General features: G+C 72.1%; 105 protein-coding genes and 1 tRNA gene (2 of these 106 only partly in view). 41 read left to right on the top strand and 65 right to left on the bottom strand.

Translation table 11 applies throughout. The features are described from left to right. From R2E43_RS30305 to R2E43_RS30295, 3 genes are all read right to left on the bottom strand, one after another. On the bottom strand, positions 1–251 hold the beginning of the coding sequence (locus R2E43_RS30305; RefSeq protein WP_003977207.1) for a helix-turn-helix domain-containing protein. Its footprint begins 319 nt before the window's first position; 251 of the gene's 570 nt are visible here — the first part of the coding sequence; the start codon lies at positions 249–251; the stop codon falls past the left edge of the window. A gap of 373 nt (positions 252–624) precedes the next feature. Continuing rightward, a complete protein-coding gene (locus R2E43_RS30300; protein ID WP_136207461.1) occupies positions 625–3,243 on the bottom strand; it encodes an ABC transporter permease/substrate binding protein in 2,619 nt (872 codons plus the stop codon). Continuing rightward, on the bottom strand, positions 3,236–4,330 hold the full coding sequence (locus R2E43_RS30295) for a quaternary amine ABC transporter ATP-binding protein (RefSeq protein WP_003977205.1): 1,095 nt from the start codon (positions 4,328–4,330) through the stop codon (positions 3,236–3,238). The genes R2E43_RS30300 and R2E43_RS30295 overlap by 8 nt, the downstream gene beginning before the upstream one ends. Before the next feature lie 194 nt (positions 4,331–4,524). Here R2E43_RS30295 and R2E43_RS30290 point away from each other — a divergent pair, with 194 nt between their 5' ends. Together R2E43_RS30290 and R2E43_RS30285 are read left to right on the top strand one after the other, a co-directional pair. Then, on the top strand, positions 4,525–5,430 hold the full coding sequence (locus R2E43_RS30290; RefSeq protein ID WP_016325848.1) for a 5'-3' exonuclease: 906 nt from the start codon (positions 4,525–4,527) through the stop codon (positions 5,428–5,430). A gap of 105 nt (positions 5,431–5,535) precedes the next feature. Then, entirely contained in the window at positions 5,536–6,378 is an 843-nt protein-coding gene (locus tag R2E43_RS30285; RefSeq protein ID WP_003977203.1) for a siderophore-interacting protein, read from the top strand. Positions 6,379–6,751: 373 nt separating this feature from the next. On the opposite strand, the gene R2E43_RS30280 is transcribed toward R2E43_RS30285, so the two are convergent. Then, entirely contained in the window at positions 6,752–7,333 is a 582-nt protein-coding gene (locus R2E43_RS30280; RefSeq protein ID WP_332056730.1) for a GNAT family N-acetyltransferase, read from the bottom strand. A 106-nt stretch (positions 7,334–7,439) separates the two neighbouring features. Between R2E43_RS30280 and R2E43_RS30275 the strand changes: the two genes are divergently transcribed. Then, a complete protein-coding gene (locus R2E43_RS30275; RefSeq protein WP_136207462.1) occupies positions 7,440–8,414 on the top strand; it encodes an RluA family pseudouridine synthase in 975 nt (324 codons plus the stop codon). Here R2E43_RS30275 and R2E43_RS30270 read toward each other — a convergent pair. From R2E43_RS30270 to R2E43_RS30195, 16 genes are all read right to left on the bottom strand, one after another. Beyond that, complete coding sequence (locus R2E43_RS30270; protein ID WP_332056729.1) at positions 8,408–9,904, bottom strand: cytochrome P450; 1,497 nt, start codon at positions 9,902–9,904, stop codon at positions 8,408–8,410. The two genes, R2E43_RS30275 and R2E43_RS30270, sit on opposite strands and share 7 nt — an antisense overlap. A 74-nt stretch (positions 9,905–9,978) precedes the next feature. Then, positions 9,979–10,599, bottom strand: a complete 621-nt coding sequence (locus tag R2E43_RS30265) for a GTP-binding protein (RefSeq protein ID WP_003977199.1) — start codon at positions 10,597–10,599, stop codon at positions 9,979–9,981. Next, positions 10,580–10,996 (bottom strand): DUF742 domain-containing protein, encoded by a 417-nt coding sequence (locus tag R2E43_RS30260; RefSeq protein ID WP_003977198.1) that lies wholly within the window; start codon positions 10,994–10,996, stop codon positions 10,580–10,582. Before R2E43_RS30260 ends, R2E43_RS30265 begins: the two co-directional genes overlap by 20 nt. Further along, a complete protein-coding gene (locus R2E43_RS30255) occupies positions 10,993–11,370 on the bottom strand; it encodes a roadblock/LC7 domain-containing protein (RefSeq protein ID WP_167308645.1) in 378 nt (125 codons plus the stop codon). Before R2E43_RS30255 ends, R2E43_RS30260 begins: the two co-directional genes overlap by 4 nt. Before the next feature lie 26 nt (positions 11,371–11,396). After that, positions 11,397–13,022 carry a sensor histidine kinase gene (locus tag R2E43_RS30250; RefSeq protein WP_003977196.1) on the bottom strand — a complete coding sequence of 542 codons (1,626 nt, stop codon included), beginning with the start codon at positions 13,020–13,022 and terminating at the stop codon, positions 11,397–11,399. Between the two features lie 411 nt (positions 13,023–13,433). Then, the gene (locus tag R2E43_RS30245; protein ID WP_011027893.1) at positions 13,434–16,286 is read right to left on the bottom strand and encodes a DEAD/DEAH box helicase; all 2,853 of its coding nucleotides are present in this window, start codon (positions 16,284–16,286) and stop codon (positions 13,434–13,436) included. A 67-nt stretch (positions 16,287–16,353) separates the two neighbouring features. Then, positions 16,354–17,304 carry a twin-arginine translocase subunit TatC gene (gene tatC, locus R2E43_RS30240; protein WP_210984765.1) on the bottom strand — a complete coding sequence of 317 codons (951 nt, stop codon included), beginning with the start codon at positions 17,302–17,304 and terminating at the stop codon, positions 16,354–16,356. Between the two features lie 47 nt (positions 17,305–17,351). Further along, a complete protein-coding gene (tatA, locus tag R2E43_RS30235) occupies positions 17,352–17,639 on the bottom strand; it encodes a Sec-independent protein translocase subunit TatA (protein WP_003977193.1) in 288 nt (95 codons plus the stop codon). A gap of 276 nt (positions 17,640–17,915) precedes the next feature. Next, positions 17,916–18,110: a membrane protein gene (locus R2E43_RS30230; RefSeq protein ID WP_003977192.1), complete on the bottom strand. Its 195-nt coding sequence runs from the start codon at positions 18,108–18,110 to the stop codon at positions 17,916–17,918. Between the two features lie 10 nt (positions 18,111–18,120). Further along, entirely contained in the window at positions 18,121–18,441 is a 321-nt protein-coding gene (locus R2E43_RS30225) for a hypothetical protein (protein WP_063739119.1), read from the bottom strand. Beyond that, the gene (locus R2E43_RS30220) at positions 18,438–19,520 is read right to left on the bottom strand and encodes a helix-turn-helix transcriptional regulator (RefSeq protein WP_011027894.1); all 1,083 of its coding nucleotides are present in this window, start codon (positions 19,518–19,520) and stop codon (positions 18,438–18,440) included. Before R2E43_RS30220 ends, R2E43_RS30225 begins: the two co-directional genes overlap by 4 nt. 18 nt (positions 19,521–19,538) lie before the next feature. Next, positions 19,539–20,492 (bottom strand): helix-turn-helix transcriptional regulator, encoded by a 954-nt coding sequence (locus R2E43_RS30215; RefSeq protein ID WP_011027895.1) that lies wholly within the window; start codon positions 20,490–20,492, stop codon positions 19,539–19,541. A 137-nt stretch (positions 20,493–20,629) separates the two neighbouring features. Next, positions 20,630–21,001, bottom strand: coding sequence for an FKBP-type peptidyl-prolyl cis-trans isomerase (locus tag R2E43_RS30210; RefSeq protein ID WP_003977188.1), 372 nt, complete (start codon positions 20,999–21,001; stop codon positions 20,630–20,632). Between the two features lie 59 nt (positions 21,002–21,060). Then, complete coding sequence (locus tag R2E43_RS30205; protein ID WP_332056728.1) at positions 21,061–22,068, bottom strand: FKBP-type peptidyl-prolyl cis-trans isomerase; 1,008 nt, start codon at positions 22,066–22,068, stop codon at positions 21,061–21,063. Positions 22,069–22,249: 181 nt separating this feature from the next. Beyond that, the gene (gene pafA / locus R2E43_RS30200) at positions 22,250–23,611 is read right to left on the bottom strand and encodes a Pup--protein ligase (protein WP_003977186.1); all 1,362 of its coding nucleotides are present in this window, start codon (positions 23,609–23,611) and stop codon (positions 22,250–22,252) included. A 9-nt stretch (positions 23,612–23,620) separates the two neighbouring features. Then, the gene (locus R2E43_RS30195; protein WP_093455808.1) at positions 23,621–24,880 is read right to left on the bottom strand and encodes an MFS transporter; all 1,260 of its coding nucleotides are present in this window, start codon (positions 24,878–24,880) and stop codon (positions 23,621–23,623) included. A gap of 103 nt (positions 24,881–24,983) precedes the next feature. Here R2E43_RS30195 and R2E43_RS30190 point away from each other — a divergent pair, with 103 nt between their 5' ends. Next, on the top strand, positions 24,984–25,994 hold the full coding sequence (locus R2E43_RS30190; RefSeq protein ID WP_016325854.1) for a LacI family DNA-binding transcriptional regulator: 1,011 nt from the start codon (positions 24,984–24,986) through the stop codon (positions 25,992–25,994). Positions 25,995–26,008: 14 nt separating this feature from the next. On the opposite strand, the gene prcA is transcribed toward R2E43_RS30190, so the two are convergent. The 6 genes from prcA to arc all read right to left on the bottom strand — a co-directional run bounded on the left by prcA (position 26,009) and on the right by arc (position 32,172). Further along, positions 26,009–26,779 (bottom strand): proteasome subunit alpha, encoded by a 771-nt coding sequence (gene prcA / locus R2E43_RS30185; RefSeq protein ID WP_193485826.1) that lies wholly within the window; start codon positions 26,777–26,779, stop codon positions 26,009–26,011. 61 nt (positions 26,780–26,840) lie between these two features. After that, the gene (gene prcB / locus R2E43_RS30180) at positions 26,841–27,686 is read right to left on the bottom strand and encodes a proteasome subunit beta (RefSeq protein WP_003977182.1); all 846 of its coding nucleotides are present in this window, start codon (positions 27,684–27,686) and stop codon (positions 26,841–26,843) included. Then, positions 27,638–28,231 (bottom strand): endonuclease VII domain-containing protein, encoded by a 594-nt coding sequence (locus R2E43_RS30175; RefSeq protein ID WP_011027898.1) that lies wholly within the window; start codon positions 28,229–28,231, stop codon positions 27,638–27,640. The genes prcB and R2E43_RS30175 overlap by 49 nt, the downstream gene beginning before the upstream one ends. Before the next feature lie 33 nt (positions 28,232–28,264). Next, a complete protein-coding gene (locus R2E43_RS30170; protein WP_011027899.1) occupies positions 28,265–28,483 on the bottom strand; it encodes a ubiquitin-like protein Pup in 219 nt (72 codons plus the stop codon). Between the two features lie 178 nt (positions 28,484–28,661). Beyond that, positions 28,662–30,173 (bottom strand): depupylase/deamidase Dop, encoded by a 1,512-nt coding sequence (gene dop, locus R2E43_RS30165; protein WP_016325856.1) that lies wholly within the window; start codon positions 30,171–30,173, stop codon positions 28,662–28,664. A 232-nt stretch (positions 30,174–30,405) separates the two neighbouring features. Beyond that, on the bottom strand, positions 30,406–32,172 hold the full coding sequence (gene arc / locus R2E43_RS30160; RefSeq protein ID WP_011027900.1) for a proteasome ATPase: 1,767 nt from the start codon (positions 32,170–32,172) through the stop codon (positions 30,406–30,408). A gap of 245 nt (positions 32,173–32,417) precedes the next feature. Here arc and R2E43_RS30155 point away from each other — a divergent pair, with 245 nt between their 5' ends. Further along, on the top strand, positions 32,418–32,723 hold the full coding sequence (locus tag R2E43_RS30155; RefSeq protein WP_003977176.1) for a ferredoxin: 306 nt from the start codon (positions 32,418–32,420) through the stop codon (positions 32,721–32,723). A 74-nt stretch (positions 32,724–32,797) separates the two neighbouring features. Here the strand turns inward: R2E43_RS30155 and R2E43_RS30150 are convergent, their stop codons facing one another. From R2E43_RS30150 to R2E43_RS30140, 3 genes are all read right to left on the bottom strand, one after another. Then, positions 32,798–33,388 (bottom strand): hypothetical protein, encoded by a 591-nt coding sequence (locus R2E43_RS30150; RefSeq protein ID WP_003977175.1) that lies wholly within the window; start codon positions 33,386–33,388, stop codon positions 32,798–32,800. A 235-nt stretch (positions 33,389–33,623) separates the two neighbouring features. Beyond that, positions 33,624–34,526 (bottom strand): tRNA (adenine-N1)-methyltransferase, encoded by a 903-nt coding sequence (locus R2E43_RS30145; RefSeq protein ID WP_011027901.1) that lies wholly within the window; start codon positions 34,524–34,526, stop codon positions 33,624–33,626. A gap of 127 nt (positions 34,527–34,653) precedes the next feature. Beyond that, complete coding sequence (locus R2E43_RS30140; protein ID WP_401694560.1) at positions 34,654–36,162, bottom strand: site-2 protease family protein; 1,509 nt, start codon at positions 36,160–36,162, stop codon at positions 34,654–34,656. Between the two features lie 375 nt (positions 36,163–36,537). Between R2E43_RS30140 and R2E43_RS30135 the strand changes: the two genes are divergently transcribed. Then, entirely contained in the window at positions 36,538–37,533 is a 996-nt protein-coding gene (locus R2E43_RS30135; RefSeq protein WP_191849233.1) for a RecB family exonuclease, read from the top strand. 16 nt (positions 37,534–37,549) lie between these two features. Next, the gene (locus tag R2E43_RS30130; protein WP_003977171.1) at positions 37,550–38,221 is read left to right on the top strand and encodes a response regulator; all 672 of its coding nucleotides are present in this window, start codon (positions 37,550–37,552) and stop codon (positions 38,219–38,221) included. Between the two features lie 107 nt (positions 38,222–38,328). On the opposite strand, the gene R2E43_RS30125 is transcribed toward R2E43_RS30130, so the two are convergent. The 3 genes from R2E43_RS30125 to metH form a co-directional block, all read right to left on the bottom strand. After that, complete coding sequence (locus R2E43_RS30125; RefSeq protein ID WP_003977170.1) at positions 38,329–39,933, bottom strand: ABC transporter substrate-binding protein; 1,605 nt, start codon at positions 39,931–39,933, stop codon at positions 38,329–38,331. 443 nt (positions 39,934–40,376) lie between these two features. Continuing rightward, positions 40,377–41,078 carry an HAD family hydrolase gene (locus R2E43_RS30120; RefSeq protein WP_003977169.1) on the bottom strand — a complete coding sequence of 234 codons (702 nt, stop codon included), beginning with the start codon at positions 41,076–41,078 and terminating at the stop codon, positions 40,377–40,379. 125 nt (positions 41,079–41,203) lie between these two features. Further along, positions 41,204–44,716 carry a methionine synthase gene (gene metH, locus R2E43_RS30115; RefSeq protein ID WP_332056727.1) on the bottom strand — a complete coding sequence of 1,171 codons (3,513 nt, stop codon included), beginning with the start codon at positions 44,714–44,716 and terminating at the stop codon, positions 41,204–41,206. Between the two features lie 403 nt (positions 44,717–45,119). Here metH and R2E43_RS30110 point away from each other — a divergent pair, with 403 nt between their 5' ends. The 5 genes from R2E43_RS30110 (at position 45,120) to parJ (ending at position 51,425) form a co-directional block, all read left to right on the top strand. Continuing rightward, positions 45,120–45,884: an IclR family transcriptional regulator gene (locus R2E43_RS30110; protein WP_003977167.1), complete on the top strand. Its 765-nt coding sequence runs from the start codon at positions 45,120–45,122 to the stop codon at positions 45,882–45,884. A gap of 338 nt (positions 45,885–46,222) precedes the next feature. Further along, the gene (locus R2E43_RS30105) at positions 46,223–47,017 is read left to right on the top strand and encodes an MIP/aquaporin family protein (RefSeq protein ID WP_319214656.1); all 795 of its coding nucleotides are present in this window, start codon (positions 46,223–46,225) and stop codon (positions 47,015–47,017) included. A 91-nt stretch (positions 47,018–47,108) separates the two neighbouring features. Further along, the gene (gene glpK, locus R2E43_RS30100; protein ID WP_003977165.1) at positions 47,109–48,647 is read left to right on the top strand and encodes a glycerol kinase GlpK; all 1,539 of its coding nucleotides are present in this window, start codon (positions 47,109–47,111) and stop codon (positions 48,645–48,647) included. Between the two features lie 8 nt (positions 48,648–48,655). Then, positions 48,656–50,272, top strand: coding sequence for a glycerol-3-phosphate dehydrogenase/oxidase (locus R2E43_RS30095; RefSeq protein WP_093455813.1), 1,617 nt, complete (start codon positions 48,656–48,658; stop codon positions 50,270–50,272). A 151-nt stretch (positions 50,273–50,423) separates the two neighbouring features. Then, positions 50,424–51,425: a filament polymerization regulator ParJ gene (parJ, locus tag R2E43_RS30090; RefSeq protein WP_003977163.1), complete on the top strand. Its 1,002-nt coding sequence runs from the start codon at positions 50,424–50,426 to the stop codon at positions 51,423–51,425. A 63-nt stretch (positions 51,426–51,488) separates the two neighbouring features. On the opposite strand, the gene mshC is transcribed toward parJ, so the two are convergent. From mshC to R2E43_RS30070, 4 genes are all read right to left on the bottom strand, one after another. Beyond that, the gene (mshC, locus tag R2E43_RS30085) at positions 51,489–52,718 is read right to left on the bottom strand and encodes a cysteine--1-D-myo-inosityl 2-amino-2-deoxy-alpha-D-glucopyranoside ligase (protein WP_003977162.1); all 1,230 of its coding nucleotides are present in this window, start codon (positions 52,716–52,718) and stop codon (positions 51,489–51,491) included. Positions 52,719–52,820: 102 nt separating this feature from the next. Beyond that, positions 52,821–53,651: an SCO1664 family protein gene (locus R2E43_RS30080; protein WP_016325863.1), complete on the bottom strand. Its 831-nt coding sequence runs from the start codon at positions 53,649–53,651 to the stop codon at positions 52,821–52,823. Then, positions 53,615–54,205: a DUF3090 domain-containing protein gene (locus tag R2E43_RS30075; protein ID WP_003977160.1), complete on the bottom strand. Its 591-nt coding sequence runs from the start codon at positions 54,203–54,205 to the stop codon at positions 53,615–53,617. Before R2E43_RS30075 ends, R2E43_RS30080 begins: the two co-directional genes overlap by 37 nt. Positions 54,206–54,290: 85 nt before the next feature. Then, positions 54,291–54,977: a histidine phosphatase family protein gene (locus R2E43_RS30070; protein WP_003977159.1), complete on the bottom strand. Its 687-nt coding sequence runs from the start codon at positions 54,975–54,977 to the stop codon at positions 54,291–54,293. 61 nt (positions 54,978–55,038) lie between these two features. Here R2E43_RS30070 and corA point away from each other — a divergent pair, with 61 nt between their 5' ends. After that, the gene (gene corA, locus R2E43_RS30065; protein WP_030870779.1) at positions 55,039–56,034 is read left to right on the top strand and encodes a magnesium/cobalt transporter CorA; all 996 of its coding nucleotides are present in this window, start codon (positions 55,039–55,041) and stop codon (positions 56,032–56,034) included. Positions 56,035–56,056: 22 nt separating this feature from the next. On the opposite strand, the gene R2E43_RS30060 is transcribed toward corA, so the two are convergent. Then, positions 56,057–56,845 (bottom strand): ferritin-like domain-containing protein, encoded by a 789-nt coding sequence (locus R2E43_RS30060; RefSeq protein WP_332056726.1) that lies wholly within the window; start codon positions 56,843–56,845, stop codon positions 56,057–56,059. A 236-nt stretch (positions 56,846–57,081) separates the two neighbouring features. Next, a complete protein-coding gene (locus tag R2E43_RS30055) occupies positions 57,082–58,137 on the bottom strand; it encodes an LLM class F420-dependent oxidoreductase (protein ID WP_030870776.1) in 1,056 nt (351 codons plus the stop codon). Between the two features lie 113 nt (positions 58,138–58,250). Here R2E43_RS30055 and R2E43_RS30050 point away from each other — a divergent pair, with 113 nt between their 5' ends. Then, positions 58,251–59,237: an aldo/keto reductase gene (locus tag R2E43_RS30050; protein ID WP_003977155.1), complete on the top strand. Its 987-nt coding sequence runs from the start codon at positions 58,251–58,253 to the stop codon at positions 59,235–59,237. Continuing rightward, positions 59,234–61,552: a helix-hairpin-helix domain-containing protein gene (locus R2E43_RS30045; protein WP_136207469.1), complete on the top strand. Its 2,319-nt coding sequence runs from the start codon at positions 59,234–59,236 to the stop codon at positions 61,550–61,552. Before R2E43_RS30050 ends, R2E43_RS30045 begins: the two co-directional genes overlap by 4 nt. A 63-nt stretch (positions 61,553–61,615) precedes the next feature. Here the strand turns inward: R2E43_RS30045 and R2E43_RS30040 are convergent, their stop codons facing one another. Further along, positions 61,616–62,407, bottom strand: coding sequence for a hypothetical protein (locus tag R2E43_RS30040; RefSeq protein WP_332056725.1), 792 nt, complete (start codon positions 62,405–62,407; stop codon positions 61,616–61,618). 47 nt (positions 62,408–62,454) lie between these two features. On the opposite strand from R2E43_RS30040, the gene R2E43_RS30035 reads away from it, so the two are divergent. Then, positions 62,455–62,643 (top strand): DUF5703 family protein, encoded by a 189-nt coding sequence (locus tag R2E43_RS30035; RefSeq protein WP_003977152.1) that lies wholly within the window; start codon positions 62,455–62,457, stop codon positions 62,641–62,643. Positions 62,644–62,707: 64 nt separating this feature from the next. Here the strand turns inward: R2E43_RS30035 and chpC are convergent, their stop codons facing one another. From chpC to R2E43_RS30020, 3 genes are all read right to left on the bottom strand, one after another. Continuing rightward, a complete protein-coding gene (chpC, locus tag R2E43_RS30030) occupies positions 62,708–63,487 on the bottom strand; it encodes an LAXTG-anchored chaplin ChpC (protein WP_011027911.1) in 780 nt (259 codons plus the stop codon). 179 nt (positions 63,488–63,666) lie between these two features. After that, positions 63,667–63,900, bottom strand: coding sequence for a chaplin ChpH (chpH, locus tag R2E43_RS30025; protein WP_003977150.1), 234 nt, complete (start codon positions 63,898–63,900; stop codon positions 63,667–63,669). Positions 63,901–64,032: 132 nt separating this feature from the next. Further along, positions 64,033–65,370 carry a M20/M25/M40 family metallo-hydrolase gene (locus R2E43_RS30020; protein ID WP_332056724.1) on the bottom strand — a complete coding sequence of 446 codons (1,338 nt, stop codon included), beginning with the start codon at positions 65,368–65,370 and terminating at the stop codon, positions 64,033–64,035. Positions 65,371–65,543: 173 nt separating this feature from the next. Here R2E43_RS30020 and R2E43_RS30015 point away from each other — a divergent pair. Both R2E43_RS30015 and R2E43_RS30010 read left to right on the top strand, forming a co-directional pair. Further along, positions 65,544–65,631, top strand: a tRNA-Leu gene (locus R2E43_RS30015). A gap of 67 nt (positions 65,632–65,698) precedes the next feature. Next, positions 65,699–66,073 (top strand): YchJ family protein, encoded by a 375-nt coding sequence (locus R2E43_RS30010; RefSeq protein ID WP_030870760.1) that lies wholly within the window; start codon positions 65,699–65,701, stop codon positions 66,071–66,073. Between the two features lie 27 nt (positions 66,074–66,100). Here R2E43_RS30010 and R2E43_RS30005 read toward each other — a convergent pair whose 3' ends face one another. Then, positions 66,101–66,802, bottom strand: a complete 702-nt coding sequence (locus R2E43_RS30005) for a FadR/GntR family transcriptional regulator (protein ID WP_003977147.1) — start codon at positions 66,800–66,802, stop codon at positions 66,101–66,103. Between the two features lie 136 nt (positions 66,803–66,938). Here R2E43_RS30005 and R2E43_RS30000 point away from each other — a divergent pair, with 136 nt between their 5' ends. The 4 genes from R2E43_RS30000 to R2E43_RS29985 all read left to right on the top strand — a co-directional run bounded on the left by R2E43_RS30000 (position 66,939) and on the right by R2E43_RS29985 (position 70,834). Further along, positions 66,939–67,466 (top strand): gluconokinase, encoded by a 528-nt coding sequence (locus R2E43_RS30000; RefSeq protein ID WP_003977146.1) that lies wholly within the window; start codon positions 66,939–66,941, stop codon positions 67,464–67,466. A gap of 96 nt (positions 67,467–67,562) precedes the next feature. Then, positions 67,563–68,960 carry a GntP family permease gene (locus R2E43_RS29995; protein ID WP_003977145.1) on the top strand — a complete coding sequence of 466 codons (1,398 nt, stop codon included), beginning with the start codon at positions 67,563–67,565 and terminating at the stop codon, positions 68,958–68,960. A gap of 39 nt (positions 68,961–68,999) precedes the next feature. Then, positions 69,000–69,761: an SDR family oxidoreductase gene (locus R2E43_RS29990; protein ID WP_003977144.1), complete on the top strand. Its 762-nt coding sequence runs from the start codon at positions 69,000–69,002 to the stop codon at positions 69,759–69,761. Further along, entirely contained in the window at positions 69,758–70,834 is a 1,077-nt protein-coding gene (locus R2E43_RS29985; protein WP_011027915.1) for an L-idonate 5-dehydrogenase, read from the top strand. Before R2E43_RS29990 ends, R2E43_RS29985 begins: the two co-directional genes overlap by 4 nt. Before the next feature lie 74 nt (positions 70,835–70,908). Here R2E43_RS29985 and R2E43_RS29980 read toward each other — a convergent pair whose 3' ends face one another. Both R2E43_RS29980 and R2E43_RS29975 read right to left on the bottom strand, forming a co-directional pair. Further along, positions 70,909–72,447, bottom strand: coding sequence for an APC family permease (locus tag R2E43_RS29980; RefSeq protein ID WP_003977142.1), 1,539 nt, complete (start codon positions 72,445–72,447; stop codon positions 70,909–70,911). A gap of 58 nt (positions 72,448–72,505) precedes the next feature. Then, the gene (locus tag R2E43_RS29975; protein WP_003977141.1) at positions 72,506–73,456 is read right to left on the bottom strand and encodes a tetratricopeptide repeat protein; all 951 of its coding nucleotides are present in this window, start codon (positions 73,454–73,456) and stop codon (positions 72,506–72,508) included. Positions 73,457–73,763: 307 nt separating this feature from the next. Here R2E43_RS29975 and R2E43_RS29970 point away from each other — a divergent pair, with 307 nt between their 5' ends. From R2E43_RS29970 to R2E43_RS29945, 6 genes are all read left to right on the top strand, one after another. After that, on the top strand, positions 73,764–74,657 hold the full coding sequence (locus R2E43_RS29970) for a DMT family transporter (RefSeq protein ID WP_189283996.1): 894 nt from the start codon (positions 73,764–73,766) through the stop codon (positions 74,655–74,657). Positions 74,658–74,688: 31 nt separating this feature from the next. Next, complete coding sequence (locus tag R2E43_RS29965; RefSeq protein ID WP_332056723.1) at positions 74,689–75,222, top strand: NUDIX hydrolase; 534 nt, start codon at positions 74,689–74,691, stop codon at positions 75,220–75,222. A 587-nt stretch (positions 75,223–75,809) separates the two neighbouring features. Then, positions 75,810–76,202 (top strand): YidH family protein, encoded by a 393-nt coding sequence (locus R2E43_RS29960; RefSeq protein WP_003977138.1) that lies wholly within the window; start codon positions 75,810–75,812, stop codon positions 76,200–76,202. A gap of 2 nt (positions 76,203–76,204) precedes the next feature. After that, the gene (locus tag R2E43_RS29955) at positions 76,205–76,546 is read left to right on the top strand and encodes a DUF202 domain-containing protein (protein WP_011027919.1); all 342 of its coding nucleotides are present in this window, start codon (positions 76,205–76,207) and stop codon (positions 76,544–76,546) included. 133 nt (positions 76,547–76,679) lie between these two features. Then, positions 76,680–77,705 (top strand): phosphotransferase family protein, encoded by a 1,026-nt coding sequence (locus R2E43_RS29950; protein ID WP_011027920.1) that lies wholly within the window; start codon positions 76,680–76,682, stop codon positions 77,703–77,705. 5 nt (positions 77,706–77,710) lie between these two features. After that, on the top strand, positions 77,711–78,925 hold the full coding sequence (locus R2E43_RS29945) for an acyl-CoA dehydrogenase (RefSeq protein WP_016325870.1): 1,215 nt from the start codon (positions 77,711–77,713) through the stop codon (positions 78,923–78,925). A gap of 10 nt (positions 78,926–78,935) precedes the next feature. On the opposite strand, the gene R2E43_RS29940 is transcribed toward R2E43_RS29945, so the two are convergent. Both R2E43_RS29940 and R2E43_RS29935 read right to left on the bottom strand, forming a co-directional pair. Continuing rightward, positions 78,936–79,529, bottom strand: a complete 594-nt coding sequence (locus tag R2E43_RS29940) for a TetR/AcrR family transcriptional regulator (protein WP_030868049.1) — start codon at positions 79,527–79,529, stop codon at positions 78,936–78,938. Between the two features lie 158 nt (positions 79,530–79,687). Continuing rightward, positions 79,688–80,458 carry an SDR family oxidoreductase gene (locus R2E43_RS29935; RefSeq protein ID WP_003977133.1) on the bottom strand — a complete coding sequence of 257 codons (771 nt, stop codon included), beginning with the start codon at positions 80,456–80,458 and terminating at the stop codon, positions 79,688–79,690. A gap of 183 nt (positions 80,459–80,641) precedes the next feature. Here R2E43_RS29935 and R2E43_RS29930 point away from each other — a divergent pair, with 183 nt between their 5' ends. Further along, entirely contained in the window at positions 80,642–81,907 is a 1,266-nt protein-coding gene (locus tag R2E43_RS29930) for an exo-beta-N-acetylmuramidase NamZ family protein (RefSeq protein WP_332056722.1), read from the top strand. A gap of 16 nt (positions 81,908–81,923) precedes the next feature. Here R2E43_RS29930 and R2E43_RS29925 read toward each other — a convergent pair whose 3' ends face one another. After that, positions 81,924–84,731 carry a penicillin acylase family protein gene (locus R2E43_RS29925; protein ID WP_332056721.1) on the bottom strand — a complete coding sequence of 936 codons (2,808 nt, stop codon included), beginning with the start codon at positions 84,729–84,731 and terminating at the stop codon, positions 81,924–81,926. A 222-nt stretch (positions 84,732–84,953) separates the two neighbouring features. Between R2E43_RS29925 and R2E43_RS29920 the strand changes: the two genes are divergently transcribed. Both R2E43_RS29920 and R2E43_RS29915 read left to right on the top strand, forming a co-directional pair. Continuing rightward, positions 84,954–85,556, top strand: coding sequence for a hypothetical protein (locus R2E43_RS29920; RefSeq protein ID WP_003977130.1), 603 nt, complete (start codon positions 84,954–84,956; stop codon positions 85,554–85,556). A gap of 99 nt (positions 85,557–85,655) precedes the next feature. Then, positions 85,656–86,393 carry a 3-keto-5-aminohexanoate cleavage protein gene (locus R2E43_RS29915; protein ID WP_030868058.1) on the top strand — a complete coding sequence of 246 codons (738 nt, stop codon included), beginning with the start codon at positions 85,656–85,658 and terminating at the stop codon, positions 86,391–86,393. A 509-nt stretch (positions 86,394–86,902) separates the two neighbouring features. On the opposite strand, the gene soxR is transcribed toward R2E43_RS29915, so the two are convergent. Next, complete coding sequence (gene soxR, locus R2E43_RS29910; protein WP_003977128.1) at positions 86,903–87,430, bottom strand: redox-sensitive transcriptional activator SoxR; 528 nt, start codon at positions 87,428–87,430, stop codon at positions 86,903–86,905. Positions 87,431–87,561: 131 nt separating this feature from the next. Here soxR and R2E43_RS29905 point away from each other — a divergent pair, with 131 nt between their 5' ends. After that, on the top strand, positions 87,562–88,023 hold the full coding sequence (locus R2E43_RS29905; RefSeq protein WP_003977127.1) for a MaoC family dehydratase: 462 nt from the start codon (positions 87,562–87,564) through the stop codon (positions 88,021–88,023). On the opposite strand, the gene R2E43_RS29900 is transcribed toward R2E43_RS29905, so the two are convergent. The 3 genes from R2E43_RS29900 to R2E43_RS29890 form a co-directional block, all read right to left on the bottom strand. Further along, positions 88,014–88,661 (bottom strand): TetR/AcrR family transcriptional regulator, encoded by a 648-nt coding sequence (locus tag R2E43_RS29900; protein ID WP_003977126.1) that lies wholly within the window; start codon positions 88,659–88,661, stop codon positions 88,014–88,016. The two genes, R2E43_RS29905 and R2E43_RS29900, sit on opposite strands and share 10 nt — an antisense overlap. A 60-nt stretch (positions 88,662–88,721) precedes the next feature. Further along, on the bottom strand, positions 88,722–89,036 hold the full coding sequence (locus R2E43_RS29895) for a YiaA/YiaB family inner membrane protein (RefSeq protein ID WP_003977125.1): 315 nt from the start codon (positions 89,034–89,036) through the stop codon (positions 88,722–88,724). A gap of 75 nt (positions 89,037–89,111) precedes the next feature. Continuing rightward, on the bottom strand, positions 89,112–90,263 hold the full coding sequence (locus R2E43_RS29890) for an acyl-CoA dehydrogenase family protein (protein ID WP_136207473.1): 1,152 nt from the start codon (positions 90,261–90,263) through the stop codon (positions 89,112–89,114). Between the two features lie 89 nt (positions 90,264–90,352). Here R2E43_RS29890 and R2E43_RS29885 point away from each other — a divergent pair, with 89 nt between their 5' ends. The 3 genes from R2E43_RS29885 to R2E43_RS29875 all read left to right on the top strand — a co-directional run bounded on the left by R2E43_RS29885 (position 90,353) and on the right by R2E43_RS29875 (position 92,820). Then, complete coding sequence (locus tag R2E43_RS29885; protein ID WP_003977123.1) at positions 90,353–90,994, top strand: TetR/AcrR family transcriptional regulator; 642 nt, start codon at positions 90,353–90,355, stop codon at positions 90,992–90,994. Positions 90,995–91,057: 63 nt separating this feature from the next. Further along, positions 91,058–91,771, top strand: a complete 714-nt coding sequence (locus R2E43_RS29880) for an ArsR/SmtB family transcription factor (RefSeq protein ID WP_016325875.1) — start codon at positions 91,058–91,060, stop codon at positions 91,769–91,771. Positions 91,772–91,845: 74 nt separating this feature from the next. Continuing rightward, entirely contained in the window at positions 91,846–92,820 is a 975-nt protein-coding gene (locus R2E43_RS29875) for a DMT family transporter (protein ID WP_011027928.1), read from the top strand. Between the two features lie 247 nt (positions 92,821–93,067). On the opposite strand, the gene R2E43_RS29870 is transcribed toward R2E43_RS29875, so the two are convergent. From R2E43_RS29870 to R2E43_RS29830, 9 genes are all read right to left on the bottom strand, one after another. After that, entirely contained in the window at positions 93,068–94,165 is a 1,098-nt protein-coding gene (locus R2E43_RS29870) for a Zn-dependent alcohol dehydrogenase (RefSeq protein WP_011027929.1), read from the bottom strand. A gap of 23 nt (positions 94,166–94,188) precedes the next feature. Beyond that, on the bottom strand, positions 94,189–95,577 hold the full coding sequence (locus R2E43_RS29865) for an aldehyde dehydrogenase family protein (protein ID WP_121709605.1): 1,389 nt from the start codon (positions 95,575–95,577) through the stop codon (positions 94,189–94,191). A 124-nt stretch (positions 95,578–95,701) separates the two neighbouring features. Continuing rightward, a complete protein-coding gene (locus tag R2E43_RS29860; protein WP_003977118.1) occupies positions 95,702–97,039 on the bottom strand; it encodes an ABC transporter ATP-binding protein in 1,338 nt (445 codons plus the stop codon). A 223-nt stretch (positions 97,040–97,262) separates the two neighbouring features. Beyond that, on the bottom strand, positions 97,263–97,469 hold the full coding sequence (locus R2E43_RS29855; protein ID WP_106435245.1) for a hypothetical protein: 207 nt from the start codon (positions 97,467–97,469) through the stop codon (positions 97,263–97,265). Next, on the bottom strand, positions 97,466–98,812 hold the full coding sequence (locus R2E43_RS29850) for an MFS transporter (protein ID WP_332056720.1): 1,347 nt from the start codon (positions 98,810–98,812) through the stop codon (positions 97,466–97,468). Before R2E43_RS29850 ends, R2E43_RS29855 begins: the two co-directional genes overlap by 4 nt. Positions 98,813–98,851: 39 nt before the next feature. Continuing rightward, positions 98,852–100,327 carry a CitMHS family transporter gene (locus tag R2E43_RS29845; RefSeq protein ID WP_332056719.1) on the bottom strand — a complete coding sequence of 492 codons (1,476 nt, stop codon included), beginning with the start codon at positions 100,325–100,327 and terminating at the stop codon, positions 98,852–98,854. A 123-nt stretch (positions 100,328–100,450) separates the two neighbouring features. Continuing rightward, positions 100,451–102,694: a molybdopterin oxidoreductase family protein gene (locus tag R2E43_RS29840; RefSeq protein WP_332056718.1), complete on the bottom strand. Its 2,244-nt coding sequence runs from the start codon at positions 102,692–102,694 to the stop codon at positions 100,451–100,453. Between the two features lie 124 nt (positions 102,695–102,818). Next, positions 102,819–103,436: a TetR/AcrR family transcriptional regulator gene (locus tag R2E43_RS29835; RefSeq protein ID WP_332056717.1), complete on the bottom strand. Its 618-nt coding sequence runs from the start codon at positions 103,434–103,436 to the stop codon at positions 102,819–102,821. 97 nt (positions 103,437–103,533) lie between these two features. After that, positions 103,534–104,103 carry a hypothetical protein gene (locus R2E43_RS29830; protein WP_011027936.1) on the bottom strand — a complete coding sequence of 190 codons (570 nt, stop codon included), beginning with the start codon at positions 104,101–104,103 and terminating at the stop codon, positions 103,534–103,536. Between the two features lie 210 nt (positions 104,104–104,313). Between R2E43_RS29830 and hmgA the strand changes: the two genes are divergently transcribed. The 3 genes from hmgA to R2E43_RS29815 are packed head-to-tail and all read left to right on the top strand — an operon-like array spanning position 104,314 to position 107,598. Beyond that, positions 104,314–105,639, top strand: coding sequence for a homogentisate 1,2-dioxygenase (hmgA, locus tag R2E43_RS29825; protein WP_003977111.1), 1,326 nt, complete (start codon positions 104,314–104,316; stop codon positions 105,637–105,639). A gap of 26 nt (positions 105,640–105,665) precedes the next feature. Next, positions 105,666–106,415 (top strand): GntR family transcriptional regulator, encoded by a 750-nt coding sequence (locus R2E43_RS29820; protein ID WP_003977110.1) that lies wholly within the window; start codon positions 105,666–105,668, stop codon positions 106,413–106,415. A 22-nt stretch (positions 106,416–106,437) separates the two neighbouring features. Then, positions 106,438–107,598 carry a type ISP restriction/modification enzyme gene (locus R2E43_RS29815; RefSeq protein WP_161270007.1) on the top strand — a complete coding sequence of 387 codons (1,161 nt, stop codon included), beginning with the start codon at positions 106,438–106,440 and terminating at the stop codon, positions 107,596–107,598. A gap of 25 nt (positions 107,599–107,623) precedes the next feature. Here the strand turns inward: R2E43_RS29815 and R2E43_RS29810 are convergent, their stop codons facing one another. Next, entirely contained in the window at positions 107,624–108,328 is a 705-nt protein-coding gene (locus R2E43_RS29810; RefSeq protein WP_003977108.1) for a TetR/AcrR family transcriptional regulator C-terminal domain-containing protein, read from the bottom strand. A gap of 63 nt (positions 108,329–108,391) precedes the next feature. Between R2E43_RS29810 and R2E43_RS29805 the strand changes: the two genes are divergently transcribed. Next, positions 108,392–109,381 (top strand): daunorubicin resistance protein DrrA family ABC transporter ATP-binding protein, encoded by a 990-nt coding sequence (locus R2E43_RS29805; RefSeq protein WP_003977107.1) that lies wholly within the window; start codon positions 108,392–108,394, stop codon positions 109,379–109,381. Further along, on the top strand, positions 109,378–110,193 hold the full coding sequence (locus R2E43_RS29800) for an ABC transporter permease (protein WP_011027939.1): 816 nt from the start codon (positions 109,378–109,380) through the stop codon (positions 110,191–110,193). The genes R2E43_RS29805 and R2E43_RS29800 overlap by 4 nt, the downstream gene beginning before the upstream one ends. 224 nt (positions 110,194–110,417) lie before the next feature. Here R2E43_RS29800 and R2E43_RS29795 read toward each other — a convergent pair whose 3' ends face one another. From R2E43_RS29795 to R2E43_RS29785, 3 genes are all read right to left on the bottom strand, one after another. Further along, on the bottom strand, positions 110,418–110,687 hold the full coding sequence (locus tag R2E43_RS29795) for a hypothetical protein (RefSeq protein WP_003977105.1): 270 nt from the start codon (positions 110,685–110,687) through the stop codon (positions 110,418–110,420). A 115-nt stretch (positions 110,688–110,802) separates the two neighbouring features. Further along, entirely contained in the window at positions 110,803–111,555 is a 753-nt protein-coding gene (locus R2E43_RS29790) for an anti-sigma factor (RefSeq protein WP_003977104.1), read from the bottom strand. Beyond that, entirely contained in the window at positions 111,552–112,094 is a 543-nt protein-coding gene (locus tag R2E43_RS29785; protein WP_003977103.1) for a sigma-70 family RNA polymerase sigma factor, read from the bottom strand. The genes R2E43_RS29790 and R2E43_RS29785 overlap by 4 nt, the downstream gene beginning before the upstream one ends. Positions 112,095–112,308: 214 nt before the next feature. On the opposite strand from R2E43_RS29785, the gene R2E43_RS29780 reads away from it, so the two are divergent. Further along, positions 112,309–113,408, top strand: partial view of a serine/threonine-protein kinase gene (locus R2E43_RS29780; RefSeq protein WP_332056716.1) — the 5' portion only. It continues 553 nt past the right edge of the window; 1,100 of the gene's 1,653 nt are visible here — the first part of the coding sequence; the start codon lies at positions 112,309–112,311; the stop codon falls past the right edge of the window.

Genomic DNA, 113,408 nt, shown 5'->3' with positions numbered 1-113,408 from the left:
GCACGGACCACGTCGACGCTGCACGCGGGGTCGGCCGCGGCGAGCAGTTCCACGGCGGTGGTGCGCAGGGCGTCGGCCACCTTCTCCAGGGAGGTCTGGCTGGGCCGCGCCCGGTCGTTCTCGATCTGGCTCAGGAAGGGCACGGACAGGCCGCTGCGCTCGGACACCACGGCGAGGGTGAGTTCGAGGTCCCGGCGCCGCCGCCGTACGGCCGCGCCCACCCGGAGGTGCTGATCTTTGTGGTCGCCCATCGCTCCGGCTCCCTCCTTCACCCGTCGTCCTGATGAGTTTCTCTGCACCCTACGCATGTTCGGCAAACCGTTTCATGCGGCCGTCACATCGATGTCACGGTGTGGTGGCCGCGACCTCACGTTTCTCGCCACGGGCGGGACCGTCCGCGCGCCGTGGCGCAGGCCTTACCGGTTCAAGGCGTGGACGGCCTTCCGTGTTCCCGCCAGCCTCCCGCGCCCGGGCCGGGGCACGCTCAGGCCGGGACCTGGCGCTCCGTGGTTGGCCGAATCCCTACCGTGTCCGGTCCGGGAACGGCCCGAGGGGTGGACCCGGGGCGCCTGGGGAAGACGCCGCCGGGCCCACCCCTCGGGGTGACCGTCGCGGAGTGCCGCGCTACTGCGGGGTCATCCGGCCGACGACGTCCGGGTGCTCCTTCAGCCAGGCGGCGACGGCTTCCTCCTCCTGGCCCTGACCGCGGTCCTTGATCTCGGCCTCCAGGCTGCCCAGCTCGTCCTCGCTCATCTTGAAGTTCTTGATCCACTTCGTGAGCTGCGGATACTGCTCGGGGAACTTCTTGCTGGAGATGGTCCGGATCGTGTTGCCCTCGCCGAAGGCCTTCTTCGGGTCCTTCAGCTTGGTCAGCTCGTAGTCGCTGTAGGCCCAGTGCGGCGACCACAGGGTGACCGCGACCGGCTCCTTCTTGGCGAGGGCCCGCTTGAGCTCGGCCAGCATGGCGGGCGTGGAGCCGTCGACGACCTCGTACTCGTCCTCGAGGCCGTAGCCGGGCAGGACGTCGTTCTTCAGCAGCTGCATCTCACCGGTGCCGGGCTCGATGCCGATGATCTTCCCGTCGAAGAGGTCGCTCTTGCCCTTGAGGTCGGCGAGGGACTTGACGTCCTTCACGTACGAGGGGACGGCGATCTCCAGGGAGGTCGGTTCGTACCAGGTGCCCAGGTCGACGAGGTTGTCCTTGTGCTTGTTCCAGTAGTTGCTCTGGGCGTAGGGCAGCCAGGCGTCGAAGTTGAGGTCGATGCCGCCGGAGGCGAGGCCGGTGTAGACCGGGCCGACGTCCATCTGCTTCAGGTTCATCTTGTAGCCGCGGCGCTCGAGGACGTTCTTCCACAGGTAGGTGACGGCGACGTCCTCCTCCCAGGGGAACCAGGCCACGTCGAGCGGCTGCTTGGCCTCCGCGGGAGTGGCGCCGGAGCCGCCCTCGACCGGGGCGAGCTTGTCGACGACGCCCGGGTTGGCCTCGAGCCAGGTGCGGACGGCCTCCTGCTGCTGTCCCTTGCCGGCCTTGTTGATCTCGGCCTCGAGGCTGGTGAGCTGCTTCTCCGTCATGGAGAAGTCCTTCAGCCACTTGGCCACGACCGGGTTGTCGCCCGAGAAGCCCTTGCGGGACAGCGAGTGCACGCCGTCGCCCTTGCCCCAGGCGCCCTTGGGGTCCTTCAGCTTCTTCAGCTTGTAGTCGTTGTACGCCCAGTGCGGGGACCACAGCGTGGTGACGATCGGTTCCTGCTTGCTGTAGGCCCGCTTCAGCTCGGCCAGCATCGCCGGCGTGGAGCTGTCGACGACCTTGTACTCCTTGTCGAGGCCGTACTCCTTGAGCACCTTGGTCTTGAGCAGGTTCATCTCACCGGCGCTGGGCTCGATGCCGGTGATCTTCCCGCCGAAGAGGTCGGCCTTGCCCTTGAGGTCCTCGAGGGAGTTGATGTCCTTCATGTACGCCGGGACGGTCAGCTCCAGCGACGTCTCGTCGTACCAGGAGCCGAGGTCCTCGAGCTGCTTGCCGTACTTCTTCCAGTACTGCTCGTGGGTCGTCGGCAGCCACGAGTCGGTCTGGAAGTCGATGTTGCCCTGGGCGAGCGCGGTGTAGAGCGGGCCGGCCTCGAACTGCTTGGCCTCGACCTCGAAGCCGCGCTGCTCCAGGATCTCCTTCCACAGGAAGGTGGAGGCGACGCCCTCGTCCCAGGGGATGTAGCCGATGGAGACCTTCTTGCCGTCGCCGACGTTCTTGCCGCCGCCGGCCGTGTCGGCGTCGTCGGAGCCGCCGCCGAACATGCCCATGCCGCCGGCCACCAGGGCGAGGATCACGATGCCGACCACGGCGACCTGCGGCTGGGGGCGGTAGGACCAGATCTTCAGGCCCTTGGCGGCGCGCGCCTTGGCGGCGGCGCGGCGGCCCAGCGGGGAGACGTGGGTGCCCAGGGCGCTGGTCATGCGGTCCAGGTAGATCGCGAGGATCACGATGGCGAGACCGGCCTCGGCGCCGAGGCCGACGTTGAGCTGGCCGATGGACTCCATGACGTCGCCGCCGAGGCCACCGGTGCCGACCATGCCGGCGATCGCGGCCATGGACAGGCCGAGCATGATGACCTGGTTGACGCCCGCCATCACCGTGGGCAGCGCCAGCGGGAGCTGGACGCGCAGCAGGGTGTTGCCGGGCGTGGTGCCGAACGCCTCGGCCGCCTCGACCAGCTCCTTGTCGACCTGGCGGATGCCCAGCTCGGTCATGCGGACGCCGGGGGCGAGGGCGAAGATCAGGGTGGCCACGATGCCCGGGGCGGAGCCGGTCCCGAAGAACAGGATCGCCGGGATCAGGTAGATCATCGCGGGCAGCGTCTGCATGAAGTCCAGGACCGGCCGCACGAACGCGCTCACCCGGTCCGAGCGGGCCGCCCAGATGCCCACCGGCACCGCCACGACCAGGGCGATGATCGTGGCGACCAGCAGGAGCGCGAGGGTGACCATCGCGTTCTCCCACAGTTCGAGGGAGTCGATGAAGGCGAACCCGGCGAAGGAGAGGATGCCCGCGAAGGTGCCGCGCAGCCAGAAGGCGATCACGGCGAAGATGCCGGCGAGCAGCAGCGGCTCGGGGGCCTGGAGGACGGCGTTGATGCCGTCGTAGGCGCCGGTGAAGATGTCCTTGAGGAAGGTGAAGAGCCAGGAGACGTTGTCGAGCAGCCAGTCGACGGTGCTGTTGACCCAGTCGCCGAGGGGGATCCTAGGCACGGCTGATCACCTTCTTGCCGCCCTTGTCCCGCGGGCTGTCGCAGACACCGGGGACCACGTCCTCGTCGTCGCCGAGGAAGCCGATGAGCCGCTGGGCCGGGACGACGCCGACCAGCCGGCGGTCACCGTCGACCACCGCCACCGCGTGGGGCACGCGGGCGCTGATCGCGCACAGCTCCGAGAACGGCGTCTCGGGCGTGGCGGTCTCGCAGTCGCAGTCCGCCTCGTCGCCGCGCACGTCGGTCTCCATGACGGAAGCCGTGGTCAGGACGCGGGAGCGGTCGACGTCCTTGGTGAAGGAGGCGACGTAGTCGTTGGCGGGACGTATCAGGATGTCCTGCGCGGTGCCTATCTGCACGATCCGGCCGTCGCGCATCATGGCGATGCGGTCGCCCAGGCGCATGGCCTCGTTGAGGTCGTGGGTGATGAAGACGATGGTCTTCTTCAGGGTCTTCTGCAGGTCGAGCAGCTGGTCCTGCATGTCGCGGCGGATCAGCGGGTCGAGGGCGCTGAAGGACTCGTCCATCAGCAGCAGGTCGGCGTCGGTGGCGAGCGCGCGGGCCAGGCCGACGCGCTGCTGCATGCCGCCGGACAGCTCGTCGGGCCAGGACTTCTCCCAGCCGGCCAGACCGCACAGGGCGAGCGCCTCGTCGGCGCGGCGTTCGCGCTCGGCGCGGGGCACGCCCTGCACTTCAAGACCGTAGGCAGCGTTGTCACGGACGCTGCGGTGGGGGAAGAGCGCGAAGTGCTGGAAGACCATGCTGATCTTCATGGAACGGACCATGCGCAGCTCGCGGTCGCTGAGCGCGGTGAGGTCCTGCCCCCCGAAGCGGACGTGCCCGGCGGTCGGCTCCGACAGACCGTTGAGCATGCGCAGCAGCGTGGACTTGCCTGATCCGGACAGCCCCATGACCACGAAGATCTCGCCGGGCTCCACGGTGAAGGACGCGTCGATGACGGCGGCGGTGGTGCCGTCGGCGCGCAGTTCCTCCCGGACGTCTTCGCCCTGGCGCAGTCGTTCGACCGCCTGATCCGGTTTCCTGCCGAAGACCTTGTACAGGTTCTCGGCCTCTAGTCTGGCTGACACGCTTACCTCTTGGGTCGGGGGCAGGGGCAGGGCCCAAAGCTCCCCTAACAGTTGAATGCATCAACCAGCTTCGGCCCGGCTGCGCGCCTGCCCCGATGCTTATGCGCCAAACATTTAAGTGAGCCAGTTCACACGTCCTCCCCCGCCCGCACACCCGACCTGCGGCATGATTGCGAGGCGTGACCGGACGACTGATGCTTCTCGACACCGCCTCCCTCTACTTCCGCGCCTACTTCGGCGTGCCGGACTCGGTGAAGGCGCCCGACGGCACGCCGGTGAACGCCGTGCGCGGCCTGCTGGACTTCATCGACCGCCTGGTGAAGGACCACCGGCCCGAGCACCTGGTGGCGTGCATGGACGCCGACTGGCGACCGCACTGGCGGGTGGAGCTGATCCCCTCCTACAAGGCGCACCGCGTGGCCGAGGAACGGCCGGCCGGCCCCGACGCGGAGGAGGTGCCCGACACGCTGTCCCCGCAGGTGCCGGTCATCGAGGCCGTCCTCGACGCGCTCGGCATCGCCCGGGTCGGCGTGGCGGGGTACGAGGCGGACGACGTCATCGGCACCTACACCGCGCGGGCCACCGGCCCGGTCGACATCGTCACCGGGGACCGTGACCTGTACCAGCTCGTCGACGACGCCCGCGGCGTGCGCGTGCTCTACCCGGTCAAGGGGGTCGGCACGCTCAACCTCGTCGACGAGGCCGCGCTGCGCGAGAAGTACGGCGTCGACGGCGCCGGGTACGCCGATCTGGCGCTGCTGCGGGGCGACCCGAGCGACGGGCTGCCCGGGGTGCCCGGCATCGGCGAGAAGACGGCGGCCAAGCTGCTCGCCGAGTTCGGGGACCTGGCCGGGATCCAGGCCGCCGTCGACGACCCGAAGGCCAGGCTGACGCCCACGCAGCGCAAGCGGCTGACCGAGGCCGGGCCGTACCTCGCGGTCGCCCCGAAGGTCGTCAGGGTCGCGGCCGACGTGCCGCTGCCGGACACCGGCACCGCCCTGCCGCACGGCCCGCGCGACGCCGCAGCGCTGGACGCACTGGCGGCCCGCTGGGGACTGGGCGGGTCACTGCAGCGCCTGCTGACCACGCTCACCGCCTGAGCGGCGCCGCGCGGCGGCCCGTTTCCATGAGCCACACACGGGTCGGGATGCTAGCTTAGGTATACCTAACTCACGGAATCTCACGCAGGGAGCAGGGAGGCCGTCATGGCAGACCGTCCGGCACGCAAGCCGCGCAAGCCGCACACCGCGCAGGTCGTCCGCACCGAGCGGCTGACCCCGCACATGCAGCGCGTGGTGCTCGGCGGCGAGGGACTCTCCGCGTTCGCGGCGGACACCTGCACCGACCACTATGTGAAGCTGCTCTTCCCCTCCGGGGGCGCGACCTACCCGGAGCCCTTCGACATGGAGCGGATCCGCGAGGACTTTCCCCGCGAGCAGTGGCCGGTGACCCGGACGTACACCGTCCGCCACTGGGACGCCGAGCACCGTGAGATGACGCTGGACTTCGTCATCCACGGCGACGAGGGGCTCGCCGGGCCCTGGGCGAAGCGGGTGCGGCCGGGCGAGACGGTCCACTTCATGGGCCCCGGCGGCGCCTACGCCCCCGACCCCGCCGCCGACTGGCACCTGCTCGCCGGTGACGAGAGCGCGCTGCCCGCTATCGCCCGCTCCCTGGAGGCGCTGCCCGACGGCGCTCGCGCGTACGCCTTCGTCGAGGTCGAGGGGCCCGAGGAGGAGCAGAAGATCGACTCCGACGTGGAGGTCGTCTGGCTGCACCGCGCCGGCCGTCCGGTCGGGCAGGCTCTGGCCGAGGCCGTGCGCGCCCTGGAGTTCCCCGAGGGCAGGCTGCACGCGTTCGTCCACGGCGAGGCGGCCTGCGTGAAGGAGCTGCGCCGGTACCTCCGCCTGGAGCGCGAGATTCCCCGCGAGGACCTGTCCATCTCCGGCTACTGGCGCCTCGGCCACAACGAGGACGGCTGGCAGGCCTCCAAGCGCGAGTGGAACGCCCGCGTCGAGGCCGAGCAGGAGGGCGCGACGGCCGCGTAACGGCGTCGCCCACCGGCGAACACCCGCCCGCCGGGCCTCTGGCGGCCCCGCACGGCTACGAGCCCGTCGGTCGCCGCGTTCGCGCCCGCACGGGCACGCGTCGTGCACCGGCCCCAGAGCGCGGCGCGGCAGCACCCCGGCACCTCCCCGGGCCCAGTGGCAGCCCTGCCCGCCCGGAGCCCTGGCGGCCCCGTGGGACCCCTGGCAGCCCTGCGCGGGCCACGAGCCCGTCGGTCGCCGCGTTTCGCGCCCGCACGGGCACGCGTCGTGCACCGGCCCCAGAGCGCGGCGCGGCAGCACCCCGGCACCTCCCTGGGCCCCGTGGCAGCCCCGCCCGCCCGGAGCCCTGGCGGCCCCGTGGGTCACGCTTGCGTCAGTCGCCGCGTACGCGTGCGTGCAGGTGCATGTCGTGCCACCCGTCGGGGTGGAGGACGGCCTTGCGCTTGGTGCCCTCCAGGGCGAAGCCGGTCTTCTGGGCGACCCGGCACGAGGCGTCGTTGGCCACCGCGTGCAGGAGTTCGAGGCGCTGGAAGCCGATCTCGTCCAGCGCCCAGTGGGTCAGGGTCCGGGTGGCCCGTGCGGCGACGCCCCGGCCGCGGGTGTCGGCCGTCGTCCAGTAGGCCACCTCGGCCACCCCGTCACCGAGCACCCATTCGCGCAGCGCCACCCGGCCGAGCAGTCGGTCGTCCGCCGCGTCCGCGACGGCCCACTGGACGCCGCGCTCCCGTTCCCAGGCGCCCTGCCACTCGGTGATCCAGCCCCGCACCTCCTCCTCGGAGTCGGCCGCGCGGGCGTGCCACTGGTGCATCACCGGGTCCTGGAAGGCCACGTGCACGGCGGGGGCGTCCTCGGTGCGCCAGGGACGCAGCACCAGCCCGTCGCCGGTGGGGAGTGTGGGCTGCGGCGCGCCGGAAAAGGTGCCGGCCGCGAGGACCGGGCGTGTCAGGAAGGGCATGGACGGCATCCTGCCAAGGGGCCCGGGCCCCGGCCCAGCGGTTTTCCGGCGGGCTCGGCCCACTCGGTCCGCCGCCGCGGGTCACCGCCTCGTACGCTGGCAGGTGATGAGACGCCGTACCCCTCCCCCGCCCTCGCCCCTGCCGCAGCGCGACGGCATCGACGCGGTGCGGGTGCGGCTGCCCGCGGACGGGCCGTGGTCCACGGTGCGGGAGTACCTGACGGAGCGGCTGTCGGCCGCGGGCGCCGGTGTGGTCGACGGCATGTTCGACGCCGGGGTGTTCGTCGGGGCGGACGGCCGCCCCGTGGCGGGCGACGCGCCGTACGAGCCGGGCATGTTCGTGTGGTTCCACCGCGAGCTGCCCGTCGAGGTGCCCGTCCCCTTCCCGCTGGAGATCGTGTACCGCGACGCGCACATCGTCGTCGCGGACAAGCCGCACTTCCTGGCCACCACCCCGCGCGGCGGCCACGTCACGCAGACCGCGCTGGCACGGCTGCGCCGGGAGCTGGACATCCCGGCGCTGGGTGCGGCGCACCGCCTGGACCGGCTCACGGCGGGGCTGGTCCTGTTCACCGTGCGCCCCGGGGAACGCGGCGCGTACCAGGGCCTGTTCGCCGACCGGCGGGTGCACAAGGTGTACGAGGCCGTCGCTCCGTACGACGCGGCGCTCGCCCTCCCCCGGACGGTCCGCAGCCGGATCCTGAAGGAGCGCGGGGTGCTCGCCGCCCGCGAGGTGGCCGGCGAGCCGAACGCCGTGACCCGCGTCGAACTGCTCGCCCACCGGCCGGAGCACGGGCTGGGCCGGTACCGGCTGGTGCCCGGCACCGGCCAGACGCACCAGCTGCGCGTCCACCTGAACGCGCTCGGCGTGCCGATCCTCGGCGACCCCCTCTACCCGGAGGTGGCCGCTCCCGTGCCGGCCGGTGACTTCCGGCGCCCGCTGCAACTGCTCGCGCGGGAGCTGGGGTTCACCGATCCGGTCACGGGGCGCGAGCACCGCTTCCGCAGCGGCCGGTCCCTCGGCGCCTGGACCGCGTACGAGGACTGGGCCGCGCGGGAGGGCCGGGCCGGCCGTCAGTAGCCGCGCCACCAGAGCAGGAAGCGCTGCAAGGCACCGCGGGGGCGGGGCTGCCCCGCTCCCGGTGCCTGCTGAGGCTCGGCGGCCGTCACCGACACGGGCTGCGGCGGCTGCGTGGGCAGCGGCGGCTGTGCCCGCCGTTCCGGCTTCGGCAGGCCGACGTGCCAGGGTGCGTGCCGTTCCGGGGTCGGGGCGTGACTCGGCTGCTGCATGATGTCCTGCTGCGCCCTGGGCTCGAAACGGACCGGCAGTTCCACCAGGTGCCGCGAGGCGATCGACGACCGCCAGCGCAGGTCGTCCTCGTCGCAGTCGAGCTGGAGGTCGGGCAGCCGCATCAGCAGCGCGTCGATGCCGGCGTCGGCGATGGCCCGCCCGATGTCCTGCCCCGGGCATTCGTGCGGGCCGCCGCCGAAGGCGAGGTGGGCGCGGTTGCCCATCATGCTGGCGTCCAGGTCGGGACGGATGCGCGGGTCGACGTTGCCCGGCGCGATGCCGAGCAGCAGGCCGTCGCCGGCCCGGATGCGCTGGCCGCCGAGTTCCGTCTCCTGCTTGGCGAAGTAGGCGAAGACGGTGCTGAACGGCGGCTCGTCCCACAGGGACTGCTCGACCGCCTGGGGCACCGTCATCTGGCCGCCGCTGAGCTGGGCGCGGAAGCCCGGGTCGGTGAGCACGACGCGCATCACGTTGCCGATCAGGTTGACGGTCGCCTCGTAGGCGGCCAGCAGCACCACCCGCAGGTGTTCGCGGACCTCGTCGTCGGTGAGCCCGGCCGGGTGGGTGACCAGGCGGCCCGCGATGTCGTCGGCCGGGTCGGCCCGGCGGGTGGCGGTGAGCCGTCCCAGCGCCTCCATGACGTAGGCGTGGCTGGCGATCGCCGTCTCGGTGCCCTTGAGGGTGTCGCGGGCGGCCTCCACCAGCCGGTCGTTGTACTCCTCGGGCATGCCGAGCAGATGGCACATCACGCCCATCGGCAGGTGCTCGGCGAACTGGCTGACCAGGTCGGCGCGGCCCTCCTCGCAGAAGCGGTTGACGACGCGCTGGGTGTAGCGCTTGATGTGCCGGCGCAGCTCCCGGTAGTCGAGGTCGGACATGGCACTGGTGACCGCGCCGCGCAGCCGCTTGTGTTCGTCGCCCTCGGCGTGCGAGCAGATGGGCTGCCAGGCGATGTGCGGCATGAGGGGATGGTCGGGCTTGACCATGCCCTCGTTGAGCGGGGTCCAGATCCGGCTGTCGCGGCAGAACTGGGAGGGGGTGCTCACCATGTGCAGGTTCTCGGCGTGCCCGAGGACCACCCACATGGGTACGTCGTCGTGGAGCAGCGCGGGCGCCACCGGCCCGTGCTGCTCGCGCAGCTTCTCGTACAGCTCCTCCAGGTCTTCCGCCTCGTGGAGCCGGTGCAGTCCGCCCGGCCCGAGGCCGTGCGCGGGGCAGCCGGGCGGTGGTTCGAGCAGGGGTTCGCCCGTTCCGGTCGGGGAGTGGCTTTCAGGCGTCACAGTCTCGCTCCGCAACAAAAGGTGTGGTCACGTCAGAAGGTGTGGGTCACGTCGGGGTCGGTGGGGCGCGCCGGTCAGGTGAGCGCGCCCTTCATGGCGAGGGAGTGCAGGAGGCGCATCAGGGTCATCAGGACGTCCCGGCTGGAGGCCCGGCGCCGCACGTCGCAGTCGAGGATGGGGATCTCCTCGGGCAGGTCGAGCGCGGTGCGCAGTTCCGCGACGGGGTAACGGGGCGCGTCGGGGAAGGTGTTGACGGCGACGACGAAGGGCACGCCGCGTTCCTCCAGGCGGCCCATGACGTCGAAGCTGACCTCCAGGCGGCGGGTGTCGACCAGGACCACGGCGCCGAGGGCGCCCTCGAACAGGCCGTTCCACAGGAACCAGAAGCGCTCCTGGCCGGGCGTGCCGAAGAGGTAGAGCACCAGTTCGTCGGTGATGCTGATGCGGCCGAAGTCCATGGCGACGGTGGTGGCCGTCTTGGAGGCGGAGCCGTAGTTGTCGTCGACGCCGATGCCGGCCTGGGTCATCGTCTCCTCGGTGGTCAGCGGGCGGATCTCGCTGACCGAACCGACCATGGTGGTCTTGCCGACCCCGAAGCCGCCCACGATGACGATTTTCACGGCGGCCTCGGCCGTGTGCGGCAGCCGGTCCTCGGTCCGTGGGCCCGGGATCGTGTCAGAGCTTTTGAAGTCCATGCATCACCGCTTCGAGGAGGTTTCGGTCGGCGACCTTCTGGCGGACGATCGGGGCGCGGGCCTGCACCAGTTCCGACGCCAGCAGGTCGGTGAGCAGCACGGTCACCACACTGAACGGCAGGCTCAGATAGGCCGACAGCTCGGCCACGGACAGGGGTGCGGCGCACAGCCGGAGCAGGGCGGCCTGCTCCGGTGTGGCGGACACCGGGGGGTCGGCGCGGGCCACGATCAGGGTGACGAGGTCGATGTCGGCGCGTTCGCCGCCTCCCTCACCGCCGATGACGAAGAGCCGCTCGGGGTTGCGGACCTCGCCCTCCTTGGCGGGCGCGCCGGGAGGGGCGGGCGCGGCGGGCCGGTCGGGCCCGGGGGATCGCCTCTGGCGCCTGGGAGGAGTCATACGGTCTGCCCGTTGCGCCGTGCCGGACTGGTGAGGTGGGGGCCGATCCGGGCGACCAGGTCGGCCATGCTCAGGCCCATCCGGCCGGGTTCGCAGCGGACGTCGGAGAGCACGGCGAGATAGGCGTTGGGACCGGCGGCCATCAGGTAGAAGTAACCGCCGTTCATCTCGATGAGCACCATCTTCATGTCGCCGTCGCTGGTGGGGATCTCCTGGCTGACGGCGCTCGCCAGGCTCTGCAGGCCCGCGCAGGCGGCGGCGACCCGGTCGGCGGCGTCCGGGTCCCCGGAGTAGCGGGCGATGCGCAGGCCGTCGGCGGAGAGCACCACGATCATCTCGATGCCCGGGACGCCGTCGTAGAGGTCCCGGAGCATCCAGTCGAACTTGCCTTGCTGCTCGATCACTTGAGGTTCCCCTCGTCGTCTGCCGGGGCGTGGGCCGGCTCGTTGCTGCTGGACTCCTGGTGGGCGCGCGTGCTGCCCGGGTGCTGCTTGAGCCCCTCCCAGAAGGCGCCGATGAAGTGGCCGGGCGGGAGGCCGCCCTGGTCCTTGTCCTGCGCGGGTTCCGGCTCCGCGGGCGCCGGGATGCCGTTGCGGGCGCGCTCGGCGGCCTGCCGGGCCTCGCGTTCGGCGTCCTCCCGCTCCCACGCGGCCTGCTCGGCGAGGCGCTGGCTGAGCGGCATCTTGACCCGGCTGCGGCGCTGCGGGAGCCCGCCCGCCGTCCACTCGGTCACCTCGGGAACGTCGTCCTCCAGGGACACCGTGGCGGGGATCCGGGGGCTGGTGGGGCGGCGCTTCTTGGGCTTGCGCTCCGGTCCGGGCAGGGCGTCGGGGCCGGGGGTGGGGATCGAGGTGGCGCCGATGCCGTGGGCGAGGCCGACGCCGGGCTCGGTGGTCATCATCTTGCTGGGCACGATGAGGATGGCGCGGACGCCGCCGTACGCGGAGGCCCGCAGCGAGACGTCCATGCCGAACTGGGTGCACAGCCGGCCGACCACGGACAGGCCCAGGCGCGGGTGGTGGGCGAGGTCCTGCACGTCGGTGCCGCGCTTGGCCTGCTCCAGCAGGCCCTCGATGCGGCCGCGGGACTCCTCGCTGAGGCTGACGCCGGCGTCTTCGATCTCGATGCACACACCGCTCTGCACCTCGGTCGCGGTCACGTGCACCTTGGCCGCGGGCGGTGAGTAGCGGGTGGCGTTGTCGAGGAGTTCGGCCGCCGCGTGGATGACCGGTTCGACGGCGGTGCCCTTGATGTTGACCTTGGCGATGGAGGCCAGGTTGATCCGGCGGTACTCCAGGATCCGGGACATGGCGCCGCGCAGCACGCTGTAGAGGGCGACCGGTTCGGGCCACTGGCGTCCGGGCCGGCCGCCGCCGATCACGGAGATGGAGTCGGCGAGTCGGCCGATCAGCGAGGTGCCGTGGTCGATGCGCAGGAGGTCGTCGAAGACCTCGGGGTTGCGCCCGTGGTCCTCCTCCATCTCGCGGAGTTCCTTCTGCTGCTGGTGGACGATCGCCTGGACCCGGCGGGCGATGTCGACGAAGGAGCGCTCGGCGGACTCGCGCATGGCGTCCTCGTGGTCGACGATCTCGCAGACCATCCGGATCAGCTTGCGCTGGGGTTCGCCGAGTTCGGCGTAGGCGGGGTTCACCTCGCCGAGGCGGCCCATCAGCTCGCGGGGTGTGACGCCCCTGCGCATGAAGTTCAGGAGGTCGGGGAGGACTTCGGCGCCGAGGCGGACCATCTCCTCGTGATGGCTCGCGGCCCGGTGCTCCAGATACGCGGTGTGACGGGCGTGTTCGGCGCGCTGGGCCCGCAGCGCGCGTCCGCGGCGTACCGCTTCGGCGGCCGCGGCGATCACCAGGACGGTGGCGACGGCACCGCACAGGCCGACGGCGAGCCGGGCCGGTTCCGTCACGAGGGCGACGGCGGCCCCGGTGGCCGCGGCCATCAGTATGGCCGGCAGCAACAGCGTTCGCGCGTAGGGAAGTTCACGGCGACCTGGAGGGGAATCAACACTCACCATGTAGGCCCTCTGAAAACGAATCGGCTGGGATGGGGGAGCTTGCGGCGGGGTATGTCTGGGAGTTGTCGGGATCTTCGGCGCATTGGGAACAAGCGCGCGATTACACCTCAACTCGGTGCGCTGCGGGCGAGCTTAGTCCGGGGGGATCATCGCCGTGTCATATTCGGCAAGCACCTGAAACGGGCACGGGGTCTGGAGTATGGTCGGGCCCATTTGCACGCCCGGGAGTCGTTCGAACACGTGGAGTAATGCCTCAAGCGTGCTCGAAAATGACTCACCGTGACGAGGGAACGGTGCACACAGAGCGCGGGAGGCGGCGCGCGCAGGGCACGGAAGGCCGGCGCGGGGCGCGCGGCGCGCGAAGGCCCGGCGGGTACTCCCGCCGGGCCGGGTGAGGTGTCAGGGCCGGGGTCAGCCCACGGACGAGTAGGCGACCACCCCGCGCAGCAGTTCGTCGACCGCCTTGCGCGCGTTCTTCGGGACGGTGGAGCCCGCGCCGGGCGCGGCGGCCGAGATCTGGCCGAGGACGTCGATGACCTGCTTGCACCAGCGCACGAAGTCGCCGGCCGGCATCTCGACCTCGCGCAGCACCTCGTCGAGCCCCTTGCCGGAGGCCCACATGTACGCCGCCCAGGCGAAGCCGAGGTCGGGCTCGCGCTGGCCGACACCCTCGGTCTGGCTGATCCGGAAGTCCTCCTCCAGGGCGTCTAGGCGGCCCCAGATGCGGACCGTCTCGCCGAGCGCGGCCTTGGCCCTGCCGGAGGGGACCTTGGGCGCCGTCGCGTCGTCGGCGGCCCGCGACTCGAAGACCAGCGCCGAGACGCAGGCGGCCAGCTCGGCCGGGGACAGCCCCTCCCAGACGCCCTCGCGCAGGCACTCGCTGGCGAGCAGGTCCAGCTCGCCGTAGAGCCGCGCCAGGCGCTTGCCGTGCTCGGTGACCTCGTCGCCGCGCAGGTAGTCCAGCTCGGTCAGCAGCGCGACGATCCGGTCGAAGGTGCGGGCGATGGTGTTGGTCCGGCCCTCGATCCGGCGCTCCAGCTGCGAGGTGTCGCGCAGCAGCCGGTGGTAGCGCTCGGCCCAGCGGGCGTGGTCTTCGCGGTCGTCGCAGCCGTGGCACGGGTGGGCGCGGATCGCCTTGCGCAGCCGGTTGATCTCCCGGTCGTCGGCGGCCTGGGAGCGCTTCTTGCGGGCCCGCTCCGGCGTGATGTGCCCGGCCTTGGAGCGCAGCGCGGAGGCGAGGTCGCGGCGGGACTGCGGCGAGCGCGCGTTGAAGGACTTCGGGATCCGCATCCGGTCCAGCGCCTCGACGGGCACCGGGAAGTCGATCGACGCCAGCCGCTTGACCTGCCGCTCGGCGGTCAGCACCAGCGGGCGGGGCCCGTCGTGGTGGTCGAAGCCGCGGTGGCCGTTGGACCGCCCGGCCGGCAGTCCCGGGTCGAGGACCAGGGCGAGGCCCGCGTACTTGCCGGTCGGCACGTGGATGACGTCGCCCGGCTTCAGCTTCTCCAGCGCCACGGCGGCCTCGGCTCGCCGCTGGTTGGCGCCCTGCCGGGCCAGTTCCTGCTCGCGGTCCTTCAGCTCGCGGCGCAGCCGTGCGTACTCGTCGAAGTCGCCGAGGTGGCAGGTCATGGACGCCTTGTAGCCCTCCAGGCCCTCCTCGTTGCGCTGCACCTGCCGGGAGATGCCGACGACCGACTTGTCCGCCTGGAACTGCGCGAACGACGTCTCGAGCAGCTCCCGCGAGCGGTGCCGGCCGAACTGATCGACCAGGTTGACCGCCATGTTGTACGACGGCTTGAAGCTGGAGCGCAGCGGGTAGGTGCGGGTGCCGGCCAGTCCCGCGAGGTGCTCGGGGTTCATGGCCCGCTGCCACAGCACCACCGCGTGGCCCTCGACGTCGATGCCGCGCCGCCCGGCCCGGCCGGTGAGCTGGGTGAACTCGCCGGGGGTGATGTCGGCGTGCTGCTCGCCGTTCCACTTGACGAGCTTCTCCAGCACGACCGAGCGGGCCGGCATGTTGATGCCGAGGGCGAGGGTCTCGGTCGCGAAGACGGCCTTCACCAGTCCGCGGACGAACAGCTCCTCGACGACCTCCTTGAAGGTGGGCAGCATGCCCGCGTGGTGGGCGGCGATGCCGCGCTCCAGCCCCTCCAGCCACTCGTAGTAGCCCAGGACGTGCAGGTCCTCGCGGGGGATGGATGAGGTGCGCTCCTCGACGAGCGCCCGCACCCGCTCCCGGGCGCCCTCGTCGTTGAGCCTGAGGCCCGCGTACAGGCACTGCTGGACGGCGGCCTCGCAGCCGGCCCGGCTGAAGATGAAGGTGATCGCGGGCAGCAGCCCCTCGGAGTCCAGCCGCTCGATGACCTCGGGCCGGCTCGGCGTCCACACCCGCGAGCGCTGTCTGCGCTCCCGCTCCCGGTCGGCCTCCTTCATGGCGCGGCCGCGCCTGCGGTCCTGGTAGGAGGGGCGGCTCGCCTCCAGGCGCGCCATGCGCGTCAGGTCGGGGTTGACGGCCTTCTTGTGGCCCTCGGCCTCCTCGAACAGGTCGTACATCCGGCGTCCGGCCAGCACGTGCTGGAACAGCGGCACGGGCCGGTGCTCGGAGACGATCACCTGGGTGTCGCCGCGCACGGTGTCGAGCCAGTCGCCGAACTCCTCCGCGTTCGACACGGTCGCCGAGAGCGACACCAGGGTCACGGACTCGGGGAGGTGGATGATCACCTCTTCCCACACGGCGCCGCGGAACCGGTCGGAGAGGTAGTGCACCTCGTCCATGACCACGTGGCCGAGGCCGAGGAGGGTCTGCGAGCCCGCGTACAGCATGTTCCGCAGGACCTCGGTGGTCATCACGACCACCGGCGCTTCGGAGTTCACGCTGTTGTCGCCGGTGAGCAGGCCCACCTTGTCGGTGCCGTAGCGGCGGCACAGGTCGGCGTACTTCTGGTTCGACAGGGCCTTGATGGGCGTCGTGTAGAAGCACTTCCTGCCCTGCTGGAGGGCCAGGTGGACGGCGAACTCGCCGACGATCGTCTTGCCGGAGCCGGTGGGCGCGGCCACCAGCACGCCCTTGCCCGCCTCGAGTGCCTGACAGGCCTCGATCTGGAAGGGGTCGAGGCCGAAGTCGTACATCTCGCGGAAGGAGGCGAGCGCGGTGGCCTGCTCGACAGCGCGCTGACGGGCTGCCGCGTACCGCTCGGCCGGTGAGAGATCCTCTGTCATCGTGCTTTCGAGCGTACCGGCCCGCACCGACAACCGGACGATCATTATCGGGATCGGCCGTGTGGGGGTTCCGTGGGGGCGGCGACGCGTGCCGTCACCGCCCCGGCGGTCCTCAGGTCACGTCGTCGTAGCCGTTGACCCGGTCCTTCGTGGCCTGCTCGGGCAGGGCACGGGCGGTGGTCACGGGCTCGACCTCGCCGATGTCCTCGGGGGTGAGGTCCAGGTCGGACGCCTCGTCGTCGTCGGGCTCCAGGGCCTCGAGGCGGGCCTTGCGGCGGTCGTTCAGCAGGGAGACGACGACCGCGGCGAAGTACAGGACCCAGATCGGACCGGCCAGCATGATCATCGTCAGCGGGTCGGTGCTGGGCGTGGCGATGGCCGCGAACAGCGTGATGCCCATGATCATCGCGCGCCACCAGCCGAGCATCCGCTTGCCGGTCAGCACGCCGGTGAAGTTGAGCATGACCAGCAGCAGGGGCAGCTCGAAGGAGAGACCGAAGACGACCACCATGCGCGTGACGAGGTCGAGCAGTTCGTCCAGCGGCAGCAGGTTGTCGACGTCGTTCGGCGTGAACTCGATCAGCACCTTCGCCGAGGTGGGGAGCACCGCGTAGGCGAAGTACGCGCCGGCGAGGAAGAGCGGGGCGCCGGTGGCGACGAACGCGTAGGCGTACTTCTTCTCGCTCCTGTGCAGCCCCGGGGCGACGAACGCCCACAGCTGGTAGAGCCAGACCGGCGAGGCCAGCACGACACCGGCCGTCAGGGACACCTTCAGCGCCAGGGTGAAGGGGCCGAGCAGACCGTTGATGGTGATCTGCGCGCACGGCTCCGAGCCGGCCTCCGACTGGGCCAGCTCCGCGAACGACTTCTCACAGCCGATCGACTGGAGGATCGGATCCGTGAGGGCGTTGATGATCCACTGATAGAAGAAGGCGGCGACCACCGTGACGACGACGATGGCCAGCAGCGCCTTCGCGAGCCGGTTGCGGAGCTCACGAAGGTGTTCCGCGAGCGGCATCCGCCCCTCGGGGTCCTTCTCCTTGTTGCGGGCAGGCTTCAGCAACCCACGTTCCCATCTCGTGCGGCGGGCCGGAGATCACCGGCCCTGCGTCAGCGCTTGGTCGTGTCCGTCGGCTCGGTGACCGGACGGGAGCTGGTCACGTCGCCGGGGGCGGCCTGGATGGTGCGCTGCGCCGCGGACTGCTCGGGGTTCGGCGGGTCGGCGGGAGCGGCGTCGTCGGCCTTGGCCTCGCTCTTCATGGCCTTGGCCTCGCTCTTGAGGATGCGCGCCGACTTGCCGAGCGACCGCGCCATGTCCGGAAGCTTCTTCGCGCCGAACAGCAGGATGATGACGACGAGGATGAGAATGATCTCGGGGGCGCCGAGCCTTCCGAACATAAGTCTTTACCTTCTCACCGAGGCGGCTGGGTGGGTGCTGTCCGACCGGCCGGACATACGTCCGATCGATCGTCTTGTGCAGCGATCGTAACGCTCAGGGGTGAACGTGAGGCAATCCCCGTGCGTACTCCCGTCCGCGACCGGGCCTCGTTTTCCTGGCCGCGACCAGCAGCGTACCGCCCGGGGCCCGTGGGGTGACAGGGCGAAGTGTCCCAAAACGTAACTCACACCGGCCTGTCGGGCCGCCGGCACCGCCCCGTGGCGGGTTTCAGCCGTTCACAAGGCGTCCACGGCACGGGCGGCGCTCTCGGTCGCGCGCTCCAGGTCCTCGGCGGCCCGGCTGATCCGGCGGGCGGAGTCGGTCACCTGCCGGCCGAGGCGCTGCGCCTCCACGAACACCTTCACGGCGAACACCGCGAGGACGGCGAGACCCAGGAAACCCACGGCAACCGCGAACATCGGCCAGAACATGACGTCGAGACTAGACGGTGGAGTGCAGGCGCAGGGTCCTGACCCCGCCGCCGGTGAGCAGCTCCACCACCCGCTCCCCCGCCGGCTTGCGCACGGCCGACCCGCACTCCGGGCAGGTGAACGAGTAGAAGGTGGTCCGGCTCGTGGCGCCGATGGCCAGGCGCAGGGCGCTCGCGGCCAGTTCGAAACGGCCCCGGCAGTCCGGGCAGCCCGCCTTGAACACGACCGGTGACACGCGTCTCATGCCGGCGAAGGCGACCGCGGCGGTCATGCCCGGTCCGGACGGCCCGGACGGCCCGGACGGCCCGGACGGCGCCAGAGGGTCGCTCACAGTCCTTGCTCCTGCCTGTCGTGCCGCCCCTCGGCCGCCGCTGCCCCGTCCCGCGCGCCCTCGGCGGTGTCGACCCCGCCGTGCGCCCCGGCCGCCTCGATCCCGTCGTACGCGGCGAGCGCCTCGCGGGCGGCCCGCCGGGCGCTGTCTGCCAGTGCGGGCGGGGAGACGATCCGGCCGTCGCGTCCGAGCCGCAGCGCGAGCCGCCGCAGGGAGGCCGGGTCGGGAGTGCGCAACGTGATACGCAGACCGCCGTCGGGACGTTCATCGGCGCTGTCGTGCGGGTAGTACTCGGCGACCCAGCGCCCGCCGGGACCGACCTCGACGACGACCTCGGGGTCCTCCGCGGCGGGCTGCACCAGCCCCTCGGACAGGTCCCGCAGCTCCACCTCCGGCGGTGCGGACGGCTCGTCCAGGATGCGGATCTCGGCCACCCGGTCGAGCCGGAAGGTGCGCCGGGCCTCGGAGCGGCGGCACCAGGCCTCCACGTACGTGTGCCCGACGCTGACCAGCCGGATGGGGTCGATCTCCCGCTCGGTGACCTCGTCGCGGGCCGGCGAGTAGTAGCGGATCCACAGCCGGCGGCGCTCCGAGATGGCCCGGTCGACGTCGGCGAAGACACCGCCCTCGGACTCGAAGGTGACGGACAGGCGCGAGCTGGCACCGGCGGCCTCACCGGCCGAGGCCTCCACCTTCGCGGTCGCCCGCAGCAGCGCCTGCCGGTCGCTCTCGCGCAGCCCCGGCAGGGTCGCGACGGCACGGGCGGCGACGAGCAGGGCGGTCGCCTCGTCGGCCGCCAGCCGCAGCGGCTCCGCCGCGTCCGCACCCAGCGCGGCGGGGTTGTGCCACCAGATGCGCTCGCCGTCGGTGTCGATGTCGAGGAGGTCGCCGCCGCGGAAGCTGGTCCCGCACATCGGGAGCACGTCGAGGTCGGAGACCAGCTCGTCCTCGGTGATGCCGAAGGCACGCGCGACGTCCTCGACCCGGGCCCCGGGACGCTCACGCAGATACGTCACCAGGGACAGCATCCGCCGGGTCTGGTCGATGGCGTTCACGGGCCTGACCGGTTTGCCTGCCACAGTGTTGTCCGCTCCCCCTCAGCCCTTGGCGACGGCACGCAGCCGGTCCACCACGTCCGCACGCAACTCCGCCGGCTCCAGCACCACGACGTCCGGCCCGAACTCCACCAGCCAGGCGTCCAGGCCGTGCCCGTACGGAATCTCCAACTCGTCCCAGCCGTCACCGAGTTCCCGCACCCGGCCGGCCTTCGCCCGAAGGGGGTACCCCGCGCCCGCACGCAGCCGGATCAGCGCCGACCGGTCGGCGGTCTCCCCCGCCCAGCTCGCGACCGTCTCGCGGACGGTGACGACGTCGGGCACCGGCGCGGTGAAGCGCGAACCGCGCGAACGCACCTTCCCGGTGATCCGCGACAGCCGGAACACCCGCTCGGCACCGCGGTCGCGGTCGAAGCCCGCCAGGTACCAGTGGCCGCGCCAGCACTCCAGCGCCCACGGCTCCACGTGCCGCGGCTCGGGCTGGACGGCGTTCGCCTTGCGGTAGTCGAAGAGCACCGGCCGACGGTCGCGGCAGGCCAGCATCAGCGGCTCGAAGGCCGCCTCGTGCACCGGGATACGGGGCTCCAGCGCGCTGTGCGCCTCGTAGGGGTCGACGTCCTCGGGCAGTCCGGCCGCCCGCAGCTTCTGCAGCGCGCCGCTCGCGGCACCGGCGAGGCGGGCCTGCTGCCACACCTTCGCGGCCAGGCCGAGCGCGGCGGCCTCCTCGGCGTCCAGGGTGATGGGCGGCAGCCGGTTGCTGTCCCGGCGGGCCAGGTAGCCGATCTCCCCGTCGAGGCTCTCCACGGTCTCGATGACCAGTCCCAGCTCGCGCAGATCGTCCTTGTCGCGCTCGAACATGCGGTTGAAGGAGTCGTCGGAGCCCGCTTCGAGGTAGGCCTCGACCGACTCGCGCAGCTCACGCTTGCTGAGTGGCCGCCGCGTCCCGAGCAGACACAGCGCCAGGTTCATCAGCCGCTCGGCCTTGGCAATGGCCATCGACGCCCTTCTCCCTATGGTGCTTACGACGGATGACCGTACCGCCCCGCGGTGGCGCGGGAAAAGCCGAGGGCCCACGCCCGGACAGGCATGGACCCCAGGTGACCGGCTCCGAACGCCGACCGCTCGTACTTCGATCAGACTCCGAGCAGATCGACCACGAAGATCAGCGTCGAGCCGGGCGGGATCGCCGGGGCCGGGCTCTGGTCGCCGTAGGCGAGGTGCGCCGGGATGGTCAGCTGGCGACGGCCGCCGACCTTCATGCCCTGCACGCCCTGGTCCCAGCCCTTGATGACGCGGCCGCCGCCGAGCGGGAAGCGGAACGGCGCACCGCGGTTCCAGCTGGCGTCGAACTCCTCGCCCGTGCTGAAGGTCACGCCCACGTAGTGGACGGTCACGGTCTGACCGGCCTCGGCAACCGGGCCGTCGCCCTCCCAGATGTCCTTGATCTCGAGGTCCGCCGGGGGCTCGCCGCCCGGGAAGTCGACCTCGGGCTTGTCGATGCTCACGTGTTCAGCTCCTGCTTGTCTGCGGAAAGGCAACGGCCCAAGTCTTACATCCCCGGGCGTCACATCTTCGCGAGGATGTCCACGGAGAAGACCAGCGTGGAGTCCTTCTCGATGCCGCTGCCCTCCGGCGGGCTGTCGCCGTAACCCAGGTCCGGCGGAATGACGATGAGGACGCGGCTGCCGACCTTCTTGCCCGTCAGCCCCTGCGCCCAGCCCTTGACGACCTGCTGCAGCGAGAACGACGTCAGCTGCTTCCTGCCGTACGTGGAGTCGAACTCCTTGCCGCCGTCCCACAGCACACCCTTGTACTGCACGAGCACGCTGTCCTGGGCGCCGACCTCGGCGCCGTCGCCCTCCAGGACGTACTCGGCGACGAGCTTCTTCGGCGCGTCGGCCTTCGGCACCTCGATGGAGGGCGCCTTGCCGTCGGTGTTGGTGCCGACCTTCGGCAGGGCCGCGTCGTCCTGCGCGACCTTCTTGCCCTGGGCGCTGCTCTTCGCGTTGAAGGTGTCCTGGACGTCGACCACGAACACCAGCGTGTCGTCGCCCTTGATGCCCGCCTGCTCGTTGCCCTGCTCCCCGTACCCCCAGGTCGGCGGCACCGAGAACTGGACGCGGCTGCCGGTCTTCTTGCCGGTGAGCGCGTACCGCCAGCCGTCGATGATGCTGCCCTGGGCGAGCTGGATGACCAGCGGGGTCTTGCGGTCGTAGCTGTTGTCGAAGACCTTCGCGCTCTGCCAGACCTGGCCGAGGTAGTTCGCCGAGACGAAGTCGTTCTCCGCGACGGCCTTGCCGCCGCCCCCGATGACCGTCTTGACCGCGAGGTCCTTGGACGGCTCGCCGCTGCCCTTGGCGACGGTCGGCTTCTCGTCGAACTTCGTCCCCGCCGTGATCGCCGGCAGCGGACCGTCGACGATCTTCGGCGGCGGCGCGGCCGAGGTGGCCGACGCGTCGGGCGACGGGCTCTCGCTCGCGTTGCTCGATGAGCCGGAGTCGTCGCTGTCACCGCAGGCGGCGAGCGTGACCAGTCCCGTGGGGACGGCGATGAGGAGTGAGCGTCGGCGCACGGTGGGGGCCTCGTATCGGTATCGGTATCGGGTCGGTCCTGCTGGCTGGCGTGCGCGCAACTCTACGGCGTGAGAAGGGCACCGCACGGCTAACATACGGTGCCCGTGTGGCGTTCCGCGCTTTCGCGCCGAGACGCCCCTCTCACCCGTCCGGACTCATGCCGCCCGGCTCAGACCCGGCTCACATCCCGGCGATCAGCTTCTCCACCCGGTCGTCCACCGAACGGAACGGGTCCTTGCACAACACGGTGCGCTGCGCCTGGTCGTTGAGCTTGAGGTGGACCCAGTCGACGGTGAAGTCCCGGCGCTGCTCCTGGGCCCGCCGGATGAAGTCGCCGCGCAGCCGGGCCCGAGTGGTCTGCGGCGGAACGGACTTGCCCTCGAAGATCTTCAAGTCGTTGGCGACCCGGGCCGCCTGGCCCTTCTTCTCCAGCAGGTAGTACAGACCACGACGTCGGTGGATGTCGTGGTAGGCGAGGTCTATCTGCGCGACCCGCGGGTGCGACATGGTCATGTTGTGCTTGGCCCGGTACCGCTCCAGCAGCTTGTACTTCATGACCCAGTCGATCTCGGTGCCGATGCGGTCGAGGTCCTCGGCCTCGATGGCGTCCAGCGTGCGGCCCCACAGCTCCAGCACCCGCTCCACGGTGCCCGTGCGGATGCCGCGGCGCTCGCAGAAGTCCACGGCCTTCTCGTAGTACTCCCGCTGCACCTCCAGCGCCGACGCCTCCCGGCCGCTGGCCAGACGCACCTTGCGGCGCCCGGTGATGTCGTGGCTGACCTCGCGGATCGCCCGGATCGGGTTCTCCAGGGTCAGGTCCCGCATCACCGTGCCCGCCTCGATCATGCGCAGCACCAGGTCGGTGGCGCCGACCTTGAGCAGCATGGTCGTCTCGGACATGTTCGAGTCGCCCACGATGACGTGCAGACGCCGGTAGCGCTCCGCGTCGGCGTGCGGCTCGTCGCGCGTGTTGATGATCGGCCGGGACCGGGTCGTCGCCGAGGAGACGCCCTCCCAGATGTGCTCCGCCCGCTGGCTGACGCAGTACACCGCACCGCGCGGCGTCTGCAGCACCTTGCCGGCACCGCACAGCAACTGCCTCGTCACCAGGAACGGAATGAGGATGTCCGCGAGCCGCGAGAACTCCCCGTGCCGGGCCACGAGGTAATTCTCGTGACAACCGTACGAGTTGCCCGCGGAGTCGGTGTTGTTCTTGAAGAGGTAGACGTCGCCCGCGATTCCCTCCTCGTGCAGGCGTCGTTCGGCGTCCACCAGGAGTCCTTCGAGAATGCGCTCGCCCGCCTTGTCGTGGGTGACGAGTTCGGTCACGTTGTCACACTCGGGTGTCGCGTATTCCGGATGTGATCCCACGTCGAGATACAGGCGGGCACCATTGCGCAGAAAGACGTTGCTGCTTCGGCCCCATGACACGACACGGCGGAAGAGGTACCGCGCCACCTCGTCAGGCGACAGGCGGCGCTGTCCCCTGAACGTGCACGTGACGCCGTACTCGTTCTCCAGCCCGAAAATGCGGCGGTCCATGACTGAACATTACGCCTGATGACCCGAACTGAAACGGGGTTCGACGGCACGGTTTGGATCATTTTCCGATGAAGCCGCAACCACCGCCTCCCGCGCGGGAGCTGCGAGGACCCGCCCGGTGCACGCCAGTACGAGCAGCGAGACGAAACCCGCCGCCCCCGGCACCGCGAAGCCCCACAGTGCCCCACCGTGCTCCACGACGGGGCCCGCCAGGCCCGTCCCCACCGAGGCCCCCACGGTGAACGTCGTCACGAGCCACGAGAACGCCTCCGTCACCGTGCCGCGCGGCGCGTGCAGGTCGACGAGCACGAACGCACAGGCGATGCACGGCGCGAGGAACACACCCGCGAGCACCGTCAGCAGCACCATGGCCACCGCGCCCGGCATCAGCATCAGCGGCAGATAGCAGACCGCCAGCAGAGCCACCAGCAGCCGCAGCCGCCGCGCCGGCTCACCCGCCCACTGCCGCGCCCCGTAGACCGCTCCCCCCACCAGCGCACCGAGCCCCAGCGCGGCCATCAGCCACCCGTACACGGCGTCGCCCCCGTGCTCGTCGGCGTACGGCACCGAGGCGACCGTGATCGACCCGAGCGCCATCCCGATGAACAGGAACGCCCCCAGCAGCGCCAGCAGCCCGCCCGAACGCAGCGCACCCAGCCAGTGCGCCTCCCGGGGCGCCGACCGCCACGCGCGCGAGGGCGGCGACACGACCACCGACAGCGCACCCAGCACACCGACCCCGTTCAGCACGAGCAGCGCCGCCATCGGCGACCACAGCGACACGCACACCGTCACCAGCAGCGGCCCGACGGTGAACATGACCTCCTGCGCCACGGCGTCCATCGCGTACGCCGTGTGCACCTGGTCCTCCTTGGGGAGCACGCTCGGCCACAGCGCCCGCAACCCGCCCTCCAGCGGCGGCGTGAACAGCCCCGCGACCCCCACGGACAGGTACGCCGGCGCGGCCGTTCCGGTGCCCGCGAAGGCGAACACGGCCATCGCCAGTGCCGACAGCACCGCGGCCGGCAACTGCACCCGCGGCTGCCCGTGCAGGTCGACCAGCCGCCCCAGCACCGGCTGGCCCACGGCGTTCGCGACGCCGTACACCGCCGCCAGCGCCCCGGCGAGGCTGTAGGAACCCCCCTCGGCCCGCACGAACAGCACGATCGCGATCGCCGCTGTGGCGTTGGGCAACCGCCCGACCAGCGTGCCGACGAGCAGCCGCACGGCATGCCTCGCCCGGAGGATGTCCAGATACCCGGCGACCACGGCGCACCTCCCTGTCCCACTCCAGCAAGTGTTACGTATAACTTCTCTCGCCATACGTACCATGTCGCCAGTTCAGCAGTCCAGACGAAAGCGCAGGCGAACGGTGGCACGAGGCAGCACCCGCCCCACGAGCCGGGACGTCGCCCAGGCCGCCGGCGTCTCCCAGGCAGCCGTCTCGCTCGTCCTCGGCGACAAGTGGCGCGGCCGCGTCTCCGAACCGACCGCCCAGCGGGTCCGCGACGCCGCACTGGAACTCGGCTACCGCCCCAACCTCGCCGCACGCAACCTGCGCCTCGGCCGCACCCGCACCGTCCTGCTGGTCGTCCCCGCACTCACCACGGAGTTCTTCGCGGAGGTGTACACCGGCGCGGCCCGGGTCGCCGCGGAACACGGCTTCGGAGTGGTCCTGTATCCCTCACCCGAGGGCGTGGGCCCCGCCCGGGACCCCTTTGCCTCCGCCCAGGCCGCACTGGACGGCGTCATCGCCTCTTCCATGGCCGCCGACGCCCTCTCCGCCATCCGGGGCGACCAACTCCCCCTCGTCATGCTCGACAGCGACCCGGAGGGCAGCCTGGGCGCCGCCACCGTCAACCTCGACATCGCCGACGGCATCCGCCAGGTCACCGAGCACCTGCTGTCCCTGGGCCACCGCGGCTTCCTCCACCTCGCGGCCGACATCCCCTCCTGGACCTTCGAGGTACGCGCCCGCGAACTGGCCTCGCGGCTCGCCGACGCCCCTGGCACCGAGCTGCGCACCATCCGGGCCCCCATCTCGATCGAGGGCGCCCTGCGGGCCACCGAGGCCGCCCTCGCCGCGCCCGGGCCCCGGCCCACGGCACTGGTCTGCGACGACGACAAACTGGCGGCCGGCGCCTACAAGGCCATCCGGCGCGCCGGACTCCGCGTCCCCGACGACCTGTCCGTCACCGGCCTGGACGACCTCGGCCTCGCCACCGCCATCGACCCCGAACTCACCACCGTCCGCCTCGACGCGGAGGCCTTCGGCGAACGGGGCATGCGCGCACTGCTCGCGGTACTGGAAGGCAGGCCCCCCGAGAAGGGGGACCTGCCGGTCAGCCTGGTCGTACGGGGGTCAACGGCCCCGCCGCGATGAGGTGAGGTGAGCGCCTACTCCTCGTCCGACCCGGAGTCGGTCTCGGCCTCGGCCTCACCGTCCGCCGACGCCGCACCCGCCGCCGCACCCGACTCCAGCAGCCGCGACAGCTGCCCGCCCACGATGCGCTTGAACTTGCGCTGCTGCGGACGCGTCCGGTCCAGCACCGCGACCTCCAGCCGCTCCGCCGGGATCTCCCGTTCGGTCCCGTTGGTGTCGCGGGACAGCGCCTGCACCGCCAGCTTCAGCGCCTCGGCCAGCGTCATGCCGTCCCGGTGCCGCTGGTCCAGATACCCGCTGATCTGCTCCGCGTTGCCCCCGACCGCCACCGAACCGTGCTCGTCCACGATCGAACCGTCGTGCGGCAGCCGGTAGATCTGGTCGTTCTCCGGGCTGTCACCGACCTCCGCGACGACCAGCTCCACCTCGTACGGCTTCTCGGCCTGGCTGGAGAAGATCGTGCCCAGCGTCTGGGCGTACACATTGGCCAGGCCGCGCGCCGTCACGTCGTCACGGTCGTAGGTGTAACCCCGCAGATCGGCATAGCGCACGCCACCGATCCGCAGGTTCTCGTACTCGTTGTACTTACCGGCGGCCGCGAAGCCGATCCGGTCGTAGATCTCGCTGAACTTGTGCAGCGCACGGGACGGATTCTCACCGACGAACACGATGCCGTCGGCGTATTGCAGCACCACCAGGCTGCGACCACGCGCGATGCCCTTGCGGGCGTACTCCGCCCGGTCCGCCATCGCCTGCTGAGGAGATACATAGAACGGCGTCGACACCGGTTATCCGTCCCTTCCTGTCGAAATCACTGGACCACCTGACAACGAAGACCCGCGCCCGCTACAGCAGCGCGGCCCGTGGGCCGTCGGGCTGCTCCAGCCGGGCCTGCAGCACCGAGCCGGCCAGCTCCGCGGCCTCGTCCTCACCGAGCCGGCGGAAACCGTCCTCGGTGATCACAGTGATGATCGGATAGATCCGGCGGGCGACATCGGGACCACCGGTCGCCGAGTCGTCGTCAGCCGCGTCGTACAGCGCCTGCACCACGAGCGTCGTCGCCTGCTCCTCGGTCAGGTCGTCACGGAACAGCTTCTTCATCGCACCCCGCGCGAAGACCGAGCCCGAACCCGTGGTCGCGAAGTGCCGCTCCTCGGAGCGGCCGCCCGTCACGTCGTACGAGAAGATGCGACCCCTGCCCCGGTCCACGTCGTACCCGGCGAACAGCGGCACCACGGCCAGCCCCTGCATCGCCATGCCCAGGTTGGACCGGATCATCGTCGACAGACGGTTCGCCTTGCCCTCCAGGGACAGCTGCGCGCCCTCGACCTTCTCGAAGTGCTCCAGCTCCAGCTGGAACAGCTTCACCATCTCCACGGCCAGACCCGCCGTGCCGGCGATGCCCACCGCCGAGTACTCGTCGGCCGGGAAGACCTTCTCGATGTCCCGCTGGGCGATCATGTTACCCATGGTGGCCCGCCGGTCACCGGCGAGGACGACGCCCCCGGGGAACGTGACGGCCACGATGGTGGTGCCGTGCGGTGCCTCGATGACGCCCTGCACCGGCGGGAGCTGCCGGTTGCCCGGGAGCATCTCCGGCTGGTGCTCACCGAGGAAGTCCATGAAGGATGAGGACCCGGGCGTCAGGAAGGCAGCTGGTAGACGCCCGGTGCTACGAGTGTTGGCTTCCACGAGGTTCCCTCCAGGTAGGCGGCAGCCCGACGAACAGCGTCGGGATCGTCTCCCAACTTGCCGATGGCCGAATTGCAGTTGAAGCACAGTACGCCACGGACCTTACCCGTCTTGTGACAGTGATCCACGTGTACGGCCGGAGCCTTCAAACAAATCACGCAGAGGCCCATCTGAGAGGCGACCATCGCGTCCCGCTCGGCCTCGGTGAGGCCGTAGTGACGCTTCAAGTGCCCTACTCGGCCCTTCGCCGCTTTGCAGGTCTTGCAGAGCGTCGCCAGACCGTCCGAAGCCGTACGATTCCGGGTCCACTCGCTGTGGGGTTTGATCTCCCCGCACGTCCGGCAGAGCTTGTGCCCCTCGGGCACCTCCACTCGGGGTCGGACGTTGCACCCCTTGGCCACCTGGCGTTCTTGGTGGTAGGCCGCAGCACACTCTCGGCAGTAGGCCTGCAGCCCGTCACGCATCGCCTTGTTTCGTGCAAACGCTGCCCGCGGCTTGTGGTCCTTACACCGCGAGCAACGCCTACCAACTTCTTCGATCGCCAAGCGAACCCCCCGCTACAGCCTTCATTTCGAAGGCTACTCGCCGCCCTTTTGAACGAATGAGCGAACGAAGTCCTCTGCGTTCTCCTCGAGTACATCGTCGATCTCGTCCAAGACGGAGTCCACGTCGTCGCTCAGCTTTTCCTGGCGTTCCTTGAGGTCCTCCGATGCCTGCGCGTCCTGCGCCTGCTCCTCGACCTCTTCGGTGGACCGCGTGGCCTTCTGCTGCCCGCCGCCGGTGTCCTTGGTCGCCATAACCCTCACCCCGCTCGGTTCGCCCGACACAGTTGCTCGGTCAAGATCAGACCCTACAGATCTGGTCCGACATCGGCCCCGCACTTCCTCCAACGTACGGGGACCATCTCCATGGTTCCCGGACCTGGGATATTCCACCCTGTCCGGCTGCTTACTCCCCGGTACCCGCTCGGGTCGCTCACCCGCCGGCCAGGACCCTGACCAGGTCTTCCGCCGTGCGGCAGCGGTCCAGGAGCTCCTTGACGTGATTACGCGTTCCGCGAAGCGGTTCCAGGGTTGGCACCCGCTGGAGCGAGTCCCGGCCCGGCAGATCGAAGATCACCGAGTCCCAGGAGGCCGCCGCGACGTCGTCCGCGTACTGCTCCAGGCAGCGCCCGCGGAAGTAGGCCCTGGTGTCCTCCGGCGGCTTCGTACGGGCCCGCTCGACCTCGTTCTCGTCCAGCAGGCGCTTGATGCGGCCGCGGTCCACCAGGCGGTTGTAGAGGCCCTTGTCGGGCCGTACGTCGGCGTACTGAAGGTCGACGAGGTGCAGCCGGGCGGCGTCCCAGTCGACGTTGTCGCGACGGCGGTAGCCCTCCATGAGCTCCCGCTTGGCGACCCAGTCCAGTTCGCCGGCCAGGCTCATCGGGTCGTTCTCGAGCCGGTTGAGGGTGTCCTCCCAGCGGCCGAGGACGTCCTTGGTCTGGTCGTCGGCGTCCGCGCCGTAGCGTTCCTCGACGTACTTGCGGGCCAGCTCGTAGTACTCCATCTGGAGCTGTACGGCGGTGAGTGTGCGGCCGCTGCGCAGCGTGACGAGGTGCTTGAGCGTGGGGTCGTGCGAGACCTGGTGGAGGGTGCGTACGGGCTGGTCGACGGCGAGGTCGACGGCGATGAAGCCGTCCTCGATCATGGAGAGGACCAGGGCCGTCGTGCCCAGCTTGAGGTAGGTAGAGATCTCCGACAGGTTCGCGTCGCCGATGATCACGTGCAGGCGGCGCCATTTCTCGGCGTCGGCGTGCGGTTCGTCGCGGGTGTTGATGATGGGGCGCTTGAGTGTCGTCTCCAGGCCGACCTCTACCTCGAAGTAGTCGGCGCGCTGGCTGAGCTGGAAGCCGTGTTCGTGGCCGTCCTGGCCGATGCCGACGCGGCCGGCGCCGGTGAAGACCTGGCGGGAGACGAAGAAGGGTGTCAGGTGGCGCACGATGTCCGAGAAGGCGGTTTCCCGCTTCATCAGGTAGTTCTCGTGTGTGCCGTAGGAGGCGCCCTTGTTGTCGGTGTTGTTCTTGTAGAGGTGGATGGGCTGGGCGCCGGGCAGCTGGGCGGCGCGTTCGGCGGCCTCGGCCATGATGCGTTCGCCGGCCTTGTCCCACAGGACGGCGTCGCGCGGGTTGGTGACTTCCGGAGCGCTGTATTCGGGGTGGGCGTGGTCGACGTAGAGCCGTGCTCCGTTGGTGAGGATGACGTTGGCGAGGCCGATGTCCTCGTCGGTGAGTTGGCTGTTGTCGGCGGCCTCGCGGGCGAGGTCGAAGCCTCGCGCGTCCCGGAGCGGGTTTTCCTCCTCGAAGTCCCAGCGGGCCCGGCGGGCCCGGTGCATCGCCGCCGCGTAGGCGTTGACGATCTGGGACGAGGTGAGCATGGCATTGGCGTTGGGGTGGCCGGGGACGGAGATTCCGTACTCCGTCTCGATGCCCATTACTCGCCGTACGGTCATGCGGCCCTCCTTGCCCGGCGGCGCCCGTAGTGGGCGCCGCTCAAGTACCGCTGGCGCTCCGATGCGTGTGCGGTGCCCGTCCCCGCACTGCGCGACTCGGCGGTATGGAAGAGCCTAGAACGCCTTTGCGCTGGCGGGGAGATCATTTGCGTCATTGCCTTGCTCCAGCCGGGGCTCCGGAAAACAGTCGGCTGCGGGTACCCGGTGTGGGCACCCGCAGCCGCCCCGCGTTTTACAGGTACTGACCGGTGTTTGCCACCGTGTCGATGGAGCGTCCGGTGTCCGCGCCCTGTTTTCCGGTGACGAGCGTACGGATGTACACGATCCGTTCGCCCTTCTTTCCGGAGATGCGGGCCCAGTCGTCGGGGTTGGTGGTGTTGGGCAGGTCTTCGTTCTCCTTGAACTCGTCCACGCAGGCCTGGAGGAGGTGGGAGACGCGGAGGCCCTTCTGGTTCTTGTCGAGGAAGTCCTTGATCGCCATTTTCTTGGCGCGGCCCACGATGTTCTCGATCATGGCGCCGGAATTGAAGTCCTTGAAGTAGAGGACTTCCTTGTCGCCGTTGGCGTAGGTGACTTCCAGGAAGCGGTTCTCCTCGGATTCGGCGTACATCTGTTCCACCGCCGTCTGGATCATGCTGGAGACGGTGGCCGACTTGTCCTTCTCGTGCTCCGCGAGGTCGTCGGAGTGGAGGGGGAGGCGTTCGGTGAGGTACTTGCCGAAGATGTCCTTGGCCGCTTCGGCGTCCGGACGTTCGATCTTGATCTTCACGTCGAGCCGGCCGGGCCGCAGGATGGCGGGGTCGATCATGTCCTCGCGGTTGGAGGCGCCGATGACGACCACGTTCTGCAGGCCTTCCACGCCGTCGATCTCGGCGAGCAGCTGCGGGACGATGGTGTTCTCCACGTCCGAGCTGACGCCGGAGCCGCGGGTGCGGAAGAGGGATTCCATCTCGTCGAAGAAGACGATGACGGGGGTGCCCTCGCTGGCCTTCTCACGGGCTCGCTGGAAGACCAGGCGGATCTGCCGCTCGGTCTCGCCGACGTACTTGTTGAGGAGCTCGGGGCCCTTGATGTTGAGGAAGAAGCTCTTGCCGGCGGCCTGGCCGGTGACCTCGGCGACCTTCTTGGCCAGCGAGTTGGCGACGGCCTTGGCGATGAGCGTCTTGCCGCATCCGGGGGGCCCGTAGAGCAGGACGCCCTTGGGCGGTCGCAGCTCGTGCTCCCGGAACAGGTCGGGGTAGAGATAGGGGAGCTCGACCGCGTCGCGGATCATCTCGATCTGCCCGCCGAGGCCACCGATCTGCTCGTAGCCGATGTCGGGGACCTCTTCGAGGACGAGTTCTTCGACCTCGCTCTTGGGGACGACCTCGTAGACGTATCCGGAGCGGGGTTCGAGGAGCAGGGCGTCGCCGGGGCGGATGGTGAGTCCGCGCAGGGGTTCGGCGAGCCGTACCACCCTTTCCTCGTCGGTGTGGCCGAGCACCAGGGCGCGCTCGCCGTCCTCGAGGATCTCCTTGAGGGTGACGATGTCGCCGACGCTCTCGTACTCCATGGCCTCGACCACGTTGAGTGCTTCGTTGAGCATCACTTCCTGGCCGCGCCTCAGCTCGTCGAGCTCGACGCTCGGGCTGACGTTCACCCTGAGTTTGCGGCCGCCGGTGAAGATGTCGGCGGTGCCGTCCTCGTTGGCCTGCAGGAAGACGCCGAAGCCGGCGGGGGGCTGGGCCAGCCGGTCGACCTCTTCCTTGAGGGCCACGATCTGGTCGCGGGCCTCGCGGAGTGTGCCGGCGAGTCGCTCGTTCTGGGCGGACACGCCGGCCAGGTTGGTCTGCAGTTCGACGATCCGCTCTTCGAGAATTCTCGTGTGTCGCGGAGATTCGGCGAGCTTGCGTCGCAGGACGGCGATCTCCTGCTCAAGGTAGGCCACCTGCCCGGCCGGGTCCTCGGACCCGCGTCCCGGGCGGATGCCGCGGTTCATGTCGTCGTCGTGGGCTGCCACGGTCCTCACCTCCTCCAAGGGGAGCTGGACGCTTCCAGACCCTACCTGGGTGGGTGTCGATTGAAACCCCTAGATCACAAAGACTGTCGGGGTGTGTCCGATCTTCACCCTTGCGCTCTCCCTCACGCCAGGGGAATACCCACGGAACGTGGGGGGAACCCCGGCGGGGGTAGGGTCGAAGTGTTCAACACCCGTCAGAGCTGGCCGGATTCCCGAACGGCTCGGCGCAGGAAACGGCAGGAGAGATGAGCGTGCAGCAGGAGGCCGCTGTCGACGGCGAGGCTCTGGAGGTCTGGATCGACCAGGACCTGTGTACCGGCGACGGCATCTGCGCGCAGTACGCGCCCGAGGTGTTCGAGCTGGACATCGACGGTCTGGCCTACGTGAAGGGCGCGGACGACGAGCTTCTGCAGGCCCCGGGCGCGACAACGCCCGTGCCGCTGACGCTTCTCACGGATGTGGTGGACTCGGCGAAGGAGTGTCCGGGCGAGTGCATCCATGTACGTCGCGTTTCGGACAGGGCCGAGATCTACGGTCCGGACTCAGAGTGAGCAAAATGTGACTTGGCGCGTACGTTCCGTGACTGCTGTCTGGTGTGTCACACCGTCTGTCCCGGGGGCGCCGGTCACACGGTGCGTGCCTGTGAGGGCGTGTCGCTGACGAACGCGCCGTTCTTCCACTGCCACTTCACGTCGTCGGTGACGTCGGGGCAGCAACTGGGCACGTCGGCGGACGAGTAGCCGAGAAGTGTGGCGCGGACGACGCCGTCGCGCACCGAGAGTTCGGTGGCGGTGCGGCGGTCCTTGGGGTCCACGAGGGTGGCCACGACGCGGGGCTTGCCGCCGTCGGTGTCCCGTGTGATGACGTACACGCCGTCGGGCGGGGTGCCCATGGGTGCGTCGCAGTGCACCGCGGCCACCGTTTCGGGGCGGCCGTCGCCGTCGAGGTCGCCGGAGGCCTTCTTCTGCACCAGGGCCTTGACGGGGCCGCATTCCAGGGGGAAGGCCACGGTGGCCGGGTCCGGCGGCGCGATGTGGGCGGGGGCGCTCTTCGGTCCGGGGGCCGCGGCCTTGTCGGCGCTCTGGGCGGCCGTGGCGGCGTCGGGCTGGAGGACCGAGGACAGGGCGACCACGCCCGCGACGGCCGTGGCGGTGGCCACCCAGTGGATCGGCCGGGTGTGGGTGTGCGAGAGGTCCGGAACGGCGGGGTGCTGCACGAGGAGTGTCTCCTGTGAGGGCTGTGCCGGTGGGGGTGGCCAGCATCGTGCCACACGTCACAGTGCGGGGGAACGGCGGGGTGGGTACGCGTTCCGATTTCCGTGCGGGCGCGTGTCCGGTTGCTCGGTCGCCGTCGTGCGGTGGCCGTCAACGCGTCGACGCCGTGGTGGAGTTCCCGGAGGGTCCGGGAACTCCACCACGGCGTCTGTACGTTGTATGCGGCACGGGGCCGCCTCAGCGGCCGGAGCCTCCGCCGGCGTTGGGGCCGTCGTAGTCCTCGCCGTAGGCGCCCTTGGCGGGGCGGCGGCGGCGCATGGGCGGCTCGACGCCGTCGGCGAGGCGGCGGGCGGTGAGCAGGAAGCCGGTGTGGCCGATCATCCGGTGGTCGGGGCGGACGGCGAGGCCCTCCACGTGCCAGTTGCGGATCATCGTCTCCCAGGAGGTCGGCTCGTTGAAGCAGCCGATCTCGCGGATGGACTCGACGGTCCTGGCCAGCTGGGTGGTGGTCGCGACGTAGCAGCACAGGATGCCGCCGGGCACGAGGGCCTTCTTGACGACGTCCAGGCACTCCCACGGGGCGAGCATGTCCAGGATGACGCGGTCGACGTCGGTGTCGGACAGGTTGTCCTGGAGGTCGCCGACGGTGAGCTGCCAGGCGGGGTGCGGGCCGCCGAAGTAGCGCTGCACGTTCTGCTGGGCGATCTCGGCGAAGTCCTCGCGGCGCTCGTAGGAGTGCAGCATGCCCTGGTCGCCGATGGCGCGCAGCAGGAAGCTGCTGAGGGAGCCGGAGCCCACGCCTGCTTCCACGACGCGTGCGCCGGGGAAGATGTCGGCGAAGGCGAGGATCTGCCCCGCGTCCTTCGGGTAGACGACGGCTGCCCCTCGGGGCATGGACAGGACGTAGTCGGGGAGCAGGGGGCGCAGCGCGAGGTAGGCGACGTTCCCGGTGGTGCGGACGACGCTGCCCTCGGGAGCACCGATCAGTTCGTCGTGGGGGAAGGAACCCTTGTGGGTGTGGAAGTTCTTCCCGGCCTCGAGCGTGAACGTGTAGTGGCGGCCCTTGGGGTCGGTCAGCTGAACCTGGTCCCCGACCGTGAAGGGCCCGCGCCTGCGGGCGGCACCGGTCGGTTCGGACATGTGACCAGCCTACCGGTTCCCCGCCGGGGGCTTGACCAGCGTAGGCGGGTGGTGGCCGCGGGGCGTGCGAACGGCCCGGGTCGTACGGCGTTGCTGGCGCCGTTCCCGGCGTCCCTTCGGGACCCGTTCAGCTGGGCCTTGCCATGGCCTTGACGAAGGCGCGCTCGACGTCGGCCGCGGACAGGACGCCGTAGATCTCGCCGGTCTCCTCGACGACGAGGTACTCGGTGGCCGGGTTGGCGCGCAGGACGTCCAGGAGTTCCTCGCCGGACAGCTCGGCGGAGACGCGCATGCCGTCGGTGAGGTCCTGGGCGAGGGTGCTGACCGGTACCCAGGGGCGGCGGTGCTCGGGTACGCCGACGATGGCGGCCTCGCGGACCAGGGAGGCGGGGGTGCCCTCGCCGTCGACGACGACCAGGGCGCGGGCGCCGGAGGCGTTGGCGCGGCGCAGGGCCTCGGAGAGCGGGGTGTCGGCCTGGACGGGGACGGCGCGCCGGGTCAGGGCGCGGGCGCGCAGCTCGGGGAGGTGTTCGCGCAGGCGTGCCATGCGGAGGCTGTTTCCGGCGCCGGTCCAGATGATCGCGGCGAGGATGGCGGCGAGCAGGGCGTCCATGACGGTGTCCATGCCAACGTCGTCCGCGGCGTCGCTGCCCAGCGACTGGGTGAGCAGCGGCAGGCCAATCAGTACGGCGATGGCGAGGGCGCGGCCGACCCAGGCGGCGGCGATCGTTCCGCTCATGGGTTTGCCGGTGAGCTTCCAGACGACGGCGCGGAGCATGCGGCCGCCGTCGAGGGGGAGGCCGGGCAGCAGGTTGAAGACGGCCACGATGAGGTTGGAGACCATCAGGCCGGCCAGCAGCACGCCGGCGACGCTGTCGGGCTCCACGGGCAGCAGGGCGGCGTAGAAGACGCCGGAGAGGACTAGGGAGAGCAGAGGGCCGACGAAGGCCAGGACGAATTCGCGGCCGGGGGTCTCGGCTTCCTTCTCGATCTCGGAGACGCCGCCGAAGAACTGGAGCTGGATGCGGCGGACGGGCAGCTTGAAGCGGAGGGCGGCGACCGTGTGGGCGAGCTCGTGGACGAGGACGGAGGCGTAGAAGGCGACGGCGAAGAAGAGGGAGACCAGGTAGCGGGCGGCGCCCAGCTCGGGCAGTACGCGGTCGAGCTGGCCGCCGAACACCCAGGTGATCAGGACGGCGACCAGGAACCAGCTGGGGGCGACGTACACGGGCACGCCGAAGGGCCGGCCCATCAGCAGCCCGCCCCCGGGTTCCGGTCGGCGCTGCGGCGGCTTGCCCGGCCCGCCCGCGCCCTCGGTGTGGGCCTCGGCGCGGTGGTGGTGCGGGGCCCCGGTGCCGTGCGCGGCGTGCCGGGGGCCCGCGGCCGGTTCGGGGCGCCTGGGGGACGCGGGGGCCTCGGGGGTCTGGGGGGCGTCGCCGGTTGTCTCCCCCGGCCCGGGAGGCGTCGGCGCCTGCGCATCCGGGGTTTCGGGGGTCGGGGTCCCCCTGCCCGGGGTCTCGGGGCGGGGAGTCTCAGGGCCCGGCGTCTCGGGACCCGGTGCGTCGGAGCCCGGAGCCTCGGAGCCCGGAGCCTCGGAACGCGACCTCTCGGAGCCCGGAGCCTCGGAACCCGGCATCTCGGAACCCGGCCTCTCGGAGCCCGGTGCGTCGGAGCCCTGGGCTTCGGTCCCATGCTTCTCGGGACCCGTGGCCTTCGGACCGGTGGGTCCCGGCTCTGCGGAGTCGGTGGGGTCGGCGGCCGGGGCCGTGGGATGTGCCTGGGGCCCGGCCGACTCGTCGTTGCCGGACCGCGGCTGCCCGCTCCCGCCGCTCACGTCCACGGTGTCCCCTCGTTCGAAGCGTCTCCCGCCTGCGGACGGGAGGGTCTCGTGTCGATGGTATGCGTCCGTCGCCGCCCGTTCCGCTCCGGCACCCCTCTGCTTCCCCTCCGTCACACGGGTCACGCCTGCGGGCTGGGTCGTTGTCAGTGCCCGGCCGTAAGGTCTGTGGGCATGGAGACGAGTACCGAGGACGTCGCGGAGGACACCGGCGGACCGGCCCGACCGGCGGCGGCAGTGGCGCACGCGACGGAAGCGGCGGTCGAGCCGGCGGCCCCGGCGTCGGAGACGGCGGCCGCGCCCGCGCCTGCGCCCGTGGCGACAGCGCCCGCCTCGCTCTCGCCGTCCCGGGCCGGCGACTTCATGCAGTGCCCGCTGCTGTACCGGTTCCGGGTCATCGACCGGCTGCCGGAGAAGCCCAGCGAGGCGGCGACCAGGGGCACCCTGGTGCACGCGGTGCTGGAGCGGCTCTTCGACGCCCCTGCGGCCGAGCGCACCGCGCCGACGGCGCGGGCGCTGGTCCCCGGTCAGTGGGACCGGCTGCGGGAGAGCAGGCCGGAGGTCGGTGAGCTGTTCGCGGACGACCCGGAGGGCGAGCGGCTGGCGCAGTGGCTCGCCGAGGCGGAGCGGCTCGTCGAGCGCTGGTTCAGCCTGGAGGACCCGAGCCGGCTGGAGCCCGCCGAGCGGGAGCTGTTCGTCGAGGCCGAGCTGGACTCCGGGCTGCGGCTGCGCGGCATCATCGACCGGGTCGACGTGGCCCCCACCGGCGAGGTGCGGATCGTCGACTACAAGACCGGCAAGGCACCCAGACCGCAGTACGCGGAGGGCGCGCTGTTCCAGATGAAGTTCTACGCGCTGGTGGTGTGGCGGCTGAAGAAGGTCGTCCCGCGGCGCCTGCAGCTGGTCTATCTCGGCAGCGGCGACGTGCTCACGTACGACCCTGTCCTGGCGGACCTGGAGCGGGTCGAGCGCAAGCTGCTGGCGCTGTGGGAGGCGATCCAGCTGGCGACCGAGACGGGCGACTGGCGGCCGCGTCCCACGAAGCTGTGCGGCTGGTGCGACCACCAGGCGCACTGTCCGGAGTTCGGCGGCACTCCCCCGCCCTACCCGCTGCCGGTGAGGGCGGCCGACTCCGGCGCCGTCGCGCAGGGCAGAATGGGGCCGGACTAGCGAGAAGGAGACTTACGTGGCCATCCGCGTCCTACTGGTCGACGACCAGCCGCTGCTGCGCACGGGCTTCCGGATGATTCTGGAGGCGGAGCAGGACCTCGCGGTCGTCGGCGAGGCCGGAGACGGCCTCCAGGCGCTCGACCAGGTGCGGGCGTTGCAGCCCGATGTGGTGCTGATGGACATCCGCATGCCGCGGATGGACGGTGTGGAGGCGACCCGGCAGATCACCGGGCCGGAGCGGGACGGTCCGGCGAAGGTGCTGGTGCTGACCACCTTCGACCTGGACGAGTACGTGGTGGAGGCGCTGAAGGCGGGCGCCAGCGGCTTCCTGCTCAAGGACGCCCCGGCGAACGAGCTGGTGCAGGCGATTCGTGTGGTGGCGAACGGCGAGGCGATGCTCGCGCCGAGCATCACCCGGCGGCTGCTCGACAAGTACGCCACGCATCTGCCCTCCGGGGACGAGCCGGTGCCGGACACCCTGCACACGCTCACGGACCGTGAGGTCGAGGTGCTGAAGCTGGTGGCCCGTGGGCTGTCCAACGCGGAGATCGCCGCGGACCTGTTCGTCAGCGAGACGACGGTCAAGACGCACGTGGGCCATGTGCTGACCAAGCTGGGCCTGCGCGACCGGGTGCAGGCGGCGGTGTACGCGTACGAGAGCGGTCTGGTGCGTCCCGGCGCGCAGTAACCGCTCCCGGCACGCAGCCGCTGTCCGCGGCCGGCCCGTGCGCAACGCGAAGGGCGCCCTCTCCCGGACGGGGAGAGGGCGCCCTTCGCGTTTGTCCGGTGCCGGCGTCAGCCGCTCACGCCCCGGCCCAGCTCCCACAGCTGGAGCGAGGAGGAGGAGTTGAGGAGGTAGGCCGTGCCGGTGACGTCGTCGCGGGTGGCGACGTACTGCTTGCCCTGCCAGAGCGGGATCAGCGGGACGTCCTTGGCGGTGATGTCCTGGATCTCGGTGAGGCTGTCCGCCGCGGAGAGCCGGTCGGCCTCACCGCGGGAGGCGGGGATCAGGTTGTTGATGATCTCCGAGTTGCTGTACGGGATGTTGAGGGTGTTGCCCTTGTCGAGGAACGGCGCGATGAAGCTGTCCGCGTCCGGGAAGTCGGGGAACCAGCCCATGCCGAAGACGTCGTACTCGCGGTTCCGCTCCGCCTTGTGGAACTTCTCCCAGGGCGTGCCCTTGATGTCGACCTCGAACAGACCGCTGTCGTTCAGCTGCTTCTGGAGGTGCTCGAACTCCGGCTTGGTCGCGGCGCCGTAGTGGTCCGTCGTGTAGTCCAGCGTCAGCTTGACCGGCGTGGTGATGTCCGCGTCCTCCAGCGTCGCCTTCGCCTTGGCGACGCTGGGGTCGCCGTACTTGTTGAAGAACGAGTTGGAGTGGCCGGTGATGCCGGCCGGAACCATCGAGTACAGCGGTTCGGCCTGGGATCCGTAGACCGCGGAGACGAGTTCGCTGCGGTTGATGAGCTGGGCCATGGCGGCGCGGACGGCCTTGTCCTTGACCGTGGCGGCGTCCGTGTTGAAGGCGAGGTAGCGGATCTCGAGACCGGCCACCTCGACCAGGTCGACGTCGCCGTCCGTGGCCTTGGACAGGTTCTGGATCTGCTCCGGCGTCATCGCGCGGGTCATCACGTCGATGTCGCCCTTGTCGATGGCGTCGCCCATGGCGTCGGCGTCGGCGAAGGACACGAGTTCGACCTTGTCGTTGTTCACCTTGAGACTCCCCTTGTAATTGGGGTTCTTGGTGAACACGGCCTTGGTCATCGCGTCGCCCTTGACCTCGGCCTTCATCGTGTACGGGCCCGAGCCGGTCAGCTCGAAGCCGTCACGCAGCTTGTCCTTCTCGTAGTCGTTCGGGTTGACGATGCCGGCGACCGGTGTGGACAGCTTGAACGGGAAGGTGGCGTCGGCGGTGTTGAGGTGGAAGATGACCTCGCGGTCGCCCTTCGTCTCGACGGTGTCCACCGTGGAGAGGATGGAGGCGACCTCGGTGTCGGCGTTGATCTTCCGGACGCGCTCGATGGAGTACTTCACGTCCTCGGCGGTGACGGGGTCGCCGTTGGCGAACTTCAGGCCGTCTCGCAGGGTGCAGGCGTAGCGCTCGTTGCCGGTGTCGGTGAATCCGCACTGCTGCGCGGCCTCGGGCACGGGTTCGCCGTCACCGCGGGGCAGCACCATCAGCGTCTGCGAGGTCTGCCGCATGATGTTCCAGGCACCGACGTCGTAGGCGTACGCCGGGTCGAAGGGCGCGGTGATCTCTTTCGAGACGTTGAACCCGTCCGTGGTGCCGACGGCGATCGCGTCCCCGTCGCCACTGCCGCTGTCCGATCCGCCGCAGGCGGCGAGCACCGGCGCGAGCAGGCCGACTACGGCCGGCAGCACCAAAGTCTTGCGGTTCATGCTCGAGTTTCTCCAGAGCTGTCGGTCCGTGTATCCGGCATGCAGGGGTGTCGCGGCGGATCACGGGGGTAGTGGCCGATGTTCTCGCGACGAGATTAGTCCGCGCCCGCACGGGCGCTCGCAGCCACCGGAGTTGAGGGCTCATCACGGAGCGAAACCGGGTGTGGACACACCGAAAACCCGACAGTGGAAGGATTCGTGCAGGGTTTCACCAATCAGGACACAAAGGCTCCTCGACAACGTTCGCCAAGCGGAAAGCAGCACACCCGCGCCCCGCTGTCGACCCCTGATCGCGTGGCGAACATCACAGCTGGTCTTCGGCCGCCGCCGCTGGAATTCGGCCATCCGGGACCGTGGAAATGGTCGGGGAACATCCATCGGGTCGCACCGTGCGGCCCTTCTCGGAAATGCCGCGCCAACGCCGCCGCACGCTTGGTGAAGGGCTAGCGCATTTGGGTCATCAGACCACGCAGAAATGTCAGGTCGACCTCTTCCAGGGAGGCGACCACCGTGCGCCGGGCGGCCGGGGTGATGGGGGCGACCGAGGGGACCGCCACGACGTGGCAGCCGGCGGCCTCCGCGGCGGCGACCCCGGTCGCGGTGTCCTCGACGACGGCGCACCGGGCCGGGTCCACGCCGAGTCCGGCCGCGGCCGCCAGGTACGGGTCGGGGTGCGGCTTGGTGCGCGGCACCTCGTCACCGGCGACGGTCAGGGCGAAGTGCCGGGGACCGAGCGAGGTGAGCACGCGATCGATGATGCGCCGGTGCGAGGCGGAGACCAGGGCCGTGGGGATCTCGTGCGCGGACAGCTCCGCGAGCAGCCGGGCGGCGCCGGGCATCAGCGGCAGATCGCGGCCGATGCGCTGTTCGAAGCCGTCGTTGAGCAGGACGCTGAGCTCGGCGAGGGTGATGTCGGCGCCGGTGGCCTCGATGAGGAAGCCCGCGCTGCGGGTCATGGGGCCGCCGACCACGACGTGGCGCCAGGAGTCGTCCAGGGTGTGGCCGAGGGAGGCGAAGACCTCCAGCTCGACGTCCCACCAGAAGCCCTCGGTGTCCACCAGGGTGCCGTCCATGTCGAGGAGCACCGCCTGCAGGGCGGAGCCCTCGGCCGTACGGGTTCCGAGCGCGGGGACCGTACTGGTCATCCACGTACCTCCTTGAGGGACGATCAGGCCGGCTCCCACGAAGGGAGCCGGCCTGCGGTGGACCGACCAGTGTACGTCGTGCGGGGCGCGAACGCCTGGTGAGGCCCGGGAGGTCCGGCGGGGCCTCAGCGGGCGTTGAAGTACTTGGCCTCCGGGTGGTGGATGACGATGGCGTCGGTGGACTGCTCGGGGTGGAGCTGGAACTCCTCGGAGAGGTGGACGCCGATGCGCTCGGGCTCCAGCAGGGCGGCGATCTTGGCGCGGTCCTCCAGGTCGGGGCAGGCGCCGTAGCCGAGGGAGAAGCGGGCACCCCGGTACTTCAGGGCGAACATGTCCTCCATCTCGGCCGGGTCCTCCCCGGCGAAGCCGAGTTCCGAGCGCACGCGCGCGTGCCAGTACTCGGCGAGGGCCTCGGCGAGCTGCACGGACAGGCCGTGCAGTTCGAGGTAGTCGCGGTAGGCGTTGGCCTCGAACATGCGGGCCGTCTCCTCGCCGATGCGGGAGCCGACGGTGACGACCTGGAAGCCGACCACGTCGGTCTCGCCGGACTCCTCCGGGCGGAAGAAGTCGGCCAGGCACAGGCGCCGGCCGCGGCGCTGGCGGGGGAAGGTGAAGCGGGTGCGTTCGTTGCCGTCGTCGTCGAGGACGATCAGGTCGTCGTCCTTGGAGACGCAGGGGAAGTAGCCGTAGACCACGGCCGCCTCCAGGAGGTTGTCCGTCTGGAGCCGGTCGAGCAGGCCGCGCAGCCGCGGCCGGCCCTCGGACTCGACCAGTTCCTCGTAGGAGGGTCCCTCGCCGGTGCGGGCCTGCTTGAGGCCCCACTGGCCCTTGAAGAGGGCGCCCTCGTCGAGCCAGGAGGCGTACTCCTTGAGCTGGATGCCCTTGACGACGCGGGTGCCGCGGAAGGGCGGGGTCGGGACCGGGTTGTCGGTGGCGACGTCGGAGCGGACGTGGCCTTCCTCGGGGCGCTCGTCGATCTCGACGGTGGCGGCCCGCACCCGGCGCTGCTTCAGCTCCGGCAGCTTGGCGCCGGGCACGCCGCGCTTGATGCCGATGAGGGCGTCCATGAGGCGCAGGCCCTCGAAGGCGTCGCGGGCGTAGCGGACCTCGCCGTCGTAGATCTCGTGCAGGTCCTGTTCGACGTAGGCCCTGGTGAGGGCGGCGCCGCCGAGGATGACCGGGTAGTCGGCGGCCAGCTTGCGCTGGTTCAGCTCCTCCAGGTTCTCCTTCATGATCACCGTGGACTTGACGAGGAGGCCGGACATGCCGATGACGTCGGCCCGGTGCTCGTCGGCCGCTTCCAGGATCGCGGAGACGGGCTGCTTGATGCCGAGGTTGATGACGTTGTAGCCGTTGTTGGACAGGATGATGTCGACGAGGTTCTTGCCGATGTCGTGGACGTCGCCGCGGACGGTGGCCAGCACGATCGTGCCCTTGCCGTCGTCGTCGGTCTTCTCCATGTGCGGCTCCAGGTGGGCCACCGCGGTCTTCATGACCTCGGCGGACTGGAGCACGAACGGCAGCTGCATCTGGCCGGAGCCGAACAGCTCGCCGACGACCTTCATGCCGTCGAGCAGGGTGTCGTTGACGATGTCGAGGGCCGGGCGCTCCCGGAGGGCCTCGTCGAGGTCCTGTTCGAGGCCGTTCTTCTCGCCGTCGATGATGCGGCGCTTGAGGCGCTCCTCCAGCGGGAGGGCGGCCAGTTCCTCGGCCTTGGAGGCCTTCAGCGACTTGGCGGTGGCGCCCTCGAAGAGCTGCATGAGCTTTTGCAGGGGGTCGTAGCCCTCGCGGCGGCGGTCGTAGATCAGGTCGAGGGCGGTGGTGACCTGCTCCTCGTCGAAGCGGGCGATCGGCAGGATCTTGCTCGCGTGCACGATGGCCGAGTCCAGGCCGGCCTTGACGCATTCGTCGAGGAAGACGGAGTTGAGCAGGATGCGGGCGGCCGGGTTGAGGCCGAAGGAGATGTTCGACAGGCCGAGCGTGGTCTGCACGTCCGGGTGGCGCCGCTTGAGTTCCCGGATGCCCTCGATGGTGGCCAGGCCGTCCTTGCGGGACTCCTCCTGGCCGGTGCAGATGGTGAAGGTCAGGCAGTCGACGAGGATGTCGGACTCGTGGATGCCCCAGTTGCCGGTGAGGTCGTCGATGAGCCGTTCGGCGATCTCGACCTTCTTCTCGGCGGTGCGGGCCTGTCCCACCTCGTCGATGGTCAGCGCGATCAGCGCGGCGCCGTGCTCCCGGGCGAGCTTCGTGACGCGGGCGAACCGGGACTCGGGGCCGGCGCCGTCCTCGTAGTTGACCGAGTTGATCACCGCGCGGCCGCCGAGCTTCTCCAGGCCGGCCCGGATGACGTCGACCTCGGTGGAGTCGAGGACGATCGGCAGCGTGGAGGCGGTGGCGAAGCGGCCGGCCAGTTCCTCCATGTCGGCGACGCCGTCCCGGCCGACGTAGTCGACGCAGAGGTCGAGCATGTGCGCGCCTTCGCGGATCTGGTCGCGGGCCATCTCGACGCAGTCGTCCCAGCGGCCGTCCAGCATGGCCTCGCGGAACTTCTTGGACCCGTTGGCGTTGGTGCGCTCGCCGATGGCCAGGTAGGAGGTGTCCTGGCGGAAGGGCACGGTCTGGTAGAGCGAGGCGGCGCCGGGCTCGGGGCGCGGGTCGCGTGCGGTGGGGGCGGTGTCCCGGACCCGCTCGACGACCTGGCGCAGGTGCTCGGGCGTGGTGCCGCAGCAGCCGCCGACCAGGGACAGGCCGTACTCGCGCACGAAGGTCTCGTGTGCGTCGGCCAGCTCGGGCGCGGTCAGCGGGTAGTGGGCGCCGTCCTTGCCGAGGACGGGCAGACCGGCGTTGGGCATGCAGGTCAGCGGGATGCGGGAGTGCCGGGCGAGGTAGCGCAGGTGCTCGCTCATCTCGGCGGGGCCGGTGGCGCAGTTCAGGCCGATCATGTCGATGCCGAGCGGTTCCAGCGCGGTGAGCGCGGCGCCGATCTCCGAGCCGAGCAGCATGGTGCCGGTGGTCTCGACGGTGACGGACACGATGAGCGGCAGGTCGAGGCCGAGGGCGTCCAGGGCGCGCCGGGCACCGAGCACCGAGGCCTTGGTCTGGAGCAGGTCCTGCGTGGTCTCCACCAGCAGTGCGTCCGCGCCGCCCGCGACCAGTCCCTCGGCGTTGCGCTGGTAGGCGTCGCGCAGGACGGTGTACGGGGCGTGGCCGAGGGTGGGGAGCTTGGTGCCGGGGCCCATGGAGCCCAGCACCCAGCGCTGCCGGCCGTCGCGGGCGCCGAACTCGTCGGCGACCTCGCGGGCGACGCGGGCGCCGGCCTCGGACAGTTCGTGGACGCGCTCGGGGATGTCGTACTCGCCGAGGGCGGAGTGGTTGGCGCCGAAGGTGTTGGTCTCGACGCAGTCGACGCCGGCCGCGAAGTACTCCTCGTGCACCGAGCGGACGATGTCGGGCCGGGTGAGGTTCAGGACCTCGTTGCACCCTTCGAGCTGCTGGAAGTCGTCCAGCGTGGGGTTCTGGGCCTGGAGCATGGTGCCCATGGCGCCGTCGGCGACCACCACGCGGGTGGCGAGGGCCTCTCGGAGGGCGGACACGCGGGTGCGGGTGTCGGCGGGCGGGGTGGATGGCGACGAGGCCATGAAAGGGCTCCCTAGGATGCGACGGCTGTCGGCTTTGCCTCTGCCCGGTGCCGCCCGTCGTGGGACGTCCCGGGGAGAACGCACGCCGTCAGGGTAGCCGGGACCGGGGGCCTATGGTCAGGGCGTCCACGAGACGGACGAGGATGGCGGGGCGAATACCCGCCGAACGGACGAGCCTCCCCGGTCCGGAACGTCCCACTCCGGCGGTGGCCCGCGTCCGGCGCACGTGCGGGGTGCGCGCGCCTCGTACGGAACGTTCGCGGTCACGGGGAGGTGGCCGAAGTGCAACAGTTGCCCGCCGACCATTGGCGGGAGGTCGGCATGGACCGGTAGTGTTCGGCATTGCCGAACGACGTCAGCGACGCCGAGGTCGGCAGTCGAAGGGGACGGAGGCAGTACGTCGATGGCACGGAACATCCAGTCGCTCGAGCGGGCGGCCGCCATGCTGCGCCTGCTCGCGGGCGGCGAGCGGCGGCTCGGCCTGTCGGACATCGCCTCGTCGCTGGGTCTGGCCAAAGGCACCGCGCACGGCATCCTGCGCACCCTCCAGCAGGAGGGGTTCGTGGAGCAGGACGACGCCTCCGGGCGCTACCAGCTGGGCGCCGAGCTGCTGCGCCTGGGCACGACCTACCTGGACGTGCACGAACTGCGGGCCCGCGCCCTGGTGTGGACCGACGACCTGGCCCGCTCCAGCGGTGAGAGCGTCCACCTCGGCGTCCTGCACCAGCAGGGCGTCCTGATCGTGCACCACGTCTTCCGCCCCGACGACAGCCGGCAGGTCCTGGAGATCGGGGCCATGCAGCCGCTGCACTCCACGGCGCTGGGCAAGGTGCTGTCGGCGTACGACCCGGTCGCGCACAGCGAGGCGCTGGAGGCCGACCGCAAGGCGTTCACCGACCGGACCGTCTGCGAACCGGACAGCTTCGAGCACGTCCTGGACATCACGCGCGCGCGGGGGTACGCCGCCGACGTCGAGGAGACCTGGGAGGGCATCGCCTCCATCGCCGCCCCCATCCACGACCGCAGGCGGATGCCGGTCGGCGCGGTCGGCATCACCGGGGCCGTGGAACGGCTGTGCCGGGAGGGCGAGCTGCGGCCCGAGCTGGTCGCGGCGGTGCGGGACTGCGCCCGCGCGGTGTCGCGGGACCTGGGCGCCGGGCGGTTCTAGGGCGCGGGCGGGCCGACACGGGCCGTACGGGAAGACACAGGGGCCGGGACACCGAAGGTGTTCCGGCCTTCGACGTTCCCGAGGGACGGGCCGGGCGGGAGATCGATAGCCCACGACGATCAATAACGATCGTGCTTTCGATAACACAGCTCTTGACGCGCGCGTGACGTCGAACGAGACTCGCGTCCATCGGTCGGCATTGTCGAACACCTACCGGCAATACGCGTTAGAGTGTCCACAGTGCCAAGGGCCGCCATCGCTCTCACAACGAGGGCGCCGGAACACCCGGAGGGACCCGGGGTTCGGCTTTCCCTGGACGAAGGACAAAGGAGTCGCGGGTGTCCAGCTCCGACATCTTCATCGGCGAGACCATCGGTACCGCCCTGCTCATCCTGCTCGGCGGCGGCGTGTGTGCCGCCGTCACGCTCAAGGCCTCCAAGGCCCGCAACGCCGGCTGGCTCGCCATCGCCTTCGGGTGGGGCTTCGCCGTCATGACGGCGGCGTACATATCGGGTCCGCTCTCCGGCGCCCACCTCAACCCGGCCGTGACCGTCGGCATCGCGATCAAGGACGGCGACTGGAGCAACACCCCGACCTACTTCGCGGGTCAGCTCCTCGGCGCGATGATCGGCGCGGTCCTGGTCTGGGTCGCCTACTACGGCCAGTTCCAGGCCCACCTCACCGACCGCGAGATCGTCGGCGGCCCCGGCGCGCAGGACACGACGGCCAAGTCCGTCGAGGCGCAGGAGAAGGGCGCCGGCCCGGTGCTGGGCGTCTTCTCCACCGGCCCCGAGATCCGGCACACGGTCCAGAACCTCGCCACCGAGATCATCGGCACCTTCGTGCTGCTGCTCGCCATCCTCACCCAGGGCCTGAACGACGAGGGCAACGGCCTCGGCATCCTGGGCGCCCTGATCACCGGGTTCGTGGTGGTCTCCATCGGCCTGTCGCTCGGCGGCCCGACGGGCTACGCGATCAACCCGGTCCGCGACCTCGGCCCGCGCATCGTGCACGCCCTGCTGCCCCTGCCCAACAAGGGCGGCTCCGACTGGTCCTACGCCTGGATCCCGGTCGTCGGTCCGCTGATCGGCGGTGCGATCGCCGGAGGTGTGTACAACCTCGCGTTCGCCTGAGCGGGCCCCCGCTTCGGCGATCATCGAGCCGCAGACCACGCGCCGTACGCACCGGCCACCGCCACCCACCACGGAACCCCAGGAGCACACAGTGACCGACTCCCACACCGCAGGCCCCTTCATCGCCGCGATCGACCAGGGCACGACCTCCTCGCGCTGCATCGTCTTCGACCGGGACGGACGCATCGTCTCCGTCGACCAGAAGGAGCACGAGCAGATCTTCCCCAAGCCGGGCTGGGTCGAGCACGACGCCACCGAGATCTGGACCAACGTCCAGGAGGTCGTCGCCGGAGCCGTCGAGAAGGCCGGCATCACCCGCGACGACATCAAGGCCATCGGCATCACCAACCAGCGCGAGACCACCCTCGTCTGGGACAAGAACACCGGTGAGCCCGTCCACAACGCCATCGTCTGGCAGGACACCCGCACCGACGCCCTGTGCAAGGAGCTCGGCCGCAACGTCGGCCAGGACCGCTTCCGCCGCGAGACCGGCCTGCCCCTCGCCTCCTACTTCGCCGGTCCCAAGGCCCGCTGGCTGCTCGACAACGTCGACGGTCTGCGCGAGCGCGCCGAGGCGGGCGACCTGCTCTTCGGCACCATGGACACCTGGGTCATCTGGAACCTGACCGGCGGGGTGAACGGCGGCAAGCACGTCACCGACGTCACCAACGCCTCCCGCACCATGCTGATGAACCTGCACACCATGGCGTGGGACGAGAAGATCGCCGAGTCGATCGGCGTCCCGATGCAGATGCTCCCCGAGATCCGCTCCTCCGCCGAGGTGTACGGCGAGATCACCGGCGGCCGCCTCGGCGAGCTGCTCGGCGGCATCCCGGTCGCCTCCGCGCTCGGCGACCAGCAGGCGGCCCTGTTCGGCCAGACCTGCTTCTCCGAGGGCGAGACCAAGTCGACGTACGGCACCGGCACCTTCATGGTGATGAACACCGGCGACAAGCTGATCAACTCCTACTCGGGCCTGCTGACCACGGTCGGCTACAAGATCGGCGACCAGGACACGGTCTACGCCCTGGAGGGCTCGATCGCCGTCACCGGTTCGCTGGTGCAGTGGATGCGCGACCAGATGGGCCTGATCTCCACCGCCGCCGAGATCGAGACCCTCGCCCTGACCGTCGAGGACAACGGCGGCGCCTACTTCGTGCCGGCCTTCTCCGGCCTGTTCGCCCCGTACTGGCGTTCCGACGCCCGCGGTGTGATCGCCGGCCTCACCCGGTACGTGACCAAGGCGCACCTCGCGCGCGCCGTCCTGGAGGCCACCGCCTGGCAGACGCGGGAGATCGCGGACGCCATGACGAAGGACTCCGGGGTGGAGCTGACCGCCCTCAAGGTCGACGGCGGCATGACCTCCAACAACCTGCTGATGCAGACCCTCGCCGACTTCGTGGACGCCCCCGTGGTGCGCCCGATGGTCGCCGAGACCACCTGCCTCGGCGCCGCCTACGCCGCCGGTCTCGCCGTCGGCTTCTGGAACAGCACCGACGACCTGCGCGCCAACTGGCGGCGGGCCGCCGAGTGGACCCCCCGCATGGACGCGGACATCCGCGACCGTGAGTACAAGAGCTGGCTCAAGGCCGTCGAGCGGACCATGGGCTGGCTCGAGGACGAGGAGTAAGAACCACCATGACCACTCAGTCCACCCTGCAGTCCGTGCCTGCCCTGGGTACGCACCCGGCCTCCGGCTCCAACCCGAGCCGGGCCGAGACCCGGGAGCAGCTCTCCAAGGCGTCGTACGACCTTCTCGTGATCGGCGGCGGCATCCTGGGCATCTCCACCGCCTGGCACGCCGCGCAGTCCGGCCTCAGGGTGGCCGTGGTCGACGCCGGCGACTTCGCCGGTGCCACCTCCTCCGCCTCCTCCAAGCTGCTCCACGGCGGACTGCGCTACCTGCAGACCGGCGCGGTGAAGCTGGTGGCGGAGAACCACTTCGAACGCCGTGCGGTCTCCCGCCAGGTGGCCCCCCACCTGGCGAACCCGCTCACCTTCTACCTCCCCGTGTACAAGGGCGGACCGCACGGCGCGGCGAAGCTCGGGGCCGGCGTCTTCGCGTACTCGGCGCTGTCCGCCTTCGGTGACGGCGTCGGCCACCTGCTCTCCCCGGCCAAGGCCGCGCAGGACGTGCCCGAGCTGCGCACCGACAACCTCAAGGCCGTGGCCGTGTACGGCGACGACCAGATGAACGACGCCCGCATGGCCCTGATGACGGTCCGCGCGGCGGTCGAGTCCGGCGCGGTGGTCCTCAACCACGCCGAGGTCACCGGCCTGCGCTTCACGGGCGGCCGGGTGACCGGCGCCGAGCTGAAGGACCGGCTGTCCGGCGACGAGTTCGGCGTGAACGCCCGCCTGGTGCTCAACGCCACCGGCCCGTGGGTCGACCACCTGCGCCGCATGGAGGACCCGGCCGCGGCGCCGTCGATCCGGCTCTCCAAGGGCGCGCACCTGGTGCTCAAGCGCACCGCGCCGTGGAAGGCCGCGCTGGCCACCCCGATCGACAAGTACCGGATCACCTTCGCCCTCCCCTGGGAGGACATGCTGCTGCTCGGCACCACCGACGAGGAGTTCGAGGGCGACCCGGCGGACGTCGCGGTCAACGACAAGGACATAACCCAGATCCTGGACGAGGCCGCGTTCTCCATCCGCGACCAGCAGCTCGACCGGGACCTCATCACGTACTCCTTCGCGGGTCTGCGGGTGCTGCCGGGCGGTCCCGGCGACACGGCGAAGGCCAAGCGCGAGACGGTCGTGACCGAGGGCCGGGGCGGCATGCTGTCCGTCGCCGGCGGCAAGTGGACCACCTTCCGCCACATCGGCCGTACGGTGATGAAGAAGCTGGAGGCGCTGCCGGGCCACCCGCTGGGCGACGACTTCGAGCCGATCGCGTCGCTGCCGAAGAAGCTGCCGCTGCCCGGCGTCGCCAACCCGCGCGCGGTCGCCCACCGGCTGCTGGTGGACGGTTCGGCGCCCGGCCCGCGCATGGCGGCGGACACCGCCAGGCACCTGGCCACGCACTACGGTTCGCTCGCCTTCGACATCGCCCGGCTCGCCAACGAGAGCCCGGAGCTGGCGCGGCGCGTCCACCCGGACGCCCCGGAGATCTGGGCGCAGGTCGTGTGGGCCCGGGACAACGAGTGGGCCGAGACGGCGGACGACGTGCTGCGCCGCCGTACGACCCTGACGATCCGGGGCCTGGCCACGGACGACGTCCGCACGCAGGTCCAGGACGTGCTGGACAAGAAGTAGGGCCCTCGTCTCCGCACCGCGCGGCGGGTGTCCGGACCCCGGGGACGGGGCAGTGATCCGTTCACTGCCCCGTGCACAGGGGCTGCGGGCGGCCCCTCGGCACGCCGTAAGGTTGGGGGGTACGCGAGGGCACGTCGGAAGGAGGCGCTGGGTGATCGAGCTCGAGGGGGTTCCCGAGCTGGTCGACCCGGTCATGGTGGCCGCGTTCGAGGGCTGGAACGATGCCGGTGACGCCGCCTCCACCGCGGTCGCGCATCTCGACCGGGAGTGGAAGGGCGAGGTGTTCGCGGCGCTGGACGCCGAGGACTACTACGACTTCCAGGTCAACCGTCCCACGGTGTTCATGGAGGACGGCGTCCGCAAGATCACCTGGCCGACGACCAGGCTGTCGGTGGTCCGGGTCGGCGGCGACAAACCGCGCGACCTCGTGCTCGTCCGCGGCATCGAACCGTCCATGCGCTGGCGCTCGTTCTGCAACGAGCTGCTCGGCTTCGCCCACGAGCTGGGCGTCGAGCTGGTGGTCGTCCTGGGCGCCCTGCTGGGCGACACGCCGCACACCCGTCCGGTCCCGATCAGCGGGACCACGTCGGACGCCGACCTGGCGCGGCGCATGGACCTGGAGGAGACCAAGTACGAGGGGCCCACGGGCATCGTCGGCATCCTCCAGGAGGCGTGCACGCACGCGGGCGTGCCGGCCGTGTCGCTGTGGGCGGCGGTGCCGCACTACGTCTCGCAGCCGCCGAACCCGAAGGCCACGCTGGCTCTGCTGAACCGGCTGGAGGACCTGATCGGCGTGCGGGTGCCGCTGGGCGAGCTGCCCGAGGACGCGCGTGCCTGGCAGGTGGGCGTGGACCAGCTGGCCGCGGAGGACACCGAGGTCGCCGAGTACGTGCAGTCGCTGGAGGAGGCCCGGGACACGGCGGAGCTGCCGGAGGCGTCGGGCGAGGCGATCGCGCGGGAGTTCGAGCGGTATCTGCGGCGGCGGGACGGGGCGGGGCCGGGTGGGCCCGGGGGCCCTGGCGGACACGCCACGGCGGACGGCGGTGACGGGCCGGCCGGGGCGCCGTTCCGGCGGGACAACCCGAGTGGGCGGGCCCGGCCACCGAAGCCGCCGAAGGCGGGCGGGGACGACGAGGAGTCGTCGGAGGACTGAGCGAAGGAACCAGGGCCGCTTCAAGAGAAGCGGCCCTGGTTCTTTTTCTGTCTGTACGCCTGTTTACAGCGCCACGCCCAGCAGGGCGTCCACGGCTCGGGAGACCACGCCCGGGGCGCCGATGTCCGTGCCGCCCGACTCCTGCTGGAGAGCTGCCCAGCGGTCGACCGCCGCCAGGGCGGCCGGGGAGTCCAGGTCGTTCGCGAGGGCCTCGCGGATCTCCTCCACCAGGGCCTCGGCGGGCGGACCGTCGGGGCGGGAGACGGCGGCGCGCCAGCGGTCGAGGCGGGCGAGGGCGTCCTGAAGCACCTGGTCGGTCCACTCCCAGTCGGAGCGGTAGTGGTGGGCGAGCAGCGTGAGCCGGATGGCGGCCGGGTCGACGCCCTCGCGGCGCAGCTGCGACACGAAGACCAGGTTGCCCTTGGACTTGGACATCTTCTCGCCGTCGAGACCGACCATGCCGGCGTGCACGTACGCCTTGGCCATGGGGAATTCGCCGGTGAGGGCCTGGGCGTGCGAGGCGCCCATCTCGTGGTGCGGGAAGGCCAGGTCGGAGCCGCCGCCCTGGACGTCGAAGCCCATGCCGAGGTGGTCGAGGGCGATGGCGACGCACTCGATGTGCCAGCCGGGGCGCCCGCGGCCCAGGGTGCCGCCGTCCCAGCTGGGCTCGCCCTCGCGGGCGGCCATCCACAGCATCGGGTCGAGCGGGTTCTTCTTGCCGGGCCGGTCGGGGTCGCCGCCGCGTTCGGCGGAGAGCAGCCGCATGGTGGCGGCGTCGAGGTGGGAGACGCCGCCGAAGTGCGGGTCCGCCTCGACGGAGAAGTAGACGTCGCCCTCCAGCTCGTAGGCCGCGCCGGCGTCACGCAGCCGCTCGACGAGCGGGACGATGCCGGGTATGGCCTCGACGGCGCCTATGTAGTGCTGGGGCGGGAGCATCCGCAGCGCCGTCATGTCCTCGCGGAAGAGGGCGGTCTCCTGCTCGGCGAGGGCGGTCCAGTCGACCCCGTCGCGCACGGCCCGCTCCAGGAGCGGGTCGTCCACGTCGGTGACGTTCTGGACGTAGTGGACCTGCCGCTTGGTGTCGAGCCACACGCGCTGCACGAGGTCGAACGCGTTGTAGGTCGCCGCGTGACCCATGTGGGTGGCGTCGTACGGCGTGATGCCGCAGACGTAGATACGGGCGACGGGACCGGGGTCGAGGGTGACGGGGCCGCCGGTCGCGGTGTCGTGGATCCTCAGGTCGCGGCCCTGACCAGGCAGGGCGGGGACCTCGGAAGCGGGCCAGGCATGCATGTCATGAGCCTAACCGGACGAGTGTTGCGTACACGAACCGGACCGGGCCGGATGGCCGGTAACGCGCTCTTGCGCGCCACCGGCCGGTGTGGCATCGGAGGTCTACACGGGCGGCCAGGGGATGGCCGGCCACTCGCCGCCGGGTTCGGGGTGCTTGCCGGAGGCCAGCAGGGCGTCGACCCGCGCGCGCGTGGCGTCGAGTTCGGCGGGGGTGATGAGCGCGGCGAGCCGGAGGGCCAGGGTGCCGCCGTCCTTCAGCGCCCGCCTGAGGGCGTCGAGCACCGCCAGGGCCTCCCCGGTGAGGGCGTCGCCCGCCCAGCCCCACAGCAGGGTGCGCAGCTTGTTCTCGGCGTTGAAGGTGACCCCGTGGTCGATGCCGTACAGCCGCTCCCCCGCCGCGGGCAGCAGGTGGCCGCCCTTGCGGTCGGCGTTGTTGATCACGGCGTCGAGTACGGCGAGCCGGCGCAGCCGTTCGTCGTCGGCGTGGACGAGCAGCGCGGTGCGGCCCTCACCGACCTCGGCGAGGGCGATCCCCTTCCAGCCGGGGCCGGGTTCCTCCTCGTCCACCAGGGCGAGCAGCTCCGTCTCCGGCACGGTCTCGATCCACAGCTGGACCATGCCCTCGCCGTACGGGCCGTCGCGCAGCACGGTGGGCGGGACCAGGCCCCAGCCGGTGGCCTCGGAGACCTCGTAGGCGGCGACCTCGCGCTGGGCGAGGGTGCCGTCGGGGAAGTCCCACAGCGGGCGTTCCCCGGCGACCGGCTTGTAGACGCAGGCCGCCTCGCGTCCTTCGTGCGTCACCGTGCAGTACAGGGCCGCGTTGGAGGCGTCGCGGATGCGTCCGCGCACGGTCAGTTCGCCCAGGGCGAGCAGTTCGGCGGCCGCCGCGTCGGTGGTCACGCTCCGCGGCGGTATCCGTTCTGGCGCGGACATACGTGTCCTTCCGGGTCGAGCGGGAGGCTGCACAGCGGGCACGGCGGCCGCCCGGCGTTGACGACGTCGAGGGCGCGCTTGGCGAAGGCCCTGGCCTGCGCGCCGGTGAGGCGGACCCGGAGCATCGGCGGGCCGTTCTCCTCGTCCTGGAGGAGCCGTTCCTCGGCCTCCGCCAGGTCCTCCTCGGACTCGGCGTCCAGCTCCACGAGGGCCTGCGCCTCGACGATCATGCGCTGGTCCTCGCCGTCCCAGGCCAGCGCCATGGTGCCGACCCTGAACTCCTCCTCGACGGGGGTGTCCAGCGGCGCCGTGTCGGCGGGCCCGGTGGGGGCCGTGGCGGGAACGACGGTGCTGCCGCCGCTGCGCCGTACGACCTCGTCCAAAAGCTCGTCCATGCGTTCGGCGAGGGCGGCGACCTGGGTCTTCTCCAGGGCCACGCTGGTCACCCGGGAGCCGGCGGAGGCCTGGAGGAAGAACGTACGGCGCCCGGGCAGCCCGACCGTACCGGCCACGAAACGTTCCGGTTGGTCGTAGAGGAACACCTGACGGGACACGTCCTGTCTCCATGGAAGTCGGGGAAAGCGGAAGATCGGGATCGGGGACACTGCCGCGACCGGTTCACCCTACTGCGGCGGACGATCACGGTGCGCCCGCACCACCCCCGACCGGCGCCTCGTCACCGGACGGCTCCTCGCGCGGGGCCAGGGAGGCGAAGTCGCCCGTGTCGCCGAGGCGGACCAGGAAGGGGCGCAGCCGGGTGTAGCGGATCGCGGTGACCGAGCACGGCTCGACGGAGATCCGCTGGAAGAGGTCGAGGTGGAGGCCGAGTGCCTCGGCGACGAGGGACTTGATGATGTCGCCGTGGGAGCACATGAGGTAGACGGCGTCGGGGCCGTGGTCGCGTTCCACGCGCGCGTTCCACTCGCGTACCGCCTCGGCGGCGCGGGTCTGCATGGCGCGCATCGACTCGCCGCCGGGGAAGGCCGCGGCGGACGGGTGCGCCTGCACGACCTCCATCAGGGGCTCGTTCCCCAGTTCGGCGAGCTTGCGGCCGGACCAGTCGCCGTAGTGGCACTCCCCGATCCGTTCGTCGGTGTGCGCCCGCAGCTCGGGCCGGGCGTCGAGCAGCGGCCGGAGGGTCTCCTGGCAGCGCTGCAGTGGGCTGGTGACGATCTCGGACAGCGGCAGGCCGGCGAGCCGCCCGGGGAGCGCGGCGGCCTGCGCGGCGCCGCGTTCGTCGAGGGCGACGCCGGGCGTCCAGCCGGCGAGCAGCCCCTCGGTGTTGGCGGTGGAACGTCCGTGCCTAACCAGGATCAGCGTGGGCATGCGGCCAGGGTAGGCGTACGGCGCGGTACAGGGGCGCCGGGACGAGGGGAGAATGGGTTCGGTGATCGTCGACTGCGCCATCTACCGGGACGGGCGCCGCACCGACGGGCCCGAGGACTTCTCCGACGCGCTCGGTGAGGCGCGGGAGGCCGGCGGCTTCGTCTGGATCGGCTTGCACGAGCCGACGGAGAAGGAGTTCGAGCTGGTCAGCCAGGAGTTCGGGCTGCACCCGCTGGCGGTGGAGGACGCCCTCAAGGCGCATCAGCGGCCCAAGCTGGAGGTGTACGACGACTCGGTCTTCGCCGTCCTCAAGCCGGTGGTGTACGAGCCGGACAGCGACGCCGTCTCCACCGGCGAACTCATGATCTTCCTGGGCGACGCCTTCGCGGTCGTCGTCCGGCACGGGGAGGGCTCCCCGCTGAAGGCCGTGCGGCGGCGTCTGGAGCACGAGCCGGAACTGCTCGGCAAGGGGCCCACCGCGGTCCTGTACGCGATCGCGGACGCCACCGTCGACCACTACCTGGACGTGGCGGTCGAGCTCCAGACCGACCTGGAGGAGCTGGAGGCGGAGGTCTTCTCGCCGGACGGCGGCGGCTCCCGGCACACCGCGTCGCGGATCTACACCTTCAAGCGGCAGGTGCTGGAGTTCCGCCGGGCGACGGGTCCGCTCGCGCCCCCGCTGGCCCGGCTGGCGGGTACCGGGGTGTACGGCGGCGGCGTGCCGTTCGTGAACGACAGGGCGCGGCCGTTCTTCCGGGACGTGAGCGACCACCTCACGCGCGTGAACGAGTCGGTGGAGAGCCTGGACCGGCTGGTCTCGGACATCCTGTCGGCGCACCTGGCGCAGACGAGCGTCCGGCAGAACGACGACATGCGGAAGATCTCGGCGTGGGCGGCCATGGCCGCGGTCCCGACGATGGTCGCGGGGATCTACGGCATGAACTTCGACCACATGCCGGAACTGCACTGGCTGTGGGGCTACCCGGCGGTGATCGCGCTGATGGCCGTCCTGGAGCTGCTGCTGTACCGGCAGTTCAAGCACCGGGGCTGGCTGTAGGGGCCCGGGGGCCCGGGCGGCCTCAGGCGACCTCGGGGGCCGCCGTGGCGGGTCCGCCGAGCGCGTCGCGCCGTTCGGGCGTCCGCAGGGTCACCATGCGGCGCCAGCCGGCGAGCCGCTCGGCGGCGTACATCGCGTGGATACCCGCCGCGAGCAGCGCCGACCTGGTGCATGACCAGCCGAGGAGGCGTCCCATGTGCGCCATCACCGCGAGGCTGACGTCGCGGTGGACGCGGATCTCGGCGAGCGCGCACTCGCGCAGCGTGCGCCGGATGTACGGGCCGTGCCCGGCGGCGGCGTAGCGGAGCAGTTCCTCGTGGGAGTAGGCGAGGTGGTTGTCCTCGTCGGCGGAGATCATCCGGACCGCCCGGCCCAGGTCGGGATGGTCGGCGAAGTACTTGAGGAGCATCGCCATCTGTTCGGCGGCGCGCTGCTCGGTGACCCTGCTGTGGGCGAGGTAGGTGATGACGTCCCGCACCGTGAGCGGCCGGTCGGCAGCGAGCTGCTCATGGGCGAGGCCGATGCCGTGCCGCTCCAGGAGCATCGTGTAGTCGGTCTCGGGCGGTACGCCGACGGGTTCGAGACCGCGCTTCTTCAGCAGGGCGTTGAAGATCCGGCCGTGCTTGTCCTCGTCGGCCCCGTGCCGGGCGATCTTGGGCGCGAGGGCGCGTTCGCTCTCGGGCACCAGCGCCGCGATGCGCGCGTTCTCCCAGCCGCCCTGGGACTCGCCGCTGGCCGCGATGGAGCAGAAGAGACGGTACGACTCGTCGTTGTCGAGGATCTCCTGGAAAAGGCTCTTGGCCGAAAGCATCGGTGGCACCTCTCTGCCGCTGCGTGGTCCGCAGGTTCCGCACACTCCGCGAAGCCGAGTCAAGTGCGGGCGAGGGGGCGCGGCAACAGGTGCCGCGCACGACTCCGCCGAAAGAAGGACGGCCGGGGTGGTGTGGAGGCGTAACCCCGCGCGCGTGGGCGCGTTGTTCCTCGTGACGGCCGTGGCGGGGAAGACCCCCGAGCCCCCACCACGGCCGCAGAAACTTTCCTCCTGTGTCACGCCAGTCCGGCGCGCTCCAGGGCCTCGGTGCCGGCGCGGAGGGCGGCGAGCCGCTCGTCCAGGGTGAAGCCCGCGGGGGCGAGGGTGAGGGTGGTGACGCCGGCCGCGGCGTAGGCCTTCATGCGGTCGGCGATGCGGTCGACGGAGCCGAGCAGGGTCGTCTGGTCGATCAGCTCGTGCGGGACGGCACCGGCGGCGCCCTCCTTGTCGCCGGCCAGGTACTTGTCCTGGATCTCGGCGGCCTCGCGCTCGTAGCCCATGCGCTGGGCGAGCTGGTTGTAGAAGTTCTGCTTGCGGCTGCCCATGCCGCCGACGTAGAGCGCGGTGTAGGGCCGGAAGGTGTCGGCGAGGGAGGGGACGTCCTTGTCGTCGCCGAGGGCGAGCGGCAGGGTCGGGCAGATGTCGAACCCGTCGAGGGTCTGGCCGGCCTTCTCGCGTCCGGCGCGCAGGTGCTTGACGGCCGTCTCCTCCAAGTGGTCGGCGGAGGGGAAGATGAGCAGGGCACCGTCGGCGATCTCGCCGGTCTGCTCCAGGTTCTTCGGGCCGATCGCCGCGATGTACAGCGGGATGTGCTCGCGCTGCGGGTGCACGGTCAGCTTGATGGGCTTGCCGGGGCCGTCGGGCAGCGGCAGCGTCCAGTGCCGGCCCTCGTAGGACAGCCGCTCCCTGGTCATCGCCTTGCGCACGATCTCGACGTACTCGCGGGTGCGGGCGAGCGGCTTGTCGAACTTGACGCCGTACCAGCCCTCGGAGACCTGCGGTCCCGACACGCCGAGGCCGAGGCGGAAGCGGCCCTTGGAGAGGGAGTCCAGGGTGGCGGCGGTCATCGCGGTCATCGCGGGCTGGCGGGCCGGGATCTGGAAGATGGCCGAGCCCACGTCGATGCGCTCGGTCTGGGCGGCGACCCAGGTCAGCACGGTGGCCGCGTCGGAGCCGTAGGCCTCCGCGGCCCAGCACACGGCGTAGCCGAGCCGGTCGGCCTCCTGGGCGACGGCCAGATTGTCCGCGTCCATTCCGGCACCCCAGTAGCCGAGGTTGATACCGAGCTGCATGGCCGATTCCCCTTACCCATCAGTAACGTCGCTGGTGCCCCGACCTTAGCGCGCGGAATTCGGTTGTCCACAGGCCCCCACAGCGCAAGCCGTGGCCAGTAATGTCGGCGTTCATGGAGCAGAGGCATCTCGGCCGCACCGGCCTGCGTGTGTCCCGCATCGGTCTCGGCACCCTGACCTGGGGCCGGGACACGGACGAGCACGACGCCGCGGACCTCTTGAAGACCTTCTGGGAGGCGGGCGGGACGCTCGTCGACACGGCGGACGTCTACGGCGACGGCGAGTCGGAGTACCTGCTCGGCCGCCTCATGGAGGGCCTGGTGCCGCGCCGGGACCTGGTGATCTCGACGAAGGCCGGCAGCGTTCCGGATCCCGACCGCCGGTTCGACGGTTCGCGTGCCCATCTGCTCTCCGCGCTGGACGCCTCCCTCGCCCGCCTGGGCACGGACCACGTCGACGTGTGGCACCTGCACGCCTTCGACCCGCACACCCCGCTGGAGGAGACGCTGCACGCCCTCGACGTGGCGGTCGGCAGCGGCCGGGCGCGCTACGCGGGGGTCTCCAACTTCTGCGGCTGGCAGCTGGCCAAGGCGGCGACCTGGCAGTTGGCGGCGCCCGGTGTCCGCAACCGGGTGGCGAGCACCCAGATGGAGTACTCGCTGCTCCAGCGGGGCGTGGAGCGGGAGGTGCTGCCGGCCGCCCTGGACCTGGGCATCGGCCTGCTGCCCTCGTCCCCGCTGGGCCGCGGGGTGCTCACCGGCAAGTACCGCAAGGACGCGACCCCCATGGACTCGCGGGGCGCCTCGGACCATCTGGCCCCGTTCGTCGAGCCCTACCTCGACGACACGGCCGGGCACATCGTGGACGCGGTGGCGACGGCGGCGGACGGGCTGGCGGTGACGCCCCTCCAGGTCGCGCTGGCCTGGGTCCGCGACCGGCCCGGGGTGGTCGCCCCGATCATCGGTCCGCGCAACGCGCAGCAGCTCACGGCGGCGTTGTCAGTGGAGACCCTTAGTCTTCCTGACGAGATCTGCCGGGCGCTCGACGACGTGTCGGCGCCCGTGCACCGCTATCCCGATCACGACTGGAGCACGCTGTGAGCACGGAGCCCGAGCCCGTCACCGAGGACACCACGGACGCCGTGGACGCCGGGCCGGAGACCCCGGGCGACGCGACGGCGCCCGCGACGGAGGCCGCCGGGGAGACCGTCCGGCCGGAGGGCGAGCCGGAGACGGCCGATGCCGGGGCCGACTCCGGCACCCGGCCGGTCGAGCCCGCCGGGCAGGGGCCGGACGCCGGGGGCGAGGGCGAGGGTGAGGCGGCCGCACAGGTCTCCGAGGTCGACGCCGAGCTGGCGGCGCAGCGGCTCGAGCGGGAGCGGATCGAGCGGCGGAAGGCCGAGAAGCAGGGGCCGATCGACGCCGGGGGCAAGCTCAGCGGCACGGCGGCCGACCTGCTCGCCGCCGTGCGTGCCGTGGAGAGCGGTGAGAAGCCGGCGGCCGCCGTCTTCGGAGCCCCCGAGCCCGCGCGCCGCCCCGCACCCGAGCCGGTACGACCGTCCCGGCCGACGCCCGCCGAGCCGGCCGCCGCGTCCGCCGGTTCCGCCGGACCGGCACCGGAGACCGTGCAGACGGTGCGGCGGGTACTGGCCGAGGGGGGCGCCCCCGAAGCGCTCGCGCCGCAGACGGCCGCGCTCCTCGGTGAGGGCGCGCAGGAGGCGCTGCGGGCGGACCCCTGGCAGCTGCTCAGGGTCGGTGGGGTGCGGCCGGAGCAGGCCGACGGGTTCGCCCGGGCACTGCTCGGCGCGGAGTGCGGCCCGGACGACGAGCGGCGCGGCCGTGCCGTCACCGTCTGGCTCCTGGAGCAGGCGGCCCTGGCCGGGCACACGGCGCTGGAGCTGCCGCGGCTCGTGGCCACGCTGGCCCAGCGTGGCGTGCCGGATCCCGACGCCGCCGTGCAGAGCACGCTCGCCGAGGGCGAGGCACTCGCCTTCCAGGACGCCCTGGAGGAGACCGGCGCGCACCGGGAGCCCGCGGCGAGCGGCGCGGCGGGGCCGGACCGGGCGGAGGAGCAGGACGAGGGGGGCGAGGAGCGTCCCGTCCGGGTGCTGATCGGTCTGGAGCGGTACGCGCTGGCCGAGGAGAGCCTCGCCGACGGTCTGGCCCGGCTGGTCAACTCGACGCCCAAGCAGGACGGGTCCGCGGCGGACTGGGAGCAGGCCGCCGCCTCCGCGCAGGGCTCCGGCGCCGAACTGATCCGGGCCGTCGCGGCCCACGGACTGGTCCTGCACACCGGCGGCGAGGCGTCGCTGGCCGAGCCCGCCGCCCTGCTGCACGCGGCGCACGCCCTGGGCCTGCGGGCCTGGGCCGCCGCACCGGGACCGCTCGGCCGCGACCGCTTCGGCGCCCTGCTGGGCGACCCGTCGGCCGAGCCGCCCTCCCCGGGCAGCCCGGCCGCTCCCGCCGCCGTCACCGTGGCCGGGCTGCTGACCGGCGCGGAGGGACCGGGCCGGGACGCCGACGGGGCACTGGACCTCGATCTGCTCGTCGTGCTCGACGCGCCGCAGCTCGACGTCGAGGCGGGCGCCCTGCTCGCGGAGTCGCTGCCGGACGGAGCCCGGCTGGTGCTGGCCGGGGATCCGGCGGTGCTCTGGTCCGTGGGCCCCGGCCGGGTCTTCGCGGACCTGCTCGCGGCACGGGTCTGCCCCCAGATCGCCTCGCGGCGTCCGGACCCCGGGCCGCTCGGCGAGCTGGTCTCCGGCATCGGCGTCGGCGAGCTGAGCCAGGTGGAGGCGCCCGGCAAGGAGGTCGTGATCGTGCCGGTGCGGGACGCGGGCGAGGCCGTGCACCGAACCGTCCAGCTCGTGGCGGACTCGGTGCCGCGCGCGATCGGCGTCCCGGCCGAGGAGACCCAGGTCATCACGCCGGGCCACGGCGGTGCCGTGGGCACGCGGGCGCTCAACGCCGCGCTGAAGGAACGGCTCAACCCCGGCCCCGGCCGCTTCGGCGGCTTCGACCCCGGTGACCGGGTCGTCCACACCCCCGCGCCGGGCCGGGTGCTGCCGGGCCGGGTGGTCGGGGCCGACGCCGAGGGACTGCGCCTGTCGTGCGCGGGCGAGACCGTGGTCGTACCCAGAGACCGGGTGGAAGGATCCGTACGGCACGGCTGGGCGCTGACCGCCCACCAGGCACTGGGCGGCCGCTGGCCCGCGGTGGTCGTGGTGCTGCCCGGCGACGCCGTGCCGGCCCTCAGCCGCCCCTGGATCTACACGGCGTTCGGCCGGGCCGCGCGGCACCTGTCCGTGGTGCACGGCGTGGAGCAGGCACTCCCCCGCGCCGTGGCAGAGGTCCCGGCCAAACCGCGCACGACCCGCCTGCCGGTGCTTCTCGCACCGCAGACGCCGGCCGCCGGCTGACCAAGGCCCCCGCCCCTCACGTCGTCCGCCGCCCGGCCGTCCCGGGCCGGGCGGCCACGCCTCTCAGCGGTCCGCCTCCAGGCGGGCCGGTTCGCCGTCCTCGTCCTCGTCCAGATCCGTGTCCAGATCCGTGTCGAGGTCGGTGTCGAGGTCCCCGTCCAGCTCCGTCAGGTCGGCGTCGCCGTCCTCGTCGTCACGGTCCTCGTCGTCCTCGATGTCCTCTTCGTCCTCATCGTCCTCGATGTCGTCGTCGAACTCCTCGTCGAAGACCGTGCTGACGTCGAATCGGCAGACCACCCGCTCCGGGTCGACCTCCTCGAACGGGGCCTGCAGCCACTCGCCGGGGTCGGCGCTCTCGTCCGCGGCCGTCACCCAGAGCGTGGAGTCCCCCTCCTCCAGCCCGAACTCCTTGTGCCGGGAGGCGATCTCGTCCGGCTCGAACTCGCCGAAGAGGAGACCGAGGGCTCCGTGCACCGTTCCCGAGGCCTCGACGTCCGGCGCCTCCTCGTCCGCCGCCTCGACCCGTCGGGCCTGGGCCATCAGCCGCTGCGGCTCGGCCACGGCGTAGTCGCGGCGGATCAGGACGCTCAGCGCACTGGGTTCCTCGGGGCCCGTGTACGGCGGCAGCGTGTCCTCCCCGGGGATCTCGAAGGGAGTGACCTCGTCGTACCGGTCGTAGAGCAGTTCGTCGTACGCCTCCGCGGCCGCGGCCAGCTCGTTGAACGCGTCGTAGACGGCCGGGTCCTCTTCTCCCGACCGGCGTTCGACCGCGGCAAGGTGGCGGTCGAGCGCGGTCTTGACCGCCTCGGCGGCGGCGCGTACCTCGGCAGCGGTGGGCTGCGCAGCATCAGACATAGTGCAGACGCTATCCGTACCGGGCCCCAGCCCGCACAATAGATTCGATGCCGGAATACGAATTTGTCGATGTGTACCTACCGCGCGGGGTCACCCGCAAGGAGGCGGCACGCCAGCTGACGGACCATGCCGAGTACGGACACTGGGAGTTGTACCGCCTGACGCTCCTGCGCGACGGCAGCCGCAAGGTGCGGTTGCGGCGGCGGATCATCCGCCAGGTGCGCGCCACCTGGTGACAGCGGCGGAAACGGAGCGGGCCCCGCCGGTGCGGAGCCCGCTGCGTGTACCGGTGCGCCCGCCTCAGACCGAGGCGCGCGCCTTGCGGTAGAGCACCGTGCCCGCGAGCAGCGCGCCGGCGCCCACCGGCAGGGCGAGGCCCAGCGGCAGGTCGCTGCCGGTCTCGGCGAGCGCCGCGTCGCCGCGGGGCTGGTCGACGGTCTGGGCGCCCGGCCGGTTGCCGTCCGTGGAGTCGCCCGGCGTCTCGTCGTCCGGACCGGAGGGCTTGTCCGGGGTATCCGGGTTGCCGGGATTACCCGGGTTGTGCGGCTCTCCGGGAGGCGTCTCGTGGTCGCCCGGGGGCGTCGAGTGGTCCCCACCGCCTCCGTTGCCGCAGTCGTTGCCGGTGGTCGGGTTGAGGGCACCGACGACGTCGATGCTGTTGCCGCACACGTTCACCGGCACGTCGATCGGCACCTCGACGTGGTTGCCGGAGCCGACGCCCGGCGAGTCCGTGGCGTGACCGCCCGCGTGGGAGCCGCCGTGCGACCCGCCCTCGCCCCCGGAGTCGCCGTACCCGCCGTGTCCGCCGTGCCCACCGTGTCCGCCGGAGGCACCGCCGCCCTGGTTGGCGCACGCGTTGCCCATCGCCGGGTTGAGGACGCCGACCACGTCCACCGTGTTGCCGCAGACGTTCACCGGCACGTGCACCGGGGCCTGCACCGTGTTGCCCGACAGCACGCCGGGCGAACCCGAACTCGTGCCGTGCGCACCCGAGTCCGCGTGGGCGGCGCCGCCCGCGGCGGCGATCACGCCGGTGGCCGCCGCCATCGTCATCAGGCCCTTGCGGGTAGCCTGTCGCATTTTGCTGAATCCCTGCCTTGTCCTGGTCCCGTGGTACCGAGAATGCCGAGAGTGCCGGAATTCCGGCGCTGCCGTCGCCCCGCTGCCCCGAATGTCCCCCGAAAGGCCGTCGGCCCCGGAGCGCATGGCGTGCACTCCGGGGCCGGCGGAATCAGATCCTCACGGGGCGAGGCACAACGTCACTTGTTGATGCAGACGTTGCCGAAGGCGGGGTTCAGCAGACCGATCACGGAGATCGTGTTGCCGCAGACGTTCACCGGCACGTGCACGGGAACCTGAACGACGTTGCCGGAAAGGACGCCGGGCGAGTGCACGGCGGCACCCTGGGCACCGGAGTCGGCGACGGCCATGCCCGCGCCCGCGAGAACCAGACCACCGGTGGCTGCCGCGGCGGCGACGACCTTCTTGAGCATTGTTCCTCCTAGTTGGCAAACGCGATCCCAAAATTGCCGATCGCATCACCTGTAACGAGGAGGGAGTAATGAGGCTACGAGCTTATGAGCGCATTCACTCGCCCCGGTCACCTCCCGCACGCACGGGCGAATTCAGGACGCGTCGATGAAGCGGTCGAGCACCCGCACGCCGAACTGGAGTCCCTCGACCGGCACCCGCTCGTCCACTCCGTGGAACATGCCCGCGAAGTCCAGCTCCGGGGGCAGCTTGAGCGGCGCGAAGCCGAAGCCCCGGATGCCGAGTTCGTCGAAGGACTTGGCGTCCGTTCCGCCGGAGAGCATGTAGGGCACCGCCTTCGCGGCCGGGTCCTCGGCCACCAGGGCGGACTGCATCGCGTCGACCAGTGCTCCGTCGAAGGTGGTCTCGACGGCCTTGTTGGCGTGCACGTCCTCGCGCCGCACGTGCGGTCCGAGGATGCGGTCTACGTCGGCGAGGAACTCCTCCTCGTACCCGGGCAGGTAGCGCCCGTCGATGTGCGCGGTGGCCTCGCCGGGGATGACGTTGACCTTGTAACCCGCACCCAGCTGGGTCGGGTTGGCGGTGTTGCTCAGGGTGGCGCCGATGAGCTTGGCGATGCCGCCGAGCTTGGCGAGCGTGCCCTCCATGTTCTCCGGGTCGAGGTCGGTGCCGAGCGCGTCGCCGAGTTCGTCGAGGAAGGCCCGGGTGGTCTTGGTGACGCGGACCGGGAACGTGTGCCGCCCCAGACGCGCGACGGCCTCCGACAGTTCGGTGATGGCGTTGTCGCGGTGGATCATCGACCCGTGCCCCGCGGTGCCGGCCACCGTCAGCTTCATCCAGTAAATGCCCTTCTCGGCCGTCTGGATCAGGTACAGGCGGCGCTGCTCGTTCACGGTGAAGGAGAAGCCGCCCACCTCGCTGATCGCCTCGGTGACGCCCTCGAAGAGGTCGGGGTGGTGGTCCACGAGGTGGCGGGCGCCGTACGTGCCGCCGGCCTCCTCGTCGGCCAGGAACGCGAGCACGATGTCCCGCGGGGGCTTGCGCCCGCTGCGCAGCCGGTCGCGGACGACCGCGAGGGTCATCGCGTCCATGTCCTTCATGTCGACGGCACCGCGCCCCCACACGCACCCGTCGGCGACCTCGCCGGAGAAGGGGTGGTGGGTCCAGTCGTCCGCGTTGGCCGGGACGACGTCGGTGTGGCCGTGGATGAGCAGCGCGGGCCGGGACGGGTCCTCGCCCTCGATCCGGGCCACCGTCGAGGCGCGTCCGGGGTGGGACTCGAAGATCTTCGGTTCCAGTCCCACCTCGGCGAGCTTCTCGGCGACGTACTCGGCGGCCTTGCGCTCGCCCGGCCCCGAGTGGTCGCCGTAGTTGCTGGTGTCGATCCGGATCAGCTCGCGGCAGAGGTCGACGACCTCGTCCTCGCCGGTGACGGTCCTGGCCGTGCCCGTGGCCGTGCCCGAGTCGCTCACGTGGTTCCTCCCGCTGTCACTGCTGACGTCACTGCTGCTGTCACTGCTGGTGGCACCCCCTCATCCTCCCCCCGTGGCCGTCCGGACCCAAGAAGGGGGTGATCGGCCACCCCGGAAAGCCTGGTAATGTTTACGTCGTCGCCAAGGGGAACACCCCACGCGACAGACACCTTGTCCGGGTGGCGGAATGGCAGACGCGCTAGCTTGAGGTGCTAGTGCCCTTTATCGGGCGTGGGGGTTCAAGTCCCCCCTCGGACACCAGCTGAAACCCCTGCTGAGCAGGGGTTTTCTGCTTTTCCTGCACCGTGTCTCCCCTACAGTGGTCACCATGCCCACCCCTCCCTGCCCCTGCGGGCGGTCCGAGTCGTACGAGAAGTGCTGCGGCCGTTTCCACGGCGGGACCGCCGCCGCCCCGACCGCCGAGGCCCTGATGCGCTCGCGCTACTGCGCCTTCGTGCAGGGGGACGCGAGCTACCTGCTGCGCACCTGGCACCCCCGCACCCGGCCCGCGCGGCTCGACCTCGATCCGGGCATGCGGTGGACCGGGCTGGAGATCCTGGACACGGCCGACGGCTCCGCCTTCCACACCACCGGGACCGTGACGTTCCGGGCGTCCTACCGCGGCGGCTCGCTGCACGAGCGGAGCCGGTTCGAGCGGGTGGACGGGGCGTGGGTGTACGTGGACGGGGAGTTCCTCGACTGACGACGCCGCCCCCTGCCGCCCCGGCGCTCAGGGCGCCAGGATGTCCAGCTCCTGGAGGGCCCCCTCGGTGATCTCCCGGGTCAGCCGCTCCGCGCGCTCGGCGTCGCGGGCGCGGACCGCCTCGGCGACCTGGACGTGCAGGGTGACGGCGGCCGGGTCGGGGTCCTCGAACATCACGTCGTGGTGGGTGCGGCCGGCCAGGACCTCGGCGACGACGCCGCCGAGGCGGGCGAACATCTCGTTGCCGGAGGCGGTGAGGATGACGCGGTGGAAGGCCACGTCGTGGAAGAGGTACTCCTCCAGCCGGTGACCGCGTGAGTTGGCGACCATGCCGAGCGCGCACTCGGTCAGCTCGGCGCACTGCTCCGCGGTGGCGTGACGCGCGGCGAGGCCGGCTGCGACCGGTTCGACGGCCGACCTCAGCACGGTCAGGGAGCGCAGCTGCCGGGGGCGTTCAGAGCCGGCCAGGCGCCAGCGGATGACCTGCGGGTCGTAGACGTTCCACTCGCACTCGGGCAGGACGGTGACGCCCACGCGGCGGCGCGACTCGACGAGGTGCATGGACTCGAGCACCCGGACCGCCTCCCGCATCACGGAGCGCGAGACCTCGAAGCGCTGCGCGAGTTCGTCCGTGCGCAGAACGCTGCCCACGGGGTATGCGCCCGCTGTGATCGCGGGGCCGAGGGTGTCCAGTACGCGGCCGTGCAGCCCCCGGCCCGGTGTGCTCATGCACTCAGCGTACGGGGCATGTCACGGGAACAAAAAGTCAGACTTATACGTCACAGACTCTTGAAGTTGTCGTACTAATGAGTTTCAGTTGCGTCGACATCAGGTGTCGACGAAGACAGCAGACAGCGAGAGTGCGATGCAGCAACTGCACACCCCCCACGTGGTCGTGGTCATGGGCGTCGCGGGCACCGGGAAGACCACCATCGGTCCCCTGCTCGCGGCCCGGCTCGGCGTTCCCTACGCCGAGGGCGACGACTTCCACCCTCCGGCCAACATCGCCAAGATGACGGCCGGCACCCCGCTCACCGACGAGGACCGCTGGCCCTGGCTGGACGCCATCGGCGGCTGGGCGCACGGGCGTGCCGGGCTCGGTGGGGTGGTGAGCAGTTCGGCGCTGAAGCGGTCGTACCGCGACCGGCTGCGGGCCGCCGCTCCCGGTGTCGTCTTCGTGCATCTCACGGGCAGCCGTGAGCTGATCGAGGACCGGATGTCGCACCGGCAGGGCCACTTCATGCCGACGGCCCTGCTCGACTCCCAGTTCGCCACGCTCCAGCCGCTGCAGCCGGACGAGGCGGGAGTCGCGGTGGACGTCGCCGGCACCCCCGAGGAGATCACCGAACGGGCGGTCGACGCCCTGAAGGGCCTTCCCGGGCCGGTCCAGTAACCCCCGCACCCCCCCCACCTCCCCCGGGGTCGTGCCGCCCTCCGCGCGCACGGCCCCGAACTCCCCCCGAATCCCCATCACCGCAAGGGAACCACCGTGACCAGACTCAGCGTCGAGATGCTGGCAGCGGACCCCGTCGAGCCGATCACCTCGGCGGGCCACGCCCAGCTGGGCATCGCCGTGCTCCTGGGCATCGCCGTCATCGTCCTGCTCATCACCAAGTTCAAGCTGCATGCCTTCCTGTCGCTGACCATCGGGTCGCTGGCGCTCGGCGCGTTCGCCGGTGCGCCGCTGGACAAGGTCATCACCAGCTTCACCGCCGGGCTCGGCTCCACCGTCGCGGGCGTCGGCGTCCTGATCGCCCTCGGTGCGATCCTCGGCAAGATGCTCGCCGACTCCGGCGGCGCCGACCAGATCGTGGACACCATCCTGGCGAAGGCCACGCCCCGTTCGATGCCGTGGACGATGGTGCTGATCGCCTCGGTCATCGGACTGCCGCTGTTCTTCGAGGTCGGCATCGTGCTGCTGATCCCGGTCGTCCTGATGGTCGCCAAGCGCGGCAACTACTCGCTGATGCGGATCGGCATCCCGGCGCTGGCCGGTCTGTCCGTGATGCACGGCCTGGTCCCGCCGCACCCCGGCCCGCTGGTCGCCATCGACGCGGTGGACGCCAACCTCGGTGTGACCCTGGCGCTGGGCGTGCTGATCGCGATCCCCACCGTGATCATCGCCGGTCCGGTCTTCTCGAAGTACGCGGCCCGCTGGGTGGACGTCCCGGCCCCCGACCGCATGATCCCGCAGCGCGCCTCCGAGCGGCTGGACAAGCGTCCGAGCTTCGGCGCCACGCTGGCCACGATCCTGCTGCCGGTCGTGCTGATGCTGCTCAAGGCCCTGGTCGACATCATCATCGACGACCCCGACAACGTGGTGCAGCGCACCTTCGACGTCATCGGCAACCCGCTGATCGCCCTGCTGGTCTCGGTGATCGTCGGCATCTTCACGCTGCTGCGGCCCGCCGGGTTCGGCAAGGACCGCCTCTCCGGCCTGGTCGAGAAGGGGCTGGCGCCCATCGCCGGCATCCTCCTGATCGTCGGCGCGGGCGGCGGCTTCAAGCAGACGCTGATCGACTCGGGCGTGGGCCAGATGGTCCTGGACATCTCCAAGGACTGGTCGATCCCGGCGCTGCTGCTCGCCTGGCTGATCGCGGTGGTGATCCGGCTGGCGACCGGTTCGGCGACGGTGGCGACCGTCTCGGCGGCCGGTCTGGTCGCGCCGCTGGCGGCCGACATGTCGACCACGCACGCCGCCCTGCTGGTCCTGGCCATCGGCGCCGGTTCGCTCTTCTTCAGTCACGTCAACGACGCCGGCTTCTGGCTGGTGAAGGAGTACTTCGGGCTGAACGTGGGGCAGACCATCAAGACCTGGTCCGTCATGGAGACGATCATCTCGGTGGTCGCCGGTGCCCTGGTCCTGCTGTTGTCCCTGGTCATATAGCCGCACCACGCACCGGCCGGCAGGAACAGGAGTACGACGATGACGGCCCACCCCCTCTTCGACATCGGCGGGCGCACCGCCCTGGTGACCGGCTCCAGCCGGGGCATCGGGCTGGCGCTGGCCCGGGGCCTCGCGGAGGCCGGCTGCCGGGTGATCCTCAACGGGCGCGACGGCGACCGCCTGGCGAAGGCCGCCGCCGGGCTGCCCGGCGAGGTCCACACGGCGGTGTTCGACGTGACCGACGGTCCGTCCGTGACCGCCGGGATCGCGGAGGCCGAGGAGCGGGTGGGTCCGCTCGACATCCTGGTCAACAACGCCGGAATGCAGCTGCGGGCGCCCCTGCTGGAGTTCACGGACGCCGACTGGCACCGCATCCTGGACACCAATCTCACCACCGCCTTCCTGGTGGGCCGGGAGGCCGCGCGCCGGATGACGGAACGCGGCCACGGCAAGATCGTGAACATCTGCTCGCTGCAGAGCGAGGTGGTCCGCCCGGGCATCGCGCCCTACGCGGCCACCAAGGGCGCGCTGAAGATGCTCACCAAGGGCATGTGCGCCGACTGGGGCCCGTACGGCGTCCAGGTCAACGGTCTCGGCCCCGGTTACATCGAGACCGAGCTGACCCGGCCGCTCGTCGAGGACGAGGAGTTCAGCACCTGGGTGCGCGGCCGCACTCCGGCGGGCCGCTGGGGCCGTACGGAGGACCTGGTGGGCGGGCTGCTGTTCCTCGCCTCGCCGGCCGCGGACTTCGTCAGCGGACAGATCCTGTACGTCGACGGCGGAATGACGAGCGTGCTGTGAGCGCCGGCGAGCGGGTCCCGGAGGAGTTCGTGCCGGGCTGTGTGATCCACGGGGCGGGCGACCTGCGGGTGACCGACGTACCGGTCCGGCCGCCCGGCCCGGGCGAGGCGCTGGTCGCCGTCCGCTACGGCGGGGTGTGCGGCTCGGACCTGCACTACTGGCGGCACGGCGGGGTCGGCGACTTCCACCTGCGGGAGCCGATGCTGCTCGGGCACGAGGTGGTCGGGACGGTCGTGGCGTACGGCTCCCCGGACACACCGGGTCCGGCGGCCGGGACGTCCGTCGCCGTGCACCCGGCGACCCCGTGCGGGGTGTGCCCGGAATGCGTGGACCGGCGGCGCAACGTCTGCCGGGACACCCGCTACCTGGGCAGCGCGGCCCGCTTCCCGCACGTCCAGGGCGGCTTCGCGGCGCGGATCGTGGTCCCCGCCGGACAGCTGCGCCCGCTCCCGGCCGGGCTCGACCCGCGCCGCGCCGCCCTCGCCGAGCCGCTCTCCGTCGCGCTGCACGCCGTGCGCCGGGCCGGTGATCCGGCCGGCCGGCACGTGCTGGTCACCGGTGCCGGGCCGATCGGCTGCCTGGTGGTCGCGGCGGCGAAGGCGGCGGGCGCGGCCCACGTGACCGTGACGGACCTGCTGCCCGCGGCCCTGGAGTACGCGCGGGCCGCCGGCGCCGACACCCTCGTACGGGCCGACGACCCGGACGACGCCGGTTGGCCGGTGGAAGTGGACACCGCCGTCGAGGCCTCCGGGGTGGCCGCGGGCCTCGACACCTGCCTGCGGCTGGTGCGGCGCGGCGGCGTGGTCGTCCAGCTCGGCATGCTGCCCCCGGGGCAGAGCCCCTTCGCCGGGAACCTGCTGGTGAGCCGGGAGATCGAGCTGCGCGGGGCGTTCCGCTTCGACGGCGAGTTCGACGACGCGCTGCGCCTGCTCGCGGCCGAGCCCGCGTTCGACGCGCTGGTCAGCGCGGTGGTACCGGTGCGGGACGCGGCATCGGCGTTCGAACTGGCCGCGGACCGGAGCCGGTCCTGCAAGGTGCTGCTGGACTTCGGCGCGGCCCCGGCCGCCGTCTGAGTCGCGAGTCGCACCCCGCAGGCGGCCGGGGCCCGGAGGCGTCGGGTCCGGGCGGTCCCCCGCGCCCGCCCGGGTCAGGAGGACGCGGCCTTGTCCAGCTGGAACGCCTCGTTGCCCTGGCCGATGCGGGCGTGCCGTTCGGGCGCCCGGGAGCGCAGGACGAGGCCCTGCACCACGCCCGCGACGGCGGCCAGGCCGATGATGCCGGGCAGCACCCGGCTCAGGGCGGAGCCGGGTCCCGCGCCGACGAGGACGTCGAAGTCCTTGACCGTGTACCCGGCGATCACCAGCAGGGCGATGCCCGCGACGGTGGAGGTGACCAGGCGCACCCTCTGGGCCCCGGCGGCGCCGCGCCGGACGAAGAAGGCCACGACGGAGAACGAGGCGGCGGCCATCAGCACGATCACGCCGAGGGCCCCGATGTTGCCGCCCCAGGTGAACAGGTGCAGTACGGGCTCGGTGGGGTCGCCGTTCGGCTTGTCGTCGGCGATCGCGAAGCCGATGACGACGACCGCGGACACGGCGGTCTGGAGCAGCGAGCCGGTACCGGGCGCGCCGCTGGTGCCGCTGGTCCGCCCGAAGGCGGCGGGCAGCAGCCCCTCGCGCCCCATGGCGAACGCGTACCGGGCGACGACGTTGTGGAAGCTCAGCAGCGCGGCGAACATCCCGGTGACGAACAGGACGTGCAGCACGTCGGTGAAGGTGTCGCCGAGCCGTGACTCGGTCAGGAAGAACAGCAGTCCGGCGCTCTGCTCCTGCGCGGTGCCGACGATCTTGTCCGGGCCGGTGGCCACGGTCAGGGCCCAGCTGCTGAGCGCGAAGAAGACGGCCACCCCGCCGACCGCCAGGAACATGACACGCGGAACGAGCACGTGGGGCCGGCTGGTCTCCTCGGCGTACACGGGCGCCTGCTCGAAGCCGAGGAAGGCGGCGATGCAGAAGCAGAGCGCGGTGCCGACCCCGGCGCCGCTGAGGGTGTCCGGGTCGAAGGCATGCAGCGACAGCCCCTGGGCCCCCGGGTCGGTGACGGCGGCGATGTCGAACACCACCACCAGCACGACCTCGATGAGCAGCAGTACGCCGAGCACCCGCGCATTGACGTCGATCTTCAGCCACCCCAGCGCGCCGACGGCGAGCACCGCCAGCAGGGCCGGGATCCACCAGGCCACGTCGAGGTCGGCGTAGGTGGCGAGCAGGCCGGAGACCTCGAAGCCGAAGATGCCGTAGATGCCGACCTGGAGGGCGTTGTAGGCGACCAGCGCGACCAGGGCCGCGCCCGCGCCGGCGGTGCCGCCGAGCCCGCGGGAGATGTAGGCGTAGAAGGCGCCCGCGTTGTGGACGTGCCGGCTCATCTCGGCGTATCCGATGCTGAACAGGATCAGCACCACGCCCAGCACCACGAAGAGCAGTGGCTGCCCGACGATGCCCATGACCGCGAAGGTGGTGGGCATGACGCCCGCGACCACCATCAGCGGGGCGGTGGCGGCGAGCACGGACAGGAGCAGCCCTCCCGTGCCCAGCCGGTCGGCGCGCAGCGCGCGCTCCTCGCCCTTGAACGTGCTGATGGCGCCACCGCTCGCGGAACTGCTCGTGCTCGAACTGCCCGTGGTCATCGGAGGACGTCCTTCTCTCGTGTCTCTTGTGGGTGTGTGCGTCGGGTCTTTCGGGCGGTCAGGCCGTGCCGAGCGCGCCCGCGCGGGCGGCACGGAAGGCGGAGAACGGGTCGCGGTCCGGGTACGACCACGGGGCCGGCGTGGCGTGCTCGCCGATGCGGTGGAACAGGGCGGCGGCCTCGGCGCCGCGGCCCTCGCAGGACTTGGCGTGGGCGAGGAAGTTGAGGTCGATCAGCCGGCGCGGGTGACCGTCCTGCTCCCACTCCAGCCACCAGTCGAAGGCCGCCTTCATCACCAGCCGGGCGCGCCGGCCGACCCAGTGCCCCGAGGCCCGCGGGTCGGGGGACTCGTGGCCCGCGGCGGCCAGCACGCGGTAGCGCTCGGCGTGCGCGACGACCGGGAGGATGGCCAGCGGGGAGTCGGCGGGTGCCTGCTCGGCGGCCCAGTTGGCGAAGTCGTACACCTCGTGCAGCGGGTCGGGGCCGCCGTCGCCGCCGCGCTCGGCGAGCCCGGCCACCATCAGGTGGTGGGCGTGGTGGTGGTCGGCGTACCGTCCGCGCACCTCGTCGAAGACCCGGATGACATCCTCGTCGGCGCCCAGGGAGCGTTCCAGCACGAGGAGCCCGAGCCAGGGCGTGGGGTCGTCCGGCACGAGGGCGGCAGCGGCCCGGCACGCCTCGCGGACCCGGTCCGGCTTCTCCTTCCCGCGCAGGGCCCGGTGCACCAGGGCGTGGGCGAGCAGTACCGACGCGTCGGCGGAGTCGGGCTCGGCGAGCAGCCACTCGCGGGCCCAGGGGGCGCAGTGGGACTCCTTGGCGAGAACGGCCACCCGGTGGCCCCGGCGGTCCCAGTCGTCACCCGTGTGGACCAGCAGCGAGCGGACGGACTGCCACCGCCCCTGGGCCAACGCCGCACGTGCGGCGACGAGTTCGGCGTCGTCGAGGGCCTCGTCGAAGGCCTGGGCCGCGCGTTTGCGGCCGCGGCCGAGGGGAGGCGGGGGTGGGGACACCGCGGGAAACTTCCTCACGCGACGCGGTAGGTCGTCGTAGCCGGACTGCCATGACCGGATTGCCATGAACTGATCACGCACAGCAAACCGGCAGCCAATGCTTGACGTCAAGAGGAGTCAGCCTGTTACACGCGTCAACTCACGTGACAGCAGGGGAACTTGCTCCCTCACCACCCCCTCGTCGCCGCTCCGGGCACCCGCCGCGGCCCCGCCCCCGAATGCGCCACTCGTCCGGCATCCGTCGCCCGCCCGCACTAGAGTCGTCCCCGACGCCCCCGTGACCCGACTGACGATCGAGGTACGCAGCGTGTCGGTTCTCGTCCTGGTCCTCGCCGTGTGCGCCGCATGCTGTCTGGGTTTCGGCTTCGTCCTCCAGCAGAACGCGGCCCAGCGCGCCCCGCTGGGCGACTTCCTCTCGCCCCGCCTGCTGCTCGACCTCGTCCGGGTGCCGCGCTGGCTGGCCGGCATGGGCCTGATGGTGGCCGGTCTGGTCCTCGGCGCGATCGCGCTGGGCGGCGGCGAACTGACCCTCGTCGAACCCCTCCTGGCGACGAATCTCCTCTTCGCCCTCGCCCTCTCCCGCATCCAGACCCGGCAGCCGCTGGGACGCCAGGGCTGGGCCGGTCTGGCACTGCTCGCCGGCGGGGTGACCGCGTTCATCCTGGCGGGCGAGCCGCGCGGGGGCAGTGCGGTGACCGACCCGCTGCGGCACTGGCTGATCGTCGGCATCATGCTGGGCCTGGCCCTCCTGCTCACTCTCTGCGCCGCCCGCCTGCGGCTGACCTGGGGCCCGACCCTCCTGGCACTGGCCGCCGGCCTGGTGTACGGGGTGCAGGACGCGCTGACCCGGGTCAGCGGCCGACGCTTCTCGGCGGGCGGCCTCGCGGAAGTGCTGACGAGCTGGCAGCCGTACGCCGTGGCGGTGCTCGGGATCACCGGCCTGGTCCTGGTCCAGAGCGCCTTCGAGACGGCGCCCCTGCGCAGGTCGCTGCCCGCGCTGACGGCGGCCCAGCCGCTCGCGGGCATCGCCTGCGGGGTGGGCTTCCTCGGCGACCGCCTGCGCACCGACGCCGGGGCGCTCGCCTGGCAGGCGGGCGGCCTCGCGGCGGTCGTGGCGGGCATCGTCCTGCTGGGCCTGCACCCGGCGATGCCGCAGGGCACGGGCGAGAGCGGGCGCGAACGGGCGCTGGAGCGGAGCTGAGGCCTGCGGCGTCTGCTGCTTGGATGGGCTGATGAGCTCTGCTGACGAGATCCTCGACATCGTCGACGAGAACGACCGCGTCGTCGGACAGGCCCGTCGTGGCGACGCGTACGCGCAGGGGCTGCGGCACCGGTGCGTGTTCGTGTGGGCCCGGGACCCCGAGGGGCGGGTCTTCGTCCACCGCCGCACGGCGACGAAGCTGGTGTTTCCCGCGCTGTACGACATGTTCGTCGGCGGGGTGGTCGGCGCGGGCGAATCCTACGACGACGCGGCGCTGCGGGAGGCGGAGGAGGAACTGGGGGTGAGCGGACTGCCGCGCCCGGAGTTCCTGTTCAAGTTCCTGTACGACGACGGGGCCGGGCGGACGTGGTGGTCGGCGGTGTACGAGGTGCGGGTGGCGGGGGCGGTGTCTCCTCAGGTGGAGGAGGTGGCGTGGCACGGGTTCCTGCCGGAGGCGGAGCTGGAGGGACGGCTCGGGGAGTGGGAGTTCGTGCCGGACGGTTTGTCGGCGTATGCGCGGCTGCGGGCTTGGCGGGGGGCGAGTGGGCCGGGGCCGGTCGGGTGACCCACGGGGTGCCGCGTGACCCGGCGTGGTCCCGGCACCCGGGGCGGGTGCGGGCGCGAGGGGGGACGCGGCCCGGCGTTGCGGGGTGCCGCTGCGCCCACCCGTGCCGCCCCAGCGGCACGACTGCCCGCAGCGGCGGCGGCATAGCGGCGGCGGCCCGCAGCCGGGGCGGGGACGGGCGGTCAGCCGCGTACGGCGATGAGCGGGACGCGGAGCGAGGCCGGCCAGCAGCCGCGTACGGCGAGAAGCGGGACGCGGAGCGTGGGCGGGGAGAGCCGCGTACGGCGGGACGGGGACGCGGAGCGAGGGCGGGGAGAGCCGCGTACGGCGAGGAGGGGTACCCGGAGCGTGGGCGGGGAGAGCCGCGTACGGCGAGGAGGGGGCGTGTCGGGGGGTGTCCGCCCGCAGCGGTTGGCGCGTCAACGCCCCGAGCCTCCGTAGCCAACCGATTCCGCGCCGTTCCGAGGACGGACACCCCCCGGCGCGCCCCCGACCCACCCACCGGACAAGCCGCGCTACGCGCACCCCCACCGCACCCGCACAGGCCGCCGCAGGCACCCGCGGCGGGTGCCGGATATGGTCCCCGAATGATCGGATTCGTGCGGAGCATTCGGCTGTGGTTCGTGCCTGCGGAGGTGCGGCGGGAGGGAACCACCCCCGACTACCGGTTCTCGCTGGCCAACGAGCGTACGTTCCTGGCCTGGCTGCGTACCGCCCTCGCCCTGATCGGCGGCGGATTCGCGGTGGATCAGTTCCTGCCCGACCTGCGCTGGGGCTGGCGGGTCGGCCTCGCGCTCGCGCTGCTCGCCGCGGGCGTGCTGTGCTCGCTGCGCGCGGTGAACCACTGGGCGCGCTGCGAGCGCGCCATGCGCCGGGGCGAGGACCTCCCCGTCTCCCGCTTCCCGGCGCTGCTCAGCCTGGTCGTGGCCGTGGTCGCCGTCGTCATGGTCGTCGTGGTCCTCGTCGGCTGGGAGGTCTGAGCGTGAACGGGGCCGACGCGGCACCCGACGCGGCACCCCCGGACCGCGACCCCGGGCTCCAGCCCGAGCGCACCCGACTCGCCTGGCGCCGCACCACCCTGTCCGGCACGGTCGTCGCCGTGCTCGCCGCGAAGGCCGCGCTGCACGGCGGGGCCACACCCCTCTCGGTACTCGCCGTCTCCCTCTGCTGCGTCCTCTGGCTGGCCTTCCTCCTGATCGCCCACGGCCGCATCCGCACCCTCGCCTCGGCCAACAGACCCCCCGCCCTCCCCCCGCCGCACGCCGCCGCGGCGGCCCTGTGCACACTCGCCCTCGCCGTCTGCGGGGCGCTCCTCGTCCTGTGAAGGCATGCGGTCCGATGAGGTCCGTACCCGCCCTCCCCCGTAACACCGATCACGTTCCACCCACCCACTGGACGGCATACCGACCGGTCGGCATCATGTGTCGGGTACTGTTCACCTGTCCCAGGGAGAGCCGATGAGCCCCGACCACCCGCCCGGACTCGATCTCGACCGCTTGCGCGTCCTGCTCGACCGCGAGCGGCCCGGCCTGGTGACCGGCCCGCTGTCCGGCCGGCTGATCGAGGGCGGACGGTCGAACCTCACCTACGCCGTCACCGACGGCACCGCCCGCTGGGTGGTGCGACGCCCCCCGCTCGGCCACGTCCTGGCCACCGCGCACGACATGCGGCGCGAGCACCGCGTCATCAGCGCCCTGCACCCGACCGACGTGCCCGTGCCGCGCCCGGTACTGCTGTGCGAGGACGAGGAGGTGCTGGGAGCACCCTTCTACGTGATGGAGTTCGTGGACGGCACCCCGTACCGCACCTCCGAGCAGCTCGCCCCCCTCGGCCCCGAGCGCACCCGCGCCGCCGTGCTGAACCTCGTCGACACGCTGGTCGGACTGCACGCGGTGGACCCCGCCGAGGTGGGCCTCGCGGACTTCGGCCGCCCCGAGGGCTTCCTGGACCGCCAGCTCCGCCGCTGGGCCAAGCAGCTCGACGCCTCCCGCAACCGCGACCTGGCCGGCATCGACGAGCTGCACGCCACGCTCGGCCGGGAACTGCCCCGCTCCCCCGCCCCGACCGTCGTCCACGGCGACTACCGCCTCGACAACGTCCTGATCGGCGGCGAGGGCGACGAGATCCGGGCGATCCTGGACTGGGAGATGTCCACTCTCGGCGACCCGCTGACCGACCTGGGCCTGCTGGTGATGTACAGCAGCCCGCTCGGCATGCCCGACTCCCCCGTCTCCACCACCGCCCAGGCCCCCGGCCACCCCGCTCCCGCCGAGCTGGTCGAGCGGTACGCCGCCCGCTCGGGACGCGACGTCTCCACGGTCGCCTGGTACACCGCGTTCGCGTGGTTCAAGCTCGCCGTGATCCTGGAGGGCATCCACTACCGCTACACGCTGGGCCAGACGGTCGGCCGCGGCTTCGACCGCATCGGCGACCTCGTCCCCGTCTTCATCGAGCACGGCCTGACCACCCTTCAGAAGGGCTGACCCGCATGGACTTCGCGTACGACGCACACACCGAGGAACTCCGCGCCCGGCTGCTCGCCTTCATGGACGAGTACGTCTACCCGGCCGAGCAGGTCGCCCACGAGCAGCGCGCCCGCCTCGCCTCCCCCTGGGACACCCCGCAGGTCGTGGAGGACCTCAAGGCCGAGGCCCGCCGCCAGGGCCTGTGGAACCTGTTCCTGCCCGACGCCGAGCACGGCGCCGGCCTCACCAACCTCCAGTACGCCCCGCTCGCCGAGATCACCGGCCGCAGCCCGCAGCTGGCGCCGACGGCGACGAACTGCGCGGCGCCGGACACCGGGAACATGGAGGTGCTGGCCCAGTTCGCCGACGAGGCGCAGCGGAAGCAGTGGCTGGAGCCCCTGCTCGCCGGGGAGATCCGGTCCGCGTTCGCGATGACGGAGCCGGAGGTGGCCTCCTCCGACGCCACGAACATCACCACGCACATCGAACGCGACGGCGACGAGTACGTCGTCACGGGCCGCAAGTGGTACATCTCCGGGGCGATGAACCCGGACTGCAAGATCTTCATCGTGATGGGCAAGACGGACCCCGACGGCGAGGACATCCGCCGCCAGCAGTCGATGGTGCTGGTCCCGCGCGACACGCCCGGGGTGACGGTCGACCGGGCCATGCAGGTGTTCGGCTACGAGGACCACTACCACGGCGGCCACGCCGAGGTGACCTTCGACCACGCGCGCGTGCCGGTGTCGAACCTGATCGGCGAGGAGGGCGGCGGGTTCGCCATCGCCCAGGCCCGGCTCGGTCCCGGCCGGATCCACCACTGCATGCGGCTGATCGGCATGGCCGAGCGGGCGATCGAGCTGATGTGCCGCCGCGCGGTGTCCCGCGAAGCCTTCGGCAAGGCGCTGGCCCAGCAGGGCGTGGTCCACAACTGGATCGCGGACGCCCGGGTCACCGTCGAGCAGCTGCGGCTGCTGGTGCTGAAGACGGCCTGGCTGATGGACACGGTCGGCAACCGGGGCGCGCACACCGAGATCCAGGCCATCAAGATCGCCACGCCCCGCGCCGTGGTCGGCATCATCGACCGGGCGATCCAGCTGCACGGCGCGGGCGGCGTGAGTCAGGACTTCCCGCTGGCCGAGCTGTACGCGGGCGCCCGGACGCTGATGATCGCCGACGGTCCCGACGAGGTGCACCAGCGCTCGCTGGCCCGCAGGGAGCTCAAGAAGTACCGGTGAGGCGGGCGCCTCAGGGGCGCAGGGCGCGCAGCAGCAGGCCGGCGAGGTGGTCGGCGACCTCCTGCGGGCTGAGCGGCCCGTCGGGGCGGTACCAGGTGGACAGGTGGTGGATGGACCCGAAGTGGTAGTCCACCACCAGGTCGGCCGGAATCTCCTTGGTGAAGACGCCGGTCCGCTGCCCCTCCTCGATCAGCGCGCGGAAGCGCTCGTGGTAGCGCCGGCGCTCCGCGCGCACCTGTTTGTTCTTCTCCGGGCTGAGCTGGTGCATGGAGCGGAAGAAGATCGACGCGTCGTCGAGGTTCTCGATGGTCGTGACGACGACGTCGGCCGCCGCGTCCCGCACCCGCTTCTCGACCGGCTCGTCGGCGTCCGCGAAGGCGTCCAGGCGTTCCTGCTGGAGGCGCAGCACGCGCGCGTACACCTCGTGCAGAAGGTCGTCCTTGGAGCCGAAGTAGTGGTAGAGCGCGCCCTTGGTGACGCCCGCCGCCTCGACGATCTCCTGTACCGAGGTGCGGTCGTAGCCCTGCTCGGCGAAGAGCCGGGTGGCGGCGGCCAGGAGCCGCTGCGGCACCGGAGTGCCGTCCCCGTCCGTGGTCCTGGGCACTGCCGTCACCTGCCTTTCCGTTGCACGGTCCGTTCCGTGCGTTCCGTGTCCGTCCTGATGCCTGTGGGAACGCGGTTCCCGACGGAGGATCTTCCCACTTGCCGTCCCCGGCGCGTCGGGCAGGGCGGCCCGGGCCGGGGCGTGCGCCCCGGCGGGGGTCACCGGGCGGTCGTCTCCTCCCACTGCCGCTGGAGCCGGTTCATGCCGTGCAGCCAGCGGTCGGGGTCGGCCGCCCGGGCCTGGTAGTACCCGGCCACCTCGGGGTGCGGCAGGATGAGGAAGCGGTCCTCCTCGATGCCCTGGAACAGGGCGTCCGCGACGTCCGCCGGTTCGATCGCGGTGGGCCGCAGCACCAGGTCGCCCGCGCTGCCGCTGGCGGCCAGCATGTCGGTGCGCACCCCTTGCGGACAGATGGCGTGCACCTTGATCCCGCGATGGCGGTAGGTCAGGGACAGCCACTCGGCGAAGGCGTACGCGCCGTGCTTGGTGACGCTGTAGGGGGCGGCCCCGATCATGGTGAGCAGCCCGGCGGCCGACACGGTGGAGACGAAGCGGCCGCTGCCGCGCTCCAGCCAGTCGGGGAGCAGCTCGTGGGCCGCCCGCACGTGGGCCATGACGTTGACGTCCCAGGCGAGCGCCCAGACGGCCTCCCCCGCGGCCTGCGAACCCTCGGACCCGACGCCCGCGTTGGCGCAGTACACGTCGACCGTGCCGCCCAGCGCCGCACGCGCCTCGGCGACGATCGCCGAGGCGTCGCCGGGGACCGCGATGCCGCCGATCTCGTCGGCGACGTCCTTCGCCCGGGCCGCGTCCAGGTCGTTGACGACGACCCTGGCTCCCTCGGCGGCGAAGCGGCGGGCCAGCGCGGCCCCGATGCCGCCTCCCGCCCCGGTGACGACGACTCCGGCATCCTGGACGGCTTCCACCATCGGTCTCCTTCGGCACGACTCGGGCACTGCTCGGGCACTGCTCGCCCCCTGTTGCAGCGCCAGACTAACCAGTCGGTATGTCGTACGGAAGAGGCGAACCGCGGTCTACTCCATTCCCCGCGCCGGGGAGTGCGGGTTAGCGTGCGTGCGCATGACACCCGCCGCGATCACGGAGGTCACCGCATGACGCTGTCCAGACGGAACCTGCTCGCCACGACGGCCGCGGTGGCGGCCAGCACCACCGCTGCCACGGCGGCGGGCACGGCCCACGCGGCACCCGCGGGCCACGGAGGCGCCGGCCGCCGGCTGCGCACCGGCTTCGAGCGCCTCGCCGACGACGGCTACGCCCGGCTCGACGGACAGAAGGTCGGCGTCGTCACCAACCCGACCGGCATCACCCGGGACGTGCGCCACATCGTCGACGTCATGCACGCCGACGACCGGGTGAACCTGACCGCCGTCTTCGGCCCCGAGCACGGCTTCCGCGGTACGGCGCAGGCGGGCGGCTCCGAGGGCCGCTACGACGACCCCGCCACCGGGCTGCCGGTCTACGACACGTACCTGAAGAGCGGGCAGCCGCTCGCTGACGTGTTCACGGCGTCCGGCGTGGACACCGTCGTCTTCGACATCCAGGACGTGGGCGCGCGCTTCTACACGTACATCTGGACGCTGTTCGACTGCATGGAGGCGGCCGGGCTCGCGGGGAAGCGGTTCGTGGTCCTGGACCGCCCGAACCCGGTGACCGGACGGGAGGCCCTCGGCCCGGTCCTGCACAAGGAGTTCGCGACCTTCGTCGGGCGGCAGCCGATCGCGCAGGCGCACGGCATGACGGTCGCCGAGCTGGCGCTGCTCTTCAACGGCGAGTTCCTGCCGTCGCCGGTGCCGCTGGAGACGGTGACGATGACGGGCTGGAAGCGGTCGGAGTTCTACGACGCCTACGGGCTGCCCTGGGTGCCGCCGAGCCCGAACATGCCCACGCCGGAGTGCGCGCTGGTGTACTCGGGGACCTGCCTGTTCGAGGGCACGAACCTCTCCGAAGGGCGCGGCACCACCCGCCCGTTCGAACTGCTGGGCGCCGAGGGCATCGACGGAGGCTGGGCCGCCGCCGCGAACGACGTCGGCCTGCCGGGAGTGCGCTTCAGGGAGGCGTACTTCGCGCCCACCTTCTCCAAGTTCCAGGGGAAGACCGTCGGCGGTGTGCAGCTCCACGTGCACGACCGGGCCGCGTTCGACCCGGTGCGCACCGGAATCGCCCTCCTGGTGACCGCCAGGCAGGCCTGGGACGGCTTCGCCTGGCGGTCGGACAACTGGATCGACAAGCTCACCGGGTCCACCCGGGTACGCACGATGATCGACGCGGGCGCGGACACCGACGAGGTGGTGCACGGCTGGGAGAGGGAACTGGCGGCGTTCAGAAGGACCCGCCGCCAGTACCTGCTCTACCGGTGACCGCCGGACCGGCCGGTCACCGGTGGGAGGTGAACTCCACGACCTGCTGGTAGGTCGGCCGGTTCTGCCAGCTGATGCCGCCGTGCTTGATGCCTCCTAGGGTGCGGTGGATCACCGAGTCGGCGCACCACTGGTCCCCCGCCGAGCAGTTGTCGTCGCCGGGATAGACCTGGGCGGCCGTGCGGCCCGCCGCCTCCTTCAGGGTGGAGACCAGGGAGTCCCGGCAGGCGGCGAGGTCGCCGCCGCCGCAGTACGGACGCGCCAGCGGACCCTTGACGGACTCACCGAGCACGGATCGGATGTCCTTGTCGACATAGCTCCACCAGCCGTACTGGAAGGCGCTGCCGGCGTGGGCGCCGGTCGGGCCGTGGGCGGCGGACGGGGACTCGTCGACGGGCAGGTTGCGGGTGAGGGCGGTGTACAGGTCGGTGCCCAGCCCGGGTTCGAACTCGGCCTTCACCAGCAGCGGCCACCAGGCGTCCAGGGTGCGGATCGCGTCGGCGTGGGCGTACTTCTTCGAGCCCGCCGAGGTCTCCGCGCGCAGGCCGCCCGCGGACAGCCACGCCTTCAGCCCGGCCACGGCCGTCTTCGCCGCCGGGTCGGTCACCGGCGCGGACTCGACCACCTTCAGCAGGTCGGGCAGGACGTCCTCGGCCCGCAGGTCGGCGAGGGCCGCTTCGGCCATGGCCTTCACCAGCGCGGTGCGCGTGACGCCGCCGCCCTCGACCAGCTTCTTCACCCGGTCGTCGAGCAGGTTGCCGCGGTGCACGGAGCCGTTGCCCCAGGAGGCGGCCGGGTAGTCCCTGGCCTGCTTGTTGTTCCAGGAGATGTAGTAGTCCTGGTCGACCGACTGCGGGTGGGCGGACGCGCCGGTGTACCGGGCGGTGTTGTCGGCCGGGTCCCAGCCCTGCCACTCGTACGCGGACCGGGCCCAGACCGGGAACTCGGCGTCGACGCCGTCGGCCCGCACCGGGTTGTCGCCGCTGTTGTAGTACGCGGTGTGCTCGGAGTCGGCGTAGAACCAGTTGAAGGTGTAGTTGATGTGCTGGACGGCGCCCTGGAAGCGCTCGGGGCTGTTGAGGTAGTCCGGGTCGTTCAGCATCTGGAAGCCGATGATGGAGTCGGCCTCGTGGAGGTAGGAGGAGCGCAGGGTGGTGTAGGCGACCTTCTTGCCGCCGACCGTGGCCCGGGACTCGACCGGTCCGTACTTGGTGCGCCAGACGCGCATCGTGTAGGAGCCGGCCGCGGTGGAGTCGGCGACGGTGGGCTTCCAGGCGTTGTGCCGCTCGACCTTCTCCATGGGCGTGCAGGTGCCGCGGTAGAGGTAGTGGTAGTCGTCCTGGCACAGCTCGACCGCGTAGGTGTCGATGATGTCCTGGCCGGAGGTGGTCGCGCTCCAGGCGTAGTCCTGGCCGCGGCCGAGTTCGACGTACATGCTCAGGCCCGCGAAGGAGGCGCCGCGGGCGCTGATGCCGGGGCCCTGGATCTCCTGGAGCATGAGCAGTTGCGGCGCGAAGTAGCCGGTCTGGGGTCCGAAGACGGCGACCGGGTGGCCGCTCGCGGTGTGCTCGCCGCTGACGACCAGGGCGTTGGACATGCCGCGCCGCGCCGAGGTCACCGCCGCTTCCGCGGACTTGGCGGAGGCACCGGTCGCGCCCGCCGCCCCGGCACTGCCCGTACGGTCGTACACCAGCGGTTCCGGCTCGACCGACCCGGCGTCGGGCAGGGCGAGGCCCTGCGGGTCGTCCGGGGTGGGCAGGTAGGGGAAACTGCCGTCCTGCTGGGTGAGGACGGCCTCGGGGTCGTTGCGCTGGCGGAAGGACTCCCAGACCTCGGTGCCCTCGGCGACGCCGTACTTCTCCTGGGCGGCGAGGAGGGAGAGCGCGTTGTTGACCTCGCCGCCGCCGCCCGCGCCGAAGAGGGAGCCGATGACGGAGGCCAGCGCGATCAGGTCGGAGCGCTTGAAGTGCTCGATGGTGCCGGCGTTGGTGATGGCGTCCTTGTGGCCGGTCAGGACGTACTCGCCGGGGAAGTAGCGGCCCTTGTCGGAGGCGTCGATGTAGGCGTTGACACCGGCGACGTAGGCGTCCACGTCGGCCAGGGCCAGCTCGCCGCGTTCCCCGGCCTTGGCGGCGGCGCTCTCGATCTGCGCCTCCAGGTCCGCCTCGGTGTAGGGGGCACTGCGCCAGAACTGCTGCTCCAGGCCCTGGTTGGCGGGGGCGCCGCCGGCGAACGGGGTCAACTGGCCGCGTCCGACGTGCCGGAAGAGGTCCATGAGCCAGAGCCGGTCCTGAGCGGCCGCGTAGCCGGCGCCGAACTCGGTGCCGTAGCGGGTGGTGCCGGTGATGTGCGGCACGCCGGTCTTCTTGTCGCGGACGATGGTGACGTCGTCGCGTCCGGCGGGGCGGACGGTGGAGGCGGCCTGGCCGTCCGGGACGCCGAAGGAGGCGTCGTTGAAGAAGGTGTTGATCTTGTCGTTGGTGAGGCCGGAGTAGCCGGTGGCGAGGTTCGCGTAGGGGCCCAGCTGGTCCTCGGCGTGCGCGGGCTGGGTGCCGAAGGCCTGGTTGAGGAGGATCTGGGCGAGGGTGGCGTCGCCGTTCTGGCCGGGCGGCAGGATGTCGGAACACTGGCCGCCGCAGTGGTCGTTGGGGGCCGCTTCGGCGGCCGTGACCTCGGCGGTCGCGTTCCCGGCGGCCATCGCCGGGGAAAGCGGTGACAAAAGTCCGGCAACGAGGGCGCATACGGATGCGGTCTTCAGGAACCCGTGGAAGCCGCGGGGAGTTCTCAGTCTGTCGAGGGCGTTGCGTGGGGTGCGCCGTGGCATGGCAGCTCCTCCCGACGGGGGTGTGGCGGGACGTTACCGCCGGTATCCCCGAGTGGGAAGGTGAACATGCGTCACTTTTTGGGAGCGGGTGGATCGGCTTATGGGGGGCATCGGAAATCGGATGGAGCCGAATCGGTTGTCGATACGTCTATTCGGCGACGTCCGTACGGCGACGCCGAAGTGACCCGAGTACAGGTGAAGGTGTGACGGAGGTGCAGGGCGATGGCCGGTTTCCGAAGTCTGGCGAGACAGGTCCGCGATCCACGGTGCGACCTGGCGCTGCGGCGCTATTCGCTGCGCAAGTGCCTTGAGCGATTCGCCCCTTATGGGCACAGGGCGACCTGGGACCATCTCTGCTCCCGGGCCGGGTTCGGTCCCGAGGACCGCTCCCCCGACCCAGCGCGGCTCGTGGCCGCACTGGAGGAGCTGGAGGAGGCGCGTTCGGTGTGGCTGGCCTACGAGGTCGCCTTCGCCGAGCGGCGCAGGAAGGAGAAGCACGACGGGCTGCGCAGGCCGGGCAGCGTGGACGACTGGCACCGGCTGACCTGGGGCGGGTTCGGAGTGGCCTGGTGCGACGACCCCCGGGTCCATCCCGACGGACCGCTGGCGGAGGTGCTGCGCCGGCTGATCTCCGCGCTGGAGCGTGAGCCGGGCGCCGTGTGCCCGGTGTGCGACGGGGACCGCCTCGTCTGGAAGTACGACCTGGACCACGAACCCTCGACGGGCCCCGTCTGCTCGGACTGCGGCATCCTGGTGCCGCGGCCCGTCCTCACCCCCGACGCGCGCGCGGACGCCCGGCGGGGACGGCTGCTGATGTCGGCGTAGCCGACCGAGGGGGTGTGTGCCGGGGATGCCGCACCCCCGGTGGCCGGTACGGCACCGGGTCCGGCGGGCGCTGTCGGTGGCGCCCGGCACCATGGGGGAATGGTGCAGCTGTGTGTGAACGGGGCGCGGACGAGCGCCGACGGTGCCGTGGTGCCGCTGTCGCCGGAGGCGGTCGCCGACTCGGTGGCCGAAGCGGTCGCCGCCGGAGCCACCGACGTCCACGTCCACCCGAAGACACCGTGCGGGCGGGACACGCTGTCGCCGCGCGTGCTCGCGGCGACGCTGGAGGCGATCAGGGCGCGGGTCCCGGCGTCGGTGCCGGTCGGCGTCACGACGGGCGCCTGGGCCGAGCCCGGTCCGGCGGCCCGGGTCGCGCGGATCCGGAGCTGGACGGCGCTGCCCGACCACGCCTCGGTCAACTGGCACGAGCCGGGCGCCGAGGAGGTCGCCGCCGCGCTGATCGAACGCGGGGTCGCGGTGGAGGCGGGCATCTGGTCCGGCACGGAGGGGGCGGCCCTGTTCCGGCGCTCACCGCTCGGGCCGAGGGTCCTGCGGGTGCTGGCGGAGGTGACGGACCCCGACCCGGCGGCCGCGCGGGACTCCGCGCACGCCCTGCTGGCCCGCCTCGGCACGGCCCACGGCCGCCCCGTCCTGCTGCACGGCGAGGAGGGCGGCGCCTGGCCGGTGCTGCGCCTGGCGGGCCGGCTGGGCCTGGCGACCCGGATCGGCCTGGAGGACACCCTGCGCCTGCCGGACGGCGGCCGGGCCGCCTCCAACGCCGAGCTGGTGACCGCGGGGACGAGGGAGTGGGCCGCGGCCCGCCGAGGCCACGACTGACGACCCAGCCAGGGTCACCACACGACCAGCCGCCCCAGCACGGCACCTCCGGTCCCCGGGCACGACTCGACCGCGGCCGCACTTGCCGGTAAAGCCGCAGCGCCCCCGGGGCCACGACTGACGACCCAGCCAGGGCCACCGCACGGCCAGCCGCCCCAGCACGGCACCTCCGGACCCCGGACGCAGCTCGGCACCCAGCCGCACTTGCCGGTAAAGCCGCAGCGCCCCCGGGGCCACGACTGACGACCCAGCCAGGGCCACCGCACGGCCAGCCGCCCCAGCACGGCACCTCCGGACCCCGGACGCAGCTCGGCACCCAGCCGCACTTGCCGGTAAAGCCGCAGCGCCCCGGGGCCACGACTGACGACCCAGCCAGGGCCACCGCACGGCCAGCCGCCCCAGCACGGCACCTCCGGACCCCGGGCACGGCTCGACCGCGGCCGCACTTGCCGGTGAAGCCGCAGCGCCCCGGGGCCACGACTGACGACCGGGCCAGGGTCACCGCGCGGTCAGTCGCCGCAGCACGGCACTTCCGGTTCCCGGGCGCGGCTCGGCGCCCGGCCGCCCCTGGCGGTGGAGCCGCGGCGCTCCACGAGCAGGCGGGAGCCCGCACTGCGTTCGCCGAAGGCGTCGTCGGGGTTGGACAGGACGCAGGTTTCCAGGGACAGGCAGCCGCAGCCGATGCAGTCGGTGAGGTGGTCGCGCAGCCGGTTGAGCTGTTTGATGCGCTCGTCCAGCTCGGAGCGCCAGGACTCGGAGAGCCGGGCCCAGTCGTCCTCGGTGGGCGTGCGCCCCTCCGGCAGTTCGGCGAGCGCCTCGCGGATCGTGGCCAGCGGGATGCCGACCCGCTGCGCCGCACGGACGAAGGCGACCCGGCGCAGCGCGTCACGGGCGAAGCGCCGCTGGTTGCCCGAGGTGCGACGACTGGTGATCAGACCCTTGGACTCGTAGAAGTGCAAGGCGGAGACCGCGGCGCCGCTGCGGTCGGCGAGCTGGCCGACCGTGAGCTCTTGGATCTTCTCTGGAATCTGAGGCACCCCTCGAACCCTACCGACCCGATCGCCCGCGCGGACCGGTCCGGTCCGTTGACAGGCGCGCCACGGGCAGACCATGCTAAGCAGTCGCTTAGAAACGAGCGCACCGGGTGAGCGAGCAGAGAGGCCGGAACATGGCAGAGCCGAGGATCTTCGCGTCCGCCGACGAGGTGAAGGCGGCGGTGGGCGAGCAGTTGGGGTACACCGACTGGCTGGAGGTCGACCAGAAGCGGATCGACCTGTTCGCCGAGGCGACCGGCGACCACCAGTGGATCCACGTGGACCCGGAGAGGGCGGCCGCGGGCCCGTTCGGCGGCACCATCGCGCACGGCTATCTGACCCTGTCGCTGCTCCCGCTCTTCGGACCGCAGCTGATCCGGGTCGACGGCGTGAAGATGGGCGTCAACTACGGCACCAACAAGGTCCGCTTCCCCTCCCCCGTCCCGGTCGGCTCGCGGCTGCGCGCCACGGCGGTCATCACCGGCGTCGAGGACGTCAAGGGAGGGATCCAGGTGAGCGTCGCCTTCACCGTGGAGCGCGAGGGCGGCGACAAGCCGGTGTGCGTCGCCGAGTCGGTTTCGCGCTACTACCTCTGAGCCGTCGCCCCGGACGGTTCGGCACCCACCATGCGCAGCACGAGGTCGGCGTAGAGCGCGCCGACCTCGTCGGGCGTGCGGGGGCCGTTCACGTTGAACCAGCGGGCCACGTCGATGCAGAGGGAGAGCACGGCCAGCGTGGTGCCCTTGACGTCCGGCACGTCGAACTCGCCCGCGGCCACGCCGTCGTCGATGATGCCGCGGACCGCGGCGTCGCACTGCCGGCGGAGCGTGAGGATCTCCTCCCGGGCCTCGGGACCGAGGGCGTCCAGCTCGTACTGCACGACCCGCGCGGTCGTACGCCGCCCGGCGTGCCAGCGGACGAAGGAGCTCACGGCGTCGGCGAGCCGTTCGGCCGCACTGCCCTCGCCCTGGGCCGCGGAGCGCAGGATGGCCACCGCCCGGGTGTGGCCGATGCGGCTGATCCGGTGGAGCAGCTCTTCCTTGGTCTTGTAGTGGATGTAGAGCGCGGCCGGGCTCATGCCGGCCCGTCCGGCGATGTCGCGGGTCGTGGTCGCGTGGTACCCGCGTTCGGCGAACGCCTCCACGGCGGCCACCAGGAGCCGCCGGGCCGCGTCGGGCGTGACCTCTTCCCACGGCTCGATGTCGCCGCCCGTCGTCTCGGCCGCCGTACTCATCGCTTGTTCGCCCCTCTCGGTGACAGGAGCACCACCATACCGCCGAAGGTGAGCGGTTGCTTAGGGGCGCTGGCCCGCAGGGGTGCCGCCCGGCTTCTGGAAGGGGTCGTGCTCGACGAGGATCCTGTCGAGGCGCGCCTGGTCGACCCGGCTGACTATCTGGCCGACCTCCTGGCGGTCCCGGATGATCTTGGCGAGGGTGAAGGCCGAGGTGACGAGGTACAGGACGGCGATCGCGAGGAAGGCGCGCACCCAGGCGTCGGCCTGGAGCTGGTAGATGCCGATGGCGGTGGCGGCCATGGCCACCGCGAACGAGGCGACGGCCTGCCCGTAGAAGGCCGCCGTGTTCTGCTGCTTGACCGGTGTGTCGCTCATGGGGACAAGAGTCGGCGGACGTGGCCCGCGCCACATCCGCCGTCGTACTCAGTTCGCGTACTCAGACCCCGGTGGTCAGAAGGCCGAAACCCCGGTCAGCGCACGCCCGATGACCAGCTTCTGGATCTGACTGGTGCCCTCGTAGAGCGTCATCACGCGGGCGTCGCGCAGCAGCTTGCCGGCCGGGTACTCGTCGATGTAGCCGTAGCCGCCGAAGACCTGGAGGGCGTTGTTGGCGGCGCGCACGGCGGCCTCCGAGGCGAAGAGCTTGGCCTTGGAGGACTCGACGGCGAAGGGCTGCCCGCGGTCGATCAGGTCGGCGACCCGCCAGGTCAGCAGCCGGGCCGCGTCCACGTCGAGGGCGATGTCGCTGATCAGTTCCTGCACGAGCTGGTGGTGGGCGATGGTCTTGCCGAACTGCTCCCGCTCGCCCGCGTACCGCACGGCCGCGTCCAGCGCGGCCTGGGCTATGCCGACGCAGCCGGCGGCCACCGACATCCGCCCCTTGGCGAGGGCCGACATGGCCACCGAGAATCCCTTGCCCTCCGGCGCGAGCATCGCGGAGGCGGGCACGCGGACGTCCTCCAGGACCAGTTCGGCGGTGGCCTGGCCGCGCAGCCCGAGCTTGCCGTGGATGGTGCGCCGGGTCAGACCGGGGGTGTCGGTGGGCACGAGGAAGGCGGAGACGCCCTGGTGGCCGGGGGCGTCGGTGGAGCGGGCGAAGAGCAGGACGACGTCGGCCCAGGTGCCGTTGGTGATGAACATCTTGGTGCCGTTGACGACGTAGTCGTCGCCGTCCCGGACCGCGCGGGTGGTGAGGTTCCCGGCGTCCGACCCCGTACCGGGCTCGGTGAGGCCGAAACAGCCGACGTACTCGCCGGAGGTGAGCCCCGGCAGCCAGCGCCGCTTCTGCTCCTCGTCGCCCCAGGCGGCGATGGTCTTGGCGACCAGGCCGAGGGAGACCGAGACGATCCCGCGCACGGAGCTGTCGCCGCGCCCCAGCTCCTCCGTGACCAGGCAGTACGCGAGGTGGTCGCCGCCGCTGCCGCCGTACTGCTCGTCGATCGTGAGGCCGAGGAAGCCGACCTCGCCGAGCTTCTTCACCAGGGAGCGGTCCACCTCCTCGGCGCGGTCCCACTCGACGACATGGGGGGCGATCTCCCGCTCCACGAAGTCCCGGGCGAGCTGCCGTACGGCGGTCTGCTCGTCGCTGAGCTCCAGGTTCATGCCGAGTCACCCCACAGGAAAGAAATCTTGAAAGCCGTACATTTAAATTAGCACTGCTAGTTTCGGCTCGCAGCCCTACTATGTGCGCCATGGCCCGACCGCGCAAGCCCCTGCTCAGCACCGACCGGATCGTCGAGACGGCCCGCGCGCTGGTGGACGCGGAGGGCCTCGCGGCCGTCTCCACCCGCCGGCTGGCCGCGGAACTGGGGGTCAGCGGACCCTCGCTCTACAACCACTTCCGCACCAAGGACGAGATCCTCGAGGCCGTCGCCGACTCGGTCAGCGCGCAGGTGGACCTGTCGATGTTCGAGGACGGCCGGGAGTGGCGGACCGCGCTGCACGACTGGGCCGTCTCCTACCGGACGGCGCTGCGCGACCACCCCAACATCGTGCCGGTGCTGGCCCACGGCCCCGGCCGCCGCCCGGCCGCGCTGCACCTCGCGGACGCCGTCTACGGCGCCATGGTCCGGGCGGGCTGGCCCGCGGCCCAGGCGACCTCCATCGGCGCGCTGATGCGCTACTTCGTCATGGGCTCGGCGCTCGGTTCCTTCGCCGGCGGCTTCGTGGACGACGCCGGCGCCTACGATCCCGCCGACTATCCGCACCTCCAGCAGGCCCACCTCCTGGCCGAGCAGCAGGAGAAGATCGACGAGCGCGCCTTCGAGACCGGTCTGACGGCACTCCTGGACGGGCTGGCGCAGCAGTACGCGCAGGTGGCGCAGGGCGTCTGAGGGCGCCGGGGGCTCCCCGACACTTCGGCGCCCGCCGAACGGTGCGTGGCGCATCCTGGACGCATGACCGAGAAGGACGCCGGGGCTCCCGGCCTCGCACGACTGGCCGGGCTGCTCGCCGACGAGACGCGCGCCGCCTGCCTGCTGGCCCTGCTGGACGGGCGGGCGTGGACCGCCGGTGAGCTGGCCCGGCACGCCGGGGTCGCCGCGTCGACGCTCAGCGAGCACCTGGGCAAGCTGGTCGCGGGCGGGCTGCTCGCCGAGGAACGGCAGGGGCGGCACCGCTACGTGCGGATGGCCGACGACCGGGTGGCACAGCTCGTGGAGGACCTGGCGGCGCAGGTCGCGCCCGAAGCCGCCGCCCGGCGTCCGCGCACCCTGCGGGCGTCGAGCGCCGGTTCGGCGATGGCCCGGGGGCGCACCTGCTACGACCATCTCGCCGGACGGCTCGGCATCGCGGTCACCGACGCGCTGACCGGACGCGGGCTGCTGCGCCAGGACACCGGCTTCGCACTCACGGACGCGGGGCTCGGCTGGTTCGACTCCGCCGGGATCCCGCTGCGGCCGACCGGGCGCCGGCCACTGGCCCGGGCCTGCCTCGACTGGACGGAACGCCGTCCCCATCTCGCGGGCGTGGCGGGCGCCGCCCTGTGCCGGCACGCCCTGGACACCGGCTGGTGCGTGCGCATCGGCTCGGAGCGGGCGGTGAGGGTGACACCGGCGGGCGAGGACGCGCTGTCCCAGCTGCTCGACATCGACCCGGCGGCGCTGCGCTGAGTGCCGCCCCCGGCACGGCTCACCGTCCGGAATCCGCCAGCACGCACCCGTTCTCGCCACCTAGCCTCTGGAGCATGATGACCACCGCCCGCACGTCCCCTCCCGCCCCCTGGCACCGTCGTCCCGACCTGCTCGCGGCCGGCGCGGCCACCGTCACCGTCGTGCTGTGGGCATCCGCCTTCGTCTCCATCCGCAGCGCGGGCGAGGCGTACTCGCCGGGCGCGCTGGCGCTCGGCCGGCTGCTGTCGGGCGTCCTGACGCTCGGGGCGATCTGGCTGCTGCGCCGGGAGGGGCTGCCGCCGCGCGCGGCCTGGCGGGGGATCGCGATATCGGGGCTGCTGTGGTTCGGGTTCTACATGGTCGTCCTGAACTGGGGCGAGCAGCAGGTGGACGCCGGCACGGCCGCCCTCGTGGTCAACGTCGGCCCGATCCTCATCGCGCTGCTCGGTGCGCGGCTGCTGGGCGACGCGCTGCCGCCACGGCTGCTGACGGGGATGGCGGTGTCGTTCGCCGGTGCGGTGACCGTGGGCCTGTCCATGTCCGGCGAGGGCGGTTCCTCGCTGTTCGGGGTGGTGCTGTGCCTGCTGGCCGCGGTGGCGTACGCGGGCGGGGTGGTGGCCCAGAAGCCCGCGCTGGCGCACGCGAGCGCCCTTCAGGTGACGACGTTCGGGTGCCTGGTCGGGGCGGTGCTCTGCCTGCCGTTCGCCGGGCAGCTGGTGCACGAGGCGGCCGGCGCGCCGGTCTCCGCCACGCTCAACATGGTCTACCTGGGCGTGTTCCCGACCGCCCTGGCGTTCACGACGTGGGCCTACGCCCTGGCCCGTACGACCGCCGGCCGCATGGGTGCGACCACGTACGCCGTGCCCGCGCTGGTCGTGCTGATGTCGTGGCTGGCACTGGGCGAGGTCCCGGGGCTGCTCACCCTGGCGGGCGGAGCGCTGTGCCTGGCGGGCGTGGCCGTGTCCCGCTCGCGCAGGCGCCCGGCCGCGGTCCCCGACCGGGCCGCGCCCACGGCGGAGCCACGGCGCGAGGACGCGGGGCGGGCCTAGGGGGCCTAGGGGTCTCGTGGGGGTGTCGTCACCATTGCCGTCGTCCGCCCGGAGGGCGGGCTCGGCGGCGTCAGGTGTGTGCTCCCAGGTTCCTCCCCCCGGCCGGAGGCCGGGGGTGCCGGGCGTCGACCGGCGTGCTGGTCGTACGTGGTCGGCGCCCGGTGGGGCGCGTGGGGGTACCTCCCGCGCCCTTGAGGCAGGCGGCGTCCACGGCCTCGCCGGGCCGAGGGGAACTCGACGCCAGGGCCTAGAACACCACCAGTGCTCGCCCGCCCTTGCCCGCCAGCATGTTGTCGAAGGCCGCCGGGATGCCGTCCAGGGCGATGCGTTCCGTGACCAGGGCGCCGAGGTCGAGGCGGCCGGCGCGGACGTGTTCGGCGAGGACCGGGAGGTCGCGGGCGGGGTCGGCGTTGCCGTAGACGCAGCCGGACAGGGTGCGGCCCCAGTGGAAGATCTCCAGGGCGTTGAAGGTGACCTGCTGGTCCTTGCCGCCGATGCCGACGACCGTGGTGCGGCCGCCGCGCCGGGTGGACTCCCAGGCGGTGCGGATGGTGACCGCGCGGCCCACGCACTCCACGGCGACGTCGACGCCCTGCTTGCCGGTGAGGGCGCGGATCTCGCGGGCGGTGGTGTCGGAGGCCAGGAGGTAGTCGGTGGCGCCCGCGGCGCGGGCCAGTTCCTCCTTCTCGGGGGACACGTCGACCGCCACGATCTTCGACGCGCCCGCGATCCGGGCCGCCTGGAGGGTGGCCAGGCCCACTCCCCCGACGCCGAAGACCGCGACCGTCTCGCCCTCGCGGACCCGCGCCGAGTGGTGGACGGCGCCGTAGCCGGTGAGGACGGCGCAGCCGAGCAGCGCCGCCTCGGTGAGGGGGATGCCCTCGGGGGCGGGCAGGACGCAGGACGCGGCGACCACCGTCTCCTCGGCGAACGCGGCGACGTTCAGGCCGGGGTGCAGGTCGGTGCCGTCGTCGGCGCGGCGGGCGTGCACGTCGGCGGCGCCGGCGAGCGCGTGGGCGCACAGCCACACCTCGCCGAGCGAGCAGGCGTGGCAGGCGCCGCAGGAGGGGGCCCAGTTGAGGACGACCTCGTCGCCGGGCGCGACGTGGGTGACGCCCTCGCCGACGGCGACGACGGTGCCGGCGCCCTCGTGGCCGAGGACGGCGGGCAGCGGCACCCGCATGGTGCCGTTGGACAGGGAAAGGTCGGAGTGGCAGACCCCGGCGGCGGCGAGCCGCACCCGGACCCGGCCGGGGCCGGGCTCGGGCAGCTCGATGCCGGTGACCTCCAGCGGGGCCCCCGGGGCGGGTACGACGGCGGCACGGACTGCGGTACGGACGGCCATGACGTGGACGGCTCCCCTGCGGGCTAGAACTGGAGGGACTTGGTCTGGAGGTACTCGGTGAGGCCGTGGGCGCCCAGTTCGCGGCCCACGCCCGACTGCTTGTAGCCGCCGAAGGGCGCCAGCGGGTTGAACCGGCCGCCGTTGATGTCGACCTGCCCGGTGTCCATCCGGCGGGCGAAGGCGACCGCGTCGGCCTCGTCCCCGGCCCACACGGCGCCGGCGAGGCCGTAGACCGTGCCGTTGGCGATCCGGAGGGCGTCGTCCTCGTCCTCGTAGCGGAGGATGGACAGGACGGGGCCGAAGATCTCCTCCTGGGCGATCGTCATCTCCTCGGTGACGTCCGCGAAGACCGTCGGGCTGACGAAGTACCCCTGCTCGCGCGGGGCTTCGGGGCCGCCCGCGACGAGGCGCGCGCCCTCGGCGACGCCCTTCCCGATGTAACCGCGCACCCGCTCCCGCTGCTCGGCGTTGACGACGGGGCCGATCCGGTCGCCGTACTTCGCGGCGGCCTCGGCGGCGAGCGACACCGCCTCGTCGTACTGGTCGCGGTGGACCAGCATCCGGGTCCAGGCGCTGCACGTCTGACCGGAGTTGGACATGACGTTGGCGACGCCGACGTTGACCGCCTTGGCCAGGTCGGCGCTCGGAAGGATGACGTTGGCGGACTTGCCGCCGAGTTCGAGGGCGACCCGCTTGACGGCGGCGCCCGCGGTGGCGCCGATCCGGCGGCCGACGGCGGTGGAGCCGGTGAAGGACACCAGGTCGACACCCGGGTGCTCGACGAGGGCCTGTCCGGCGACCGGGCCGAGTCCGGTGACCAGGTTGAAGACGCCCGCGGGGATCCCGGCCTCGTGCACCGCCTCGGCGAAGAGCTGCGCGACGAGCGGGGTGTCCTCGGCGGGCTTGAGCACCATCGTGCAGCCGGCCGCGAGCGCCGGGGCGGCCTTGGCGACGATCTGGTGGAGCGGGTAGTTCCAGGGGGTGATGGCGCCGACCACGCCGACCGGCTCGTGGTGGACCACGGAGTTGCCGACCTTCTCCTCGAAGGCGTGCGTCGCCGCCAGTTCGGCGTAGGAACCGGCGACCGCGATCGGGGCGCCCGCGTGCACGGCCTGCGAGAACTTCAGCGGGGAGCCCAGCTCGGCGGTGACCGTCTCGGCGATCTCGTCCTTGCGGGCCACCAGGACGTCCCGCAGCGCGGCCAGGCGTGCGGCCCGCTCGGCGGGCGGGGTGGCGGCCCAGCCCGGCAGGGCGGCGCGGGCGGCCCGTACGGCGGTGTCGACGTCCAGGGCGCTGCCCGCGGGGACCTTGCCGATCACCTGCTCGTCGACCGGGTTCACGACGTCGATCGTGTCCCGGCCGTCGGCGGGGCGCCAGGCTCCGTCGATGTACATGCCGTCGTGTGCCTTCATCGGGTTCCTTCCGGGCGGGCGTCGTCGTCCGACCCCAAACTAGCGCCGTTAGTTTTACGGCACCAGGGGCTCCCCCGATGGTGGCGCGGCTCACCCTCCCGGAGTACGCGGGAACGCGGCGTGGTCACTCCTCCAGGTCCGGCAGCCGCGCCGGGGCGGGGCAGATCCGGTCGCCGTGCTGGTCGAAGACGAAGAGGTGGGCGAGGTCGACGAGGAGGGGTACCTGCATGCCGTGGCGGAGGTCGATGTCGGGGGTGGTCCGGACGATCAGGTCGCCGGGGAGGCGGCCGTCGGGGGCGGCGACCGCCGGTCCGGGCTCCGGCGGTTCGTCCATGACGACCACGGGACCGGCGCGCAGGGCGCCCGCGCGTTCCCTCAGCCGCTCCAGGACCGTGCCGTCGCGGCGGCGGCGCCTGACCGGGCGGGCGGCGGGGCGCGGGGCCTCCAGGTCGGGCACGACGGCCGGCTGTGAGCCGGTGTTGAAGTGCACGAGCACCTCGTGGCCCTGGAACTCGACGTGCTCCACGAGCCCGGTGAGCAGCACCTCGCCGGGGCGGGCGGACGAGGGCTTCGCGATCCGGACGGCCTCCGAGCGCAGCCCCACGATGACCTCGCGGCCCTGCTGGACGCGGAGCAACTGGTGGTCCAGGGAGAGCGGTTCGGGCAGGCGCAGGAACTGCTTGCCCAGGCTGATGGTCATCGCCCCGTCCAGCGGGGCGCGCACGAGACCCCGCAGCAGGTTGATGCGGGGGGTGCCGATGAAGGCGGCGACGAAGACGTTGCGGGGCAGGGCGTAGACGGCGCGCGGGGTGTCCACCTGCTGGAGGACGCCGCCGCGCAGGACGGCGACGCGGTCCCCCAGCGACATGGCCTCGGACTGGTCGTGGGTGACGTAGATCGTGGTGACGCCCAGCTCCCGGGTCAGCCGGGTGATCTCCGCGCGCAGGTGGTTGCGGAGCTTGGCGTCGAGGTTGGACAGCGGCTCGTCCATCAGGAAGGCGGTGGGGTGGCGGGAGATGGCCCGGCCCATGGCGACCCGCTGGCGTTCGCCGCCGGAGAGCTGGGCGGGGAGGCGGTCGAGGAGGTCCTCGATGCCCAGCATGCGGGCGGTGGCGTCCACGCGGGGGGTGTGGTCGGTCTGCGGGTCCTCGACGCGCAGCGGGAAGCCGATGTTCCCGCGGGTGGTCATGTTGGGGTACAGGGCGAAGTTCTGGAAGACCATCGCCATCCGCCGCTCCGCGGGGAGCAGGTCGTTGGCGTACGCGCCGTCCAGCGTCAGCTCTCCCTCGGTGATCTCCTCCAGCCCGGCGATCATGCGCAGCACGGTCGACTTCCCGCAGCCGGAGGGGCCGAGCAGGACGAGGAACTCACCCGGCGCGATGTCCAGCGACAGCCGGTCCACCACGCGGACGCCTCGCGCGTAGGTCTTGCTCACGTCGTGCAGGGAGATGGCGCGTGTCATGGAGGTGCCCCCGGGGGCTCACTGAGCTCTGGTGCTCCGCGGTCGGACGCCCTCGTGCGGGTCGTACGGGGCGTGTGAGTCACGGAAGTTAACGGACCGTGCCCGGCCTGGGGAAGACACCCGACGACATCTCGGCGCGACCGTCCACCTGGTGAGAAAGCGGACGGCCGGATTCAGGGGGCGGGGCGTCTCACGACGTGATCACGCCGGGACGGCCGCCGCGTCAGCCGTCCGACGAGCCGTCCGGGTCGCCGCCTCCGCGGTTGCCGCCGGAGCGGCGGGAGGTGCGGACCAGCTCGCCCGCCGCCAGGGTCGCCGTCGCCACCGCGCGCGTCCACGGCGGGCCGCCCCGGCCCGCCCACACGACGCAGACGCAGCCGCCGACCACGAGGAGCAGGACGACGGACAGAACGATCAGGATCATGCTCATCCCCTCGACTCCCGGCACGGCCGGCTGTCGCCCGCCCGGTCCGGGACATCCTGCCCGATCTCCGGACTCCGGGGCCCGGCGGCCCGACCGGTCGCACCGGACGCACCGGCCGTACCCGTCGTACCGCCCGCACCGCCCGCACCGCCCGCACCGCCCGCACCGGTCGTCCCGGTCGTCCCGGTCGACGGCGAACGCAGGGCGACGCCCGAGGAGAGCAGGAGGAGCGCGCCCAGCATCACGAAGGGCGCCGCCACACCCGCGACGCCCGCGATCAGGCCCGCGGCGGCGGGGGCGGCGACCTGGCCGAGGCGGTTGCCGGTCAGGCGCAGGGCGAGGGCCGTGGAGCGCGCCTCGTCGGGGGCCGCCTGCACGACCGTGGTCATGGAGAGCGGCTGGCCGACGCCCAGGCAGAAGCCGAGGACGACCAGCATCAGGGCGAGCGCCCACACCGGCACCGGCAGCGCGACCCCGGCGCACAGCAGGGCGGCCAGCAGACACGTGACCGTGAGCAGCACCGTGCGGCCGAGCAGCCGCAGCAGGGGCGTCAGCACGAGCCGGCAGGCGATCGTCGCGGCGGCCCGCAGGCTGAGCAGTACGCCGATCACGGCCGGGGAGATTCCCCGCTGCTCGCCGACCACCGGCAGGTAGGCGGTGAGGATGTCGGTGGCGGAGAGCACGGAGAGGCTGATCAGGATGCCCGCGGGCACGCCCCGGGCGCGCAGGATGCTCACCACGGGGACGCGCGCACCCTGCTGCGCACGGGACTTGGCGGCCCCGGGGTGCTCTATGCGCCACAGGGACGTGAAGGCGACCGCCGCGCCCGCGCCCGCCACCACCAGGGCGAGCGCGCTGCTGCCGGCCATGTCGGGGCCGCCGATGAGCGCGCCCGCGGCGATGGGGCCGATCAGCTGGCCGAGCGAGGCGCCGATGGTGAAGTGGCCGAAGTTGCGGTCCTGTTCGTGCGGCGCGGACTGGCGGGCGACCAGTGACTGGGCGCCGATGACGAAGCAGAGGTGGCCGAGGCCCATGACGCCGCTCCACAGGGCCATCGTCGACAGGGACCCGGCGACGCCGCTCAGCGCACAGCCCCCGGCGATGAGCACCACCCCGGCGGGCAGCAGCGGTGCGCAGCGCCCGTGGTCGGTGCGGCGGCCCAGCGGAACGGCGGCGAACAGCGGCAGCAGCGCGTACACCCCGGCGATGACACCGACGGCCCGTTCGTCCGCGCCCAGCGCGAGGGCCCGGTAGGAGACGGCGGGCCGGGCCATCGACACCGCGGCCTGTGCGAAGCCGAAGGCGATGACGAGGCGGAGCAGCCAGCCGCGGTTCCCACTGGGCACCATGATCGCGTCTCCTTCCGATGATCCGACGATCTCCGACGGTCAGATGATGCCGAACAGGATGCCCGCCGCGAGGATCACCAGGCTCGTCAGGACGGCCCACTTCACCACGAACCGCGTGTGGTCGCCGAACTCGACCTTGGCCATGCCGACCAGGACGTACACGGCCGGGACGAGCGGGCTGGACATGTGCAGCGGCTGGCCGACGATCGAGGCGCGGGCGATCTCCAGCGTCGACACGCCGTGCGCCTGGCCGGCCTCGGCGAGCACCGGCAGGACGCCGAAATAGAAGCCGTCGTTCGACATGAAGTACGTCAGCGGCAGGCTCAGCAGGCCGGTGACCAGGCCCATCTGCGGGCCCATGCCGTCGGGGATGGTGTCCACCAGCCAGTTGGCCATGTGGTCGACCATGCCGGTGCCGGTGAGGACGCCGGTGAAGACGGCGGCGGCGAAGACCATGCCGGAGACGTTGAGGACGTTGTCGGCGTGGGCCGCGATGCGGGCCTTCTGGTCCGGGATGTGCGGGAAGTTGACGGTGAGGGCGAGCGCGGCGCCGATCAGGAAGAGCACCGGGATCGGCAGCAGCTCCATGATCATGGCGGTGAGCAGCGCGAGGGTGAGCAGCGCGTTGAACCAGTACAGCCTGGGCCGCAGGGTGGGCCGGTTCGGGTCGAGGCCCTTGAAGTCGTCGTCGGACTCGCCGCCGGCCCCGGTGTCCCGGTCGCCCGCCGCAGCGGGGCCGCCCGCCGCACCGCGAGCCGCACCCGCACCCGCACCCGCACCCGCACCCGCACCGGAAACCCCGGCCGCACCGGAAACTCCGGCCGCCCCCGTACCCGCGCCCGCACCGACCAGCACCGTCTCGGTCTCCGGCTCCCGCTCCGGCGCCCCGTCCAGCGACAGCGTGCCCAGCCGCCTGCGCTCGCGCAGACCGAGCACGTACGCCAGGACGACGACCGCGACCAGACCCACGGCCAGGGCCGGGATCATCGGGACGAAGATGTCGGTGGCGTCGACCTTCAGCGCGGTGGCGGCGCGGGCGGTGGGGCCGCCCCAGGGCAGCGTGTTCATCACGCCGTTGGCCATCGCGGCGACGCCGGTCATCACGACCAGGCTCATCTTCAGCCGCTTGTACAGCGGGTACATCGCCGAGACCGTGATCATGAAGGTGGTGGAGCCGTCGCCGTCCAGCGAGACGATCGCGGCGAGCAGCGCCGTGCCGACGACGATGCGCATCGGGTCGGCCTTGCAGAACTTCAGGATGGCCCGGACGATCGGGTCGAAGAGCCCGACGTCGATCATCACACCGAAGTAGACGATCGCGAACATGAGCATCGCCGCGGTGGGGGCGAGGCTGGACACGCCGTCGATGACGTAGTCGCCGAGATGGGCGCCCTTGCCGACGAGCACGCAGAACAGCGCGGGAATCAGCACGAGCGCCGCGATCGGCGACATCTTCTTCATCATGATCAGGACCAGGAAGGTCGCGATCATGGCGAAGCCGAGGATGGTCAGCATGAATGAGTACCTAACGTTCGCCCTTGAACATCCCACCGGGGCAGGCGGTGCGAGCGACGTTAGGTGGCGCGAAGCAGCGTTAACAAGACGTTGACATGCGAGCAATAAGCGCAGAACTCCAGGTCACAGCTCTGCCCCGGTCAGCGGTGTGAGCGTGACGGGTACGCCGTTGAGTACGGCGTTGCCCGAGAGCGGGTCGAGCGCGCTGCCGTCGAGGAGCTGGTTGACGTTGACGCCGGGATCGGTGGCGGCGTGCGTCTGGCGGGTGCCGGGCCGGTCGTGGCCCCAGCCGTGCGGGAGGCTGACGACGCCGGGCCGGACGGCGTCGGTGACCTCGGCGGGGACGGTCACCGCTCCGCCGGGGCCCGTCACGCGCACCGGTTGCGCCCCGCGCAGACCCAGCCGTGCGGCGTCCTCGGGATGGACGTGCAGGGTGCAGCGGTTGGAGCCGCCGGTGAGGGCGGGGACGTTGTGCATCCAGCTGTTGTTGGAGCGCAGGTGGCGGCGGCCGACGAGGACGAGCCCGGCGGGGCGCTCGTCCCGGGCCCGTGCGAGGCGCGGCAGGTCGGCGGCGATCGGTGCCGGGAGCAGTTCCACCTTGCCGCTGCGGGTCTTCAGGGGCTGCGGCAGGCGGGGGCGCAGCGGGCCGAGGTCGATGCCGTGCGGGTGGGCGAGGAGCCGCTCCAGGGTCAGCCCGTCCGGCCGGGCGCCGAAGCCGTCGCCGTAGGGGCCGAGGCGCAGCATCAGGTCGAGGCGCCGCTCGGGGCCGGTCCCGCCGGTGAGCAGGGCGGTCAGTTCGGCGGGGTCGCGGCCGTGCGCGGGTGAGTGCGGCTCCCGTACGGCCTTGGCGAGGGTCTGCTCGATCACCAGGGCGTCGACGGCGGCGGGGTCGGTGCCGTGCGCCCCGGTGACGGCCAGGGTGAGCCGGGCGAGGATCTCCGTCTCGGCCATCCTGCCGGGCTCCAGCGGGACGGCGGGGCGGGTGTAGCGGACCTGGTTGCGCACGGCGAGGGTGTTGAAGGCGAAGTCGTGGTGCGGGCTCTGGGCGGGCGGGGGCGGCGGCAGGACGACGTGGGCGTGGCGGGAGGTCTCGTTGAGGTAGGGGTCGACGCTCACCATGAAGTCGAGGGACTCCAGCGCCTTGTCGAGCCGGTCGCCGTCGGGCGCGGACAGCACGGGGTTGGCGGCGATGGTGAGCAGCGCGCGGACGGGCTCGCCCGCGTCGGTGGCGGTGTCGATCTCCTCGGCGAGGGCGGACAGCGGCAGTTCGCCCTTCGCCTCGGGGTGCCCGCTCACCCGGGAGCGCCAGCGGCCGAGCGCGAACCCGCGGCCGGGTCCGGCGGGGCGCGGGGTCCGGTCGGTGGCGGCCTGCGGGAAGAGCGCGCCGCCGGGCCGGTCGAGGTTGCCGGTGAGGATGTTGAGGACGTCCACGAGCCAGCTGGCGAGGGTGCCGTGCGGGACGGTGCAGCTGCCGATGCGGCCGTAGACGGCGGCGGTGGGTGCGGCGGCGAGTTCGCGGGCGAGGGCGCGCGTCACGTCGGCGTCGACGTCGCAGGCGGCGGCGACGGACTCGGGGGTGAAGTCGCGTACGGCGGCCGCGACGTCGTCCACTCCCCCGACGTGCGGGGCGAGGGCGCCGAGGTCGACCAGCCCCTCCTCGTACAGCACGTGGGCCATCGCGGCCAGCAGCAGCGCGTCGCTGCCGGGGCGGATCGCCACGTGCCGGTCGGCGAGCTTCGCGGTGCGGGTGCGGCGCGGGTCGACGACGGTGAGGGTGCCGCCGCGGGCCTTCAGGGCCCTGAGCCGGCCGGGGAAGTCGGGGGCGGTGCACAGACTGCCGTTGGACTCCAGCGGGTTGGCGCCGATGAGCAGGAGGTGGTCGGTGCGGTCGAGGTCGGGCACCGGGATGGCGTTCGCGTCGCCGAAGAGCAGTCCGCTGGAGACGTGCTTGGGCATCTGGTCGAGCGTGGACGCGGTGAAGAGGCTGCGGCTGCCGAGGGCGCCGAGCAGGACGTTCGGGTAGAGGGCGCCCGCCATGGTGTGGACGTTCGGGTTGCCGAGGACCACGCCGACGGAGTGCGGTCCGTACCGCTCGACGAGGGGCCGGACGCCGGCGGCGACCGCGTCGAAGGCCTCCTCCCAGGTGGCTTCGCGCAGTTCGCCGTTCGTGCGCACCAGCGGCGCGCGCAGCCGGTCGGGGTCGGAGTCGACGGCTCCGAAGGAGGCGCCCTTGGGGCAGATGAAGCCCCGGCTGAAGACGTCGTCGCGGTCGCCGCGGGCGGCGGTGACCGTGCTGCCGTCGACGGTGAGGGCCAGGCCGCAGGTGGCCTCGCACAGGGGGCAGATACGCAGGGCGGTGCGGGGCACGGGTCCTCCCGGAAGGCGGCGGTGGCGCGCTGTGCCCGGCGAGCATACCGACCGGTAGGCATGTTGGGGAGGGGGTGGACGGGCTGCGACAGGGGTGTCCGGGCGGCGGTGCGGTCGCGCCGGGTCAGTCGAGCACGCGCCCCAGGTACGCCCGCAGCAGCTCCCGGGCCTCCTCGATGATCTTCTCGTCCCCGTCCGGCGCGACCCGGAAGGCGAGCTGCACGAGGGTGTCGGCGGTCTCCACGGCCACGAGGAAGACGCGGCGCAGGTCGTCGTCGGGGCGGCGGCCCAGGTAGCCGGAGAGCAGTTCGGTGAGCCGCTCGGCGACGCGGTGGTTGGGGACGGCGTGACGGTCGCCGACCGGGATCTGGTTGCCGAAGTCGATCAGGGAGAAGCCGGGCGCGGTCCGCTTCATCGCCAGGTACTCGTCGAGCACGGTGTCCAGCGCACCGCGCCAGCCGTCGTCGCCCGCCTCCGTCAGCCGTTCGGTCACGCGCTCCGCGTAGCGCTCCAGGTTGCGCTGGGCCAGGGCGTCGGCCATCTGGCGCTTGTTGCCGAAGAAGCGGTACACCGACCCGATGGGCACGTCCGCGCGCAGCGCCACGGCCCGGGTGCTGAGGGCGTCGTAACCGACCTCGTCGAGGAGGTCGGCGCAGGCGTCGAGGATCCGGGTCAGCCGTTCGGCGCTGCGTCGCTGCACGGGGGCACGGCGGAGCGGGGTCGGGTGGGACACGGTCCTCATGATGCCCTGCCCACCCGGCCGGGTGAACCGTGGTCTCCGGTACGGCCGGGGGCGCCCGCCGGACCTCCGAGGCGCCGGAGGAGGGTGGCGGGCGCGCTCACCGGTCCGCCGCCGGTTCGGTGACCGTGCGGCCCTCGACCGTCTCCGGCTGCGTCGCCCCGGTCGGCTCCGCGTCCGACGCCGTGATGTCCGCGGTGCTCTCGACGGGCTCGCCGTCGACGGCCCAGACGGTGTCGTCGTCCGCGTACAGGCGGACCGTGAGCTGGTGCGTGCCGCGCGGGACCAGGCCGGCCGGCAGGCGGTACCGGGGGCCGCGCAGGAGGGTGAGGAGGTCGCCGTCGAGGAAGAGGCGGGCGACGCCGCGGCCGGCCACCGCCTTCGCCTGCGTGCCCTCCGGCGAGAACCTGAAGTCGCGGACGGTCAGGCGCACGTCCCAGCTGTCGTCGGCCTCGGGCTGCACCTCGACGCCGACCTCGGGGGCCAGCTCGGCGTCCACCTCGCGGTAGCGCCGGCCCTCTTCGTCGGTGTCCTCGACCAGCTTGCCCACCGGCGTGGCCGAATCACCGGCCTCCGGCTCTTCCCCGCCCCCGGAGCCGCAGCCCGCCGATCCCGTCAACAGCAGGACACAGACCGCGAGCACGGCGAGCACTCCTCGCGTCCACGACATGACGCGAGACTAGAACACGGGTCCGACAGTCCGGATCCCCCGGGGGTCTGGTTCCGGTCATCCTCGTCATCCTCACGACGGATGCCGGGACGGAGCGGGAAGGCGGGAGCGGAGCGGGGAAGTCCTCTTGTGCCCTCTTGCGCGCGGGAAACCGCAATCCTACGGTGTGCCATAGGAATCGGGTGGGAATCGGTTGCGAGGGAGCGATCAATGAGCGGGGACGCGCGGAAGACCGCGGAGGGGCTGGCCTATCTGTCCGGTTTCGGCAACGAGCACGCCTCGGAGGCCGTGGCGGGCGCGCTGCCCGAGGGCCGGAACTCGCCGCAGCGGGCGCCGTTGGGCCTGTACGCGGAGCAGCTGAGCGGCACGGCGTTCACGGAGCCGAGGGCGCACAACCGGCGGTCGTGGCTGTACCGGATCCGCCCGTCGGCCGCACACCCCGCGTTCACCCGTTCGGGCAACGGCACGATCCGCACCGCGCCCTTCAACCAGGCCGTGCCGGACCCGAACCGGCTGCGCTGGAACCCGCTGCCGGTGCCCGGGCCCGCCACGGACTTCGTCGAGGGGCTGTGGACGCTCGGCGGCAACGGCGACGCGACGCAGCGCACCGGCATGGCCGTGCACCTGTACCACGCCACCGCGTCCATGGACCGCGTCTTCAGCGACGCGGACGGCGAGCTGCTGATCGTCCCGGAGCGCGGCGGCCTGCTGCTGCGCACCGAGTTCGGGCTGCTGCACGCCGAGCCGGGACACGTGGCGCTGATCCCGCGCGGGGTCCGCTTCCGCGTCCAGCTGCTGGACGAGGACGCCCGCGGCTACGTCTGCGAGAACTACGGCGCGCCGTTCCAGCTCCCCGACCTGGGCCCGATCGGCGCCAACGGCCTGGCCAACGCCCGGGACTTCCGCGCGCCGGTCGCCGCGTACGAGGACGACGAGAGCACGCCGGGCCCGGTGGAGGTGGTCAACAAGTTCTGCGGCAACCTCTGGACGGCCGAGTACGACCACTCCCCGCTGGACGTCGTCGCCTGGCACGGCAACCACGTGCCCTACGTCTACGACCTGCGCCGCTTCAACGTCATCGGCTCCATCTCGTACGACCACCCGGACCCGTCGATCTTCACGGTGCTCACCTCCCCGTCGGACACGCCGGGACTGGCGGGTGTGGACTTCGTGGTGTTCGCGCCGCGCTGGCTGGTGGGCGAGGACACCTTCCGGCCGCCGTACTTCCACCGGAACGTGATGAGCGAGTACATGGGCCTGATCGAGGGCGCCTACGACGCGAAGGCGGAAGGCTTCGTGCCGGGCGGCGGTTCGCTGCACAACATGATGTCGGCGCACGGCCCGGACCGGGAGACCTTCGACCGGGCGAGCGCCGCCGAGCTGAAGCCGCAGCGGATCGACGACGGACTGGCGTTCATGTTCGAGACGCGGTGGCCGGTGACCCTCACTCCCCAGGCGGCCCGCGCCGAGCACCTGCAACCGGGCTACGACGACGTCTGGCAGGGCCTGGAGCGGCACTTCCGCCCCTTGCACTGAGGTTTTCCTACCGGTACGGATGGCCCGTGACCTCCTTCGCCCCGGACTCCATCGTCCTGAACCGCAAGCTGCCGCTCTGGTACCAGGTGTCGCAGTCGCTGCGCGCCTCGATACTCGGCCGCTCGCCCCGGGACCCGCTGCGCCTGCCCACCGAGGAGCAGCTGGCCGGGCACTACGGGGTGAGCGTGCTGACCATGCGGCAGGCGCTGAAGGAGCTGGAGGACGAGGGGCTGATCACCCGCCACCGCCGGCGGGGCACGTTCATCGAGCCGCACGCCCGGCGGGGCGCCCCGGTGCGGCTGCTCGGCTCGGTGGACGCGATCGTGGCGCAGCAGTCCGGGATGAAGGCCGAGCTGCTGGACCACGGCACCGCGCCGGTGCCGTCCGAACTCGCCGAGTACTTCCCCCAGGTGCCGGAGGTGGCGCTGTACCACCGGCTGCGCTGCGACGAGAAGACGGGCGAGCCGACCAACCACGCCCGCAACTACGTCCGTCCCGAACTGGCCGGGCGCATCGACCTGGACGACCTCGCCCGGTGGCCGATGACGAAGGTGCTGCGGGACGTGGTGGGCATGGACATCAGCCGGATCACCGACACCGTCGAGGCCCGGCTCGCGGACCCGGAGACGGCACGGCTGCTCGAAGTCCCGCTGCTCAGCCCGATCCTGCACTACACGGGCATCACCTACGACCTGGAGGGCCGGGTCCTCGACGTGGCGGTCATCCACTACCGGGGCGACCGCTTCTCCTTCACGGTCACCCTGGACGCCACGTGAGCCGGCGGTGCCCCGTCGTACGATGCCCGGCGTGACGCACGACGACGCCCCGCCGCTGGCGGACCTCATGCCGTGGTCCGTCGCACCGCCGCGGCTCGGCCGGGGGTGGCCGACGGCACCCGACGCGGCGTCCCTGAAGGCCCGCTGGGACGCCTTGCTGAAGGCCGAGGGACCCGACCGCGCGGCCCTGTTCGAGCCGACCCGCTCGCGCACGCCGTACTCGGCGGTCGGGCGGCTGCCGGGCGGCGCCGGGGGCACCGAGCGGCTGGTGCGCGCCGCGGGGCCCTGTCCGGAGCCGGTCCGGGTGCTGCGGGCGCCGTTCGACGAGCAGTGGCTGATCCCCGACCACCGGCTGATCGACGCGGCCCGTCCGGAGCTGTGGCGGGTGGCCGACGCGCGGCAGGTCTTCGTGGTGGAGGCGCCCGAGGCCGCCGGTGGGCCGCAGCTCCTGGCGACCTCGCTGCTGCCGCTGTTCGGGCCCGCCCGGATCCGTCCGCTGTACCGCCGTCCCGGCGGCGCGGAGCCCAACCTCGCCCCGGGCCTGCCGGACCATCTGGCCGCCCGGCTCGGCCGGCGCCCCGCCCCGTTGGACGTGCTCGCCTGGTCGGCGGCGGCCGTGCGGCCCGGCTCGCTGGTTCCGCTCACCGCGGACCCCGCACTGTGGGAGCACGGGGTGGAACTGGGCCGGCGCGCCCTGTGGCTGATGCGCCGCGACGGCGAACGCCCCAAGCTGCCCGGCGGCCGCCGCCCGTACGTCCGCGCCCCGCTGCCCCCGCGTCCGCTCGTCCTGCGCTACGACCGGGAGGAGGAGGCCCTGTTCCTGGACGAGGGCCGCATCTCCCCCGTGCCGCCCGGGGCCTGGGACTTCGAGGTGGGCGGGGTGCGGGTGCTGGAGCAGTGGTTCGCGGCCCGGGCGGCCGAGGGCGAGCCCGGCACGCTGACGGCGATCCGCCCGGCCGGCTGGCCGCAGAGCTGGACGTCCGAGCTGCTGGAGCTGATCACGGTCCTCGCCCTGCTCGCCGAAGTGCGCGAGGAGTGCCGCGAGTTGACGGTCACGGACGAGATCACCGCGACCGAGCTGCGCGAGGCGGGCGTACTGCCGGTGCCCGGGGCGGCCCGCCGGCCGGCCTCCGTCCTGGACGACCGGGAGGAGGGGCCGGAGGGGCAGCTGGCGCTGCTGTGACCCCCGGCCGGATCGGCTCCCCTGCTCAGGCGAACCCGTCCAGCACCCGGGCCAGCGCCCGCTCGAAGACCCCCTCCAGGTCGATCGGCCCCGCGTCCTCGGCGAAGGACGCCGCCAGCCGCGGGTAGGCGCCGCTCGCGACCTGCCGGCCGAGGTAGGCGATGCGCGCCGCGTTCTCCTGCTCCTCGGACCAGGGCAGCGAGCGGGTGCGCTCGACGGTGGCGATCTCGTTGGCGACGTAGGTCGTCACCACGCCGTTCACCATCGCGACCAGCTCCATCTTGGTGCCGTAGGGCGCCTCGAAGGGGTCGAGGCAGGCCAGGCAGTGCTCCAGGTAGCGCAGGGCGTTGGGGCTGAAGCCGTAGACGGGGGACATCAGGCGGGGCAGCCAGGTGTGGCGGTGCATCAGGGCGCGGGTCTGGTGGGCGACCCGGATCATGTCCGCGCGCCAGTCGCCGCTCGGCTCCCACAGCTCGTGCTCGCCGCTGACCGCGTCCATCATCAGCTCGTACAGGTCCTCCTTGCGGGGGACGTAGTTGTAGAGCGACATCGTGCCGCAGCCCAGCTCGCCCGCGACGCGGCGCATCGAGACCGCGTCCAGTCCGTCGGCGTCCGCGATCCGCACCGCGGCGGCGGCGATGTCGGCGCGGGTGTACGCCGGTCTCGGCCCCCGGCCGGTGCGCTCGGGGCGCGACCAGATCACTTCGGGTACGGCCGCTCGGCCCGCCATCGTGCATCACCTCGGCCACCATCCTAGTTACGTACACCGTACGTAGTGCGCTATGGTCGGCACATGACTACTACGTACGCTGTACTTAGTGAGGGTCTGGAGAAGCGCTTCGGCACCGTGCGCGCGCTGCGCGGGCTGGATCTCGCGGTGCCCGAGGGCACCGTCTGCGGGCTGCTCGGGCCGAACGGGGCGGGCAAGACCACGGCGGTCCGGCTGCTGACCACGCTGCTGCGGCCGGACGCGGGCTCGGCGCGGGTCGCCGGGCACGACCTGGTACGGGAGGCTGCCGCGGTGCGTCGTCTGATCGGGGTGACCGGGCAGTACGCCTCGGTGGACGGAGACCTCACCGGCCGGCAGAACCTGCGGCTGTTCGCCCGGCTGCACCGGGTGCGGGACGCGGCGGCGCGGGCCGACGAGCTGCTGGACCGGTTCGGCCTGGCCGAGGCCGCCGACCGGCCCGCCGTCACCCTGTCCGGCGGCCTGCGGCGCCGTCTCGACCTGGCCGCGAGCCTGGTGCGCCGCCCCGAGGTGCTGTTCCTGGACGAGCCGACGACCGGGCTCGACCCGGCCGGCCGGAACCGCGTCTGGGAGACCGTGCGCGCCCTGAGGGCGGACGGCACCACCGTGCTGCTCACCACGCAGTACCTGGAGGAGGCCGACCGCCTGGCCGACGACATCGCCCTGGTGGACCGGGGCCGGGTCGCGCACACCGGGTCGCCGGCCGAACTCAAGGCGCTGGTGGGGACCTACGCGCAGGCCGTCGTCGCGGACGCGGACGCGCTGGTGCGGGCGGCGGGGGTCCTGGACCGGCTGACCGGCGCCGAACCGGTCCTGGACCACGAGCGGCGCACGGTCGGCGTCGTCAGCACCGATCCGACCCTGACCCTGCCCCGCCTGGTGCGCGAACTCGACGCGGCGGGCGTGCCGCTGGCGGACGCGAGCCTGCGGCCGCCGACCCTCGACGACGTCTTCCTCCGCCTGACCGGCGGCACCGGCAGCGACGACCGCAACGACCGCAACGGCAGCGACGACGGCAAGGAGCTGGTGGCATGAGCACGGTGACGACGGGTCCGCACGGCTCGGCGTACGGTCTGGCGTACGACGGGGCGGCCCTGCTGGGCCGCCAGTTGCGGCGGGCCCGCAACAACCCGGGTCTGCTCATCCTCACCCAGACCATGCCGATCACGATGCTGCTGTTCTTCGGCTACGTGTTCGGCAGCGCGCTGGCGATGCCGGGCGAGGAGTACCGGGCCTTCCTGGTGCCGGGGTTGCTGGTCGCCACCGCCGCGAACGGCATCATGACGGGCATGTTCCAGGCGGCCCAGGACACCCACCGGGGCGTGACGGACCGCCTGCGGACGCTGCCGGTGAGCCGGGCCGCCGTGCCGCTCGGGCAGTCGGTCGCCGACGTGCTCGTCACGGCTGCCGGGACGGTGCCGCTGCTGCTCGTCGGGCTCGCGGTGGGCTGGCGGGTGGAGGGCGGCGCGCTCCGCGCGGTGGGCGCGCTCGGGCTGTTGCTGCTGTTCCGGTTCGCGACGACGTGGATCGGGATCTTCCTGGGGCTGCTCACCCGCAACGAGGAGGCCGCCGGCCAGCTGGGCGGCGCGACCTTCATCCTTCCGCTGCTGTCCAACGCGTACATCCCGACCGACGGGCTGCCGGGCTGGCTGCGCACGCTCGCGGAATGGAACCCCATCAGCGCGGTCACCACGGCGCTGCGGGACCTCTTCGGCAACGCGCCCGTGCCGGACGGGGCCGCCTGGCCGGTGACGCATCCCGTCGCCGGGTCGCTGGCGTGGTGCGCGGTACTGCTGGCGGTCTTCGTCCCGCTCGCGGTACGCCGGTACGCGCACGGGGGCCGCTGAACGGGCCGGGGTACCGCGTCACCGCCGGTGGGGAGGCGGCGGGGACGGGCAGGTGCCGTGCGGGACCGGAACGTGCGAACACGTGCGGGACGGACGTACGGGGCCGGGTGTACCGGGGAAGGCCCGCGCCCGGGGAGCACACCGGGGCGCCGCTGCGTGCCGTGGGGATGACGGACGAGTGCCGCGGCGCCGCGCCGGGAGGTGTGACCGCCGGAGCGCGGGTCTCAGTTGCCGCCGAACAGCGAGCGGCGCAGTCGGCGCAGTGGCGCGAACAGCGAGACCCGGCGCACCCTGGCGCCCCGGTTGCTGCGCTTGTGTGCGGGCTCACGCGCGGTCAGCTCACGCATCAGCGACGTCGCCTCCACGGTCTCCCGCGGCGGCAGGGCGGGCCCGCCGAGTACCGCGAGATGACGGTCGAGGCGCGAGCTGGTCGCGCTGCTTCCGCAGGTGATCGCAGGGACCCTTGCCCTGCTGCGCACTGTTATCTGTTCCATGTCACTCCCCACCCGTACGAGTCCACCCGGCCCGGGCAGGGTAACCCTATCGCCCCGGTACGGCATGCGTGTATCGCGGTCACAGGATTCACCTTCCCCGTAAGGGGGTTGACGATTACTCTCCGAATCCAACAGATTCCAGGGCGAGTTGGACGACCGGCTCAGTCGTCGGCAGGTCCGAGCCCCCGCCGGGTTCCACCGTCACCGCGAGTGACGTCGCGGAGCGGCTCAGGCCGGCGGCGACCAGGGGCGTGTCGCCGTCGAAGAGCCCGAGGGAGCGCGGCTCGGCGCCGGGGCGCATGACCCACAGTTGGCGCACGCGGTCGCCCGGCGGCTCGCCGTACCCGCTCAGGGTCACCACCGCGCGCCCCCTGGACGCGGAGGCGACCACCGCGACACCGCGGCCGCGTGCGTCCGCACCGCGCGCCGCCCGGGCGTCCGGAGCGGCGAGAACGTGGGCGATCTCACGTGCCCGGTCCCGTGCGGTGGCCAGCTCGTCCCGGGTCCGGTCGGCCCGCACCGCGAAGAGCGAGGCGACCACGAGCGCCGCGGCGGCCGTCACCGTGGCGAACGGCACGAGCAGGGGGCGCGGCCGGACGTGCCCGACCGACCGCCGCGGCACCGGTCCGCGCGCGGGAGCGGGCTCCTGCGCGGTGGTGCGTACGGCGGCCAGGACCCGCTCGCGCAGGGCGGGCGGTGCGGGGGCGGCCGTGGACCGGGCCAGCCGGACGGCGTCCTCGGACAGCGCCCGCACCTCGGCGGCACAGCGGGCGCAGCCCTCCAGGTGCCGTTCGAAGCGGACCCGTTCGGCGCCCTCCAGGGCGTCCAGGGCGTAGGGGGCGGCGAGCGAGTGGCCGAAGAGGCTCATGCGACGCCGCCCAGGCACTCGCGCAGGCGGCCCAGCCCGTCCCGCATCCGGGTCTTCACCGTGCCCAGCGGCAGGGAGAGTCGCTCGGCGACCTCCCGGTAGGTGTAGCCGTCGTAGTAGGCGAGGGTGACCGACTGGCGCTGCAACGCGGTCAGGCGGTCCAGGCAGCCCCGCACCCACTCGCGTTCGAGTTCCGCCTCGACCTCCTCCGACACCTGGTCGAAGGCGGGGTGGTGGGAGCGGTGGGCCTCGCGCCGGTCCCGTTCGCCGGCCGCGCGGGCGCTGCGCACCCGGTCGACGGCGCGGCGGTGGGCGACGGTGAGGATCCACGACAGGGCGCTCCCCCGGCGGGGGTCGAAGCGCGCCGCGGACCGCCACAGTTCGAGCAGCACCTCCTGTGCCACCTCCTCGGACTGGGCCGGGTCGCGCACCACGCGCCGCACGAGTCCGAACACCGGCCCCGACACCAGCCCGTACAGCTCCTCGAAGGCCTGCTGGTCGCCGTCCGCCACCAGCACCAGCAGCTCGTCCGCCGCCACCCGGTCGCCCGCCACCCCGTCCCCCTCTCCGCGGACCGCGTCCGGCCCGTCGACGTCACCGCCGGGCGCGCGGTGGCACGCCCTCGGCAGGGGTTACGGATGCGCGGCCCGAAAACGCCAGTGGCCGGGGCGGGATCGGCGCCGAGGGGGTCGCATCCGCACCGGGTTGGTCTACTTTGTGAAGGGTCCGCGCGTGACGTCATAGGGGGCGCCCGTGTCCGGAGAACCCGACGGCGAGCGTGTGATCGCCGGCCGCTACCGGCTTCTGTCGCCGCTCGGCGAGGGCGGCATGGGCACCGTGTGGCGCGCCCGCGACGAGGTGCTGCGCCGCGAGGTCGCCGTCAAGGAGGTGCGCGCCCCCGCCGGTCTGTCGCAGACCGACGTCGGGCGGATGTACGCCCGGCTGGAGCGGGAGGCGTGGGCCGCCGCCCGGATCTCCCACCCCAACGTGGTCACGGTGTACGACGTGGCCACCGACGGAGGCCGGCCCTGGATCGTGATGGAGCTGGTCCGCGGGCTGTCCCTGGCCGACCTGCTGGACGCCGAGGGCCCGTTGGAGCCCCGCCGGGCCGCGCTGATCGGCGCCGAGGTGCTGGCCGCGCTGCGGGCCGCGCACGCCGCCGGGGTGCTGCACCGGGACGTGAAGCCGGCCAACGTGCTGCTGGCGAACGACGGCCGGGTGGTGCTCACCGACTTCGGGATCGCCAGGGTGGAGGGCAGCGAGGCGCTGACCATGACCGGCGAGGTCGTCGGCTCGCCCGAGTTCCTCGCCCCGGAGCGGGCGCTCGGCCGCACGCCCGGTGCCGCGTCCGACCTGTGGTCGCTGGGCGTGCTGCTGTACGCGGCGGTGGAGGGGGTCTCGCCGTTCCGTCAGGGCACTCCGCTGAGCACCCTGCGCGCGATCGTCGACGAGGAGGTGCCGCCGCCGCGCCGGGCGGGTGCGCTCGGGCCGGTGGTGGAGGGCCTGCTGCGCAAGGACCCGGCCGAGCGGCTCCCGGCGGAGGAGGCCGAACGCGCGTTGCGCCTCGTGGGCGCCGGCGGGGCACCGCCCGGCCGGGGCCCGCGCACCGGCGCGCCGCCGTCCGGCGCGTTCGCCCCGACGGTCGTGGCCGCCCACCCGGGGCTGCCCACCGCACCGACGCCGCCGATGCCCGTAGCGGCGGCCGGGGACACCTCCGCGGCGGGTGCGCCCGGTGCGCCGGGGGGCCGGGACCGGCGGGCGCGGGCCGTACTGCTGGTGGGGCTGGCCGTGCTGGTCCTGACGCTGGCCGGACTGACGTACTCGCTGCTGGACCGCTCGGACGGCGGTGGCGG

Origin of the sequence: Streptomyces violaceoruber (assembly GCF_033406955.1) — a bacterium.
Classification (GTDB): Bacteria; Actinomycetota; Actinomycetes; order Streptomycetales; family Streptomycetaceae; genus Streptomyces; species Streptomyces violaceoruber.
This window is presented reverse-complemented; position numbering and strand designations above follow the sequence as displayed.

Bases quoted from the DNA above. Each gene is read 5' to 3' on its own strand.
- R2E43_RS30290 (WP_016325848.1), top strand. From the start codon at position 4,525: ATGCTTCTCGACACCGCCTCCCTCTACTTCCGCGCCTACTTCGGCGTG.
- R2E43_RS30285 (WP_003977203.1), top strand. From the start codon at position 5,536: ATGGCAGACCGTCCGGCACGCAAGCCGCGCAAGCCGCACACCGCGCAG.
- R2E43_RS30280 (WP_332056730.1), bottom strand. From the start codon at position 7,333: ATGCCCTTCCTGACACGCCCGGTCCTCGCGGCCGGCACCTTTTCCGGC.
- R2E43_RS30275 (WP_136207462.1), top strand. From the start codon at position 7,440: ATGAGACGCCGTACCCCTCCCCCGCCCTCGCCCCTGCCGCAGCGCGAC.
- R2E43_RS30265 (WP_003977199.1), bottom strand. From the start codon at position 10,599: ATGGACTTCAAAAGCTCTGACACGATCCCGGGCCCACGGACCGAGGAC.
- R2E43_RS30260 (WP_003977198.1), bottom strand. From the start codon at position 10,996: ATGACTCCTCCCAGGCGCCAGAGGCGATCCCCCGGGCCCGACCGGCCC.
- R2E43_RS30255 (WP_167308645.1), bottom strand. From the start codon at position 11,370: ATGCTCCGGGACCTCTACGACGGCGTCCCGGGCATCGAGATGATCGTG.
- R2E43_RS30250 (WP_003977196.1), bottom strand. From the start codon at position 13,022: ATGGTGAGTGTTGATTCCCCTCCAGGTCGCCGTGAACTTCCCTACGCG.
- R2E43_RS30245 (WP_011027893.1), bottom strand. From the start codon at position 16,286: ATGATCGTCCGGTTGTCGGTGCGGGCCGGTACGCTCGAAAGCACGATG.
- tatA (WP_003977193.1), bottom strand. From the start codon at position 17,639: ATGTTCGGAAGGCTCGGCGCCCCCGAGATCATTCTCATCCTCGTCGTC.
- R2E43_RS30230 (WP_003977192.1), bottom strand. From the start codon at position 18,110: ATGTTCTGGCCGATGTTCGCGGTTGCCGTGGGTTTCCTGGGTCTCGCC.
- R2E43_RS30215 (WP_011027895.1), bottom strand. From the start codon at position 20,492: ATGGCCATTGCCAAGGCCGAGCGGCTGATGAACCTGGCGCTGTGTCTG.
- pafA (WP_003977186.1), bottom strand. From the start codon at position 23,611: ATGGACCGCCGCATTTTCGGGCTGGAGAACGAGTACGGCGTCACGTGC.
- R2E43_RS30170 (WP_011027899.1), bottom strand. From the start codon at position 28,483: ATGGCGACCAAGGACACCGGCGGCGGGCAGCAGAAGGCCACGCGGTCC.
- dop (WP_016325856.1), bottom strand. From the start codon at position 30,173: ATGACCGTACGGCGAGTAATGGGCATCGAGACGGAGTACGGAATCTCC.
- R2E43_RS30155 (WP_003977176.1), top strand. From the start codon at position 32,418: ATGAGCGTGCAGCAGGAGGCCGCTGTCGACGGCGAGGCTCTGGAGGTC.
- R2E43_RS30145 (WP_011027901.1), bottom strand. From the start codon at position 34,526: ATGTCCGAACCGACCGGTGCCGCCCGCAGGCGCGGGCCCTTCACGGTC.
- R2E43_RS30140 (WP_401694560.1), bottom strand. From the start codon at position 36,162: ATGCCGGGTTCCGAGGCTCCGGGCTCCGAGAGGTCGCGTTCCGAGGCT.
- R2E43_RS30135 (WP_191849233.1), top strand. From the start codon at position 36,538: ATGGAGACGAGTACCGAGGACGTCGCGGAGGACACCGGCGGACCGGCC.
- R2E43_RS30125 (WP_003977170.1), bottom strand. From the start codon at position 39,933: ATGAACCGCAAGACTTTGGTGCTGCCGGCCGTAGTCGGCCTGCTCGCG.
- R2E43_RS30120 (WP_003977169.1), bottom strand. From the start codon at position 41,078: ATGACCAGTACGGTCCCCGCGCTCGGAACCCGTACGGCCGAGGGCTCC.
- metH (WP_332056727.1), bottom strand. From the start codon at position 44,716: ATGGCCTCGTCGCCATCCACCCCGCCCGCCGACACCCGCACCCGCGTG.
- R2E43_RS30110 (WP_003977167.1), top strand. From the start codon at position 45,120: ATGGCACGGAACATCCAGTCGCTCGAGCGGGCGGCCGCCATGCTGCGC.
- R2E43_RS30095 (WP_093455813.1), top strand. From the start codon at position 48,656: ATGACCACTCAGTCCACCCTGCAGTCCGTGCCTGCCCTGGGTACGCAC.
- mshC (WP_003977162.1), bottom strand. From the start codon at position 52,718: ATGCATGCCTGGCCCGCTTCCGAGGTCCCCGCCCTGCCTGGTCAGGGC.
- R2E43_RS30080 (WP_016325863.1), bottom strand. From the start codon at position 53,651: ATGTCCGCGCCAGAACGGATACCGCCGCGGAGCGTGACCACCGACGCG.
- R2E43_RS30070 (WP_003977159.1), bottom strand. From the start codon at position 54,977: ATGCCCACGCTGATCCTGGTTAGGCACGGACGTTCCACCGCCAACACC.
- R2E43_RS30060 (WP_332056726.1), bottom strand. From the start codon at position 56,845: ATGCTTTCGGCCAAGAGCCTTTTCCAGGAGATCCTCGACAACGACGAG.
- R2E43_RS30055 (WP_030870776.1), bottom strand. From the start codon at position 58,137: ATGCAGCTCGGTATCAACCTCGGCTACTGGGGTGCCGGAATGGACGCG.
- R2E43_RS30050 (WP_003977155.1), top strand. From the start codon at position 58,251: ATGGAGCAGAGGCATCTCGGCCGCACCGGCCTGCGTGTGTCCCGCATC.
- R2E43_RS30040 (WP_332056725.1), bottom strand. From the start codon at position 62,407: ATGTCTGATGCTGCGCAGCCCACCGCTGCCGAGGTACGCGCCGCCGCC.
- R2E43_RS30035 (WP_003977152.1), top strand. From the start codon at position 62,455: ATGCCGGAATACGAATTTGTCGATGTGTACCTACCGCGCGGGGTCACC.
- chpC (WP_011027911.1), bottom strand. From the start codon at position 63,487: ATGCGACAGGCTACCCGCAAGGGCCTGATGACGATGGCGGCGGCCACC.
- chpH (WP_003977150.1), bottom strand. From the start codon at position 63,900: ATGCTCAAGAAGGTCGTCGCCGCCGCGGCAGCCACCGGTGGTCTGGTT.
- R2E43_RS30010 (WP_030870760.1), top strand. From the start codon at position 65,699: ATGCCCACCCCTCCCTGCCCCTGCGGGCGGTCCGAGTCGTACGAGAAG.
- R2E43_RS30005 (WP_003977147.1), bottom strand. From the start codon at position 66,802: ATGAGCACACCGGGCCGGGGGCTGCACGGCCGCGTACTGGACACCCTC.
- R2E43_RS30000 (WP_003977146.1), top strand. From the start codon at position 66,939: ATGCAGCAACTGCACACCCCCCACGTGGTCGTGGTCATGGGCGTCGCG.
- R2E43_RS29990 (WP_003977144.1), top strand. From the start codon at position 69,000: ATGACGGCCCACCCCCTCTTCGACATCGGCGGGCGCACCGCCCTGGTG.
- R2E43_RS29980 (WP_003977142.1), bottom strand. From the start codon at position 72,447: ATGACCACGGGCAGTTCGAGCACGAGCAGTTCCGCGAGCGGTGGCGCC.
- R2E43_RS29965 (WP_332056723.1), top strand. From the start codon at position 74,689: ATGAGCTCTGCTGACGAGATCCTCGACATCGTCGACGAGAACGACCGC.
- R2E43_RS29960 (WP_003977138.1), top strand. From the start codon at position 75,810: ATGATCGGATTCGTGCGGAGCATTCGGCTGTGGTTCGTGCCTGCGGAG.
- R2E43_RS29950 (WP_011027920.1), top strand. From the start codon at position 76,680: ATGAGCCCCGACCACCCGCCCGGACTCGATCTCGACCGCTTGCGCGTC.
- R2E43_RS29945 (WP_016325870.1), top strand. From the start codon at position 77,711: ATGGACTTCGCGTACGACGCACACACCGAGGAACTCCGCGCCCGGCTG.
- R2E43_RS29935 (WP_003977133.1), bottom strand. From the start codon at position 80,458: ATGGTGGAAGCCGTCCAGGATGCCGGAGTCGTCGTCACCGGGGCGGGA.
- R2E43_RS29930 (WP_332056722.1), top strand. From the start codon at position 80,642: ATGACGCTGTCCAGACGGAACCTGCTCGCCACGACGGCCGCGGTGGCG.
- R2E43_RS29925 (WP_332056721.1), bottom strand. From the start codon at position 84,731: ATGCCACGGCGCACCCCACGCAACGCCCTCGACAGACTGAGAACTCCC.
- R2E43_RS29920 (WP_003977130.1), top strand. From the start codon at position 84,954: ATGGCCGGTTTCCGAAGTCTGGCGAGACAGGTCCGCGATCCACGGTGC.
- R2E43_RS29915 (WP_030868058.1), top strand. From the start codon at position 85,656: ATGGTGCAGCTGTGTGTGAACGGGGCGCGGACGAGCGCCGACGGTGCC.
- R2E43_RS29905 (WP_003977127.1), top strand. From the start codon at position 87,562: ATGGCAGAGCCGAGGATCTTCGCGTCCGCCGACGAGGTGAAGGCGGCG.
- R2E43_RS29900 (WP_003977126.1), bottom strand. From the start codon at position 88,661: ATGAGTACGGCGGCCGAGACGACGGGCGGCGACATCGAGCCGTGGGAA.
- R2E43_RS29895 (WP_003977125.1), bottom strand. From the start codon at position 89,036: ATGAGCGACACACCGGTCAAGCAGCAGAACACGGCGGCCTTCTACGGG.
- R2E43_RS29890 (WP_136207473.1), bottom strand. From the start codon at position 90,263: ATGAACCTGGAGCTCAGCGACGAGCAGACCGCCGTACGGCAGCTCGCC.
- R2E43_RS29885 (WP_003977123.1), top strand. From the start codon at position 90,353: ATGGCCCGACCGCGCAAGCCCCTGCTCAGCACCGACCGGATCGTCGAG.
- R2E43_RS29880 (WP_016325875.1), top strand. From the start codon at position 91,058: ATGACCGAGAAGGACGCCGGGGCTCCCGGCCTCGCACGACTGGCCGGG.
- R2E43_RS29875 (WP_011027928.1), top strand. From the start codon at position 91,846: ATGATGACCACCGCCCGCACGTCCCCTCCCGCCCCCTGGCACCGTCGT.
- R2E43_RS29870 (WP_011027929.1), bottom strand. From the start codon at position 94,165: ATGGCCGTCCGTACCGCAGTCCGTGCCGCCGTCGTACCCGCCCCGGGG.
- R2E43_RS29865 (WP_121709605.1), bottom strand. From the start codon at position 95,577: ATGAAGGCACACGACGGCATGTACATCGACGGAGCCTGGCGCCCCGCC.
- R2E43_RS29860 (WP_003977118.1), bottom strand. From the start codon at position 97,039: ATGACACGCGCCATCTCCCTGCACGACGTGAGCAAGACCTACGCGCGA.
- R2E43_RS29855 (WP_106435245.1), bottom strand. From the start codon at position 97,469: ATGAGCATGATCCTGATCGTTCTGTCCGTCGTCCTGCTCCTCGTGGTC.
- R2E43_RS29850 (WP_332056720.1), bottom strand. From the start codon at position 98,812: ATGGTGCCCAGTGGGAACCGCGGCTGGCTGCTCCGCCTCGTCATCGCC.
- R2E43_RS29845 (WP_332056719.1), bottom strand. From the start codon at position 100,327: ATGCTGACCATCCTCGGCTTCGCCATGATCGCGACCTTCCTGGTCCTG.
- R2E43_RS29835 (WP_332056717.1), bottom strand. From the start codon at position 103,436: ATGAGGACCGTGTCCCACCCGACCCCGCTCCGCCGTGCCCCCGTGCAG.
- R2E43_RS29830 (WP_011027936.1), bottom strand. From the start codon at position 104,103: ATGTCGTGGACGCGAGGAGTGCTCGCCGTGCTCGCGGTCTGTGTCCTG.
- hmgA (WP_003977111.1), top strand. From the start codon at position 104,314: ATGAGCGGGGACGCGCGGAAGACCGCGGAGGGGCTGGCCTATCTGTCC.
- R2E43_RS29815 (WP_161270007.1), top strand. From the start codon at position 106,438: ATGCCCGGCGTGACGCACGACGACGCCCCGCCGCTGGCGGACCTCATG.
- R2E43_RS29810 (WP_003977108.1), bottom strand. From the start codon at position 108,328: ATGGCGGGCCGAGCGGCCGTACCCGAAGTGATCTGGTCGCGCCCCGAG.
- R2E43_RS29805 (WP_003977107.1), top strand. From the start codon at position 108,392: ATGACTACTACGTACGCTGTACTTAGTGAGGGTCTGGAGAAGCGCTTC.
- R2E43_RS29800 (WP_011027939.1), top strand. From the start codon at position 109,378: ATGAGCACGGTGACGACGGGTCCGCACGGCTCGGCGTACGGTCTGGCG.
- R2E43_RS29795 (WP_003977105.1), bottom strand. From the start codon at position 110,687: ATGGAACAGATAACAGTGCGCAGCAGGGCAAGGGTCCCTGCGATCACC.
- R2E43_RS29790 (WP_003977104.1), bottom strand. From the start codon at position 111,555: ATGAGCCTCTTCGGCCACTCGCTCGCCGCCCCCTACGCCCTGGACGCC.